Origin of the sequence: Vibrio sp. 1727 (assembly GCF_033344415.1) — a bacterium.
Classification (GTDB): Bacteria; Pseudomonadota; Gammaproteobacteria; order Enterobacterales; family Vibrionaceae; genus Vibrio; species Vibrio alginolyticus.
This window is the reverse complement of sequence record NZ_JAWPOT010000002.1, coordinates 1-115,343: the sequence shown is the minus strand read 5'-3', so window position 1 is coordinate 115,343 and position 115,343 is coordinate 1. Positions and strand designations below refer to the sequence as shown.

General features: G+C 44.3%; 103 protein-coding genes, 1 tRNA gene and 2 pseudogenes. 32 read left to right on the top strand and 74 right to left on the bottom strand.

Features of this window, described 5'->3' with window-relative positions; genetic code table 11:
* Positions 1-570: 570 nt before the first annotated feature.
* Complete coding sequence (locus tag R8O10_RS02955) at positions 571-822, top strand: YgjV family protein (protein WP_005376619.1); 252 nt, start codon at positions 571-573, stop codon at positions 820-822.
* A gap of 88 nt (positions 823-910) precedes the next feature.
* On the opposite strand, the gene R8O10_RS02950 is transcribed toward R8O10_RS02955, so the two are convergent.
* Positions 911-1,192 carry a DUF2218 domain-containing protein gene (locus R8O10_RS02950; protein WP_005376622.1) on the bottom strand — a complete coding sequence of 94 codons (282 nt, stop codon included), beginning with the start codon at positions 1,190-1,192 and terminating at the stop codon, positions 911-913.
* 41 nt (positions 1,193-1,233) lie between these two features.
* The gene (locus tag R8O10_RS02945; RefSeq protein WP_025767866.1) at positions 1,234-3,240 is read right to left on the bottom strand and encodes a TonB-dependent siderophore receptor; all 2,007 of its coding nucleotides are present in this window, start codon (positions 3,238-3,240) and stop codon (positions 1,234-1,236) included.
* A gap of 116 nt (positions 3,241-3,356) precedes the next feature.
* On the opposite strand from R8O10_RS02945, the gene R8O10_RS02940 reads away from it, so the two are divergent.
* Positions 3,357-4,325 (top strand): helix-turn-helix domain-containing protein, encoded by a 969-nt coding sequence (locus R8O10_RS02940; protein WP_025767867.1) that lies wholly within the window; start codon positions 3,357-3,359, stop codon positions 4,323-4,325.
* An 87-nt stretch (positions 4,326-4,412) separates the two neighbouring features.
* Positions 4,413-4,799: a Cu(I)-responsive transcriptional regulator gene (gene cueR, locus R8O10_RS02935; protein ID WP_005376627.1), complete on the top strand. Its 387-nt coding sequence runs from the start codon at positions 4,413-4,415 to the stop codon at positions 4,797-4,799.
* Positions 4,800-4,841: 42 nt separating this feature from the next.
* Here cueR and vctC read toward each other — a convergent pair whose 3' ends face one another.
* The 13 genes from vctC to rbsD all read right to left on the bottom strand — a co-directional run bounded on the left by vctC (position 4,842) and on the right by rbsD (position 17,452).
* The gene (gene vctC / locus R8O10_RS02930) at positions 4,842-5,597 is read right to left on the bottom strand and encodes an iron chelate ABC transporter ATP-binding protein VctC (protein ID WP_017635379.1); all 756 of its coding nucleotides are present in this window, start codon (positions 5,595-5,597) and stop codon (positions 4,842-4,844) included.
* 2 nt (positions 5,598-5,599) lie between these two features.
* Positions 5,600-6,550 (bottom strand): iron chelate uptake ABC transporter family permease subunit, encoded by a 951-nt coding sequence (locus R8O10_RS02925; protein ID WP_047101391.1) that lies wholly within the window; start codon positions 6,548-6,550, stop codon positions 5,600-5,602.
* The gene (vctD, locus tag R8O10_RS02920; protein WP_047101389.1) at positions 6,543-7,478 is read right to left on the bottom strand and encodes an iron chelate uptake ABC transporter permease subunit VctD; all 936 of its coding nucleotides are present in this window, start codon (positions 7,476-7,478) and stop codon (positions 6,543-6,545) included. The genes R8O10_RS02925 and vctD overlap by 8 nt, the downstream gene beginning before the upstream one ends.
* A 22-nt stretch (positions 7,479-7,500) precedes the next feature.
* Positions 7,501-8,409, bottom strand: coding sequence for a siderophore ABC transporter substrate-binding protein (locus tag R8O10_RS02915; RefSeq protein ID WP_005376635.1), 909 nt, complete (start codon positions 8,407-8,409; stop codon positions 7,501-7,503).
* A 163-nt stretch (positions 8,410-8,572) separates the two neighbouring features.
* A complete protein-coding gene (locus tag R8O10_RS02910; protein ID WP_318191085.1) occupies positions 8,573-9,253 on the bottom strand; it encodes a Crp/Fnr family transcriptional regulator in 681 nt (226 codons plus the stop codon).
* Positions 9,254-9,387: 134 nt separating this feature from the next.
* Positions 9,388-10,119, bottom strand: coding sequence for a nucleoside phosphorylase (locus tag R8O10_RS02905; protein WP_017635382.1), 732 nt, complete (start codon positions 10,117-10,119; stop codon positions 9,388-9,390).
* 10 nt (positions 10,120-10,129) lie between these two features.
* Positions 10,130-10,861: a nicotinamide riboside transporter PnuC gene (gene pnuC / locus R8O10_RS02900; protein WP_047101387.1), complete on the bottom strand. Its 732-nt coding sequence runs from the start codon at positions 10,859-10,861 to the stop codon at positions 10,130-10,132.
* Positions 10,862-11,360: 499 nt separating this feature from the next.
* Positions 11,361-12,383, bottom strand: coding sequence for a substrate-binding domain-containing protein (locus R8O10_RS02895; RefSeq protein WP_005373138.1), 1,023 nt, complete (start codon positions 12,381-12,383; stop codon positions 11,361-11,363).
* A gap of 35 nt (positions 12,384-12,418) precedes the next feature.
* The gene (rbsK, locus tag R8O10_RS02890; RefSeq protein WP_318191084.1) at positions 12,419-13,336 is read right to left on the bottom strand and encodes a ribokinase; all 918 of its coding nucleotides are present in this window, start codon (positions 13,334-13,336) and stop codon (positions 12,419-12,421) included.
* Positions 13,337-13,559: 223 nt separating this feature from the next.
* A complete protein-coding gene (gene rbsB, locus R8O10_RS02885) occupies positions 13,560-14,438 on the bottom strand; it encodes a ribose ABC transporter substrate-binding protein RbsB (protein ID WP_005373143.1) in 879 nt (292 codons plus the stop codon).
* 85 nt (positions 14,439-14,523) lie between these two features.
* Entirely contained in the window at positions 14,524-15,507 is a 984-nt protein-coding gene (gene rbsC / locus R8O10_RS02880; RefSeq protein WP_005382618.1) for a ribose ABC transporter permease, read from the bottom strand.
* A complete protein-coding gene (gene rbsA, locus R8O10_RS02875; RefSeq protein ID WP_005373147.1) occupies positions 15,504-17,009 on the bottom strand; it encodes a ribose ABC transporter ATP-binding protein RbsA in 1,506 nt (501 codons plus the stop codon). The genes rbsC and rbsA overlap by 4 nt, the downstream gene beginning before the upstream one ends.
* A 23-nt stretch (positions 17,010-17,032) precedes the next feature.
* Positions 17,033-17,452 carry a D-ribose pyranase gene (gene rbsD, locus R8O10_RS02870; RefSeq protein WP_005382620.1) on the bottom strand — a complete coding sequence of 140 codons (420 nt, stop codon included), beginning with the start codon at positions 17,450-17,452 and terminating at the stop codon, positions 17,033-17,035.
* A 473-nt stretch (positions 17,453-17,925) separates the two neighbouring features.
* Between rbsD and R8O10_RS02865 the strand changes: the two genes are divergently transcribed.
* Entirely contained in the window at positions 17,926-20,286 is a 2,361-nt protein-coding gene (locus R8O10_RS02865) for an EAL domain-containing protein (RefSeq protein WP_171344894.1), read from the top strand.
* A 139-nt stretch (positions 20,287-20,425) separates the two neighbouring features.
* On the opposite strand, the gene R8O10_RS02860 is transcribed toward R8O10_RS02865, so the two are convergent.
* Entirely contained in the window at positions 20,426-21,001 is a 576-nt protein-coding gene (locus R8O10_RS02860) for an imm11 family protein (protein ID WP_017635389.1), read from the bottom strand.
* A gap of 857 nt (positions 21,002-21,858) precedes the next feature.
* Between R8O10_RS02860 and R8O10_RS02855 the strand changes: the two genes are divergently transcribed.
* The 3 genes from R8O10_RS02855 to R8O10_RS02845 all read left to right on the top strand — a co-directional run bounded on the left by R8O10_RS02855 (position 21,859) and on the right by R8O10_RS02845 (position 23,695).
* Positions 21,859-22,500 carry a murein L,D-transpeptidase catalytic domain family protein gene (locus tag R8O10_RS02855; protein WP_005373154.1) on the top strand — a complete coding sequence of 214 codons (642 nt, stop codon included), beginning with the start codon at positions 21,859-21,861 and terminating at the stop codon, positions 22,498-22,500.
* A gap of 326 nt (positions 22,501-22,826) precedes the next feature.
* Positions 22,827-23,285, top strand: a complete 459-nt coding sequence (locus R8O10_RS02850) for a hypothetical protein (RefSeq protein ID WP_017633653.1) — start codon at positions 22,827-22,829, stop codon at positions 23,283-23,285.
* An 86-nt stretch (positions 23,286-23,371) separates the two neighbouring features.
* Complete coding sequence (locus R8O10_RS02845) at positions 23,372-23,695, top strand: hypothetical protein (protein WP_005373158.1); 324 nt, start codon at positions 23,372-23,374, stop codon at positions 23,693-23,695.
* A gap of 125 nt (positions 23,696-23,820) precedes the next feature.
* Here R8O10_RS02845 and R8O10_RS02840 read toward each other — a convergent pair whose 3' ends face one another.
* From R8O10_RS02840 to R8O10_RS02830, 3 genes are all read right to left on the bottom strand, one after another.
* On the bottom strand, positions 23,821-24,501 hold the full coding sequence (locus R8O10_RS02840) for a DedA family protein (RefSeq protein ID WP_054577812.1): 681 nt from the start codon (positions 24,499-24,501) through the stop codon (positions 23,821-23,823).
* A gap of 50 nt (positions 24,502-24,551) precedes the next feature.
* Positions 24,552-24,989 (bottom strand): hypothetical protein, encoded by a 438-nt coding sequence (locus R8O10_RS02835; RefSeq protein ID WP_234499406.1) that lies wholly within the window; start codon positions 24,987-24,989, stop codon positions 24,552-24,554.
* Positions 24,990-25,076: 87 nt separating this feature from the next.
* Positions 25,077-25,595 carry a DUF4136 domain-containing protein gene (locus R8O10_RS02830; protein WP_053304498.1) on the bottom strand — a complete coding sequence of 173 codons (519 nt, stop codon included), beginning with the start codon at positions 25,593-25,595 and terminating at the stop codon, positions 25,077-25,079.
* 371 nt (positions 25,596-25,966) lie between these two features.
* Between R8O10_RS02830 and R8O10_RS02825 the strand changes: the two genes are divergently transcribed.
* Positions 25,967-26,041 (top strand) — tRNA-Gly (locus R8O10_RS02825).
* Between the two features lie 16 nt (positions 26,042-26,057).
* On the opposite strand, the gene R8O10_RS02820 is transcribed toward R8O10_RS02825, so the two are convergent.
* Together R8O10_RS02820 and R8O10_RS02815 are read right to left on the bottom strand one after the other, a co-directional pair.
* Positions 26,058-26,915 (bottom strand): sterol desaturase family protein, encoded by an 858-nt coding sequence (locus R8O10_RS02820; protein WP_005373167.1) that lies wholly within the window; start codon positions 26,913-26,915, stop codon positions 26,058-26,060.
* Between the two features lie 7 nt (positions 26,916-26,922).
* A complete protein-coding gene (locus R8O10_RS02815) occupies positions 26,923-27,933 on the bottom strand; it encodes a DUF2804 domain-containing protein (RefSeq protein WP_033906458.1) in 1,011 nt (336 codons plus the stop codon).
* A gap of 305 nt (positions 27,934-28,238) precedes the next feature.
* On the opposite strand from R8O10_RS02815, the gene gdhA reads away from it, so the two are divergent.
* Entirely contained in the window at positions 28,239-29,591 is a 1,353-nt protein-coding gene (gene gdhA, locus R8O10_RS02810; RefSeq protein ID WP_318191083.1) for an NADP-specific glutamate dehydrogenase, read from the top strand.
* Between the two features lie 76 nt (positions 29,592-29,667).
* Here gdhA and R8O10_RS02805 read toward each other — a convergent pair whose 3' ends face one another.
* From R8O10_RS02805 to R8O10_RS02795, 3 genes are all read right to left on the bottom strand, one after another.
* Complete coding sequence (locus tag R8O10_RS02805) at positions 29,668-30,135, bottom strand: OsmC family protein (RefSeq protein ID WP_017820322.1); 468 nt, start codon at positions 30,133-30,135, stop codon at positions 29,668-29,670.
* A gap of 99 nt (positions 30,136-30,234) precedes the next feature.
* On the bottom strand, positions 30,235-32,592 hold the full coding sequence (locus R8O10_RS02800) for an ATP-binding protein (RefSeq protein ID WP_262602372.1): 2,358 nt from the start codon (positions 32,590-32,592) through the stop codon (positions 30,235-30,237).
* Positions 32,585-33,553, bottom strand: a complete 969-nt coding sequence (locus tag R8O10_RS02795) for a cytochrome-c peroxidase (RefSeq protein WP_005373180.1) — start codon at positions 33,551-33,553, stop codon at positions 32,585-32,587. Before R8O10_RS02795 ends, R8O10_RS02800 begins: the two co-directional genes overlap by 8 nt.
* A gap of 498 nt (positions 33,554-34,051) precedes the next feature.
* Between R8O10_RS02795 and R8O10_RS02790 the strand changes: the two genes are divergently transcribed.
* Positions 34,052-35,428, top strand: coding sequence for a nodulation protein NfeD (locus R8O10_RS02790; protein ID WP_318191082.1), 1,377 nt, complete (start codon positions 34,052-34,054; stop codon positions 35,426-35,428).
* A 10-nt stretch (positions 35,429-35,438) separates the two neighbouring features.
* Positions 35,439-36,221 (top strand): slipin family protein, encoded by a 783-nt coding sequence (locus R8O10_RS02785; RefSeq protein WP_005373196.1) that lies wholly within the window; start codon positions 35,439-35,441, stop codon positions 36,219-36,221.
* 41 nt (positions 36,222-36,262) lie between these two features.
* Here R8O10_RS02785 and R8O10_RS02780 read toward each other — a convergent pair whose 3' ends face one another.
* Entirely contained in the window at positions 36,263-36,697 is a 435-nt protein-coding gene (locus R8O10_RS02780; protein ID WP_053349193.1) for a globin, read from the bottom strand.
* A 243-nt stretch (positions 36,698-36,940) separates the two neighbouring features.
* Between R8O10_RS02780 and R8O10_RS02775 the strand changes: the two genes are divergently transcribed.
* A complete protein-coding gene (locus R8O10_RS02775; protein WP_042523604.1) occupies positions 36,941-37,597 on the top strand; it encodes an NAD(P)H-dependent oxidoreductase in 657 nt (218 codons plus the stop codon).
* 96 nt (positions 37,598-37,693) lie between these two features.
* On the opposite strand, the gene choV is transcribed toward R8O10_RS02775, so the two are convergent.
* The 14 genes and pseudogenes from choV to R8O10_RS02705 all read right to left on the bottom strand — a co-directional run bounded on the left by choV (position 37,694) and on the right by R8O10_RS02705 (position 55,473).
* Complete coding sequence (gene choV / locus R8O10_RS02770; protein WP_042523602.1) at positions 37,694-38,872, bottom strand: choline ABC transporter ATP-binding protein; 1,179 nt, start codon at positions 38,870-38,872, stop codon at positions 37,694-37,696.
* Between the two features lie 2 nt (positions 38,873-38,874).
* Positions 38,875-39,717: a choline ABC transporter permease subunit gene (gene choW, locus R8O10_RS02765; RefSeq protein ID WP_318191081.1), complete on the bottom strand. Its 843-nt coding sequence runs from the start codon at positions 39,715-39,717 to the stop codon at positions 38,875-38,877.
* A gap of 75 nt (positions 39,718-39,792) precedes the next feature.
* Positions 39,793-40,731, bottom strand: coding sequence for a choline ABC transporter substrate-binding protein (locus R8O10_RS02760; RefSeq protein ID WP_005382646.1), 939 nt, complete (start codon positions 40,729-40,731; stop codon positions 39,793-39,795).
* Positions 40,732-40,767: 36 nt separating this feature from the next.
* On the bottom strand, positions 40,768-42,483 hold the full coding sequence (gene betA / locus R8O10_RS02755) for a choline dehydrogenase (protein WP_318191080.1): 1,716 nt from the start codon (positions 42,481-42,483) through the stop codon (positions 40,768-40,770).
* Between the two features lie 180 nt (positions 42,484-42,663).
* Positions 42,664-44,124: a betaine-aldehyde dehydrogenase gene (gene betB, locus R8O10_RS02750; RefSeq protein WP_025767886.1), complete on the bottom strand. Its 1,461-nt coding sequence runs from the start codon at positions 44,122-44,124 to the stop codon at positions 42,664-42,666.
* An 18-nt stretch (positions 44,125-44,142) separates the two neighbouring features.
* Positions 44,143-44,742: a transcriptional regulator BetI gene (gene betI, locus R8O10_RS02745; RefSeq protein WP_031778820.1), complete on the bottom strand. Its 600-nt coding sequence runs from the start codon at positions 44,740-44,742 to the stop codon at positions 44,143-44,145.
* A gap of 605 nt (positions 44,743-45,347) precedes the next feature.
* Positions 45,348-47,369, bottom strand: a pseudogene (locus tag R8O10_RS02740) (diguanylate cyclase).
* A gap of 462 nt (positions 47,370-47,831) precedes the next feature.
* Positions 47,832-48,590: an SDR family oxidoreductase gene (locus R8O10_RS02735; RefSeq protein ID WP_005373217.1), complete on the bottom strand. Its 759-nt coding sequence runs from the start codon at positions 48,588-48,590 to the stop codon at positions 47,832-47,834.
* A 9-nt stretch (positions 48,591-48,599) separates the two neighbouring features.
* On the bottom strand, positions 48,600-49,496 hold the full coding sequence (gene mmsB / locus R8O10_RS02730) for a 3-hydroxyisobutyrate dehydrogenase (RefSeq protein WP_025767888.1): 897 nt from the start codon (positions 49,494-49,496) through the stop codon (positions 48,600-48,602).
* Between the two features lie 19 nt (positions 49,497-49,515).
* Positions 49,516-50,646: an enoyl-CoA hydratase/isomerase family protein gene (locus R8O10_RS02725; RefSeq protein ID WP_318191079.1), complete on the bottom strand. Its 1,131-nt coding sequence runs from the start codon at positions 50,644-50,646 to the stop codon at positions 49,516-49,518.
* Between the two features lie 10 nt (positions 50,647-50,656).
* On the bottom strand, positions 50,657-51,433 hold the full coding sequence (locus R8O10_RS02720; RefSeq protein WP_017633670.1) for an enoyl-CoA hydratase: 777 nt from the start codon (positions 51,431-51,433) through the stop codon (positions 50,657-50,659).
* Positions 51,434-51,482: 49 nt separating this feature from the next.
* A complete protein-coding gene (locus tag R8O10_RS02715; RefSeq protein ID WP_005373226.1) occupies positions 51,483-52,637 on the bottom strand; it encodes an acyl-CoA dehydrogenase family protein in 1,155 nt (384 codons plus the stop codon).
* Between the two features lie 93 nt (positions 52,638-52,730).
* On the bottom strand, positions 52,731-54,224 hold the full coding sequence (locus tag R8O10_RS02710) for a CoA-acylating methylmalonate-semialdehyde dehydrogenase (RefSeq protein ID WP_171345620.1): 1,494 nt from the start codon (positions 54,222-54,224) through the stop codon (positions 52,731-52,733).
* Positions 54,225-54,294: 70 nt separating this feature from the next.
* The gene (locus tag R8O10_RS02705) at positions 54,295-55,473 is read right to left on the bottom strand and encodes a thiolase family protein (RefSeq protein WP_171345619.1); all 1,179 of its coding nucleotides are present in this window, start codon (positions 55,471-55,473) and stop codon (positions 54,295-54,297) included.
* Positions 55,474-55,682: 209 nt separating this feature from the next.
* On the opposite strand from R8O10_RS02705, the gene R8O10_RS02700 reads away from it, so the two are divergent.
* The 7 genes from R8O10_RS02700 to R8O10_RS02670 all read left to right on the top strand — a co-directional run bounded on the left by R8O10_RS02700 (position 55,683) and on the right by R8O10_RS02670 (position 63,312).
* Positions 55,683-56,069, top strand: a complete 387-nt coding sequence (locus R8O10_RS02700) for a MerR family transcriptional regulator (RefSeq protein ID WP_005373242.1) — start codon at positions 55,683-55,685, stop codon at positions 56,067-56,069.
* Between the two features lie 45 nt (positions 56,070-56,114).
* Complete coding sequence (locus R8O10_RS02695) at positions 56,115-57,284, top strand: isovaleryl-CoA dehydrogenase (RefSeq protein ID WP_318191078.1); 1,170 nt, start codon at positions 56,115-56,117, stop codon at positions 57,282-57,284.
* A 115-nt stretch (positions 57,285-57,399) separates the two neighbouring features.
* Entirely contained in the window at positions 57,400-59,007 is a 1,608-nt protein-coding gene (locus tag R8O10_RS02690) for a carboxyl transferase domain-containing protein (RefSeq protein ID WP_005373247.1), read from the top strand.
* Between the two features lie 104 nt (positions 59,008-59,111).
* Positions 59,112-59,894 (top strand): enoyl-CoA hydratase-related protein, encoded by a 783-nt coding sequence (locus R8O10_RS02685; RefSeq protein WP_005373249.1) that lies wholly within the window; start codon positions 59,112-59,114, stop codon positions 59,892-59,894.
* Complete coding sequence (locus R8O10_RS02680) at positions 59,887-61,935, top strand: acetyl/propionyl/methylcrotonyl-CoA carboxylase subunit alpha (RefSeq protein WP_005373251.1); 2,049 nt, start codon at positions 59,887-59,889, stop codon at positions 61,933-61,935. Before R8O10_RS02685 ends, R8O10_RS02680 begins: the two co-directional genes overlap by 8 nt.
* Positions 61,916-62,818: a hydroxymethylglutaryl-CoA lyase gene (locus R8O10_RS02675; RefSeq protein ID WP_005373253.1), complete on the top strand. Its 903-nt coding sequence runs from the start codon at positions 61,916-61,918 to the stop codon at positions 62,816-62,818. Before R8O10_RS02680 ends, R8O10_RS02675 begins: the two co-directional genes overlap by 20 nt.
* Positions 62,819-62,991: 173 nt before the next feature.
* A complete protein-coding gene (locus R8O10_RS02670; protein WP_318191077.1) occupies positions 62,992-63,312 on the top strand; it encodes a DUF1840 domain-containing protein in 321 nt (106 codons plus the stop codon).
* Between the two features lie 98 nt (positions 63,313-63,410).
* Here R8O10_RS02670 and R8O10_RS02665 read toward each other — a convergent pair whose 3' ends face one another.
* On the bottom strand, positions 63,411-64,277 hold the full coding sequence (locus tag R8O10_RS02665) for a mechanosensitive ion channel family protein (RefSeq protein ID WP_318191076.1): 867 nt from the start codon (positions 64,275-64,277) through the stop codon (positions 63,411-63,413).
* A 330-nt stretch (positions 64,278-64,607) separates the two neighbouring features.
* Between R8O10_RS02665 and R8O10_RS02660 the strand changes: the two genes are divergently transcribed.
* Positions 64,608-65,156, top strand: a complete 549-nt coding sequence (locus R8O10_RS02660) for a sugar O-acetyltransferase (protein ID WP_025767897.1) — start codon at positions 64,608-64,610, stop codon at positions 65,154-65,156.
* A 9-nt stretch (positions 65,157-65,165) separates the two neighbouring features.
* Here R8O10_RS02660 and R8O10_RS02655 read toward each other — a convergent pair whose 3' ends face one another.
* On the bottom strand, positions 65,166-66,599 hold the full coding sequence (locus R8O10_RS02655; protein ID WP_318191137.1) for a PLP-dependent aminotransferase family protein: 1,434 nt from the start codon (positions 66,597-66,599) through the stop codon (positions 65,166-65,168).
* A 136-nt stretch (positions 66,600-66,735) separates the two neighbouring features.
* Here R8O10_RS02655 and R8O10_RS02650 point away from each other — a divergent pair, with 136 nt between their 5' ends.
* The 3 genes from R8O10_RS02650 to R8O10_RS02640 are packed head-to-tail and all read left to right on the top strand — an operon-like array spanning position 66,736 to position 69,285.
* Positions 66,736-68,100, top strand: a complete 1,365-nt coding sequence (locus R8O10_RS02650; RefSeq protein WP_318191075.1) for a cytochrome ubiquinol oxidase subunit I — start codon at positions 66,736-66,738, stop codon at positions 68,098-68,100.
* 28 nt (positions 68,101-68,128) lie between these two features.
* Complete coding sequence (gene cydB, locus R8O10_RS02645) at positions 68,129-69,136, top strand: cytochrome d ubiquinol oxidase subunit II (RefSeq protein WP_318191074.1); 1,008 nt, start codon at positions 68,129-68,131, stop codon at positions 69,134-69,136.
* A 20-nt stretch (positions 69,137-69,156) separates the two neighbouring features.
* Positions 69,157-69,285: a DUF2474 domain-containing protein gene (locus R8O10_RS02640; protein WP_015313385.1), complete on the top strand. Its 129-nt coding sequence runs from the start codon at positions 69,157-69,159 to the stop codon at positions 69,283-69,285.
* 70 nt (positions 69,286-69,355) lie between these two features.
* Here the strand turns inward: R8O10_RS02640 and R8O10_RS02635 are convergent, their stop codons facing one another.
* On the bottom strand, positions 69,356-70,111 hold the full coding sequence (locus tag R8O10_RS02635) for a PhzF family phenazine biosynthesis protein (RefSeq protein WP_318191073.1): 756 nt from the start codon (positions 70,109-70,111) through the stop codon (positions 69,356-69,358).
* A 178-nt stretch (positions 70,112-70,289) separates the two neighbouring features.
* Positions 70,290-71,171 (bottom strand): LysR family transcriptional regulator, encoded by an 882-nt coding sequence (locus tag R8O10_RS02630; protein WP_005373271.1) that lies wholly within the window; start codon positions 71,169-71,171, stop codon positions 70,290-70,292.
* A 97-nt stretch (positions 71,172-71,268) separates the two neighbouring features.
* Here R8O10_RS02630 and budA point away from each other — a divergent pair, with 97 nt between their 5' ends.
* Genes budA through R8O10_RS02615 form a run of 3 tightly spaced genes read left to right on the top strand, consistent with a single transcriptional unit; the run spans position 71,269 to position 74,542 of the window.
* Positions 71,269-72,054, top strand: a complete 786-nt coding sequence (budA, locus tag R8O10_RS02625; RefSeq protein ID WP_318191072.1) for an acetolactate decarboxylase — start codon at positions 71,269-71,271, stop codon at positions 72,052-72,054.
* A 29-nt stretch (positions 72,055-72,083) separates the two neighbouring features.
* A complete protein-coding gene (gene alsS, locus R8O10_RS02620; RefSeq protein WP_053349211.1) occupies positions 72,084-73,787 on the top strand; it encodes an acetolactate synthase AlsS in 1,704 nt (567 codons plus the stop codon).
* A complete protein-coding gene (locus R8O10_RS02615) occupies positions 73,784-74,542 on the top strand; it encodes an SDR family NAD(P)-dependent oxidoreductase (RefSeq protein WP_047101310.1) in 759 nt (252 codons plus the stop codon). Before alsS ends, R8O10_RS02615 begins: the two co-directional genes overlap by 4 nt.
* Before the next feature lie 288 nt (positions 74,543-74,830).
* On the opposite strand, the gene R8O10_RS02610 is transcribed toward R8O10_RS02615, so the two are convergent.
* The 9 genes from R8O10_RS02610 to R8O10_RS02570 all read right to left on the bottom strand — a co-directional run bounded on the left by R8O10_RS02610 (position 74,831) and on the right by R8O10_RS02570 (position 85,573).
* Positions 74,831-75,427 carry a methyltransferase domain-containing protein gene (locus R8O10_RS02610; protein WP_318191071.1) on the bottom strand — a complete coding sequence of 199 codons (597 nt, stop codon included), beginning with the start codon at positions 75,425-75,427 and terminating at the stop codon, positions 74,831-74,833.
* Between the two features lie 137 nt (positions 75,428-75,564).
* Positions 75,565-76,767 (bottom strand): phenylacetate--CoA ligase family protein, encoded by a 1,203-nt coding sequence (locus R8O10_RS02605; RefSeq protein ID WP_285335117.1) that lies wholly within the window; start codon positions 76,765-76,767, stop codon positions 75,565-75,567.
* A gap of 9 nt (positions 76,768-76,776) precedes the next feature.
* Positions 76,777-77,598, bottom strand: coding sequence for an ABC transporter ATP-binding protein (locus R8O10_RS02600; RefSeq protein ID WP_017633695.1), 822 nt, complete (start codon positions 77,596-77,598; stop codon positions 76,777-76,779).
* 80 nt (positions 77,599-77,678) lie between these two features.
* On the bottom strand, positions 77,679-78,923 hold the full coding sequence (locus tag R8O10_RS02595; RefSeq protein WP_005373285.1) for an ABC transporter substrate-binding protein: 1,245 nt from the start codon (positions 78,921-78,923) through the stop codon (positions 77,679-77,681).
* Positions 78,924-78,968: 45 nt separating this feature from the next.
* Complete coding sequence (locus R8O10_RS02590; RefSeq protein ID WP_005382737.1) at positions 78,969-80,036, bottom strand: branched-chain amino acid ABC transporter permease; 1,068 nt, start codon at positions 80,034-80,036, stop codon at positions 78,969-78,971.
* 11 nt (positions 80,037-80,047) lie between these two features.
* The gene (locus R8O10_RS02585; protein ID WP_005373295.1) at positions 80,048-80,941 is read right to left on the bottom strand and encodes a branched-chain amino acid ABC transporter permease; all 894 of its coding nucleotides are present in this window, start codon (positions 80,939-80,941) and stop codon (positions 80,048-80,050) included.
* Entirely contained in the window at positions 80,941-82,893 is a 1,953-nt protein-coding gene (locus R8O10_RS02580) for a long-chain fatty acid--CoA ligase (RefSeq protein WP_154204278.1), read from the bottom strand. The genes R8O10_RS02585 and R8O10_RS02580 overlap by 1 nt, the downstream gene beginning before the upstream one ends.
* A complete protein-coding gene (locus tag R8O10_RS02575) occupies positions 82,893-83,693 on the bottom strand; it encodes an ABC transporter ATP-binding protein (RefSeq protein ID WP_005373297.1) in 801 nt (266 codons plus the stop codon). Before R8O10_RS02575 ends, R8O10_RS02580 begins: the two co-directional genes overlap by 1 nt.
* A gap of 242 nt (positions 83,694-83,935) precedes the next feature.
* Positions 83,936-85,573 (bottom strand): electron transfer flavoprotein-ubiquinone oxidoreductase, encoded by a 1,638-nt coding sequence (locus tag R8O10_RS02570; RefSeq protein ID WP_053304706.1) that lies wholly within the window; start codon positions 85,571-85,573, stop codon positions 83,936-83,938.
* Between the two features lie 155 nt (positions 85,574-85,728).
* Between R8O10_RS02570 and R8O10_RS02565 the strand changes: the two genes are divergently transcribed.
* The 3 genes from R8O10_RS02565 to R8O10_RS02555 all read left to right on the top strand — a co-directional run bounded on the left by R8O10_RS02565 (position 85,729) and on the right by R8O10_RS02555 (position 89,523).
* On the top strand, positions 85,729-86,481 hold the full coding sequence (locus R8O10_RS02565) for an electron transfer flavoprotein subunit beta/FixA family protein (RefSeq protein WP_042523555.1): 753 nt from the start codon (positions 85,729-85,731) through the stop codon (positions 86,479-86,481).
* Positions 86,478-87,404 carry an electron transfer flavoprotein subunit alpha/FixB family protein gene (locus tag R8O10_RS02560; protein WP_005373301.1) on the top strand — a complete coding sequence of 309 codons (927 nt, stop codon included), beginning with the start codon at positions 86,478-86,480 and terminating at the stop codon, positions 87,402-87,404. The genes R8O10_RS02565 and R8O10_RS02560 overlap by 4 nt, the downstream gene beginning before the upstream one ends.
* 88 nt (positions 87,405-87,492) lie before the next feature.
* Complete coding sequence (locus R8O10_RS02555) at positions 87,493-89,523, top strand: acetoacetate--CoA ligase (RefSeq protein ID WP_318191070.1); 2,031 nt, start codon at positions 87,493-87,495, stop codon at positions 89,521-89,523.
* 176 nt (positions 89,524-89,699) lie between these two features.
* Here the strand turns inward: R8O10_RS02555 and R8O10_RS02550 are convergent, their stop codons facing one another.
* Together R8O10_RS02550 and R8O10_RS02545 are read right to left on the bottom strand one after the other, a co-directional pair.
* Entirely contained in the window at positions 89,700-91,250 is a 1,551-nt protein-coding gene (locus tag R8O10_RS02550; RefSeq protein ID WP_215810345.1) for an alpha-glucoside-specific PTS transporter subunit IIBC, read from the bottom strand.
* Positions 91,251-91,305: 55 nt separating this feature from the next.
* Positions 91,306-92,634, bottom strand: a complete 1,329-nt coding sequence (locus R8O10_RS02545) for a 6-phospho-alpha-glucosidase (RefSeq protein ID WP_005373308.1) — start codon at positions 92,632-92,634, stop codon at positions 91,306-91,308.
* 179 nt (positions 92,635-92,813) lie between these two features.
* Between R8O10_RS02545 and R8O10_RS02540 the strand changes: the two genes are divergently transcribed.
* Entirely contained in the window at positions 92,814-93,521 is a 708-nt protein-coding gene (locus R8O10_RS02540; protein WP_213916875.1) for a GntR family transcriptional regulator, read from the top strand.
* 19 nt (positions 93,522-93,540) lie between these two features.
* Here R8O10_RS02540 and mnhG read toward each other — a convergent pair whose 3' ends face one another.
* From mnhG to R8O10_RS02495, 9 genes are all read right to left on the bottom strand, one after another.
* Positions 93,541-93,834, bottom strand: coding sequence for a monovalent cation/H(+) antiporter subunit G (gene mnhG / locus R8O10_RS02535; protein WP_213916874.1), 294 nt, complete (start codon positions 93,832-93,834; stop codon positions 93,541-93,543).
* On the bottom strand, positions 93,834-94,112 hold the full coding sequence (locus R8O10_RS02530; RefSeq protein ID WP_005373317.1) for a cation:proton antiporter: 279 nt from the start codon (positions 94,110-94,112) through the stop codon (positions 93,834-93,836). The genes mnhG and R8O10_RS02530 overlap by 1 nt, the downstream gene beginning before the upstream one ends.
* Positions 94,105-94,581, bottom strand: coding sequence for a Na+/H+ antiporter subunit E (locus R8O10_RS02525; RefSeq protein ID WP_104976188.1), 477 nt, complete (start codon positions 94,579-94,581; stop codon positions 94,105-94,107). The genes R8O10_RS02530 and R8O10_RS02525 overlap by 8 nt, the downstream gene beginning before the upstream one ends.
* On the bottom strand, positions 94,578-96,074 hold the full coding sequence (locus R8O10_RS02520; protein ID WP_239932194.1) for a Na+/H+ antiporter subunit D: 1,497 nt from the start codon (positions 96,072-96,074) through the stop codon (positions 94,578-94,580). Before R8O10_RS02520 ends, R8O10_RS02525 begins: the two co-directional genes overlap by 4 nt.
* Entirely contained in the window at positions 96,071-96,424 is a 354-nt protein-coding gene (locus R8O10_RS02515) for a Na+/H+ antiporter subunit C (RefSeq protein WP_064369328.1), read from the bottom strand. Before R8O10_RS02515 ends, R8O10_RS02520 begins: the two co-directional genes overlap by 4 nt.
* Positions 96,424-99,093, bottom strand: coding sequence for a hydrogen gas-evolving membrane-bound hydrogenase subunit E (mbhE, locus tag R8O10_RS02510; protein WP_176311480.1), 2,670 nt, complete (start codon positions 99,091-99,093; stop codon positions 96,424-96,426). Before mbhE ends, R8O10_RS02515 begins: the two co-directional genes overlap by 1 nt.
* Positions 99,094-99,257: 164 nt before the next feature.
* Complete coding sequence (locus tag R8O10_RS02505; RefSeq protein ID WP_005373328.1) at positions 99,258-99,449, bottom strand: hypothetical protein; 192 nt, start codon at positions 99,447-99,449, stop codon at positions 99,258-99,260.
* A gap of 109 nt (positions 99,450-99,558) precedes the next feature.
* Positions 99,559-100,494, bottom strand: coding sequence for a universal stress protein (locus tag R8O10_RS02500; RefSeq protein ID WP_005373330.1), 936 nt, complete (start codon positions 100,492-100,494; stop codon positions 99,559-99,561).
* A 393-nt stretch (positions 100,495-100,887) separates the two neighbouring features.
* The gene (locus R8O10_RS02495) at positions 100,888-101,607 is read right to left on the bottom strand and encodes an SDR family oxidoreductase (RefSeq protein WP_318191069.1); all 720 of its coding nucleotides are present in this window, start codon (positions 101,605-101,607) and stop codon (positions 100,888-100,890) included.
* A gap of 135 nt (positions 101,608-101,742) precedes the next feature.
* Between R8O10_RS02495 and R8O10_RS02490 the strand changes: the two genes are divergently transcribed.
* Positions 101,743-102,651 carry a LysR family transcriptional regulator gene (locus R8O10_RS02490; protein ID WP_262629870.1) on the top strand — a complete coding sequence of 303 codons (909 nt, stop codon included), beginning with the start codon at positions 101,743-101,745 and terminating at the stop codon, positions 102,649-102,651.
* Positions 102,652-102,741: 90 nt separating this feature from the next.
* On the opposite strand, the gene R8O10_RS02485 is transcribed toward R8O10_RS02490, so the two are convergent.
* Positions 102,742-103,515, bottom strand: a complete 774-nt coding sequence (locus R8O10_RS02485) for an AraC family transcriptional regulator (protein WP_064354682.1) — start codon at positions 103,513-103,515, stop codon at positions 102,742-102,744.
* Between the two features lie 99 nt (positions 103,516-103,614).
* Here R8O10_RS02485 and R8O10_RS02480 point away from each other — a divergent pair, with 99 nt between their 5' ends.
* Positions 103,615-104,751 carry a multidrug effflux MFS transporter gene (locus R8O10_RS02480; RefSeq protein WP_005373339.1) on the top strand — a complete coding sequence of 379 codons (1,137 nt, stop codon included), beginning with the start codon at positions 103,615-103,617 and terminating at the stop codon, positions 104,749-104,751.
* A gap of 114 nt (positions 104,752-104,865) precedes the next feature.
* Here the strand turns inward: R8O10_RS02480 and R8O10_RS02475 are convergent, their stop codons facing one another.
* The 10 genes and pseudogenes from R8O10_RS02475 to R8O10_RS02430 all read right to left on the bottom strand — a co-directional run bounded on the left by R8O10_RS02475 (position 104,866) and on the right by R8O10_RS02430 (position 115,260).
* Positions 104,866-105,276, bottom strand: coding sequence for a hypothetical protein (locus tag R8O10_RS02475; protein ID WP_005373341.1), 411 nt, complete (start codon positions 105,274-105,276; stop codon positions 104,866-104,868).
* Positions 105,277-105,479: 203 nt separating this feature from the next.
* The gene (locus R8O10_RS02470) at positions 105,480-105,983 is read right to left on the bottom strand and encodes a hypothetical protein (protein ID WP_318191068.1); all 504 of its coding nucleotides are present in this window, start codon (positions 105,981-105,983) and stop codon (positions 105,480-105,482) included.
* 31 nt (positions 105,984-106,014) lie between these two features.
* A complete protein-coding gene (locus R8O10_RS02465) occupies positions 106,015-106,773 on the bottom strand; it encodes a hypothetical protein (RefSeq protein WP_005373345.1) in 759 nt (252 codons plus the stop codon).
* Positions 106,766-108,922: a hypothetical protein gene (locus R8O10_RS02460; RefSeq protein ID WP_318191067.1), complete on the bottom strand. Its 2,157-nt coding sequence runs from the start codon at positions 108,920-108,922 to the stop codon at positions 106,766-106,768. Before R8O10_RS02460 ends, R8O10_RS02465 begins: the two co-directional genes overlap by 8 nt.
* Positions 108,923-109,824: 902 nt before the next feature.
* Positions 109,825-110,392, bottom strand: a pseudogene (locus tag R8O10_RS27910) (DUF4150 domain-containing protein); the annotation flags it as partial.
* Positions 110,393-110,539: 147 nt separating this feature from the next.
* Positions 110,540-111,331 carry a type IVB secretion system protein IcmH/DotU gene (icmH, locus tag R8O10_RS02450; RefSeq protein ID WP_005373354.1) on the bottom strand — a complete coding sequence of 264 codons (792 nt, stop codon included), beginning with the start codon at positions 111,329-111,331 and terminating at the stop codon, positions 110,540-110,542.
* Positions 111,328-112,653 carry a type VI secretion system baseplate subunit TssK gene (gene tssK / locus R8O10_RS02445; protein ID WP_005373357.1) on the bottom strand — a complete coding sequence of 442 codons (1,326 nt, stop codon included), beginning with the start codon at positions 112,651-112,653 and terminating at the stop codon, positions 111,328-111,330. Before tssK ends, icmH begins: the two co-directional genes overlap by 4 nt.
* An 11-nt stretch (positions 112,654-112,664) precedes the next feature.
* Complete coding sequence (gene tssJ, locus R8O10_RS02440) at positions 112,665-113,165, bottom strand: type VI secretion system lipoprotein TssJ (RefSeq protein WP_269334009.1); 501 nt, start codon at positions 113,163-113,165, stop codon at positions 112,665-112,667.
* Positions 113,158-114,651 (bottom strand): type VI secretion system-associated FHA domain protein, encoded by a 1,494-nt coding sequence (locus R8O10_RS02435; protein ID WP_064369333.1) that lies wholly within the window; start codon positions 114,649-114,651, stop codon positions 113,158-113,160. Before R8O10_RS02435 ends, tssJ begins: the two co-directional genes overlap by 8 nt.
* A gap of 9 nt (positions 114,652-114,660) precedes the next feature.
* Positions 114,661-115,260 (bottom strand): hypothetical protein, encoded by a 600-nt coding sequence (locus R8O10_RS02430; RefSeq protein ID WP_017633753.1) that lies wholly within the window; start codon positions 115,258-115,260, stop codon positions 114,661-114,663.
* Between the last annotated feature and the right edge of the window lie 83 nt (positions 115,261-115,343).

Sequence of the window (115,343 nt, the reverse complement as noted above, 5' to 3'; positions counted from 1 at the left end):
CAGACTGCCGGTTGCGATCAATAATGGAAGAAAAGCAATGAGAATGTTGTATACACCGGAGCGTGATGACATCTTAATCAATATCGGTGACGAAAAAAACGTAACGATTAAATATTGAACAACATAAATTGCAGGACAAAATGCAACGATAAAAAAGTGGCTTACGATATGAATCCCCGCACACCACGAGTTCGGTTTTGTTCTGATATACAGCAAAAAAAACACGAGCAAGCTAATAATAAAATACATAAACACAGCACTTGAAAATAATTATCATTTTCAATCATATGTAAATATTCCCTTACTTTCAATGGTGTTTGAGCTATTAATGTCATCGTTATTATCAATCAACACAATAAGTAAAATTATCAGTAATTCCAGTCCTAAACGTTTGCGTAATCGCTAACCTTCTCTTAACCTTGATTTGAGGCTTTTATCACGGTTTTTCCATTGATATAGTGCGTCCATACAACAAAAAAAGACCATTCGAGGCATGGAGCTTCCTCATTAATCTCAAGATGAGAAGAATTGGTACCGACAAAATTCGGCAGATTTTAAGAGGGTCAAAAAATGGACATGAATATGGTTGAGATTTTAGGTTATGCAGCTTCAATCATGGTCGCTATTTCGCTAACTATGAAAGATATTGTTAAGCTTCGTATCCTTAACTTTATTGGTTGTGCGCTATTTACTGCTTACGGACTAATGATTGATTCTTGGCCTGTAGTACTAACTAACGGTTTTATTGCTTGCGTTAACATCTACTTCCTAGCAAAAATGCAGCAGGAAAAAAAAAGCCTAGAGCCTGAGAAAGCGCAATAGCATTCAAACAATAAAAGCCCGCAAATCATAAGATTGCGGGCTTTTGCTTTTAACATTCCCTTTCTATCACAGCATCCTTAAACGAGCGCTAACGAACCCAGCTAAGTGCTAGTGTTTCTCGACGAGAAAACATGTCCACATGCGATGAAATGATCGCCTTCACCGTATTCAGTTTCTCTTCTGAATCCGCCTCACAGGTTATAGTTAAGCTAGATGCACAAAGGTTAAACTCAGCTTTTCCCGTCGGAAATGTCACCAAACCGCTATTTTCATTCCAAGTAGCAGGAACTTTTCGTCCAAAATGCCGACAAAGCGTCACTAAGTATTTGTCAGCGTGTTCGCTATCTATTCGGGTGCTTTCTTTAATCATGAACTTACTCGTTACTTTGAAACGTCCTATGAAGAACCTTGTTAGAATTGATAAGCTGCAGAGAGCTTGAAGTTGCGACCCGGCTCGTAGTCATCAAGCGTGAAGCCACGTGCAGTCCCCGAACGAGACGCATGAGAGCTGTACAACTCGTCAAATACATTATCAATACCAAAGGTCACCGACAGCCCATCAATATCAGACGGCACCCATTGAGCGTATAGATTATGCACATCATAACTTGCTTTCTTTGGCTGACCATCAAAGACGTTGTCTTCCTCTAGAACAAACATTGAGTTCCACCCGAAGATCGTTTCTAAAGCGTCTGACTGGTAATCCAAAGTTAGAGCAATGCTATCACCCATATCAATGCTACGCCCATTGCCCCCAGCAACAGGACCACCAGTATTCTTGTTTTTGGTGTCCGACTTAGAGTAAGAAAGTTTGCTGTTAAACTTGTCGTAACCATAAGAAGCACTTGCTTCAAAGCCTTTAATCTCAACATCACCTAAGTTGTAAATCAGGTAAGTTTGAGTCGCGTTTTGGTACTGATCTGCAATGTAATCATCAATTTCCGTTTGGAATACCGTAATATTCGCCCCAAAGAAATGCTTATCAAAGGTTTTATCAAAACGAACACCACCCTGCGTGTTCAATCCCGTTTCTGGCTTTAACCCATCCTCTAAAAATGCAACGTCTTGGTAAGCAATAAAGGTTTCCATTAGCTCTGGACCTTTAAATAGAGAGCGTGCACTCGCAAACAACGTCCAATCTTGCGTCACCGCCCATTCTGCTGCTAGAGCCCAAGTCACATCATCATAATTACTGTTTCCTGTCTCAGCTTTGCGTTTGTAATCATCAAAGCGCATACCTGCAGTAATAAAGAAGGCATCAGAGAAGAAGAACTGATCTTCTACAAACAGTGCGGTTGAAATCGCCGATTCGTCCATAAACTTACGACTACCGTAGTAACTCGAAGACGTTTTATCCATGTAGTCGAAGCCATAAGTGACTCGATTATCAAACTCACCTAACATAACATCTGACTGGAATTTGCCATTCAAACCAAAGTTTTGGTTTTTGGCGGTGTTCTTTGATAAACGGTTCGAGGGCCAACGAGGGGCCATCACCGTTTCGTCACGTTTAATTTCTGTCTCGGTATTATAAAGAGTGACGTTTCCTTGGTGTTGTTCGCCTCGCAACTCGTAACTCAAGGTAACGGTATCGCGGTCATAATCCGTAGGGATAAGTAACTTGCTCGACAGGCTATTATTTGCACTACCCGACATATCAGGACGCGGACTGTAATCTCCACTGTCTCGGTACATGTCATAAGAGAGCTCAAAACGATGGATGTCATTTAGTTCATACCCCAGCTTAGCCAGAATGTTGTAAACATCACCTGCAGCACCATAGGTTTTATTGCCATCACCATCTTCAAAATCATCACGCGTAACGTAATGGCCATAGACCATCGCATCAATGTTTTCGGACAAAAGTCCGTACAGTGTCAACGAACCTTGTTGGTTGTCGTTGGATGCATAGCCGCCATAAACACGCGCACCAAACTTTTCATCGTAACGAAGTAAGTCACGAGCGTCTTTCGTTTCAAAGTAGACCGAACCGCCTAACCCGTTTTGAGTCACAGAGTTATTACCTACCTGAATGTCCGCAGATTTGAGAATGTCAGGGTTCAACGTCAAGTTACCAATATGATGGAACATGCTCGCATGCTGAGAAGCACCGTCAAGACGAATGTCCAAATCGGTTTCGCTCAAACCACGAATCGTAATACGTTGATTCACAGAGTGTGTGCCACCAACATCCACACCGGGAATATCGCGCAGTAAATCAGACATATGATCCGCTTGCTTCAGTGACATGTCGTCCGCAAACATCGACTCAGTGTTGCTGGAAACTTTCGTTCCCCATACAACGACCTCTTCAAAATGTGACTCAGTATCTTGAGCTAAAACAGGGGTTGATAGCGCCATTCCCACTGCAAGGCAAAGGCTTGAAAGCTTGATAGGTGAACAAGCAGGGCTTTCCATAACTTCATTCCTAAATATTAATGATAATAATTCTCATGTATAATAAGCATGAGTTTTATAAATACAAAGGCGATTCGGTTATGCGAAATCGCACAAGTGTTATGAGGAAGTGTCAAATGCAGGAAGTCACAACAAAACGAACTAAAATTGCCAAGATAGCTTTAACCCAAAGACTAGAGGCGACAGAGAAACAATGGATTGTCACGCAAGGCCAACCTTGTCAAACTCAACTGGCCGAAGGTAAGTTCCTATCATATCAGTACAATGATCAAATTTTTGTTCATGGCGGGCGTTGTCTAGAACTTATTGATTCGAATATTGTTTCTACTGCACACGCCTCACTGCTGGTCACTATTCTTTTAGAAGGTAGACTCTCGTTTGGCTACGACGATTTGCAATTTGATTTAGACGCGAGCGACGGCCCTAAGGGTGTAGTGGTGAACTTACTCAAACCTGCAAATTTTCGTCGTTCACTGCTCAAAGATAACCTCATTAATAAGATCAACATATTGGTTAAGCCCCAATGGCTAGAGGCCCGCCTTGAGCAAAATTGTAGTCATCGAGCCTTTTTTAACTCTCATCAGGCGTTTCAACAGTTGGAGCCTAACCAGACGCTATGCGAGCTGGCCGAAACGTTAACAAATAGAGAAACACCGCAAGAGTTCCAAGAGAAGCTAGAGGTCGAAAGCTTGATCTATCAAATATTACATCAAGCCACCAAGCAAATTCCTAAGAATTTCAGTGCTAAAAACAGCAATATTGAACGACACATTGATGGTCGGATTGAGGATATTGTCAGCTATATTGAAACTCACCTTGATCAAGAACTACGCTTGGAAAAGTTGGCGAGCCAATTCTCAATGAGTGTTTCAAACCTGCAGCGCCGATTTAAACAATCACTTAATATGACCATAAACGGCTACATTCGTTTTCGACGTCTTGAGATTGCTAGGCAACATTTGGAACGTGGCTTAGTGACGATAACAGAAGCCGCCTATGAAGCAGGATACCACCACCCTTCTAACTTCACTTATGCCTTCAAAAAGGCATTTGGTGTGCCACCACATGAAGTGATTAAAGAGTAAGGGGACTCTAGATAACTGACTGTTATTTAGGAGTGTCTTATCCACAACATCGGTATATACTCGCCTTAAACGTTATGGAGGTTAAACATGAATATTGGTGCTGTCGCGAAGCTCACAGGGCTTTCATCTAAGTCGATTCGATTATATGAAGACAAAGGGATCATATCTCCACCAGCGCGTAGCGACTCTGGCTATCGCGAATATTCAGATAATCATATTCAAGAGCTTAACTTGGTATCACGCGCAAAAAGCGCAGGCTTTTCGTTGCAAGAATGCAAAGAGTTCGTACAACTTGCTCATAACCCCAACCGCAAAAGTAGCGAAGTAAAAGCAAGAACCATGGACAAACTGAGAGAGGTTGAAGAAAAAATTGCACACCTCATGGAGATCAAAACGCAACTTGAAGGTTGGGTTTCTTCTTGTCCTGGAGATGCAGAGAGCCGATGCCCAATCATAGACGAGCTCACCAAGTAAGCCCGCCTATCTATTGATCTCGTTAAAAACGAACTAGCTCGCTTAATGATAAGTACACATGCGCTTACCGTTTAACTCTATGATGTTAAATGGCGTTTCATAGATGTCCTCTAGCGTAGATGCTTGAATAACCTCTTCAACCGCACCACTCGCCACAACCTTGCCTTTCTTAAGCGCCAATATGACATCTGAGTAACACGCCGCGAAATTAATATCATGAATCACGACCACCATGGCTTTATTCATGTCATGGGCTAACTGCTGCACAACTTTCATGATCTGAAGAGAGTGTTTGATATCTAAGTTATTAAGAGGTTCATCAAGAAAGACATAATCTGTATCTTGTGCAATCACCATAGCAATAAATGCAAGCTGTCGCTGACCACCACTTAATTCATCCAAGTATTTGTCTTGAATATCTTGCAAATCTAAGTAGTCGATCGCTTGTTCTATGACCTCATGATCTTCTTTAGTCAGATTTCCTTTAGAGTATGGGAAACGACCAAAAGAGACTAACTCTTTTACGGTAAACCGCATTGTAATCGAGTTAGCTTGGCGAAGTACTGCCAGTTTTTTCGCTAGCTCTTTTGTGTCCCATTCCGCGATTTCCTTGCAATCAATGATAACACTACCGCCATCTCGCTCCGTTAAGCGCGAGGCCATAGATAACAGCGTGCTCTTTCCCGCGCCATTTGGACCGATAATCGATGTTACCTTGCCCTTTTCAAACTGAGTATTGGCCTCGTCTACGACTTTGTTTGAACCGAAAGCCTTCGTTAATTTGTCTATTACTATCATATTTATACAACTTTGTTTTTCAGCAGCAGGTATAAGAAATACGCACCGCCGATAAAGTTAATTACGACACTCAACGTCGTCTCAAAACTGAACACGTTTTCGATTATCCATTGCCCAGCAAGTAGTGAACTGATGGATAGAAACGAACATCCGACCAATAGCGTTTTATGTTGGTAACTTCGGAACATTTCTCGGCTTAAGTTGGTCACTAGTAAACCAAAGAACATGATTGGCCCTACCAAAGCCGTAGAAATAGCAATCAAAACCGCCGAGATAATAAACACATTTCTCGTCACTTTAGGTACATCAACACCCAAGCTTTTCGCATTGTCTTGGTCGAGCCAAAACACATCTAAAGTGCTATGCATCCTAAACAACAACCAACATGCAAACATCAAAGCCGGAGCACTAAAGTAAACCAAGTTCACTTTGACATTATTGAAACTGGCGTACAGTTTCGACTGAACAAATGCATATGTGTTTGGGTCCATCAGCAAAGAAAAGAATGACGCCGCATTGGAAAATAGCTGACCAAAGATCAAGCCGACCAATAGCAACGTAATCAGGTTCTTGCTGCCTTTTGAAAAGTAAAACCCAAACAGCAGTAGCGAAAACGACACCATTACAATGACTGCAATCGCGAAATTGACGTACAAGTTAAGCACCAAGGTACTCAACCCACCAAAAATCAACACGATCAATATTTGGGTTAACACATACAGCGCATCAAAACCCATGATACTTGGCGTTAAAATTCGGTTGTGCGTAATGGTTTGAAATACAAGTGAAGACTGAGCAATGGCCACACCCGCTAGCACTATCGCCAATACTTTAGGAACTCTACGAGACAAAAAATATTGGTAGTTGTCAGCCGTTAGCCCAATACCAATAAACAGACACGCGAAAAGAATCGCAATGCCACCTAGCATCAGGATCTTCGTTGAATCACGCATGTTGCTTACCTCGCAACAACATAGCAATGAATACCACGCCACCCAATATGCTGATCACGATAGAGATTGGCATTTCATGAGGGAAAATAATTAAACGACTCACCAAATCGCAACACAACACTAAAATGGCCCCATACATGGCCGTAAGCGGAATGTTCTTTTTGAGGCTATCGCCATAAAAGTGACTCACGAGATTCGGTACAATCAGCCCCAAGAATGGCAACTGGCCAACAATCATCACGACACTTGCTGACATGATGGACACCAATAGCACGCCAATCGTCACAACCTGCTGATAATTCAAACCCAAGTTAATCGCGAAATCTTTTCCGATACCTACGGCAGAGATCCTTGCGGCAAAAAGATAGCTGAGGATAACCATTGGTACCGCGATGTACAGCAGTTCAAAATCACCACGCAAGATGTTGGCGAAGTTTGCGACTGTCCAAGCATTCAGACTTTGAAGTGCATCATATTTGTAAGCGACAAACGTAGTCATGGATTGGATGACATTGCCGAAAATAATCCCGACAAGAGGCACAAAAACCACGCTCTTAAATTGAATGCGCTGAATAAAGAAAACAAACGCTAGCGTCCCAAATACCGAGATGCCGAATACGAGCCAAAGGTGATTATCATTACCAAAGAAAACCACGCTCAGTACGTAGCCCAACATGGCACATTCGATCGTACCGGTTGTAGAAGGTGCAGCAAATCGGTTCTGGCTGATTTGCTGCATGACAAGTCCCGCAATACTCAAGCCAGCACCAGCAAGCAGTATGGCAAATAAACGTGGTATACGGCTGGTAAAGAAAAGCTCTAATGCTTTCTCATCACCTGAAAAGAGTTGTTGGGGCGTCATGTTTGCCACCCCAACAAATAACGAAACCGTGCTTAAAACCACAAGGGTTAGCAATAACTTCTTCAAAGTTAACCTCTGCTATCTTGGATTACAGTTCAACGGTTTGCTTTATCTCACTGACCATTTTTTCTGTTGCTGTCACACCAGACATCGACAAGTACCACGCGTCCACATCTAAATAAGTGATTTTATGATTTTTATATGCCGCAGTAGCTTTGACTAAGTCGTTATCCATGGATTTACGAATATCGTTATCCGGCGTACCTGTCAGAGAATTTCGGTCAACCACGAGAATATTTTTCGGGTTAGCTTCACGAATAAACTCATAAGAAATGACATCTCCGTGAGTGCCCGTTTTCACGTGCTCAACCGTTTCCAAGAAGCCAAAGTCGTTATAAATGACGCCAAATCGCGACTGGGCACCAAACGCGCTGATGTTGTCACCCATGCTCAAAATCGTTAATGCATCATTTTTGTTCGATTGGTTGTAGTCACGGATTGCTTTGAATTGAGCATCTAGCGCTTCAATTTTCTGCTCTACTTTTTCTTCGATATTAAAGATCTTACCAATATTGCGCCATTGCGCTTGCGTGCCTTCCCAATAGCCTTGGTTCTCTTTCGCCGCAAAAACAACTGTAGGGGCAATTTCACTCAGCTCTTCATATTTCGCAGACGCTCGCGGACCAACCAAAATCAAATCCGGTTTTTGCATGTAGATGGTTTCAAAATCAGGTTCAAACAAACTACCCGCAGAGGTGTAGTTATCTTTGCTGTATTTTGAAAGGTAACTAGGAAGATTAGAAGAGTTAGATACTGCAACAGGATCGATACCAAAGTTGTCCAACGCATCTAGCGGGCCAAAGCCAATCACAACCACACGCTCTGGGGATTGTTCTAGCTCTGTTTGACCCATGTAGTGGTCAATCACAACTTTAGCAGCGAAAGAAGGAGAAACAGTAAATAACGACAGCATAGCCGCACCAACGAATTTTTTCATTTTGTTAAGCCTTAATGAGATCTATTATCATACGCGTTCGCAATATAACGCTACTCTTTAATGCATTCAACAAAATTTAAGGTACTTTACATTAGTTACGTTTACTCAAGACTTAGATATATCAAAGACTTATAAAACCCATCAGTTCCAATACCTGGGCGTATCATTCATGCGCTTCAATAAACGCTTTGAGTGCCAGCTCATCAATAATCTCCAAACCGTTGTCCGTTTTTGTAATCAATCCCTTTTCAATCAAGTCCTTAACTGCACGTCGATAGACTCGGCCTGAGGTACCAAACCGCTCAGCCTCTTGGTTCACTTTATCAAAGCCACCAAGGAGCTTATCCGTCTGATTACGGACGAGAAGCTCATAGGCAATGTTGTAAGTAATGGGATGCAACAAACGATTAGTGTAGATATCCATGGAGTCTTGATAATCCTCAGCCAATGCTGAAGCGAAGAACACCATCATTTGGGGATAATTTTGCAGTGCTTCGGTTAGTTTTTGGATACAGATAACATCAACCTGCATATGTTCATCTGCTATCACATTCCATTGACAAGGAGTCTGAGTGAAGAACTCCATTTCACCATAAATATGATAGTCGCAGTTAGCTTCCCCTAATTGAAAACGTCGTCCATTTGCGGCCAATATGTTCATCGAGACTCGACCTACTGGCACAACATACAAGTACTGAAGTTGCTCACCTTGGCGGAGAATTGCTTCCCCAGCATCAAAGTAACGCGAATTTATTTGGCATTGATAAATCAAATCGCGAAAGGTGGCACTCTTTTCTTCAAGGTATGTTTTGAAGCGACCAGTCGGATAAGGGCTGATTTTCATTTTCTGCTCTCTCAGAAAAAGTTACGGACAACTATTTAAGGTGGATTGTACCCCGTAACTCCAAATAAAAAAGCGACAGTGAGCTGTCGCTTTACATCTATTCTGTTTATGTGACTTACTGAGATAGAGACTGGCTAACGCTGAGCAACCAAGGCTTCTAATGCCGTAATCGCGGCACTCTTCTCACCTTGCATCATTACTTTGGCTTCATCAACGTACTGACCAACACCTTCTTTCACATCTTGTTGATACAGCACCACGTTGTTTAATATCGAAGCCACATGAAGGCCTCGTAGTCGACCGACCGTAAACAGCGCAGAGGTTTCCATATCGGCACCTAAGATGCCTTTCTTGTTCCAATGTTGGCATATTGCATCTTCGTCATCGGTATAGAAACTGTCGTGAGAACGCACCACACCAAAATGATAATGCACTTTTTGCATCGACAAGTAACGCTCAACTTCCTTTAACAGTGAAAAGCTTGCGTAGGCTGGATAAGACGAATCGACATACGCTTTAGAGCCGCCCTCATCTCTTACCGCGCCTTCGGCAATGATCAACTCGCCAAGGTGAATGCCTGATTGCATTGCCCCCGCCGATCCAACACGTACCACATGAGTCACACCGCACTGTTTTAGCTCTTCCACTGCGATGATCATCGATGGCGCACCTATACCTGTACTACACACTGAAACAGGCTTGCCTTTGTAGTTGCCGGTAAACACACGGTACTCGCGGTTTTCCGACACCATTTCTGCATCATCAAATAATGCCGCGATACGATTCGCTCGATCTGGCTCGCCGCATACAATAACGAGGGGAGCGATTTGTGTTTCATCCACTCCGATATGAGGTTGTTTGGCCATTTTTCGTTCCTTACGCAGCAGCGTGCGCTAAGGTTTTATCGCCATTGCGCTTAGCGCTACGAGCCCACTCACGCGTGCCATTGGCAGCGATGAACATAAGAATCGCGTACTGAACAGACATTGCGTAAACACCTTGCGTCGCGTAGATACCCACACTGATAATATTAATCACGACCCATAGAATCCAGTTTTCGACGTATTTACGTGTCATCAGAATTTGTGCAACAACAGAAAGTACTGTCATGGTCGCATCCCAGAACGGAAACGCGTCAGGTTCAAGCACCGGTTCAGCCAAGCCAGCACCAAAGAGATTCAAGCTATCAACAGCAATGTTTGCTAGCGCAAAGAAAAATGGGTCGATATAGATCCTTAATAATGCGATACATGCAACGCTAATAGAGGCAGTAGTAATAAGTTTCTGTTTATTTAACCAGCGAACCTCCAGCGTTTCACCTTGTGCGTTTGGACGAGTCCACGCATACCAGCCGTAAATGTTCGCACAGAAGAAAAACAATTGAAGAAGCAATAATCCGTATAACTGAATTTGAAAAAAGATAACGGCAAAAAGCGTGACATTCAGCAAACCGAATAAGTAGTTGATGGTTTTTTCTTGGCTGGCAAACCAAATGCAAAGCAGTCCAAAAACGGTACCGAAAGCTTCGATCCAACTCATTGCGTAGCCGTCGCCAATCGGAATGTTAACGAGAGTATTATTAATATCGAGTAAGGCAAAGAGGTCCATAACATGTCCTTTATTATTTTGTTTGGAATACGCTTATATTAGAGCGTGATCCCCAACAAAAAGGAGGACATTTGTCCTCCTCTTGATGCACTCGATCATAATTCAGTTCAATGTTTACTTGAAAGCAATAAATGATGCTATTGAACGGTGTTGGAAATAGACGTGCCTATGAGTCCAAGCCTAGATAGCGTTTTTTGAATGCAGAAGCTGATGCAAATAAAGCTGACGCCAAAAGTGTAATAATAAAGCCAATTGCGTACTCAAATGCTTCATTAACCAGTAGCTGATAGCAGCTCACAAAAAAAATCAATACAACTGTAATAACATTAACTCGGTGAAACCAAGGGTGTTTTACAGATAACTTAGCGTAACCTTTTGATAACATTTGACTAATCCGCCAGACAACAATTAATAGTTTTATTTATAATCAACGACGATAGTAAGGCTTTATCGTATAAAGAGAAACGACTTTTTTAATTTTTTAGCTCAACATCACACGTCATTCAGTGAGGTTTGACTTTAACCTCTTGACGCTTTTTCGTTCCACTAGAGTCGGCTCTAATTGTACGACCTGTGCCTCTGTTGATTTTTCATCCAACTTTCGGACAAGAGTCTCAACGGCAGCCTGCCCCAAACGGTACTTAGGCTGATGAATGGTAGTTAGCGATGGCGACATAAATTTCGCGATATGGATGTCATCGTAACCAATAATGGATAGGTCGTCCGGCACTTTAATACCGAGCTCATTTGCGGCGTTAATCACACCCATCGCCATCATATCGTTAGAGACGAAAATCGAGCTGGGTAATGCGCCACGCTGAGCCATTTTTTTGAACGCTTGATACCCACCCTCACATTCGAAGTCAGACTCAATGATCCAATTGGCATTAAATTCCAAGCCAGCTTCGTTCATTGCTCGCTTATAACCTTCGTATCGCATTTGCGCTTGGTGTTTAATCAAAGGGCCAGTGATGCACCCAATTTCGGTATGGCCGCAATCAATTAAGTATTTCGCCGCTAAGTAACCGCCACGAAGTGAGTTGTCTTGGATTTTATCGCTTGTAAATAGCATCGGCCCCCAGTCCATTACCACAACTGGGATATCTGGGTAACGCTCAAATACATCGATACGCTCTCCTTCTAGCGACGAGCACATCAAGATCAAACCATCGACACGCTTTTGCAATAGCGTATTAATGGATTGACGCATACGTTCGTTATCACCCTCGGTGTTACATAAAATGAGGCTGTAGCCTTTTTGGTAGCAGCTGCGCTCTACGCCTTTTACGACTTCGCCAAAGAATGGGTTGGTTGAGGTTGTCACGAGCATACCAATGGTTTTGGTACGATTGACTTTGAGGCTACGCGCCAACGCAGAGGGCGCGTAGTAGTTAAGCTCTTTTGCGGCATTGTTAACGCGTTCAGAGATCTCTTCGCTCACAAAACGCGTCTTGTTAATAACATGGCTCACTGTTGAAGTGGAAACCCCTGCCAGTTTTGCGATGTCTTTCATCGTCGCCATGTTACTACTCCTATTTTAATGAGGCGTTGTGCGCCTTATTGTTCAGCGAGAAACTCGTCCACCTCTTCGCGGGTTGGAATCGACGTTTGCGCGCCAAAGCGGGTCACAGAAATTGCAGCCGCCGCATGTGCAAACTTAATCGCTGATTCTAAAGGTAAATCTTCTAGGAGACCAGTGACGAATGCCCCATTAAATGTATCGCCCGCTGCGGTAGTATCCGTCGCTTCAACGCGGAAACCCGAGATGATTTCGCCTCGACCGTTTTGGCTTAACCAAACGCCTTTTGCACCGAGTGTGATCATGACGATTTCTATACCTTTACCATGTAGCACATTCGCCGCTTCTTGCGCGCTTTCGTTGTCTGTTACAGTAATACCTGTCAGAACTTCAGCTTCCGTTTCATTTGGTGTAATCACGTCAATGCAAGACAGTAATTCATCTGACAGTTCGCGAGCTGGCGCTGGGTTCAGAATGACATTGGTTTTGGCATCTTTCGCTACACGTGCAGCTTTCTCAATGCCGCACATCGGCGTTTCCAATTGCATTAGCAAGTAATCTGCTTGGCGAATACGCTCTAAATCTGGCTCAATCGCTTCTGCTGTCAGTTTGGCGTTTGCTTCAGCTGAAATGCAAATGCTGTTCTCACCACTGTCCGACACTTGAATCATCGCGATACCTGTCGGGCAATTTGGCTGCATCTTCACACCAGTGATATCGATGCCGTCCATTTTGAAGTTTTCGCGAATGTTAATGCCGAATGAGTCGTCGCCCACACAAGCGATAAAACCTATGTCTGCATTTAATCGCGCCGCCGCGACGGCTTGGTTGGCACCTTTGCCACCTGGGATAACTTGATAGTTGCGACCATGCAGCGTCTCGCCTGGGCGAGGGAAAGAAGGCACTTGAAGAACATGGTCAGCGTTTACACTACCTAACACCACTAACTTATTCATACGGTTATCCTCGGTTCTGAATGAACCCTTTTTAAAAACTGTTTAGGAAAATACATTAGATGACTTTAACTTCTCTTCCTGACGAAGGAGTCTCGATAAAAAGCCAAAGGCATCTATACCCCACACTTTGCAGTATTTTGGGTAAATTTGCCCTCACCTCCTAAACGACAGATATAAACGGAGGAGAGAGCAAAAATTAGGATGATTTATTGGAACTTGAAACTTACTTAGTGACTACTTTTAGTGGTACTGGGATGTACTCTTCTACTTCTTCACCTTTCAAAACTTTGTCAGCCGTTTCAACACCTAAAGCACCGATAAGGTCTGGTTGCTGAGCAATAGTTGCCGCTAGTTTGCCACGGTTAACTGCTGCAATGCCGTCTTCCGTACCATCAAAACCAACGATAACGACATCTTTGCCAGAAGCTTGAACTGCGCGAAGTGCACCTAGCGCCATTTCATCATTCTGTGCAAATACCGCTTGTACATCCGGGTTAGCCGCTAGCAGGTTTTCCATTACGTTTAGACCTTTTGTGCGGTCAAAGTCAGCTGGTTGGCTAGCAAGAAGATCCATATCGCTGCCCTTCACGGCATTCATAAAGCCTTCACCGCGCTCACGCGCTGCCGATGTGCCCGCAATACCTTCAAGTTGAATGACTTTTGCTTTTTCGCCGACTTTTTCCATGATGTAGTGGCCTGCCATTTCACCACCAATTACGTTGTCCGACGCGATGTGACTCACAACTTCACCACGGCTTGCACCACGGTCTAATGTCAACACAGGGATCTTAGAACGGTTCGCCATACGAATTGCATTAGACACTGCATCAGAATCCGTTGGGTTGATAAGAATTGCTTTTACGCCGCGAATACTTAAATCCTCGATGTTCGACAGTTCTTTACTCGGGTCATTTTGCGAGTCCAGTACAATTAAGTCGTACCCCAATTCTTTCGCTTTTGCTTCCGCACCGTCTTTCATCGTTACGAAGAACGGGTTGTTTAGCGTCGAAACCACAATCGCCATGGTATCTTGAGCTTGCGCCGCTACCGATACGGTTGAAGAAAGAAGTGCAGCAGAGATAAGAGTTGCAAGTTTTTTCATCGTTCTAGTCCTTTGTGTAGGGTGAGCCAGTACACGTCCCCTGACTCGGTTTGTATTCACTGTTATATATACAGATTGTTATGAATTACTTGTTTTTGTTGTCTACCAATACCGCAAGCAAGATAACCACTGCTTTTGCAATCATTTGGTAGTAAGAAGAAACATCAAGTAGGTTAAGTGCATTGTTCAAGAAACCGATGATCAGCGCACCAATCAAGGTACCCATGATACGGCCTTTACCGCCCATCAAGCTGGTACCGCCAAGAACAACCGCTGCGATAGCGTCTAGCTCGTAGCCCATACCCGCTGTTGGCTGCGCCGAAGAAAGACGAGACGTTACAATAATGCCTGCAAGCGCTGCTAACATACCGCAGATGGCGTAGACACCAATCTTCACTCGGTCTACATTGATACCTGATAGGCGAGTCGCAGACTCATTGCCGCCTAGTGCGTAAACATAGCGACCAAAGCGCGTGTGGTTTAGTAAATACCAAGCCGCAGCGAACACAACCACCATTAACCAAACAGGAACTGGAATGCCTAGCGCGTAGCCAGTACCAAACCATGCGAACGCATCCGCGGTGTCAGTAAAGCCTGTCGAGATTGGACGACCTTCGGTGTACACCATGGTCACACCGCGTAGTAACGTCATGGTAACCAGCGTAGCGATAAATGCCTGCACCTTACCCTTCGCAATAATGATACCGCTGATCGCACCTAACGCTGCACCTGCGACTAAAGCAGTTGGAACCGCCACTAGCACCGGAACCTCAAGCGCAATCATGCTTGCCGCAAAGGCACCACACAATGCCAATACCGAACCAACACTTAAGTCGATGCCTGCTGTTAAAATAACTAATGTCATACCCACTGCGATAATGGCATTCACGGAGGTTTGACGAAGAATGTTGAGAATGTTGTCGACCGTAAAAAAGTTCGGGTTCAAAAATGACACAACAACGATCAGAAAGATCAAAGCTATCAGTGATTTTTGCTCAATCAGCCACTCTTTTGTGAACAACTTCTTGTTGCCAGTTTCGGTTGGTTTGCTCATGGTATTCGTACTCATGCTGCTTCCTCATTGATCTCTTTGCCTACGGCACAGGCGAGTAATTTTTCTTGATCGGCGTCTTTCGCATCAAATTCGCCAGTGATACGACCTTCATGCATCACTAAAATACGGTCGCTCATGCCGAGCACTTCAGGCATCTCGGAAGAAACCAAGATGATGCTCATGCCTTCGGCCTTAAACTTGTTGATGAGCTGATAAATCTCTTTTTTTGCTCCGACATCAACACCACGTGTTGGCTCATCCAGAATCAGAACTTTAGGTTTCGTCATTAACCCTTTCGCAATCGCAACTTTTTGCTGGTTACCACCAGATAAGTTGCCGATGATTTGATCTCGCGTTGGGGTTTTAATGTTGAATAACTTAATAAAATCTTCCACTGCAATCACTTCGTCGCTGTGTTGAATCTGGAAGCCTTTGGTCAGCTGGTTTAGCGAACAAAGTGACATGTTCTCCTTAACTGAAAGACCTAAAACCAAACCATCGCCTTTGCGATCTTCAGAGATGTAAGCGATACCATTTGCCAAGCCATCTTGCGGGCTAACCGGGTTAATAGTTTTGTTGTCAAGATTGATAACACCATGCTCACTAGGTAATGCGCCGTAAATGACTTTCATGAGTTCAGTGCGGCCTGCGCCCATCAAGCCAGAAATTCCGAGAATCTCACCGCGCTTGAGAGTAAAGCTCACATCCTGAACGCCAGACCCAGTCAAACCAATGACTTCAAGACAGGTTTCGCCATGTTGGACATCAATACGTGGATATTGCTCTTCTAATTTTCGGCCAACCATCATTTCAATTAGGCCATCTTCATCAGTGTCGGACACCTTGCACTCACCGATAAACTTACCATCACGAAGCACTGTAATATCATCACAGATTTCAAAGATTTCTTTAAGACGATGCGAAATGTATACGATGCCGCATCCTTGCTCGCGGAGCTCATTAATCACTTTAAACAGTGATTCCGTTTCGGTATCGGTCAGTGCGTCCGTTGGCTCATCCATAATGATGACTTTCGACTCAAACGAAAGTGCCTTTGCAATTTCCACCATTTGTTGTTCACCAAGGCTTAAATCGCCAAGCAATGTTTTTGATGAATGCTTTACATTGAGACGTTTTAAAAGCTTGTCAGCTTCGTCATACATTTTGCCCCACTGGATACGCCCTAAGGAGCCGGTGAACTCTCGTCCCAAGTAAATATTTTCGGCAATCGTCAGTTCAGGAATCAGGTTCAGCTCTTGGTGAATTATGCTAATACCAGCTTCCTGTGAATCGCGTGGACCTTTAAAGGCCGCCGGCTGACCTTGATATTGAATGCTCCCCGCATCCATGTGGTAAATGCCTGTCAACACCTTCATTAACGTTGACTTGCCTGCTCCATTTTCACCCATCAGCGCCATAACACGGCCTGGATAAACATTCAGGCTTGCTTTGTCGAGTGCTTTTACGCCCGGAAACGCCTTCTCAATTTCGCTTAGTTGTAGAATGGCTTGAGTCATAATCTGTCCTCAATATCTCTGGCTTAAAAAACCACGCCCGCTTGGAAAATAACGTTCGCATATGGCGAGCATTCGCCGGTTCTTACGATAGCGCGACTTTGGGCCGTGCGTGCTTTAAACGCTTCATGTGACACGTAGCTCACCTCAATAGATTTGCCCGTCTCTTCACTCTCTTTGCTCAGTTCGTTGAGCAACGCTTCATGCAAAACTGGGCTTGCATCAGAGAACTCTTCCGCAATGATGACCCCTTCGATTTGGGACTCAGATAGAATTACGCGAACAGTATCAAGAAAACTTGGTACCCCATGCGTTAGCGCCAAATCGATTCGCTGAACATGCTCTGGGATTGGTAGACCAGCATCACATATCGTGATCTCGTCGGTGTGGCCTAGCGTCGCCACCAAGTAAGAAATATCTGAGTTAATTAGGGTACTTTTTTTCATCTCATCGACCTTTCGGTTACACGTTCATACAACCATGAGCGCCTGTCTTAAAGTGTTTTCGTTATTAACAGAAAACTCATCGAAACGTTTCGATGAAATAATAATTCGTCATCGCAATTTGACCAGTGTGAGATCGATAAGGTGTGAGAATGATCTGTAATTCAATTGTCATTGAATAGGAAAAGTGCACTTGAGTCACACTTTACCATCGAAACGTTTCGATGATGGTATTTCCCTGTCATTACGGTTAGGTTTTATACAGGGAGGAAGGAAAAGAGACGTCCAACTACTGAGAAAACCTCTAGTTAATAAGCTCGAAACCTTTCACGTCATCACAATTCTTAGATAGCTGCCTGATTTTGGAGAACGCTCACCTTACAATCTGGTTACAATTTGCCAAAACACATCATCCGTTCAGTACCTTACCTGGTACGCGACGTTTGTAGGGACACAAACGGAAACTAAGAACCATAATGAAGTTAAGCAATAGAGTCATTTTGCTTGTCGCGCCAGTGATCTTATTAAGCGCGTTAGTATCTAGCTATATTATTTATAGCATTCAAAAAGTGACGCTCATCAAGCGGGAAGACAGCTATATTCAGTTGCAGATGGAAAAGCTCGCCGGGCAGTTTCGACAAGCGAATATTTTTCTTAATAGCTATGCCTATACGCTCAGTAAAAGTGATGTATTACAAGACTATTTGGTTAATCATAACAACCCCTATCGTGAGCGAGTCTTGTTTAATCGATTAGACGAGACCGCTGAAGTATTAAGCCATGGTTACAAAGGCGATGCGAGCATGGCGATCCTCGACGGCAAACAAAACCTTCTCTACTACACAGAAAACAAATATTACGAATCATCGGGCGTGGTCGACCCAAAGGTATTAGAGTACATATCACGAAGTTTCAATGAGAGAGAGGCTTTCAGTCACACTGGCTTTATTTATAACTCCAGTGGACAAAGCATTCTTCTTCAATATGAGGTCGTCGACAAAAGAACGGGGACTCACCCTTTGAGCTTTGACTCGAAAAATGTGTTTTTTGTGGTAGTTTCCGTATCACTTGAAGCCTTTAACGAGATTAAGCATGACATCGAGTTTGACACGCACAGCGTGATTACTTTCGCCGACAAACCCATTTATCTTGATATTCCTCTCGCTCAAACCATTGAGCTGCTGCCGCACTTTTATGCCGTGCTTTCTCCTGCCGAATATTTAATGTGGAATAAAGTCGATAAAGTGTGGCTAGAACTTGCTTTCTCCTTTGGCGTAGCGGCGTTTTTCACTATCACATTAATCATTTTGGTGTTGTACCGCTATGTGTTGCGCCCTGTTTCTCGCCTTGATAAGCAGCTGAACGAACTTGAATCTAATCAACGTGACAATATTGAAAAGCTAGAAACAAACGATGAAATAGGACGCCTCTCTGCACGCTTTTTTGATATGTATGAGGAACTTAATGTCATCTATAAAAAGACAAAACGCCTAGCTGAAACGGATCACCTGACGCAACTCGCCAATCGCCATCGTTTTCATGAGCTTGCAACTCGTGAACTTATCTCCCCTTCGCAGTTTCTGTGGGTTGTTTACGTCGATCTTGATAACTTTAAATACGTGAATGATAAATACGGGCATGAATTGGGAGATAACTTATTAAAAGTGTTCTCATCACACATCAAGGATGCTTGTCAAAAGTTATCGCACGATTACAACAGCCCCTGCTTTGCCGCCAGGTTATCTGGTGACGAATTTGCAATTTTGCTGAGCTCAAATCAAGAGGTAAAACGCTTGCCTGATTTGCTTGCATCAGAGTTACTAAAACCGATTAGTAATCTCAGTTCATCTTGGAGTAATTCATTTCCCGTTACGGCAAGCGTAGGTATTGCACAATATCCTCAAGACGGTACTGACATCGCGAAGTTACTCTCCAGTGCCGATGCGGCTATGTATCAAGCAAAACGGGCAGGGAAAAATCAATACGCCTATTATTCAGCCGCTCTCAATATTGAGTCTCAAAGACGAAGTCAACTTGAACGTGCGCTCCGAAAAAGCAATGTAGAGGAAGAATTTCACCTCGTTTTTCAACCCTATATGAACAATCGAAACAACGAAATTGAGGGGTTAGAAGTCTTGTTGCGCTGGGAAGCCGAAGGTATCGGCCCTATCCCTCCAAAGGAGTTTATTCCAATTGCAGAGCAAGCCGGATTATTTGATAAAATTGACCGCTGGGTTTTCGCCAATGCAACGGCGGAATACTATCAATTAAGGAATATTTTCGGTAAGGATATTGTTCTTTCGGTCAATCTTTCATCAGCAGAGCTAAACTCGATAGAAATGGCAAACTACATCCATGAACAAGCGACACTGCACAGTGTTAAACCAGAATGTATTGAGATAGAAATAACCGAAACCTTTGCCGCAGAACAACAAGGCACGGCTCTACTTGATGAGCTATCAAAACGTGGCTACCGTCTTGCAATTGATGACTTTGGTTCTGGTTACACATCGTTAACTCAGCTCGTTCAGTATCCGGTTCAAAAAATCAAATTTGATCGAGAGTTCCTCGTTACATTGATGAACACCAACAACGGCCATGTGATCAAACCTATTATTGAGCTATGCCATGCCCAAAATAAAACGGTTACAGCAGAAGGTATTGAACACAATATGATGCATGAATGGCTATCGGCATACCGCTGCGACTATATGCAAGGCTATTTATTTGGCAAACCAATGACTAAAGAACAATTGAGCTTGTGGTGGCAATCGGCAAATGACGACAGTCGATTTGATGCGTCCATGGTCAGCTCAATTAGGGTTTCAAGAACATAAGTTAAGGGGAGAAGTACAGCAGTCACAACTGTGGCGGCTGTATTTAGCTGTATATGAGCTTCATTGATAGATGCTCAGCTTTTGTTCCCCCATACCTATATCTATGACTTTAGTTGAGTAAATTACTATTTATTCGTTTTTAAACCAGCACTTCCTTGAAATCCAAACCGGTCAAATTCAGCGCTTTGACGCTATCGTACAAGCCACCTTTTTTGTCCGTGCAAAACGTTCTGAGCCCAGCACCTTTTACTCTGAACAAGTCAGACTCATTAACGGCTTCTCTATTCAAAACGAGTTTCTTAAACGGTCTAGCACGACTTAGCTTACCATGACGAAGATTATACTCGGTAGCAGAGGTATCAATGGCATCAATTTGAGTGACAATGTTTAATGCTCGCCAAGGCTTTCCTTGTAGATTTAATGGTAAAAATTCGACATTCTCGCTCAACACATCGAGCTTATCCGCAATAGAAGCGGATACAGCAAGAGTAAAAGATCCCCATGCTGCAATATCAGGCCTGGGCAATGGCTTTTCACCCATAACGTCTAACCATTCAATATCAATACTTTTCCAACTGGCTTTAACAGACTCTCCATAGAGTTGGATAGGTTTGCTTGCCGTTACTTGAAGAGACATTTCCAATGGCGACTCTTGCAACATTGCAAAATCATTAACATTGGGAGTGACAATAAACACTTTATTAAATGCTGTCATAACCGTCCTTAAATAAATTTGAGCGCTTTTCTTAATGAGACGAGCGCTTTCACACCAAACCAAACCAAACCAAACATAATAGATAGAGTTTACTTTCATGTTCAAAAATTTAATGAATTAATATCTGGCGTTCTTATCTTTTAATTTCTAAGTTTTATTATTTATATATTTTAATCCACACGATAGAATTATTTTTTCAATTTTTACTATGTACCTTCCTTATGTAATCGAATAAGTTAGAGAATAAACAATAGCACGCATCACTTCACTTTTGTCGAGCTCATCACTCTCACTTAAACGATACATTCACAAGTTCAATTTTTGTACGACTTAGACTTAGCTTTGTCAATCGTGAATTAAAAACAACCGATTCACCGCTGTTTTACTACCTTTTCTTACCACCCTGTTGTTTATTCATACATTATAAATGCATTTATACACATAACGATTCGGCGTTACGATTTGTTACGAGTTAAATCACAAACTTTTGAGGTATTGGATAAAGCGTAGAAAAAGAAAACACATTGAAATAAAAAGAGTTTCTAAAGTACGAAAAATAAAACGCCGTTTTTATAAATTAGCAACTTCACAAATATCCTTAAACACAGTTTTATTAATTACATATATCAGATATTATTTACGCCGAAGTTTATAGAAATCATCGTTAAACTTCATATTTTTTATAAGTTTCAATTAGTTAGTTTTTAACTCGAAAACTTATCGTCAACCCAATATCAAGCACCTAAGCGTGCAATAAGAAACATTGGGAATAGAATTATATTGATGTGCATGTTGTTTTAACGAATGCATGAAGCAATCGGTAAATTTGTAACACCATAGAGTTTTATTTAGCCAAGATGAAAAAGTTAATTTTATTATTTACATGTGCGCTGTTGTCTGTCTCACCTTTTGCTTTTGCAAAACAATCAGATAACGAACCCAGGGATCATTTACGACCAAAGCAAGTTGAACATGTGTTTAAACAAGCCAAGCTAGATGGCATAGTAGACTTTAAGTTGTTCAGTGACGCTTACATCGCTTATCAGAAGACACCCGATAGAAAGAAGTCGGTACTAACGATCATCGACTATAGTAAACCATCAACTGAAAAGCGTTTTTATGTGGTTGATTTAGATAAAAAGAAGCTAATCTACAATACGTATGTTTCTCACGGCGTGAACAGCGGAAAGAAAACAGCGACACAGTTTTCAAATGTCGTGAACTCGCGAAAAACATCATTGGGCACTTTTTTGACTGATACCACTTACTACGGCTCAAATGGCTATTCACTTCGATTAGATGGGCTAAGCTCTGGATTAAACGACAAAGCTCGCGAGCGTTACATTGTCGTGCACGGTGCCGATTACGCAAACCCTTCCTTCATCAAGAAGAATGGATACCTCGGACGCAGTTGGGGTTGCCCTGCTTTGCCAGAGAAGTTGTCTCGCGAGATCATTGACACCATAAAAGGCGGCAGCGTTATTTACGCAAGCGCATAATATCGATGCGACACATATGGGGAAGAAAAAGAAGATTCTATTTCTTCCCTAGTAATAATCCTGTTAGCTTAATCGTCCTGTGCAACGACTCTCTTTCCATTTTCGCTTACTCGAAAGCGAAAATTATTGTGTTATTCGCTGATATACCTAAGTGCGATCAGAAAACTCTGTTCATCCCCCTTCCATCTCGTTAGTATACGCTGAGTTGATCAGACACTGGCTTTCATCGTTATCATAGTTCCACTAAGATTCCTTAATCATGGTGGGTAACTGTGGCTTTATATGTTTAGGGTTACTTCTTGCGTTATCTACACCGTATATTATTGATGCTTTCTTTGTCCCTGCTCTCAGGGCTCATCACAGCTTCATATGCGCATGAGTGGCACCACACCAAACATTACACTTCCGAGCGCCTACTTAAACTCTCTCAACAGGACGATTTTGAGCTAGCACACACTGATTTTCATGCCTCAGCTTCTCTGAGCTCTTGGGGTTCAGAAAGTTACTACCTACATATAAAGCGCGAGTTGTTCGGGCTTGTCTCCTGTCGCCGAACATCAGCTACTGATGGCGTTTTATCATCAGATTTTACTCCTGATTATTTTTTACTTATTGCTTTCTCTTCTCCACCACTACTGGAGTTGGCAAAACAAGCATCTCGCTTACCTCTAGACAGTTATGGCGGACTCATGAGTCAACGCTCTCTTTATCGCCTCTCAGGAAGAAAGGAAGCGAACTTAATGTACGTCTTTACTCATGGTCGCAACGCCTTCTCTGTTGTTTAACTTTTTATGACATACAGAGAACACGAAAATGTAACGATAAGAACCAATATGCTCATTGTTACTAGAACCAATTTGAGGTCCATATAATGACAAGAATCGCTACAACCATCGCACTAGCATTACTATTTGCAGCGGGCTCAACCTTAGCAAACACAGAAACTAAGCCAGAAGAAATGAGTAACGACACTCTGTTAGAGTGTGCCAACGTTTCTAACGCACGTATTGCAGTTCCGGAACACAGAGCGATGTTCAGACACTACTTAATGTCTGAGAGAGACTACAGCTTTGACCAGCTATCGTCTGCCGAACTTGAATTTAAAGCAGCAGATAAGAATGAGTCTGAAGTAGAGAACATCTACAAGTCTCAGTGCAAAGAAGTTGGCGAATACCTATATAGCATTGGCTATTAAATTCGAAACCCTAACGACACTCAAAAAGAAAGGCGCAATATATGCGCCTTTCTTTTTACTGACAAAAACCTGTCGATTAGATGTCTAATCTGCATACAAGCTTAAAAGTGCAAATCAAAGTAAACTTATTGGGAAAACTCTGACACATCCTTGGGTTTACAGGTCGCTCGACGTGCTTTAACAAACAAGAAACTAAGCACTCCAATCACAAGAGTAATTATTGGTGCCGCCATTAATAGCATTGTGATTGCTTTGCTCATATTTTCTGGTAGCAAAGGAAGTAATGAACCAAAACCGCATAATATCAGCGTCCATAAAATCGCACTCAGCCACGCAAAGTAATGGAATTTACTAATACGTTTCACTCGCAACCCCATCATTAATGGCAATAGGGAACGAACAACCGGAATAAACCGCGCGCACAAAAGCGCAACCAATCCATGTTTACTGAGTAATACGTCGACTTGTTCCAAACGCTTTTGAGGAACCGCACTCACCCAGCCTTGAACCTTAGGTAAGCGATTTAGCCACTTGCCTTGTAAATAAGCCGCCCAACTTCCCAACCCCGCACTAACAGCTATCACCAACATGATCATAATTGGGTCAAGGACGCCAACCGCCGCCAGCGTACCGGATAATACGACGACACTGTCGCATGGGAAAGGTGCAGCAGGAATAAAACCACTTTCCAAAAAGATACTCACAGCAACAACAAAATAAACCAAACCTGCACTGCCTGGCGCCATTAACGCCGTGAAATCTTGATGCCAAAAAGCACTCAAGACCTGAATGATCGAATCAAACATAAACCGCTCCTAAGCATAATTAACCAAAAGTTGCAAAAACATGGAATGTGTTAGCGAGCATGTATAAAGCGGTATATGAAATTCGACTCTTTTCTCACGCCGATTCTGTATTTAGAGTGAGTAAAAATACTTTCAATACAACAACCTAAAGCCTCATTACCGATGCGTTTTAGCCGCTTCATCGAGTAAATTGCCGAACGATGCGCCCACCATGCTACATCAAGCATTTCAAACCATTCGGGTTCTACATCGTCGTTCGAGCTCATTTCCTTAGCATGGCTAACCCTCAATACATTCCGGCTGTTTAAACTCGGAAAGTCTTGCTGTATTGAAGAGATGGGATGTTCTGAAAAGTGCTTCGACTTAGCGTCAACAGCGATATTCTGGTTATGAACGGAAAGAAAATTTGGGTGTGAGTACGCAAGGCTCATGCTCGGAGCCAACAAGCAGAAAAGTAGTCCGAGTAAAGCAATCAGAGTCGTACGCACAAAGGTAACCAGAACCAAAATGATAAGTTCTTTTAACCCTGTGCGTAACTATTGGCAATTAGTATTCTTAATCGTTAAGAATACTAATTATTTTTCACCGTAAGGGTAGCTTTCAAACATCTTCGCGATTTCTTCTTGGATGAGAGATTCTCTTTTCTCAGAGCTCATTGACTCAGACAGTTTACGACTTGAAACGCCTTTCCAAACGACTTGATTAGCCTTTGCATCAACCAGTTCAACCACCAACTTCCCATACTTACGCTCTTTATATCTTTCTGGGCTTGAAGTGATCACACCAAAGCTATTCCAGCCATAGCCAAAGCTCACCGACGATCCTGAAGAAACAAGCTCGGATTCTTCTACGATATCATGATGTACGTAAAGGTCACCGCCACTATTTACCTTATTTAAACCCTTACCCTCAAGCTGTTCAGCAAGCCCTTGCTCAATACGTCGACCATCAATACTGGTAGGAGCTTCCGCCTGAGCACCGAAGTCAAACGTTCTGTAAGCTGAAAAGTCGGCTTGTTTATCTACATCGGTTGTCACGGTCGTACAAGCAGATACCAGCATCACCACCAACCCTAATATCAAACCTCTCATCATGTTAAATCTCCTTTGGTTAAGCTGACTGTTTCAGCAGAATTACCCTGTGTTATACATACGCATCAACAGTAAAAAGTAATCATTTCAATATCTAGTCTTGACCATGAAACGTGACTGTTCAATAAACGAGATTAACCTTTGCACAAAAAATCTTGAATATCATCAACATCTAAACACCTAAGAATTCGGTGTTTACGACCTAATTGGAAGCCTCTAGGCTTAGTAACGAAATCGCGAGTGCCACAAAAAACCAGAGACAATGAACACTTTAACATCAGTCCGCTACTTTTTTAGGCAACTGACAAACATTTGATGAGAAAAGACTTTTCTTTTTCGTCCAGTGTGGCATATTAACCGAGTCCTATCGATGCGCGGGCATAGTATAATGGCTATTACCTCAGCCTTCCAAGCTGATGATGCGGGTTCGATTCCCGCTGCCCGCTCCAATCTCTTTATCTCAATTTACTCATAAAAATCCGATGGCGGAGCGAACAAACGGCGGCAGCGTTGTTTCCATGATAAGTTTGGTCGAGTTACGTCATAAAACATGTCTTTCCATTCTGCAAACGTCACGCGGATGGGATTAAAGCTGTTTACAGGTTTAGAAACCCCATACCGAACCGTTTCCACCTCTGGTTCAAACGTTCCGAACATTCGATCCCAAATAATTAATACACCCGCATAATTTTTGTCGATGTACTGACGGTTCACACCATGATGAACGCGATGGTGAGACGGCGTGTTAAATACCCACTCTAGTGGCCCGAGCGAACGAATTGATTGGGTGTGAACAAAAAACTGTAAGCCCAGATTAAACAACACAACGAAGACAACCCATTTTGGCTCAAAACCAATAATCACCAAGGGCAACCAAAAAATCCACATCCCCGCTAGCGGATACATTAAACTTTGACGAAAGGCGGTACTGAAGTTCATTCTTTCCGAACTGTGATGAACAACGTGCGCGGCCCACATCCAACGAATACGATGGCTAGCCCGATGAAACCAGTAATAGAAAAAATCTTGCAGGACAACAAGTAAAAGAAAAGCTGAGACGCTCATTTCGATATCAAACAAACGCCAATCAAACCACCACAAATACAACTGAGCAATCAGTAAACCCGTGAGTATGTCTGTCGCTTGGTGTAAGCCCGCAAGAACAAAATTACACGCTACTTCAGGGAAGTAATACGTCGCGCTTTCAGGCAAGCGTCCTCTTCTTTGTCCGAACCAATATTCGGCAAGCATGCAGAAAAAGAAAACTGGAGCCAGAATCATCAGAAGTAATTCTGGGCGGTCCATCAACTGCGTCCAATCCATTGTGTTTCTACCATTTTGCATAGTGATCTTCAGTAAGACCCATAACTTCTTCTAACTGATGTTTGATGCCATTTCCATCGATAATATAGCCAGAGAAATAACCGATGTACTGACGAAAGTTACTTTTGAGAAGCCAAAAATTTTTCTTCTCTGAGCGTCGATTCAAAGGCGTGAACTGTAAGTTAACTCGTTTATCTTCAGACGTAATATGCCACTTTTGCCCTTCATCACTTCGTGAAAACTGAAACTGCACAGGTTGCAAAAAGTGACGCTGACCATTAATCCACAATACATTTTCGCAATAGCCAGTTTCATTAACGCCAGCTGCCAAGTTCAACCCCAGACGCCTGTCATCCTCAAAGCAATTGATACTCGCCCAGCGCCAACTTGTTTCTCGCCGCATGTACCCAGCGGAAAAATCGTAACCAGCAGCCACCTCTGAAAGATCTTGCTCTTTTCCTAATATGAACAAGTTACCGTCTACTGCTAACGCATTGTGCTTCTGAGTATATGTCCAACCCGCATAACCTGTTGGCGTACACAACATTAATGGCAAACTCATATTTTCTGGACGTAAATAGAGATCCGCATTGACTGACTCTGTCACAAAGTGGACGTGCCAAATACCATCCTTAATAGAAAACTGAACTCTTTTGTTAGCAAGATGGGCAAGACTGCACCAACTGGAAGGCTGAGTTTGATAACCTATATTAAAAGGTTTCAACCATTGTTGCTCAATCAACTTATTCTTTTTAATATCAAACAGGTAGCAAAAGCCGGATGCTAAATACCGTATATCAGCAATCGCTACTCCAATGACGTAATTAGGTGTGACCAAATTGACGAACTGAAACTGCTTATAATCGCGGTAACGGCGCCACTTAGATACCGGCTTATCCATCTCATCGAGGTAGGTAAATTTATCTAGCTGTAACGATGTTGGAATTCCATCAAGGTGGCCAAACGCTGGTAGGCCATTCTGCTGAATAAACGAGTTCAGAACCTTAAGCTCATCCATATAGTTGTCTTTTCACAAGTTATCACACACACAAACTTTAACATGACGTTAACATAAACAATTTGCGTAACTGCACAACAACATCGACTAAAGTGATTTCTGCTTGTTATATGTGAAACTGATCACTCAACCACCCGCTTACTTAGCTAGCCCTACCTATCTCAACCAACACAGCCTGGGTTAGAAGCTGCACATTCTCATCCGCAGGAAAGACCACTACAACCATTGAATCTTGGTCAAAATCACTATTTAATGGAAATACATTCATATAAACTGATTGCTTATTCACATCAAGGAAGAAATCTATGTCATACATACACGATACTATTGTTGCGTTGCAACACAGTAGCCCTGCGCAAAAAGAATTTTACCAAGCGGTAGAAGAAGTATTAACTTCTCTCGCGCCGGTAATAGAAGGCAATAATAAATATAAGGAACAAGCGATTATCCAGAGGATCGTCGAGCCAGAACGTCAAATCATGTTTCGAGTTCCTTGGGTTGATGATGCTGGAAATGTACAAGTAAACAAAGGTTATCGAGTTGAATTCAACTCTGCTTTGGGGCCGTACAAAGGAGGATTGAGATTCCATCACTCAGTCAATGCGAGCATCATAAAATTTCTCGGCTTTGAGCAAATTTTTAAAAACGCACTGACTGGCCTTCCTATCGGTGGCGGCAAAGGCGGTTCAAACTTCGATCCTAAAGGAAAATCCGACAGCGAGATCATGCGATTTTGCCAATCATTTATGAACGAGTTGTACCGTCACATCGGTCCTACCACCGATGTGCCCGCAGGCGATATCGGTGTCGGGGCGCGCGAAATTGGCTATATGTTTGGTCAATACAAACGATTGACGGGCCGCTACGAAGGTGTGCTTACAGGCAAGAGTCTGCTTTGGGGTGGCTCACTCGCCAGAAAAGAAGCGACAGGATATGGCGCCGTCTATTTTGCAGAATGCATGCTCAACGACCGCAACGATTCATTGAAAGGGAAAACTTGTCTCGTTTCTGGTGCTGGAAACGTGGCTATCTACGCCATTGAAAAACTGTACCATATGGGAGCAACGCCAGTTACATGCAGCGACTCTCGAGGTACGATCTATCATGAGCACGGTATTGATCTTAAGCTCCTAAAACAACTGAAAGAAGTGAAAAGAGCAAGCTTAGAAGAATATTTAGAAACTTACCCTGAAGCAGAATACACACCAGAGGGCGACTATCCTAATGAAGGACATGCTGTTTGGCGATATCAGGCTGATGCTGCCTTCCCTTGTGCGACTCAAAATGAATTAACGTCAGACGACGCACTGGCTCTTATCGAAAACGGATGTATTTTGATTAGTGAAGGGGCGAACATGCCAACCACCCGTGATGCTGCCAATATTATCGTGGACTCGGACATAGCTTATGGGCCTGCAAAAGCAGCCAATGCAGGCGGCGTTGCAACCAGTCAACTTGAAATGGCGCAAAACGCCAGCATGCAAAACTGGACGTTTGAACAAGTGGATAGTCAGTTGCAAACCATCATGAAAAATATTTTCATCAATGCAAACGAAACCAGTAAAGAGTTTGGCCAACCTGGAAATTTAGTTTTAGGCGCCAACATTGCAGGCTTTAGAAAAGTCGCTGATGCAATGATTGAGCAAGGTGTCGTCTAGATGAACGAGCCAGCAGGATGACTGCTGGCTTAATATAACTCCGCAATAGGCTGCGCTTTTTGATAAAGAGCTCCACTTAATTCGCAATAAGCGTTGTCACTTCTGTTTTAACGGAGTTGGCGATAAAGCAATTCTCATGGGCCATGTGGTGCAGTTTTTCTAATTGAGATGGTGTCGGTTGTTTTTCACCTGAAAATGTTATCTTAGGGTTTAACGTTACCTTTGATACCCACTCTTTTCCGTTTTCGCCTTTTTCAAGCTCCCCTACCGCTTCATCGAAGTAACTGTCCACAACATAACGTCGCTTTGCTGCAATAGACAGGAAAACGAGCATATGACAACTAGAAAGTGCCGCGACAAACGCTTCTTCTGGATCAACGTTTTCTTCTACGGATAGTGGTAATGGTACTACGTGGGGAGATGGAGATGCTGGGACTTGCAACCCTCCATCAAATTGCCAAATGTGTGCCCTACTATACTTATTATCACTAAACTCTTCGCCAGCTTTACGATGCCATTTGATTAAAGCGGAATGCTTACTCATTCTAACTCCCTGATTTTCCGACGACGAATCAACACTATCCGTCCTTGCCACAGTAAACCACAACAAAATGAGTTAAGGAAAGCATCGCACTCACAGGGACTATAAAATCTGTTGAGGATCGGCATTGTTCTTCTGGATATCATCCAAAAGTCTATGAGACTGATGGATGTTGACCTGTAACCGATTGATCAGCATCTGCAACTGCTCAATCTCGGGACTTTGGTTGGCTTTAAGTTGAGTTTCCAGGGCCTCCGTTTGGCTCGCCAAAATAGGTAAACTTAGGTTCAGTGCCATCCCTTTCGTTTTGTGCAACGTCAGCTCTAATGAAGCAAAGTCTTCAGCCATAAAGTATTCAATAAGTTCATCAACAGAAGTCTCAAAATCGACAATAATGCTTTTTAGCAACTCGTCGAGCGCTTCTGGCTCATCTCGTAAAGAAGTAAACATGCCTGAACGGGAGAGTTCTTCCTCTGTTAACCTTAAGTTCTCGATTGGCTTACGTTGCAATTGAAGCACATTGCTGTCACTCGTTAGTGGCGGATTCTGTTTCGGTTCGAGTCTGGCGGCAAACTGTTTGAGAGCGTCTGAAAAGCTCTCATGCTGTAGCGGTTTCGTAAGCACATGGTCTGCTCCTGCTTCGATAAAGCTATCGTGAGCTTCACGAAATACGTCTGCCGTGTACGCAAAGAGTAATGTCTTGATACCTAACTCTTGTCGGATAACCCGTGTCGCCTCAACGCCATTCATCTCGGGCATATGGTTGTCCATCAAGATCAGGTCGTACTCGTTCTCTTTCGCCTTTTTAACCGCGATTAATCCATTTTCTGCAACATCCACTTCATGCCCAAGCTTTTCGCAAAACCCTTTTGCCACAATGGCATTCACACGGTTATCATCAGCAAGTAGTATCTTTAAATGGTGTGATTTTGCGCGAGGTTTCGGTGCTTCTTGCTGCTTTTTCGGAGCAGATTCTACCCAAGGAATCGGCAACTCAACGATAAATTGACTTCCAACGCCTTCTATACTCTTCAGAGTAATATGGCCACCCATCAAATCGGTTAGTTTTTTGACGATGGCTAACCCAAGCCCTGTTCCGCCGAACCTTCGAGTCGTTGATGAGTCTGCTTGCTCAAACGAGTTAAAAATATGCTCGTGCTTGTCTGGCGCAATACCAATACCGGTGTCGCTCACGCGCATGACCAACAACTGATTCGATTCATCTAACTCAGTTCTAACCAGCACATGCCCTTCATTGGTAAACTTCACCGCGTTACCGGCGAGATTAAACAAGATCTGTCGTAAACGCGCACAATCTCCAGTAAATTCAGTATATTCAGAAACCTCGTTTTCCAAGATTAACTCGATATTTTTTTCATCAACAAGTGGTTTTATTGCGCTACACACCGGAGAAAGCACTTGATCGAGCTTAAACTTAGCTTGCTCAAATTCCAGTTTGTTTTCTTCAACTTTAGAAAAATCCAAAATATCGTTGAGGATAGTCATCAGATGCTGGCCAGAGTCAAGAATAACCCTAATGTGCTCTTTCGTCGTCGGCTCTTTGGTCTCTTCTGCAATCATTTGAGAAAGCCCTAGTACGCCATTCATCGGCGTTCTTAGTTCGTGACTCATTGCAGCAAGAAAATTTGATTTCGCTTTTGCCGCTCGCTCGGCTTTGTTTCTCGCCTCTTCAATTTCAAGATTCAACTGTTTTAAGTTATGCATTCGGTGATGTGACTGATAAACAAACGCGCTAACTAGAAACATCACCGCGATAAATACAAACAACCACGTAAAACGCGCCTCACTTTGAGCAATATTGAGTAACCGATGCTCTGAGCTTTCGACAAACTCAATATAAGTGTGATCAAGCAGTTCATTCGTCAGCAATTCAATTCTTTTATCACTCGTTTGAAGCCGTTTAAGGAAGTTCGCTTCTTTTTCACTCTCAACTTCAGTTTGTGTTAGAAGCAACTGGTTGAGAAATTCAAAATAACGACTGCCACCCAATGATTGACCGCTCTCGGTAGAAACCTCTTGCTGATATAAATTGAACAACATGAGTAATGCATACCGATTTTCTACCTGAACACCAATTAACATATCAAGCTTCAACGTTGTTTGAAGCACTCGCTCCTTAAACTGTTCAAGCGTATCCCTAACTTTTATACGATTGGGTGTCACGGGAAACCAAACTGATGCCTTTGATGATTCCAACAGTGCCTGTGCTGCGATTTCTATCTCTACTAAAGATGTTGTTAACTCATAGTTTTTCCTATCTTCAACGGCATATCGGTTCACGATAACATCACGCTCTTCAATCAACTCATGTCCGATATTCATTAGCCCTGCATGAAATTCTTGAGCGTTTTTTGAATTCATATACGACATATACGCCAGTGTGCAGCACGTCAGTATCCCAATAAAAAAGCAAAAGTTGATCAGTTTGAATTTATTCATTTTCCAACACCTCTAAAATTATGGGTCTAGGTGCTGTCAACGACTGCAAGAATGCTTCAATGTCCGCGACATTCTCATCGTTCATCGTTATACCGAGCTGGGTTTTAGCCATGATTTGTATCGCGTCGGATAACTTATCGACTTGCCCATTATGAAAATAAGGACTCGTTAGCGCGACATTGCGTAAACTGGCTACTCTAAAATAGAATCGCTCTTCATCTTCTATCGTAACGAGTTGCCGGCCCGAGTCCTCTACTACTGGCTTATCCTTGAAATAGGCGAACCTTTGGATCATCGCTCCGCCGATATTTTTGCCCTGATGACACTGCACACAACCTGAAGTCTGAAATGTTTTCCAACCTCTGATTTGCTGTTCACTCAGTACATGCGTGTAACCCAATAAGTAAGCATCGAATGGTGCGCCAGGCGTCTGCAGCCCTTCAACAAACTCCACAATAGCGGACTTGATATTATGAACGTTAATCGGCAATTCATCGTCACGACTAAATAGCGCTTGATAATGTTCACTCTCTTTTACATATTGCTCTATTGTTTGCCAGTTTGAGTCCATTTCCATTGGATTATGGATTGGACCATCAATCTGAGCCATCAAGGTGTTTTCCGTTCCATCCCATAAAAAACGATAATTTAACGCCGCATTAAACACTGTTATAGAATTTCTAATTCCATCACCTTTCACCCCCGTAGAGACTGGTGTATTTTCAGCGCCATTGGTTTGCAGATTGTGGCATGTCGCGCAGCTGACATTACCATTTGACGATAATTGAGGATCGCGGAAGAGATGCCAGCCAATTCTCGCTAGCTTAATATCCACATTAGGATCACCCTGTATGGGCTGAACTAGGGAGATATCACCTAACATCTTCGCGTTTCTTGCGGTTGTTGTTTGGCTCAAAATGAGTGTTACAACAGCTAGTGCGATTGCGCTGAATTGCCTCATCAACTACATACCTTAAACTTGTCATTGATATGAATTTAGTTGCATTTTGGCGTTTTTTCCACCGACAGGAAGTTGAAAAAACGAGTTAAGTATTGCTTTGTTTAAGGCTTTGGTTGAAGAGGGAGTAATAAGGCGAATAGGAAGAAACCTATCGCCTTATGAGTAGCTAACGTATTGAAATCTGAGTTTAGTGTAGAAAAGCCAAAAACCGTTGAAACCAAGTCACCTCTCCATAGGAGATCAGATCGAAAATAGTAAAGAAAACGGCACAGATAACGGCCAACTTAATCAAACGCTGAACAATAAACATAAACATCACAATTACCAATAATTTGCTTTAGTTTACTATCTCACACAGCGTTTATATATAAAAAAGTAGTCTCCTAATTAGCCTCGGCAGCTTATTCATTAGAACCTATACTCAAGCATCTCTAAGTTATTTGGATATACTTGAATTAGGATTTCAAAAAGTCCCTGTGACCACACAAGGAGGACTGCATGAAACGACTATGGATATGGTTCTTACCTTTACTCTTGATGGCCAGTCAAGCACTGGCGAATACTGTTTGGATTGTTCCTGTCAAAGGCGCTATAGGGCCTGCTACTAGCGACTATTTATCTCGTGAAATAGAAGAAGCTCAACTAAACGGTGTCAGTTTAGTGATCTTAGAGATGGACACACCAGGCGGCTTAGATAGCGCAATGCGAGATATTATTCACGCGATTACCACCTCCTCCACTCCAATTGCGACTTGGGTTGGCCCGTCAGGATCTAGAGCGGCTAGCGCAGGGACATACATTTTACTCGCCAGCCACGTTGCCGCCATGGCTGAAGCCACCAACCTTGGCGCGGCAACGCCCGTCGCGTTAGGTGGTGCCCCTCAGCCCCCTTCATCGGATGATGGCAAAGATCAAAACGCGGAAGAAACGTCAGAAGGAACCAACGAAGGTTCAGAGAAAGTTCCCGCGAAAACCGCAATGGAGAAAAAGGTGATTAATGATGCTAGAGCCTATATTAAAGGCTTAGCAAAGCTTCATGGCCGAAATGCAGAGTGGGCAGAGAAAGCAGTGAGCGAAGCAGCGAGTTTGGACGCCACAGAGGCATTGGAATTAAACGTTATTGATTATATAGCCAACTCACCAGAGGATTTAGTCAAAGCCATTGATGGACAAACTGTTAAAGTTAACAATCGTGATGTGACATTGTCACTGGAAAATCCCGTATGGATTGAAAGAACACCCGATTGGCGAGCAGAAATGCTAGCCGTTATAACCAATCCAAACGTTGCCTACATTCTAATGCTCATCGGCATCTACGGTTTACTTCTTGAATTTTACAACCCAGGAATTGGCTTACCCGGTGTGCTAGGTGGGATTTGTCTGCTTCTTGCCATGTACGCACTACAAATGATGCCCGTCAACTACGCAGGTCTTGGTCTGCTGTTACTCGGTATTGCACTAATGATAGCGGAAGCATTCAGCCCGAGCTTTGGTATTTTGGGCTTAGGCGGCGTTGTCGCCTTTGTACTCGGTTCGATATTTCTCATGGACAGTGAGTTACCAGGATTCCAGATCGCCCTTCCTTTGATTTTTGGTATTGCCATATTTTCCGTGGCTCTAATCGTGCTGACCGTCGGCCTGCTGCTCAAAATTCGTCGCCGGCGTGTAACGACGGGTTTAGAGACTTACCCTGGGAAGGTCGCCGTGGTAAGCGATGACTTTATCGATGGCGAAGGACGCGTTCAACTCAACGGTGCGTTATGGCGAGCTAAAGCCAAAGACCATCAACAATTCAAACAAGGTGATCACGTCACCATTCTTAATGTTAAAGGGCTGACCTTAACTGTGATGCCTGATGACCGCCAAAATAAATAGGAGGCGCTTTATGATGCTCTATACCGTTGCGGTGATCGTGGTGCTGCTGTTCGCACTAGCGACCCAAATGTTCAAGGTTTTGAGAGAATACGAACGTGGGGTTGTGTTCTTTCTTGGTCGATTTCAAGAAGTCAAAGGACCTGGTTTGATCATCCTTATCCCATTTATTCAGCAAATGGTGAGGGTTGATTTACGTACTGTCGTTTTGGATGTGCCGACACAAGATTTAATTACCAAAGATAACGTTTCTGTGCGCGTCAACGCGGTCGTTTATTTTCGCGTAGTCGATCCTCAAATGGCGATTAACAATATTGAAAGCTACAGCGATGCCACCAGTCAGTTAGCACAAACCACGCTGCGCTCGGTATTGGGTCAGCATGAACTCGATGAATTGCTATCAGAGCGAGAACGCCTCAATAAGGATTTACAATCCATTCTCGATCAACAGACTGATGACTGGGGAATCAAGATTGCTACGGTTGAAGTCAAACATGTTGATTTAAATGACAGCATGGTCAGAGCCCTAGCCCGTCAGGCAGAAGCAGAACGTAACCGTAGGGCGAAGATCATTCACGCTACTGGTGAGTTAGAGGCTTCAAATAAATTAAAAGAAGCAGCGCAAATGCTCAACGAAGCACCGAATGCACTGCAATTACGTTACATGCAGACACTCACTGAAATCACTACAGACAAAACATCCACTATTATTTTTCCAATGCCGATCAATCTTGTCGAAGCTGTCAGTGATATCGCCGAAGCGGTGAAAAAGAATAAAGAGACACAAGATAAGTAAGGTTCTGACCCTAGGAAGTAACGACCACTCACGTTACTTCCTTATTTGGAACTCGCTTTAAGGATGTGCCCATCTTCTTTATCACACTCTTGTTTCATTACTTCTAAGCCCGTTTTAAAGCATGTTCGCCAAGCGGTTTCAACATCGGTATCGTACCCGGAATCACACTGTCGAACCGTTTCTAACAAACTCTCAAGCCAAACATCAAAATCCTGCGGCTCTATACCAATTTCGGCACTTGCATGCTTTTTCCCATACTTTTCCACCATTTTGTGCGCTTCGGTCGAGGTATCTGCCATCATAAAAAATACGATAGACCCTCTAAGCATTCTCACTTGTTGGTGCATGTCTATACCGTCAAACTTCTGTCTAAAGTTGGCGCTTTTCGACCATAAATTTTTGTAGAACAAGTCGAAAAACTCCTGATCTGAAGTACAACGTTCATAGCTATCATTAAAAACTTCAATCACGTTCATGTTGCTTTCCCCTACGCCTCAATATGAGTTTAATTTAATATCAAATAAAAGCTTCCAAATAAGGACTTTTAAGTTTCAAATCGATCAACTCACATCGATTTTCAACAAAAAGTAAAAAGTGATTTAAATAAACACCCTCTTATCAATGAAAAAATATCCATTATCATGAACCCATATTCGAGGTACGCATGGTTGTCGATGCTAGTGCATCCTCATCTGTCATCACATAAAGAGGATATAAACGTGTCCCATCAAATCATTACCGATCTAAATAACCGTTACACTGCAAAAAAATATGATGAAACCAAGCGCGTTTCTCAAGAAGACATGGCGATAATCAAAGAAGCACTGCGTTTGTCGGCGTCTTCTATCAACTCACAACCATGGAAATTCATCGTTATTGAAAGTGATGAAGCGAAGCAACGTTTCCACAATACGTTTGCAAATATGCACCAGTTTAACCAACCACACGCGAAAGCCGCATCACATACGATTCTGTTTGCTTACGATCCTAAATTTACTAAAGAGAAATTTGCGAAACGTGTGGATGCAGAAGTAACATCTGGCCACTTGCCAGCGGAGATGTACAACAACTTTATGGGTGCTTACGCTTTTGCCGATGCAAATACGGACGAAAATGGCTTCAACGGAAACTGGACAAAAGCACAAGTCTATTTGGCACTAGGCAACCTACTACACACATTGGCACGACTAGGCATTGATTCAACACCGATGGAAGGTGTCGATCCGGCTCTGATTGGAGAAGAGTTTAAAGAAGAGCTCGAGGGCCATATTTGTGAAGTTGCGCTGGCGATTGGCTACCATAAAGATGGGGAAGATTACAATCATGGTCTTCCAAAAGCGCGCCTTGCAATGGATGACGTAATTACGACTCTATAGTCGACCATTGTCTTAGCTTAGCGACTTAAATCATTGTTTAAACTAAAAAGAGCCGCACATTAATGCGGCTCTTTTTTACTTGGTTCTGCGTCAACTTTACGCAACTTGCTCTGACTTAAAATTACCAAGCAATGCATCGTAAAGCTCATTGTCGCTTAACACACCAACCAGCTTATTATCTTCAACCATAAGCAGAGGCTGATTGCTACGCTGTTTAAGTTCAATCGCTTCTCGCATACTGATTTCTGGACTAACCTGAACCAGAGAGTTTTCATTAACTTCGTCAAGGTTCGAAGAATCGCTCTTCCATTGAATCAACGATTTATCTTTATCCGCTAAACTTAACCCCTTGCTCTCTTGTATCACCCAAATATCTTTATCAGGGCAAATCAGAACACGCGTATCTTCGCGAACCAAATCGTCACGCATTAAGGAACGTCCCTTCAGCACATTTAATGGATTAGTGTGAGCAACAAAGTCCGCCACATAATCGTTTTCTGGAGCAAGAATGATCTGTTCTGGCTTGCCATGTTGAATCAGCTTTCCTGATTCCATAATGGCGATGTTGTTACCGATTTTAAGTGCTTCATCCAAGTCGTGACTCACAAAAAGAATGGTTTTGTTTAGCTTTTCCTGAAGCAGAATCAATTCATCTTGAAGCTGAGCACGAATCAATGGATCAAGTGCTGAAAACGGTTCATCCATTAACAAGATATCAGTGTCCATCGCGAACGCTCGCGCTAGGCCAACACGCTGCTGCATACCACCAGAAAGCTCGTGCGGGAATTTGGTTTCCCACTCAGATAAACCGACCATTTCGAGCTGTTCACGCGCCTTTTTACGACGCTCTGCTTTACCAATGCCTTGCATCTCTAGACCAAACGCTACATTGTCTAACACCGTTAACCAAGGCATCAATGCAAACTTCTGAAACACCATGGACACGCGGTGCGTACGAAGGTGGCGCAGTTTCTGTTCGTCACAGTTAGAGAGCTCAACCATATCGTCGCCATCTTTAATTTTCAGAGAGCCACGAGAAATATCGTTCAATCCGTTAACCGTTCGCAGCAAACTTGATTTACCCGAGCCTGAAAGCCCCATCAAGACACAGATCTCACCCTGTTTCACGTTCAGCGAAACATTATCAACCCCAACCACTTGGCCAGTTTCATCAATGATTTCTTGTCGAGATTTCCCTTGATCTAGTAGTGCTAGCGCCTGTGCTTGTTGCTGACCAAAAACGACATCAAGATTTTTAATAGTAATAGCGTCCATGATTATGCCTCCTTCTGGTTTGGTGCTTTACACAAGCGGTCAAGAATGATGGCAACGAGTACAATCGCTAAACCAGCTTCAAAACCTTGTGAAATGTTTACCGTATTCAGTGCACGTACGACTGGCTTACCAAGCCCATCAGCACCAACAAGCGCCGCAATGACCACCATAGAAAGAGACAACATAATGCACTGCGTAACGCCAGCCATAATACTTGGCAATGCCGCAGGTAACTCCACCTTAAACAGTAGCTTCATGCGGCTGGCACCAAATGTTTTACCCGCTTCAAGTAGCTCCTCCGGCACTTTAATAATGCCGAGGTACGTCAATCGAATTGGCGCAGCGATAGCGAAAATGATGGTCGAGATTAGACCAGGGACAATACCCAATCCAAACAGAACCAAGGTTGGAATTAGGTAAACGAATGTCGGGACGGTCTGCATTAAATCGAGTATTGGCCGCAACAAGGTGTATAACCAAGGACGGTGCGCCGCCATAATGCCCAACGGCACGCCAATTAATACGGAAATCGTTGTCGCTGCAAACACAAGGACAAAGGTTTCCAGCATTTCTTGCCAGTAACCAAGGTTGAGAATTGCGAGTAAGGCCAACACGATAAATACGACAAGAGGAATGCTGCGATGTAAGAACCAAGCAATTGCCGCCGTCATAATGATTGGCGCTGCAGGTGGCATCCATTTAAAAATGTCCACCACGAAAAGAATGATCGTTTCAAGTGTAATAGAGATTGCATCGAAAAAACCCGATGCATTGATGGTTAACCAATCGACGCCAGTTTCCATCCATTGGCCCAACGGTAGTTTGTTGTCCGTAATAAAATTCAAAATAAAACCTTTGTGTTAATGAAGCGGGCAAAACTGCCCACTTTCTTTTAAAAAAACGAGCTCAAATACTGCTTATTAAGCGTTTGTTTTTAAGTAGTTTGTAATAGCTGTTAGCGCATCTTGGCCATCCACCGTTTTCACGCCCTCTAGCCACGCTTCAATTTGCTCTTGGTTTGCATTCAACCATGCTTGCGCTGCTTTTGATGGCTTCTGTTTCTGGTTAAGAATCGCTTCCATCAGTTCATTTTCCATTTCTAGGTTAAACTCTAGATTTTTCACTAGCTGACCTACATTTGGACACTCAGCGAGGTAATTTTTACGTACGTTTGTGTAGACGTTCGCGCCGCCGTAGTTAGGACCGAAGAAGTCATCACCACCCGCTAGATATTCCATTTCAACGTTACTATTCATTGGGTGCGGCGCCCAACCTAGGTACACAATCCATTGATTGCGGCGTGCGGCACGTGATACTTGAGACACCATGCCAGCTTCACTGGACTCAACTAGGCTGAAATCTTTTAGGCCGAATGCGTTACTATCAATCATTGACTGAATTAAGCGGTTGCCATCGTTTCCAGGTTCAATGCCGTAAATGCGGTCTTTAAATTTGTCGGCATGTTTTACTAGGTCAGCGAAGTTGGTTACGCCTGCGTCATAAACGTATTTTGGAACCGCTAGCGTGTACTTTGCGCCAACGAGGTTCGCGCGTACGGTTTCAACAGTACCTGCATCACGGTATTTCGCGATATCACCTTCCATCGTTGGCATCCAGTTACCTAAGAAAATGTCGATATCGCCATTAGCCATAGAGGAGTAAGTTACAGGCACAGACAGAAGATCGGTCTTCGTTTTGTACCCCAACCCTTTAAGTAACTCTGATGTAACGGCAGTGGTCGCTGTGATGTCAGTCCAACCTACATCTGCGAAACGAACCGTTTCACATTGGTTGGCGTAAGCGCCTGTTGCTAAAGTACTTAGTGCAATTGTTGAGAAGATTTTTGTCATCTTAGACATGTTGAATTCCTTGTAATGATTACTGACTTTTTCATTTTATGAGATCGAATCGAGATCTCTTTTTGGCGGATGCATTCGTTGCATCTCTTGCCAGTCCGGTGCAATCCAAACTGGTACGTTGTTCGACGTTTCTAGGGCGTTATCCAAAATCATATCCGCGGCGCGTTCTGCCACCATAATCGTTGGCGCATTTAAATTACCGTTCGGAATGGTTGGGAAAATAGAAGAGTCCACCACACGCAAACCTTGAATACCGCGTACTTGGCATTGCTCATTTAAGACGGCTAATGGGTCATTATCTGCGCCCATTTTGCAGGTACAAGATGGATGGTAAGCACTCTCGACGTTTTGCTTCACCCATTCATCAATCTGTTCATCCGTTGTGATGTTCAGACCGGGTTGGATCTCGTCCCCACGAAACTCATCCATGGCTGGCTGATTGAGGATCTCGCGAGTAAGGCGAATACAATCACGCCAATCCTGCTTATCTTGTTCAGTGGAAATGTAGTTAAACTCAATCTTCGGCTTATCATTCGGATTCGCAGAGACAACCTCGACCGACCCGCGACTTTCTGGCTTGTTAGGTCCAACGTGCACTTGGAAACCATGACCATCAAAAGCAGCTTGCCCGTCATAACGCATTGCCGCTGGCAAGAAGTGATATTGAATATTTGGCCACTTTAGCCCTTCTCGAGAGCGGATAAACGCACACGATTCAAAGTGGTTAGTAGCACCAAGGCCTTTGCGAGTTAATATCCACTCAGTGCCAATCAAGCCCTTGCTCACCAAACCTAATTTGCTGTTGAGCGTGATAGGTTGCTTACAGTGATATTGGAAGTACACTTCTAAGTGATCTTGCAGGTTTTTACCTACCCCCTCCAACGAGTGTTTCACCTCAATGCCCGCTTTTTCTAATACTGCCTTAGGGCCAATGCCTGAAAGCTGCAACAGCTGAACGGAGCCAACCGAACCCGCACTCGAAATCACTTCATTATTCGCAAAACATTGCTGAATTGAACCTGACTTTTCAAATTCAACGCCTACCGCTTTCTTTCCTTCTGAACCAGTTTCTTCTAATAAAACTCGATGAACCGTCACCCTCTTCATTAGGGTGAAGTTTTTGCGTTTTTTAGCACGGCTTAAGTATGCATTAGAGGTCGAAGCGCGTACGCCTTTGTCGACCGTCATATGCATTGGGCCAAAGCCCTCTTGCTGATAGCCGTTGTAATCTTTTGTTTCTGGGTAGCCCGCTTCTTTGCCTGCATCAATAAAAGCTTGGTACAGTGGATTGAGCTTCATATCGTTGCCGTTACATGTGCCGACTGGACCGTGATCGCCCCGATATTCATCAGCACCACCAATCCAAGACTCTGCTTTACGGAAATAAGGCAAACACGACTGATAGTTCCAGCCTTTCGCGCCTTCCTCTTCCCACTGGTCAAAGTCACAAGCGTGTCCGCGAACGTAAACCATGCCGTTGATGGATGAGCTACCACCCAGAACTTTTCCGCGAGGGCAATGAAGTTGACGGCCATCCAACCCTTGCTCTTCAACCGTCTCAAACTGCCACGCGTATTTTTCAGTGTTCATCGGGTAAGAAAGCGCTGTAGGCATTTGGATAAAAATACTTTTATCCGACCCACCCGCTTCGAGTAAAAGGACCGAATTTTGACCACTTTCACTTAAGCGATCCGCTAACACACAGCCGGCCGAACCCGCACCGACGATGATGTAATCGTAGTGTTGTTGCATTTTTATTCTCCTAGGAGTTAATACTAATCACCGTAGATAAGTGAACGAAATTAGCGTAGGAAAAATGCTTGAGAACAAGGCGGAAATTTTGATAAGTAGTTAACCTACAATCAAAATTGACAACGTAGTTATCGAGCATTTTAACAAGCTAAAGTGGTCAGTTATCTACTACGATTGGTATCATTTGTAAGGGCTTTCGAAGTCGCTTAGCTGAACAAGAACACTCTTCGTTTGTGTGTAGTGCTTAAGGGTTTCGACTCCGTTTTCACGGCCAACACCTGATTGCTTGTAGCCGCCAACTGGCATTTCCGCAGGTGAGTCACCCCATGTGTTCACCCAACAAATACCCGCTTGAATTTGATGGATCACACGGTGCGCACGAGATAGGTTTTGAGTAAATACACCTGCCGCTAAGCCATAATCGGTGCCATTTGCACGCGCAATCACTTCCGACTCATCGCGGAATTTCAGGACTGACATTACCGGGCCAAAGATTTCTTGTTGAACGTGGCTCATGTCATCATCGCAATCGACAAATACGGTTGGAGCAACAAAGTTACCATTAGCTAGACCATTGTCTGTTACTTTGTAGCCGCCAGTCAGTAACGTCGCGCCACTCGCTTTCGCGGCTTCAATCGCTCCTAAAACTTTCGATTCATGATCTTTAGAGATTAGCGCGCCAATCTGCGTGTTCTCATCAAGCGGATCGCCGACGACTAACAGCTCGGTTCGGGCTTTAAGTTGTGCGATAAAGTCATCATAAATACCTTCATGGACAAATACGCGTGTACCGTGCGTACAAACTTCACCTTGGGTGTAGAAGTTCGCCACCATGGCCGCAGAAACGGCATCGTTTAACTTCGCATCATCAAAAATAATCAGCGGAGACTTACCACCAAGCTCCATCGTTACTTGTTTTAGTGTCTTAGCGCTGTCACTCATGACGACTTTACCGGTGCCTGACTCACCCGTGAATGACACTTTTGCGATATCAGGATGCGCCGTTAGCATCTGTCCTACTCGGTAATCCCCTTGCACGACATTAAATACGCCATCTGGCATGCCCGCTTCTGAATAAATTTCGGCGAGCTTAAGCGCCGTTAATGGTGTTTCTTCTGATGGCTTGAAGATCATTGCGTTGCCCGCAGCCAGTGCTGGCGCCGATTTCCACATCGCAATTTGAATTGGATAATTCCAAGCACCAATACCGGCGCAAATGCCCAATGGCTCACGACGTGTATAGAAAAACTGATCGTCGCTGAGTGGCTGCTGTTCACCTTGTAGACTTGGAGCAAGTCCCGCATAGTACTCAAGAACATCGGCACCTGTTGTGACATCAACCGCGATAGCTTCTTGAATTGGCTTACCAGTATCTGCCACTTCCAATGCAGCCAACTCGTCATTACGCTCACGTAAAATGGCAACGGCTTTGTGTAAAATACGGCTGCGCTCAATCGCAGTCATCGCCGACCATGCAGCAAAACCTTTTTTTGCCGATTCAATCGCTGCTTGAAGATCGTCTTGGTTCGCTTGTTTAATATTGGCCAATGGCTCACCATTCGCCGGATTGTAAGTGGTGAAGTGTTCATCTGAACACCCGTCGTACATCGCACCATTGATATAGTGTGCTTTCATTTCCATTTTGAAGACCTGTAACTTTTATATTTTTTCAGAATAAAACGTAAGTTGTTTTTCGAGATAATCGTTGATGATGATTCTCGCTCTTTCTGCATCAATGCCGTGCGGGTTGAGCGTTCCGCGCAGCCAAATTCCATCAATAAGTGATGCAATACCATGAGCAACCAATTCAGCCTGCTCTGCATTTAATAATGCTTTGAGTTCTTTTCTTAGATGGGACAATAGACGTCGTTCGTTGACACGCTGCAAACGCTTGAGCTGCTCGTCATGCATTGAGTACGACCAAAACGCCAGCCAAGTCTTAGCAACTTGGTTTTCTGCCTGATAGCCGACAAAGTTACCATCAATGATGGCGTTAATTCTTTGGTGATGAGCATCACTTGGCAGCTCACGTAACTTCTGTGTGATAGTGGACGAAAGCTGACGCAAGATTTCGCGCATCGTTTCCTCCAGCAATCCGTGCTTACCACCGAAATAGTGGTTGATAATCCCCGTTGATACACCGGCTTCTTTGCTGATTAACGAAATACTCGCCGCGTGTAAACCGACTCTATCAATCACTGACATTGTCGCTTTCACAAGCTGCGGTTTTCTGATTTCAGGCATCCCCACCTTTGGCATTTTGCGTCCCTGTTATTTTTAATTGAACGGTTAGTTAAATATAAAATGCCTGAAAATTAATTCGAACTCAAATTATTTTTAAAGAAAAATGTTAGTAAAAAAGGATGAAAAGTTGAGGGTGTACGAAAAATTGCTCGGTAAGAACTTGTCGGGATAACTAGATTTCAGTTTAAGAACAAACAAATAAAGCAATTAAAATCAATCACTTAAATATCAATCCATTTTTAAAACGATGATGAACGAGTTGATTTTTGAACAACAAAAATCTGTGCCACAAAAAATTTATATCGACCACTAATCATTTCACCTGTACATGGTTTGTTTGTACAAAGAATAGACACACTAGTTTGTTATAGTTTTGTAGACACAAGTGGCATTCGCACTTTGAAGGTGAAGGAGGCAAAAAGAGAGGTTATATTGAACGCCATGAATATGCGATTCGATATCCTTAAGCCATTTTTAAGTAATATCGCCAAGTGACTTTAAGATTTTAGATTCAGCGTTTTATATTCGAAGCAAGGATCTCAAAGTCACTTGGCTATCAAAGTAAATGGGAGGGATAAGTTCAGATTCATCGTGCGATGAGCCTGAACTTTTGATTTCTGTTACGCTAGCGAGCGACCTTTCACGCAGTTGCGTCCGTTCGCTTTCGCTTGATAAAGCAATTTATCGGCCTGATCGCAAAGTGATTTAAAGCTCATCTCATTATCTTCAGTGGTAACGACTCCAAAACTACAGGTCACTCTCACTTCTTCTTTCTGTTCCGTAACAAAGCCATGTAGGGATAAAGCGCTACGTAAACGTTCGGCAGTAATAAGGGCGTTTTCATGGTCTGTATTGGGCATAACAACAACAAACTCTTCACCACCAAAGCGAGCAACAATGTCGTTCTCACGTACAGTTTCCTCCAACACTTTGGCAACGCCCGTTAGTACGGTATCTCCAAACACATGCCCATAGGTATCATTTACCTGCTTGAAATAATCCACATCGATTAACGCTAAAGTTACTGGCCCCGATTGTGGTTTATTTGGCACCATTTTCTGTTTATCGAGTTTGCTATCTACCCATTTATTTAAAGCTAGATAACCGTACTTAACTTGCTCGACTTGCTCAAAAACAAAGTGTTGTATTTTTTCTTGCTTAGATTGAGGTACCGGTTTCTCTTTTCGCTCACGCCTCACTTCTACTGGCTTAGTGAACCAGTCCTCTAAAAAACGGCGATTGAACAACCCTGTCAATGTGTCTGTCTTTGCGAGGCGACGCATTCTCAAACGCGAGCGATTGACGACGAGAAATACTACCGCCATCAAAAATAGAACACCGATGAGCGCAAGTAGCGCTTCACCCAATAAGTAAAAAGTACGACGGTTATTTTCTAGCTCCATACGCTGCAAAACATTGTTCCAGTTGAGATCTTCGTTCTCATATTCAAGTCGTTCCAACTCAAATAACGTCTGCTGGCGCTCAAGATTTTCAACTTCTCTTTGATTGCTAAATTGGATAAATTTATCGTGATAGTTACCGTAAGTTTCGAATGCTAGTTTAAAGTCATTGCTTCCCGCATAGGCCATAGCGGCGACTTTTAGTAGCTCCATTTGCTGTTGCTTGACGTATCGACTCTCTATAATCTCCGGCAGCATTGGCGCGATCATCGCTAAAAGTATTTCAAATTGCTGCTGCTCTAACATATATTCGGCTTGTAACAACTTAAATGTTGCCAAATACGCGCTAGACGTTTCTCTGTACTGTAAATTCTCCGCCAGCTTCAAGTGGTTAACCATCTTCTTTTCTTGTTTCGTCTCGCGATATAAAGCTGCAAGTTCAAGGTTAACTCGAAATCTAAAGCGTCCATCACCGATAATTTGAGCCAGCTTTAACGCTCGCTGATATGACGCTATCGCCTCTTCGTATTGGAACTGTGCTTTATGAAGTTTCGCTATCGTCAAAACGCTCAACAACTCATTGAACGACATACGCCTATCCCTAAAATAGCGATATGCTTGTTCCAAAAGCGCCTCAGATCGGTCGTAACCCTGAATTTTGACAAGTACGTCACCTAGCTCTAGTGCTGCACGTTCGACCAGCCCGTGAACACCTGAAGATTCAGCCGCATCCATGGACGACATAAGTGCAGCATAGGATTTTTTAAACTCACCTTGCTCATCGTAATAGCGTCCTTTTAGCAACAGGATTTATGATTCAAGTTGCTTATCACCATTCTCACGCGATGTTTCCAACAAGCTATCCAACGCAGAAAGCGCGGTATCGATATCGCTCTTTCCAACCATAGTTCGCATCTGAATCAACTTAAACAGGAGATACTCATGGCTCTGTGGACGCACAAGCTCCAATCCTTTTTGAACGACACTCTGACTCTCTTCTACGCGCCCTAGCAGCTCTAAAACCGTGGCCTTGGCAAGCCAGTAACGCACCAACAGCGCTGTTGGTTGGTTTTGTAGTAAAGACTCTTCTTCTAACGCTTCAATCAAAGCTAAAGAACTCTGAGGTAATGCGTAAATTTGATTTTCGATGCCTTCTAACGACTGTAAAAACTTACCTTCCTGTTCCACCTTTTCTGTGGAGGCCTGAACAGAAAAACACAGACACCCCAATAATAGCGGCATCGTCCTAAGCGAATGAAATAGTGACATTATTGCTCTTCCCTAATGGGTAGTTACTTCAGTGTAATTGAGAATTCTGATTATTTATTATTAAGACAACTGAAGGTTATTCAGTCAGCCTCATATTCCCATGTATTTTGCGCTGAATAATAAATCACCATCTTTAGATGCCGAAATAGTTTTCGGTTACAATATGACCAATAAGAATGTTTTTTACACACCAAGAATGACGATCTCGTTAGTGAGACAAAAGATCGTCTTAGTTGTGAGTTGATACATTTACATGACAAGCAATATAGAACTAACCATTCACATTAGAAATAGAATCAATTTTTATACCGTTCGATGAGATAGCAGTCGACCATGCATCCAATACATTTTTCAGATAGAAGCAATAAAAGAAAGGAGAAAATGGAAGGAAGCGGACAATCAAACTCGCTCCCCTTTTTTATGTTGCAGAAGGGGTTACATTCGCATTCCGCCATCGACTTCGAACACTCTTCCGGTCACGAATTCGTTGGTTAACACGTATTTTATGGTCGATGAAATTTCATCCGCCAAACCTAAACGTCCAACCGGAATCATTCCGATTAAACGTTCCATCGCTTCAGGTTTTATTTGGTCTGTCATGGCAGTTTTGATGACACCCGGAGCAATCGCCACTGAGCGAATTCCGAAACGCCCTAACTCTTTCGCCCACACCGTTGCCATGGTGGCTACCGCCGCTTTAGATGCTGAATAGTTGGTTTGACCAATATTCCCGGCACGCGCAACGCTGGATATGTTGATCAGAACCCCTTTGCTATCGGTGTTCAGCATTACCTTGCTCGCTTCACGGCCACACAGGAAAGTGCCTGTTACATTCACATCTAGAACAGACTGAAATTGTTCCAGCGACATCGTGTTAACCTGACCATCTTTGACTTTAATGAACATACCATCACGCATAATACCTGCGTTATTGATAACGCCATTGAGCTGCTTGAAATCTGCCTCAATTTGCTCAAAAGCAGTGCACACCTGCTGTTCGTCAGTCACGTTCGTCACATAAAAACGAGCGGTAACGCCGAGAGATTCACATTCCGCTTTCGTTTCAGCCAGTTGATCTGAATTGAGGTCGATAAGCGCAAGATGAACGCCATTTTCCGCCAGTGACAGTGCCATTTGTTTACCCAGCCCCTGCCCTGCCCCCGTGATCGCAATGACCTTATTTGCTAACTCCATAAGCGCTCCTTAGGCCTGATTTTGCTTTTGGTAGAACTCAAACAAGCTCGAAAAATCTTTTTGCCCGTTGCCCTGACCGTTGTGAAAATTAAACAGATTACGAGCCAAGCTGCCCATTGGCGTTGATGTTTGACTGGCAACCGCCGCTTCCATCGCAAGACCCAGATCTTTAGCCATTAACTGGCTCATAAAGCCGCCTTGATAACCATTGCTTGCAGGCGTATTTTCCATCACACCTGGGCAAGGGTTATAAAGCTCTAGCGCCCAGTTACGCCCTGAACTTTGCAACATGATGTCGGAAAGCACTTTGGGATCGAGTCCGTTTTCCATCCCTAAATTGAGTGCTTCACAGGTGCCGCTCATCAAAATGCCCAACATCATGTTATTGCAGATCTTCGCCACCTGACCAGCTCCAGCATCACCAGCATGGAAGATGTTTTTACCCATGTGGCTAAGCACCGCTTTGGCTTGAACAAAGTTCTCTTGTGAGCCGCCAACAATGAAAGTTAACGTACCTGCTGCTGCGCCCGCAACGCCACCAGATACTGGCGCATCAACAAAACTGATACCAAGTTGCGATGCTTTTTCGCCAACCAAACGAGCAGTCGTAGGATCGATGGTGGATGAATCAATCAGCAAGGTGCCTGATTCGACGCTATCTAAGATGCCATCTTGACCAAGATAAACGCTTTGAACGTGTTGGCTCGCTGGCAGCATAGTGACAACCACCTCCACACCTTGTACTGCCTGCTGAACGGAATCGGCACTTGAAGCGCCCAATGCGGTCAACTCCTCAACTGCGCTTGGGTTCAAATCAAATACTTCGACATTCAAGCCCGCTTTGAGTAGATTCTTAGCCATAGGCGCACCCATGTTACCAAGGCCAATAAATGCAATTTTGTCCATATCGTATTTCTTCCTTGTACTAAAGTGCCGCTATAGCTACCGACGATGCGGTCAGTGGGTATTCTGCTGAGTCAATTGGCGAGAAGAAGCGCTCCAAAACTTGTGGCGTTACGTCAGAAACCGTGCGATGTTGCCAAGTCGGTTGATTGGTTTTATTAATAATCAGCGCACGAACCCCTTCTCTAAAATCACCTTCTAAGCCACAACGTAGTGTTAGGTTAAATTCCATATCAAAACACGCTTTCAAAGAGAGGTTTTGATACTGCGTTAACTGCTGATAAGTGATACTGAGCGACAACGGACTGCCATAGTTCAGTGACTTCTGCGCATTGACGAACCACTTGTTATCAACGTTAGCACGGCTGATTGCATCAACAATTGACGCTAAGTCACCCGAACATAACTGCTCAATCAATTCCGCATAGGGCATCAACATCCCTTCGGTTGGCTCGTCCACGTGTACCGAACGCAGCGTAGTGGCGATTTTTTCGTTGATGTTCGCTTCACCTTTCCAACTTACCGATGCAAGCAGATCCAGCAGCACTTGCTTGTTTTCTGGCTGTGCAATCCATTGGCTTAACCCCAACGCTTTCATATCTGTTGCGTTAATTTGGCAAGCAGTCAAACTTAAGAACAGTGCCAAATGTTTTGGCAACTGGTTCAGGAAGTACGTCGCGCCTACATCTGGGTAAAGGCCAATTTTAATCTCTGGCATTGCAAAGCGTGTGGTGGTTTCTGCTACGCGATGGCTGGCACCCATAAACAGGCCAACTCCCCCGCCCATCAAATAACCATGTCCCCACGCGATGATCGGTTTTGGATAAGTATGAATAAGATGGTCACAGCGATATTCGAGGTCAAAGAAGGTTTCCATCGCTGAAAACGCAGAATCAAAGTCTTGCTCTTTGTTTTCAAGTGCACGGTAGATCGCTTGAATATCGCCACCAGCACAAAACGCTTTTTCACCTTGAGCATGCAAGAATACCGCGACGACGCTGTCGTCCGTTTGCCATTCACTAAGCTGTTTGTACAACTTCTCAATCATCACGTAACTCAACGCGTTGAGAGCAGCTGGATTATCCAGCTCCAGCACACCAATAACAGAGCCATCAGCGCACTCAAGTTTTGAAACATTTACTGTACCTGTCATTTGGCCTCCGCTAGCTGTTTGTCCATTGTGGCTTGCGCTTTTGCAAAAACGCATTCACACCCTCAGTCTGATCTTGTGTATTGAACAGCTGTAAAAACAGTTCACGCTCCAAAACCAATCCAGCTGCATGAGTTTGGCTGCGTCGACCTTGAATTAGCGTTTTGCACGCAGACACAGATTTCGGTGATTGACCTGCAACACGCTGTGCTAGCTCCATAGCCGCTTCGAGTGCTTGACCTTTCGCCACCACCTCTTCGACTAACCCAATTTTTTCCGCTCGCTCGGCCGTCACACGCTCGCCACACAGGATCATACGCTTCGCCCAACCTTCACCTACCAACGCGGTCAGGTTTTGCGTCCCACCCGCACACGGCAACAAACCTACCGATGCTTCAGGAAGTGCCATTTGTACTTGTTCTTCTGCGATACGAATGTCACACGCCATCGCCACTTCCAGACCGCCGCCCATCGCGTAACCATTAATCGCTGCGATAGAAACCCCATCGAATGCAGAAAGCGCTTCAAACGCTTCACCAAATGCGAACGCCATGTTTGCTGCTTGTGATTTATCACCCGATGCAAAGTTATTAAGATCTGCTCCAGCAGAAAAGAATTTCTCGCCTTCGCCTGTTAAAACCAACGCATAAATAGAGCGATCATTACTAAGTTCAATTGCCAACTCTTTTAGCTGATTCAAAGACTCAAGCGTCCAAGTGTTCGCTGGCGGATTACTAATCGTGAGCTTGGCAATATGCGCTTCGCGCTCTAATTTGATTTGTGCCGTCATAATCTTTCAGTCCTTTTTAATTTCTTTAGGTAAGGCTGTGTCTCGCTGACTAAAGCAGCTCAACGCCTTCCGTTAGTAATCGTCTTGCGACGATCAGACGCATGATTTCGTTGGTACCTTCAAGAATTTGGTGAACACGAACGTCTCGGAAATGGCGCTCGACTGGATATTCTTTGATGTAGCCATAGCCACCGTGAATTTGCAGCGCCTGATCGCAGACTTTAAAGCCCACATCAGTAGCAAAGCGTTTTGCCATGGCACAGTACGCACTTTTTTCTGCGTGCTGGGCATCGAGTTTAGCGGCAGCGAGTCGCACCATTTGACGCGCAGCGACCAGCTCAGTCGCCATATCAGCAAGCTTGAACTGCAACGCTTGAAATTGCGCCAGTGAACGGCCGAACTGTTTGCGTTCGTTCATATATTGCTTGGCTTCGTTCAGTGCTTGTTGCGCAGTACCGACGGAACAAGTAGCGATATTGATTCGACCACCATCAAGGCCAAGCATGGCGAACTTAAAGCCTTCTCCCTCTTCACCCAACAGATAGTCAGCCGGAATGCGGACATTTTCGAAGGTAATCATGCGAGTTGGCTGGCAGTTCCAACCCATTTTGGCTTCTTTTTTACCGTAGCTAATGCCTTCGCAATCAGCAGGAACAACGAATGCAGAAACGCCACCCGCTCCTTCACCACACGAACGCGCCATCACGACGAGAACATCTGTATCACCCGCACCCGAGATAAACACTTTTGCGCCATTGAGGACAAACTCATCGCCATCACGCACTGCGCTAGTCGTTAGAGAAGCGGCGTCAGAGCCGGCATTAGGTTCGGTTAAACAGTAGGAAGCGAGCTTTTCACCCGAAATTAGATCCGCGCTAAATTGCTGCGCCACTTCTGCTTTGGCAAAGCTGGTGATCATCCACGTCGCCATGTTGTGAATGGTCATAAACGCAGTAGTCGCGGTACAACCCATAGCCAACTGCTCGAAAATGATCGCCGCATCCAAACGAGATAACCCTAAGCCACCATGCTCTGGCGGCGTATAGATGCTCAGAAAGCCCAGCTCACCCGCCTGACGCAGTACATCTTTAGGGAAGTGATGGTTTTCATCCCACTCGGCCGCATGAGGCGCTAACATTTGGTCTGCAAACTGCTTTGCTACTTCGGCAAACGCGAGTTGATCTTCGTTTAATTCAAAATCCATCTTGAAGTCCTAAGGTCTAATTCGTTGCATTTGTATCCGAGCCAAGCCCACTTAAACGGTGGCGCTTGGCTAGAGGTGTCGCTAATCCAGTAATTAGCTAAGTTGAATGGTCATGTTTGGACCGCTTGGAATGTCATCTTCAAACCAACGCGCGGTGACCGTTTTCGTCTCGGTGTAGAAGCGAACCGCTTGTTTACCGTAAGCATGCAGGTCGCCGTAGAAGCTGCCTTTCCACCCAGTAAATGAGAAAAATGGCAATGGCACCGGAATCGGAACGTTGATGCCTACGTTACCTACTTCGATATTGTGTTGATACTTTCTCGCGGCAGCGCCGTTCGCCGTGAAAATAGACGTACCATTACCAAAGCGGTTTGCATTGATCAGTTCAATCGCTTCATCTAGGTCATCCACTTCCATAGTTAACAGCACAGGCCCGAAAATTTCTTCCTGATAAATCGACATGTCTGTGGTCACGTTGGTAAACAGTGTTGGCCCCACCCAGTTACCGTTCGGGAAGCCAGGTACTTGGCACTCTGTCCCGTCCAGAACACAATTCGCGCCTGACGCTTTGCCTTCATTAATCAGATTCACCACTCGCTGCTTCGCTTGAGGGCTAATCAGTGGACCATAACCGGCGGTTTCATCATCCCACGCGCCAGGCTGAACCTGAGCTAACGCCTCTTTAAGCTCTGGAATCCATTCTTTGGTTTCGCCGACAAATACGGCAACCGAAATCGCCATACAGCGTTGGCCTGCAGCACCAACTGACGCACCAACTAGGTTATTGATGACTTGCTGTTTGTTTGCATCCGGCATGATGACCATGTGGTTCTTAGCACCTGCAAATGACTGCACGCGTTTCAGGTTGTCTGTACCTGTTTTGTAGATGTGCTCACCAACGGGCACAGAGCCAACAAAAGAGATCGCACGAACGACTGGATCAGTCAGAATGCGGTCGACTTGCTCTTTGGTCCCGTGAACAACTTGCAATACGCCTTTTGGTGCGCCAGCTTGTTCAAACAGCTCCGCCAATTTCATTGCAGTCAGCGGAACTTGTTCCGAAGGTTTTAGAATAAAGGTGTTGCCACAAGCGATCGCCATCGGGAACATCCACAATGGGATCATCGCAGGGAAGTTAAAGGGTGTGATGCCAGCACAAACACCGAGCGGTTGAATGTAAGAGTAACCATCAATATTGGTCGCGACGTTTTCCACCGTTTCGCCCATCATTGAGCTACAAATGTTTGCAGCTTGCTCTACCACTTCAATTCCGCGCCAAATGTCACCCTTTGCATCCGCGAGGGTTTTGCCTGTCTCACTTGAAAGCAGTATCGCCAACTCATCGTGTTGCTCTTTTAACAGATGTTGGTAGCGCAACATCAATCTCGCACGCTCCGGCGCTGCAACTTCTTTCCAGCGTTTGAACGTTTCTGTTGCGCTGGCAATCGCCGCATTCATTTCCGATTCCGTGGCACAAGGTACTTGTGCAATCACTTCGTTGGTTGCCGGGTTGGTTACATCTAGCCATTGTTTTGAATCGGAGATGGCAAATTCACCACCGATATACTGCTTTACTTGTTCTGTCATGATGACATCCTTGTATTTTTCAGCTTGTTACTGACTACTGTTATGTAAGTGAAACTTTGTTGAGAGTGATTTAGCAGATTTCAATCGCGATAGCGGTTGCCTCGCCACCACCAATACAAAGTGATGCGACACCGCGTTTGCCGCCTGCCTGTTTAAGAGCGTGAATCAAAGTGACGAGGATTCGGTTACCACTTGCACCAATTGGATGGCCTAACGCACATGCGCCGCCACGTGGATTCACTTTGCTTGCATCCAACTCAAGCGCTTTCACTGCGTACTGCGTTACAACTGCAAACGCTTCATTGATTTCCCAAAGGTCCACGTCTGATTTGTCCCAGCCCGTTTTTTCCAGCAGCGATTCAATCGCGAAGACTGGTGCGATGGTGAACTCATCAGGCTGTCTTGCATGCGTGCTGTACGCGACAATTTTGGCTAGAGGCTGAAGGTTTTCCTGACGACCAAACTCACTATCGACTAAGATCATTGCCGACGCACCATCCGAAATGGAACTAGAGTTTGCTGCGGTTACGCCGCCATCTTTGGCAAACGCAGGGCGTAAGGTAGGAATTTTAGTGACGTCGAGTTTGCTCGGTTGCTCATCATCTACAACCAGGGTTTCGCCGCGTCGACTTTTTACGTTAACAGGCACGATCTCTTCTTTGAACAAACCTTGTTCGATTGCTTGCTGCGCACGAGTCACCGACTGTTGCGCCCAGGCATCCATACTTTCACGGCTGAACTGATACTTTTGCGCCGTCTGTTCTGCAAAGACACCCATCAGCTCGCCTTGGTAGGCATCCTGCAACCCGTCATAAAACATGTGATCAAGCACTTGCTCGTGACCTAAACGGAAACCATCACGCGCTTTCTTTAATAGATAAGGAGAAGACGACATGTTTTCCATGCCACCAGCGATGACAGCATGCGCATTACCAGATTGAATAAGGTCATATGCCAGCATGACGGTTTTCATACCCGATCCACAAACTTTGTTCAGTGTCGTACAACCAATCGATTGTGGCATTTCAGCTTTAAGACTTGCTTGTCTTGCAGGCGCTTGCCCCACACCGGCGGGTAAAACGCATCCCATCAACACTTCGTCTATTTTGTGCACATCGAGTTGGCTTTCGGCTAGCGCCCCTTGAATGGCTTTCGCACCGAGTTCCGTGACATCTGTTGAAGCTAATGCACCTTGAAAAGAGCCGATAGGCGTTCGCTTAGCGGCAACAATCCATGTTTCATTTTTCATTCCATTAACCTTTTGTTGACGTTTACGTCATAACTATACTAACATTTACGTTAACGTCAAGTTTGAGGTTATTGTTTGTTCGAGTGACTCTTTGATTTTGAGTAAATGCGAGTGATATCAAGGCTCAAGAGTGGATGTTGTTTGTTTACTTTAACGTTAACGAATTGTATATTCATGTGAATGTTATACGAAAGTCGTAAGGTTAAGGAATGAACACATTTAAGATCAGCGAGCTCGCGAAAGAGTTCGACATTACTACTCGAAGCATTCGCTTCTACGAAGATTTAGGTCTCCTAACTCCAGAACGTAAAGGCAACACTCGAATCTACAATGGTCGCGATCGAATTCGACTAAAACTGATTTTGCGAGGTAAGCGATTGGGCTTTTCTCTTGCAGATATCAAAGAGTTATTTGAACTCTACGATACCGATCAAAGTACTGAGCAGTTGAACTATATGATTCGGTTGATCGAAGAGAAGAAGGCAGCATTGCAACAGCAAGCAAACGACATTCAAGCGGTAATGATGGAGTTAAATGCTGCGCAGTTGCGATGCCAAAACACACTGAGATCCATGAAAGGCGAAAAAGTCACCTAACACCTCAACTCTGGGATGTAGGTGACGTAAAGGCAAGGACACGCAATGAAATCTACCTACTCTTCCCTGAACTTTGTTTATGACGAAAATACCGATTTGCTTCGCGAGCAAATCAATAGTTTTGCTGCAAGAGAAATTGCGCCGCTAGCGCAATCTATCGACCAAACTAACGACTTTCCAAACCATCTTTGGTCCAAATTAGGTGACATGGGTCTTTTAGGTGTGACCACCAGCGAAGAGTTTGGTGGTGCAGGCATGGGCTATCTCGCCCACGTTATCGCTATGGAAGAAATAAGCCGAGCATCCGCTTCGGTTGCGTTAAGTTACGGCGCTCACTCCAACCTTTGCGTCAACCAAATCCACCGTAACGGCACACAAGCGCAAAAAGAGAAATACCTACCTAAGCTCATCTCCGGTGAACATATCGGCGCCCTTGCTATGAGTGAACCCGGCGCCGGCTCTGATGTGGTCTCTATGCAGCTTAAAGCCGAACGTAAAGGCGATATTTTCCTATTAAATGGCAACAAAATGTGGATCACCAACGGCCCTGATGCACACACCTATGTTGTCTACGCAAAAACCGACCCAAACCAGCACTCCAAAGGCATCACGGCGTTTATTGTGGAACGCGGATTCCCTGGATTTACTCAAGCACAAAAACTCGACAAGTTGGGCATGCGCGGCTCGAATACGTGTGAGCTGGTCTTCCAAAACTGCGAGGTCCCTGCGGAGAATATTCTCGGCGAAGAAAACCAAGGCGTGAAAGTATTGATGAGCGGCCTCGACTACGAACGTGTGGTGCTTGCAGGCGGCCCACTTGGCATCATGCAGGCGTGTATGGATATCGTTGTGCCTTACATTCACGACCGTAAACAGTTCGGTAAATCCATCGGTGAATTCCAGCTAGTTCAAGCAAAAATCGCGGATATGTACACACAAATGAATGCCGCTAAAGCGTATGTTTACGCCGTCGCTGCCGCTTGTGATCGCGGTGAAACCACACGTAAAGATTCTGCTGGCGCGATCCTCTACAGCGCAGAGCTGGCAACCAAGATGGCACTGGATGCGATTCAACTACTTGGCGGTAACGGCTACATCAACGAGTTTGATACGGGCCGTTTGTTGCGAGATGCCAAGCTGTATGAAATCGGTGCGGGCACGTCAGAAATTCGCCGCATGCTTATTGGTCGCGAATTGTTTAACGAAAGCGCCTAATCATCATACCTAGGCGGTTCGAACTCGAAACAACTTCCTTATTCAATCTAAATCTTATTCAACCTAAATAAAGACGGGTGGTGACACCCGTCTACCGAATGGAGATCGGCTATTTATGGCTTGTTTGACGACCAATATTAATACCCATTCAGAGCAGTATCAGGAAAACTACCGCTCTATGGCGTCACTTGTAGATCAACTTTATACCGTGACTGCCCAAATAGAAGATGGTGGCGGTGAGAAAGCCCGCGAGCATCAGCAGAAGAAAGGCAAACTTCCGGTACGTGAGCGCATTCTTGCCCTACTCGACCCTGGTTCGTCCTTTCTAGAAATTGGTCAATTTGCTGGCTGGGATGTGTATCCAGATTACGTTCCATGTGCTGGAGTGGTTGCAGGTGTGGGTGTGATTGACGGCACTGAGTGCATGATCGTCGCGAACGACGTGACGGTAAAAGGCGGCAGTTACTACCCACTCACCGTGAAAAAGCACTTAAGAGCACAAGAAATTGCAGAAAAATGCCAACTGCCGTGTGTTTACTTAGTCGACTCTGGCGGTGCTAACCTCCCCCGCCAAGATGAAGTCTTCCCAGATAAAGACCATTTTGGCCGTATTTTCTACAACCAAGCCCGTATGTCGGCCAAAGGCATTCCACAAATTGCGGTGGTCATGGGGCTATGTACCGCTGGCGGCGCTTATGTCCCTGCCATGTGCGACGTATCCATCATAGTCAAAGAACAAGGCACGATTTTTTTGGCAGGTCCACCTCTTGTAAAAGCAGCGACAGGTGAAGAAGTCAGTGCGGAAGATCTTGGTGGCGCAGACGTTCATTGTCGCACCTCTGGTGTGGCGGACTATTACGCAGAAAATGATCACCACGCGTTAGAGTTGGCAAGACAAGCCGTTTCTCAAATTAACCACTTGAAACCCGTTCAACTCAAGCAAAAAGCACCACAGGAACCACATTTTCCTGCCCAAGAGCTGTACGGCATCGTCGGGACCGATCTCAAAAAGCCGTTTGATGTTAAAGAGGTCATTGCCCGAATTGTTGATGATTCCCAGTTCGATGAATTTAAAGCCTTGTTCGGCGAAACCTTGGTCTGTGGCTTTGCCCATATTCACGGTATGCCGATTGGCATTGTCGCTAACAACGGCATTCTATTTTCGGAATCAGCACAAAAAGGCGCGCATTTTATTGAGCTGTGCGCACAACGCAAAATTCCTCTGCTCTTCTTGCAGAACATCACGGGCTTTATGGTCGGTCAGAAGTACGAAGCCGAAGGCATCGCCAAACATGGTGCGAAAATGGTAACTGCTGTTGCGTGTGCAGACGTGCCGAAGTTTACCGTGGTTATTGGTGGATCGTATGGCGCAGGAAACTACGGCATGTGTGGCCGCGCTTATGATCCAACCATGATGTGGATGTGGCCAAACGCACGCATCTCCGTCATGGGTGGAGAGCAAGCGGCTGGCGTGATGGCGCAAGTGACCCGCGATATCAAAACTCGCAAAGGTGAAAGCTGGAGCGTAGAGGAAGAAGAAGCGTTCAAACGTCCAATTGCGGAGCAATATCAGACTCAAAGCCATGCATACTACGCCAGTGCACGCCTGTGGGACGACGGCATTATTGACCCTGCGAAAACCCGTGATGTTGTCGGCATTGCTCTGTCTGCTGCGCTTAATGCGCCAATACCAGACAGTAAATTTGGCATCTTCCGCATGTAGCCGGATGCAAGGCAAACCTTAACTCCTCGCGAATACCGATGTTTAAAAAGTAATGGTTAGCGAGCATTGAAATACAGACTGAAATGTCAGACAAAGGAAGTCACATGACCGGACTACTGCTTGAAAAAGACAGCAATGGCGTTGCTTGGTTGAGCCTCAATCGACCAGAGAAACACAACGCGTTTAATGATGAATTAATTGCTTCACTTATCGACACCTTGGAAAAACTTGAGAGAGACAACTCTCTACGTGCATTGGTACTAACGGCGCAAGGTAAACACTTTTCTGCGGGTGCGGATCTTGGCTGGATGCAGTCAATGGCCACCAAAACCGAGGGGGAAAATCTGCAAGATGCACAGCAGTTAGCGTTGCTCTTGCACAAACTGGATACCTTTAGCAAACCAACCATTGCTATGGTGCATGGCGCTGCATTTGGCGGCGCACTTGGGCTTATCTGCTGCTGCGATATCGCTATCGGTACACCTGAAAGCCGCTTCTGTTTGAGTGAAGTGAAACTCGGTTTGTTACCCGCGACAATCGGACCCTACGTCATTCGAGCGATTGGACAACGACAAAGCCGACGCTACTTTTTAACCGCGGAACTGATTGATGCCGAAACCGCACTATCGATGAGTATTCTTCATCAGATAGACTCTCAACCACGTGAAGCCGTCAATCGCACCATTGATCACCTGCTTAACAACGGTCCACAAGCCATGCAGGCAGCAAAAACGCTCTGCTTACGTTGTGACAATCAACCTATCGAGCATTCATTAATTGAATACACCAGCCAAGCTATTGCAACCGCCCGCGTGTCCGAAGAAGGACAAGAAGGACTGAGTGCATTTTTTGAAAAGCGCGCCGCCAATTGGAGGAATCATGTTTAAAAGAATACTGATCGCAAACCGCGGTGAAATTGCCTGCCGAATCATTAAAACCGCAAAAAGCATGGCTATAGAGACGGTTGCCGTCTATTCCGAAGCGGATCGCAGCAGCTTACATGTTAAACAAGCGGATTTCGCTGAATTCATTGGCCCCGCTCCTGCGAGTGAATCGTATCTCGATATCGATGCAATTATCGGCGCTGCGAAAAAATGGCAAGCCGATGCTATCCACCCTGGGTATGGTTTTCTTTCCGAGAACCCTAAACTGGCGAAAGCGTGCAGCGAAAATGGCATTGTTTTTATTGGCCCTCCCACCAGCGCAATTGAAGCAATGGGTTCGAAGTCGCAAGCCAAAGCCATCATGTCTGAGGCGAACGTGCCCTTGGTTCCCGGCTATCACGGCACAGACAACAGCGTAGAGCACTTATTAGCGGAAGCTGAAAAAATCGGTTACCCAGTGATGCTTAAAGCAACACAAGGTGGCGGCGGCAAAGGCATGCGAGTGGTCAACAGCGCAGCCGAAATGCCGCTGGCTATCGACGGAGCGCAGCGTGAAGCACTTTCAAGCTTTGGCGATAAGCAGCTTCTAATCGAAAAATGCATATTGCAGCCTCGCCACGTGGAAGTTCAGGTATTCGCAGACCAGCGTGGCAACTGTGTCTATCTTTCTGATCGCGATTGTTCCATTCAGCGTCGTCACCAAAAAGTAGTCGAAGAAGCACCAGCTCCCGGTCTTAGTGATGAACTGCGTAAACAAATGGGTGAAGCTGCGGTTCAGGCCGCTCAAGCGATCGACTATGTTGGCGCTGGCACGGTGGAGTTCTTACTCGATAGCCGAGGTCAATTCTACTTCATGGAGATGAATACCCGTCTGCAAGTTGAACACCCTGTCACTGAATTGATCACCGGCGTTGATTTGGTGGAGTGGCAATTCAAAGTCGCAGCTGGCGAGCATTTACCTATTTCGCAATCGGAAATCACCCACAACGGTCATTCAATTGAGCTGCGAATTTACGCAGAAGATACAGACAATGACTTTATGCCGTCGACTGGCCGCATTGATTACTTAAAAGAACCCGTATCAGACAGTAGTGTGCGCCTAGCGTGCGTACGCGTTGATAGTGGTGTTACCCAAGGCGATAGCATCAGCGAATATTACGATCCAATGATCAGCAAGCTGATCGTCTGGGGGCAAACTCGTGATATCGCTCTAAAGCAGATTAAGCAGGCGTTAACTCAATATCACGTACGTGGCGTAACGACAAACATTGGTTATCTGCACAGTATTATTTCGCAGCCAGCCTTTGCCGAGATTGAGCTCGATACAGGTTTCCTCGTAAGACATCAACAAGGCATAAATGAGCAGCAAGACGTCTCGGATTCAATCTGGCTTACATTGGCGGCGGTTGCTCGTTGGAATGATCTCATTTCAAAATCAGACAGCTCAACGTTACCCGCGCCAACCAAACGAGGTTTTAGACTGTCAGTTGACAACGTTTACCGATTTAACTTCACGGATGCCAATGCCAACCATCAGGCACGTTTGCAACAATCATCGCAAGATACAGGATCTCACTTCACTGTCCGATGCGGCGAGGATCTGCATCAGGTCATCCTGCTTGAAAGTGACAACCAGTTTATCGTCGATATTGATAATGTGCGTTACACCTTTAATGCACTTAGCGATGAACAAAGAACAACACTATTTTATCTTGGTCAGCAGCGCACGTTCGCTCATCAACCTAACTTTGACTCTGCAAAAGATGTAGATGATGAACTAAGTCCAACCGCACCACTCAACGGCATAATTTCAGCAGTTATGGTGGCTAAAGGTGACGAAGTGGCGGCGGGCGATCCGCTTTTGGTACTCGAAGCAATGAAAATGGAATACACCATCACGGCTCCGGTAGCAGCAAAAGTCGACGAATTGTTTTATCAGCACGGGGACCAAGTACAGCACGGTTCCATCCTGCTGAATTTGGCTTTGATATCGGATAACGTCAGTGAAGATAAGGAGCGCGAATATGCTACCAGCGAAGGTTAATATCGTCGAAGTCGGCGCTCGTGATGGTCTGCAAAATGAAACGTCAGTGACGCTGGTTGATAAAATCCGTTTGATTAACCAACTAAGCAGCAGTGGCTTAAAGCATATTGAGGCGGGATCTTTCGTCTCTCCAAGGTGGGTGCCTCAAATGGCCGATTCCGATCAGGTGTTTGCTGGTATCTCAAAAAAGCCTGAAGTGGTTTATAGCGCGCTCACACCAAATCTCGCAGGGTTAGAACGTGCGCTGGAAAGCGGTGTAAAGCGAATTGCGGTGTTTGGCTCCGCTTCAGAAACGTTCAGCCAGAAGAACATCAACTGCAGCATTACCGAAAGTCTCGCTCGATTTGAACCCGTTATCGAATTGGCGAACCAGCACAACATTCCTGTACGCGGGTACTTGTCTTGTACCATGGTGTGTCCATATGAGGGAGTAATCAAGCCAGAGCAAACTACCAAGGTCGCCAATACGTTGTTTGATATGGGATGTTATGAGATTTCGCTCGGTGATACTGTCGGTAAAGCAACGCCTAATCGCGTTATCGCCATGCTGGATTCGTTGTTAACGCTACTGCCAAAAGACGCGCTCGCAGTACATTTTCATGACACTTATGGACAAGCATTAGCCAATATCTACCAAGCCTTGTTAATGGGCATCAACACCATTGATAGCGCAGTAGCGGGGCTCGGCGGCTGCCCTTACGCGAAAGGAGCCAGTGGCAATGTTGCAACGGAAGATGTACTTTATCTGTGTGAGCAACTTGGGATTGAAACAGGCGTTGACCTTGGCGTCATCAATGAAGCGGGTTGGCAAATTTGCCGTGCGTTAGGAAAGTCTCCTGCTTCTAGGGTCGCATTAGCTCTGGGCGATCCGTATAGCTTGTAAATCATCAACAACCAATCAGGTAATGTATTTAAACGGGCATGCAGACGTACGTGCCCGTTTTTTATTGTTACTCATAAAAACCTTAACGCTCAACGGTCTTCATCACATTAATTAGTGCCTGATTTCAGCTACAATTTAGTTTCAAAGCGAACATATAAAACAGGATCAGGTAAATGCTCATAACATTTCGTTGTCGAAGCCACTCAAACGTCACAATGTTTGGTGATATTGCATTAGATATGCTCAAAATGATGGGTCACAGCGGCACGGTGCCGGGATCAATTTCCGCTCAAGATGTTCCTGACGCGTTATCAAGATTAACTTCTGCTCTATCTGCGAAAAATGCAGCTGAAGAAAACCTCCCTACTGATGTAGACGAAGAGGAAGAACAAGCAGAGCCCGCGGTAAACCTAGGACGCAGAGCGTTTCCACTGATTGAGTTGCTAAAATCAGCAATCAAAGAAGAATGCGAAGTCATGTGGGACAACCAATAACGCCTTCAAACTGGTTTCTAGCGAGGTGAATCCGTGTTGTGACCGCCTCGCTATGGTTACTCGACACCAAGATAAGAACACCAATACCGCTTATCGCCCTATCCGTTTCTCTCCCTAGACAACTTGATTTGCCCATCAATGTGCACATCTCGTTGTGGAAACGCGATTTCAATGCCGTGCTTTTCGAAAGCTTCGTAGATTTCAAAACGCATGGCACTTGCGACCGAGCGAATACCGCCCTCAACCGTTGAGTTAATCCAAAAATAAGATTCGAAGATCAAAGCATTGTCACCAAAGTCTTGAAAAAACACATCTGGCGCTGGCGAACTCAGAACTTTCGCTTGCTGCGAAGTCACTTCCGCCATTAAGGCAGCAACCTGTTTGACATCGCTCCCATACGTGACACCGACGACGACAGAGCCACGAACTAATCTGTCGCATAACGTCCAGTTGATCACCACGTTCTCAATCAACTGACTGTTGGGTATGAGCATATGAACACCATCGGTTCGTCTGATTCTCGTTGAGCGTGTATTTATTTGCTCGACAGTGCCTTTGGCGCCCTCAACCTCTAAAAAGTCCCCAATTCGGATTGGCTTTTCACCAATCAAAATCCAGCCACTTATGAAGTTGTTAATGATGTTTTGCGCACCAAAACCGAAGCCGATAGCGATGGCACCAGACAGAAAGGCAAACGCGGTAATTGGCACATTTATCATCGAAAGTGTGGTCATAAAAATAATGGCGAGAGCGATGACAAATAATATCCGTTTAACCAAATGAATCACGTTTGGGTCTTTCCCCGATGAAGACATTCTTGACGTAACGGTTTTGATCAAAATTTTGGATAACCATAAAGCGACAATGACCCATGTCGGCACCATCAATATCGCCCACAACGTGATAGGTTGTTCGTTAAAGGTAAACAGTGTTGTTTCTAAAAATGAAATGACCCGTTCGAACATAAAGTGCTCACTCTTGATTCATCGTTACCAGCAAGCCAGAGCGCATAAGTCTTATATTTTTAGCCCAATCGATAGCGCAGCGGCTCAATTAAGTTCTTCCTATTAACTATATTGTAATCTACGTAAAACGCTTCGAGTGGTTTCCCACTTTTTCAACCGATTAAGCCATTTAGGGAATACGTCTTTGTGAACTAAACGAGCCAATCAACCAACTGGATACGCAAGGTAAATCAGTGATAACTTTCTGATTTTTAAGCATCAAATTTTCACTTCGAATCACTCTCACCTATTATGCACCTTATTGCAAATAACATTGATGGAATGATTGTTATGTCAGAACTGACTCGGATGCGCTCTGGAGAAACCTATAATTGTCTGGATGAAGAACTAAAGCTAATGCGCGCCAAAACTGCGCAGCTTGTCTTCCAATTTAACCACGAACCAAACCCAGATATCCGTAGACAGCTATTGGCGGAAATGGGCGTCCAATTAAAAAACAGCGCCTGTATAGAGCCACCGCTACAACTTACCTACGGTTGTCACTTGTCCATCGGAGAAAACACCTACATCAACTGGGATGCCATTATTCTGGACAATGGGCAGGTTGAGGTTGGCGCGAACGTCATGATTGGGCCTAGAGTGCAAATTTACACAGCCGCTCATTCACTCGATACACAAAGACGCTTAGCCGGAGATGAGATCGCCAAACCGGTAACAATTGGCAATAACGTTTGGATTGGTGGGGGCGCAATCATACTGCCGGGCGTGACCATTGGCGATGAGGCCGTCGTCGGCGCTGGCTCTGTCGTAACCAAAGACGTTGCGCCGGGCGATCGAGTTGTTGGAAATCCGGCGCGCTCCATTAAACCAAAAAACTGAAGAAAGTCGCTATTTCGCCAAATGCTCGCGAATAATATTAGCGAGCAGATTGAGAGCATGAACATATTTGTCATTGAGCTCAAAAGAAGCGTTAAGACGAATACAGTGATCGTATTGTTCTGTCAGGCTGAACATCTTTCCCGGTGCGATGCTGATATTACCTTTTAGCGCTTCTCGATATATCGGCAAGGCATCAATATGCTTGGGAAGCTCTAACCAAATAAAGTACCCACCGCTTTGGCTTAACACTTTGACTGCTTCAGGTAACAGCTCACTAAGCAGAACCGTCATCTTACTTTTACGTTCAAACAGCTTTTTCCGTAACTGCTTCAAATGAGATTCATAATTGCGGCTTGTTAAATAGTGTACCAATGTCATTTGCACTGGTGCACTCGTCGCTAATGTACTCATTAGCTGTAACTTTTGTACCTCTAGCGCCCGCTTTCCCGCCGCAACCCAACCAATACGTAGCCCTGCGATTAATGATTTTGAAAACGAGGAGCACAACATGGTATTACCCGTGTCATCAAACATTCTTAGTGGGTAAACCGAGTCATTCTCGGCATGCAGTTCGCTGTACACATCATCTTCAATTACTGGCACGTTATATCGCTGTGTCAGTTCAATCAGCTTTTGTTTTTTCTCGTTGGAAAGCGTAAAACCCAGAGGATTCTGGAAGTTCGACATCAGCCAACATGCTTTCACATCGTGTGTTTGCAGCGCTCGTTCCAATGAGTCTAGGTCAATGCCCGTGACTGGGTCTGTTCTTACTGAGAGCGCTTTCAAACCTAACCGCTCTAAGGATTGCAATGCACCATAAAATGCAGGCGACTCCACAACCACCCAATCTCCCGGCCTTGTGCAGGCTTGCAAACTGAGCGTTAACGCCTCCAGCGCGCCTGCCGTAATAACAATTTCATCGGGTGAAATTTCAATGCCTTTCGCAGCATAACGCTTCGCGATGATGGTGCGTAATTGCTCGTTTCCCGGCGGTAAGTTATCAAAGGTGGTGGAAATCGGCATATTGCGAGCGGCTGCGCTCATCGCCCGATTCACGTGATAGCGTGGATACAAACTTGGGTCTGGATAGGCAAAGCCAAAATTGATCATGGATGGATTTTTGCTCGCCTGCAGAACATCAAAGATAAACTCATTGATGTCTACCTGCTCTGTCCACGAAACCGCGGCTGGCGCTTGGGGTTCATTTGAACTCTTAATATTGGGAGCGACTCGATAACCAGAGCGCGGCTGTGACGTCACCCAGCCTTGAGATTCCAGAATTTGATAGGCATGCAACACCGTCATCAAACTTAAACCCGAGTGTTCAGATTGGCGACGCAGAGAAGGCAGCTTGTCACCCGGATGCCATATCCCCGATTTTATCTGCCTTTTAAGCTGTTCCACTAACTCTTGATACTTCGCCAAACGCAAATCCCCCTCCATAAAGCTGAATTCAAAATAATAACACTTCAATATTTAATCTGTTATAGGTTTATAGTCACTGTCTGTACCTACTTCCCTCATTCCGCTCCTTTTAAAATAGCTCTCTCATAAAACTTAAAAGATCAAAGGAAGTTTAATGTTTGGCCTCGACGCATTTATGCTTGCACGGATACAGTTCGCCTTTACGGTATCCTTTCATATTATTTTTCCCGCTATCACCATAGGTTTGGCCACCTATCTCGCCGTGCTGGAAGGCTTATGGCTAAAAACACGTAATCCCGATTACCAAAAGCTCTATCACTTCTGGTCGAAAATTTTTGCGGTTAACTTTGGGATGGGCGTTGTATCTGGCCTTGTCATGGCCTATCAATTCGGCACCAACTGGAGTGGTTTCTCCGACTTCGCTGGTTCTATCACTGGCCCATTACTGACTTATGAAGTGTTAACGGCTTTCTTTCTCGAAGCTGGATTTCTTGGCGTGATGCTGTTTGGTTGGCGTCGCGTCGGCGAAAATCTGCACTTTTTTGCAACCTCTATGGTGGCGTTAGGCACGATCATTTCGACGTTCTGGATTCTCGCCTCCAACAGTTGGATGCAAACGCCACAAGGCTATGAAATTGTCGACGGACGCGTGGTACCAACCGACTGGTTTGCTATCGTTTTCAATCCTTCATTTCCTTATCGTTTGGCGCACATGAGCGTCGCGGCTTTTGTCAGTTCAGCACTCTTTGTAGGCGCGTCAGCCGCTTGGCATTTATTGAGAGGCAATCAATCGACTGCGGTAAAAACGATGTTTTCAATGTCGCTCGGGATCTTAGTGTTCCTTGCGCCACTCCAAGCCGTGATTGGCGATGTGCACGGGTTAAACACCTTGGAATACCAGCCCGCCAAAATCGCCGCCATCGAAGGACATTGGGATAACAGCGATGGCAAACCAACCCCATTGATATTGTTCGGCATGCCAAACATGGAACAAGAACGCACAGACTATGCCTTAGAAATTCCTGTTCTAGGAAGTTTGATCCTACGCCACAGTTTAACTGAGCCAATCCCGGCGCTGAAAGACTTCCCGAAAGAGGAACAACCGAACTCACCTATCGTCTTTTGGTCATTTCGAATCATGGTCGGGCTAGGACTTCTGATGATTTTTCAGAGCTTCTACAGCATATGGTTACGAAAAAAGAACACGCTTTATACCTCGCGTTGGTTCCTCAAGTTTTCATTATTTATGGGGCCATCTGGTCTTATCGCAATACTCGCTGGCTGGTTTACGACAGAGGTTGGTCGGCAACCTTGGGTCGTTTATGGCGTACAAAAAACGCGTGATGCGGTTTCTGCACACGGAGACCTACAAATGAGCATCAGCCTGCTGTGTTTCCTTGTTGTATACAGCTTGGTATTTGGTTTTGGTTATTACTACATGATCCACCAAATCAAGAAAGGCCCCGATGCAATCGAACACGATGAGCACGACATGACGACCGTTTCAGGCCGCATCTAGAATTTGTCACAAAGTGAAGGTAGAAAATATGCATTTTGATTTATCCGTGATTTGGTTCGCGATCATCGTTTTTGCCACTTTGATGTACATCATCATGGATGGCTTCGATTTGGGTATTGGAATACTGATGCCCTTCATCAAGGATGAAAAACAAAAAGACGTCATGGTCAACAGTGTCGCGCCAGTTTGGGATGGCAACGAAACTTGGATTGTGCTTGGAGGCGCATCTCTATTTGGCGCTTTTCCGATGGCTTACGCGGTGATTATTGAAGCGCTAACCATCCCTTTAACGTTGATGTTGATTGCTTTGATCTTTCGTGGCGTCGCATTTGAGTTTCGCTTTAAAGCATTGGAAAACCACTTAAAGTTCTGGGATCGCTCTTTTATGGTCGGCTCGATTTTAACCACGTTTTTCCAAGGCATCGTTGTTGGCGCGGTAATTCAAGGCTTTGCGGTGGAAAACCGCGTCTTCGTAGGTAGCCAACTCGACTGGCTCAGCCCTTTTCCCATCTTTTGTGGTTTGGGTTTAGTCGCAACGTACGCGCTGCTTGGTAGCACATGGCTCATCATGAAGACGGAAGGTGAACTGCAAAACACGATGCACCGCTTCACTAACAAAACACTACTGGCGATGATCTCCGCATTAGTCATTGTGAGCGCTTGGACTCCACTTGCTTACCCTGCCATTGCGGAAAGATGGTTTTCTCTGCCTAATTTGTTCTACTTACTGCCGGTACCTGTCATTACTGGACTGGTCTGTTTGAAGATTGCCGACTCCGTAAAAAAGCGAAAAGAGCGCAACCCTTTCGTGATGGCATTGGTGATCGTGATTCTCGGGTTCGCTGGGCTTGGTATCAGTATCTGGCCAAATATCATTCCTCCTAGCATATCGATATGGGAAGCAGCGGCTCCTGCAAGCAGTCAGCGCTTTATGCTCGTTGGAGCGGTGATCATCATCCCGATCATTCTGGCTTACACCTTTTGGAGTTACTACGTCTTCTCCGGAAAAGTGAAAGAAGGCGAAGCGTACCATTAACGAGTTGATAAGGAGTGAGTATGAAAATCAAAAATTGGTGTCGCCAGTGGGCTTGGATGGTTGGGATCTGGGCGGCCAGTGTGCTAGCTCTGGGGTTCGTATCAATGCTGTTTCGCGTCATGATGACCGCTGCAGGGTTAAAATCTTAGCTCGGCACTTTTAAGTCAATAAAAAAATGGATGCCTCTAGAGCTTGTGTAAGAGCTAGAGGCGTTTACATTCAAGTCCGATTTTTTACGTGTGCAGACAATACGATAGTAGATTCTGAACCACGAGCCACTTCAAAATAACCACCAGCACGAGATAGCTGACGAGCCGTCAATTTTTCTTTGCCCAGCTTTTCAAACCAATAAGGCGCTAATGAGCACTGAGCCGAGCCTGTGGCAAGATCTTCTGAAATACCGATTTTAGGTGCAAAGTAACGCAGCACATAGCCACTATCAGAGCTTTGAGCCGTCACGATGACCGCATGAAACTCATCAATTTTAATCAGCTCATCAAAGTTAGGTTGATAGCGAACAACATCATCTTCGGATTCGAGAACAACAACCAAATCACGCGTTGTAAAAGCATCTACGGGGTGATTGGAAAAGCCTGAAATACCCAAGGGGATGGCATGAGGCTTGGCTTGCCAACTTGGCATCACGATCCTGTACATTCCATCCAGTTCAGTAACGGTAATATGGCCATACTGGCTTTTTAGAATGACCTCATTCTGATGATAGTTGGAAATGATTGCAGCGCCTGCGCCCAAACTTCCGTGTCCACATAGGTTGATCTCTCCTTCTAGGCTAAACCAGCGAATGTGGTAGTCACTGCCAGACTGAACCACAAATGATGTGACAGGTTGAGCGACCTGATGAGTGATTTGAAGTAATTCAGAATCACTCAGCCAGTGATTTAGTTCGACAACGCCACATGGATTACCTTGAGCTAACTCATCACAAAATACATCAAATATTTGCGCTTTAATCATCCATCACCCTTGCGGTTTAACCATGCATTAAATCAAGGTCCTCGTCATTATCATCTCGATAAAAACGAGAGTTCAGCTATCAAGTCAACTTGATGTAGGTAATATATACGACAACAGAGTCGCAATCTTCAGTAAGTTTTGTTCGTTGGGTACAATCGACAGGTTATATGACAAAGCTTTAAGCCTCAACATGACCGATGTGCATGGCTACTTTTAGCGCTTGTTTATTGAGATTAGATGCCTCCCAAGCAACGACAACACGACTGGTTAGGGGGATATCATCAATCTCGGCGACTGTCGCGGAATCATCGAGATGTTCAGCCAGTGAGCGCGGAACGAGAGCAATACCTAACCCAGCCTGCGCCATGGCAATCGTCGTACGAAGTTGCGGTGCTGCGAACTGTGGTTCGAGCCTTACTCCTGCGTCGGCAAAAAGTGTACTCATGCCATCAAACAGTGCGGGTCCAGTCTCTCGTGGAAACAGTAAAATTTTATGGCCTCTCAACTGTTTCATCTGGATACAGGGATATTTTGCCAGTTCGTGCCCCGCCGGAATCACCGCGACAAACGGGTCGTTAAACAACACCTTGTGCTCAAAAGGCTCACTGGCGTAACAGGGTAGCCGCATGATTGCGAGATCAAGTTGTTTGCTTTTTAACTGAGTGGCAAGCTCTGGCATTGACAGTTCCGCCGTCTGGAAGTGAACCCCATTCTCTTGAATTCGCCCCACCCTCTCTAATACCTTAATGCAAGTTGATGTTGACGTTGCGAACGCGATTTTAACCTGCGTATTTTCACCACGGGCAATCTGTCGAGCTTTTGCTTTAGCGCGTTCCACATCAGCAAGAATATTTACCGCATCCGTATAAAAGACTTGCCCTGCATGGGTCAGCTCTACTCCTCTAGACAAGCGCTTAAATAGGTCTACGCCAAGCTCGTGCTCTAACTTTTTGATTTGTTGACTTAAAGGAGGTTGCGCAATCCCTAGCTGTTCAGCTGCTCGGGTAAAGTGACGAGTCTCGGCGACCGCGACAAAATACTTCAGGTAGCGAAATTCCATATATTTTCCATATCAAAATAAATCTTTTTTATATTGGATTTAGCACCGTGTAGAAGTCAATCTAAATATACTCTTCATTGCATAACTGGTCTTACTCATGCGTGGATTTTATAACCCTCTATGTGCTTGTTCGCTTGAAGTAGCGAAAGAATTTTCTGAATACCATCACGTTACCGGAGATGTTGAGATTTATCAGACTTCGTTAATGAGTGCTTTGATCGCTGGTGTTTACGAAGGCTCGACAACCATAGAAGAACTGCTAAAACATGGGGATTTTGGTTTAGGTACGTTCAATGAATTGGATGGTGAGTTGATTGCGTTTGATAAGGAAGTTTTTCAACTCAAGTCGGATGGCTCCGCAAACCCGGCAGACCTGGCGCAAAAAACGCCCTTTGCTGTCATGACTTTTTTTAAGCCTGATATCGAGCTGCCACTGACATCGCGCATGTCACGTCATGAAGTCCATAGCCTCATAGACGACATGGTTCCAAGCGATAACCTATTTTGCGCAGTGCGCATTGATGGCGTTTTCGATTCAGTTCGTACTCGCACCGTACCTAAACAAACACGCCCTTATCGGCCAATGCTTGAAGTGGTCAAAGAACAACCAACGTTCCGCTTCACGCATAAGCAAGGCGTGGTCGCCGGCTTTCGCAGTCCTAAATATACGACTGGCATCAATGTGCCCGGCTATCACGAACACTTTATTACCGATGACCGCCAAGGAGGTGGTCATATTCAGGATTACAGCATTTCGTCAGGGTTCCTCCAGATTGGCAAAGTCTCGCGGCTAGTGATTGATACCCCGGTATCGACAGACTTCCTCAACGCCAATTTGGCTCCGGAAGATATAAATACCGCCATAGAAAAGGCGGAAAAGTAACAAAGTCAGGCAAATAATAAGGACAACAAATGCAATCCAAACCTTCAAATAAAAATGGAGCTCAGTTGATCGCTCAACAGCTAGAGTCTCTCGGCATTAAGTACATTTTCGGTATTCCCGGTGCAAAAATCGATCGACTGTTCGATGCGATTGAAGACACTAACATCCAAATGATTCCGGTACGCCACGAAGCTAACGGCGCATTTATGGCGGGCGTTATGGGAAGACTAACCGGCAAAGCAGGCGTCACCATGGTTACGTCAGGCCCTGGCTGTGGAAATCTAGTTACGGGGGTGGCAACAGCAAACTCCGAAGGCGATCCGCTGATTGCTATCGGTGGTGCGGTGAAACGAACTGACCAGCAAAAACAAACACACCAGAGCATGGATACCGTCAGTATTTTTCGCTCTATTACTAAGTTCAGTGCTGAAGTGCAGCATGTGGACGCCGCAAGCGAGATCATGGCGAACGCATTTCGTATCGCAGAGTCAGGTCGTCCTGGGGCTTGCTTTTTGAGTCTCCCCCAAGATGTTTTATCCGAGCAAACCCAAACGGACATTATTGTCCCCTCGCCTTACACACAGCCTGGTTGCGCTGACATCGCAGCAATCGAAGATGCGGTCAGTCGAATCAGTAAAGCAAAGCGCTGTGTGGTTTTACTTGGCCTTCACGCGAGCCGCAGTCAAAACGCTGCTGCTATCGCCCGATTTCTTCAAAATACGCAGCTACCCGTTGTCGGCACTTACCAGGCCGCCGGCACGGTAGATATCAATTACTATCATCACTTTGCTGGGCGTGTCGGTTTATTTAACAACCAACCCGGCGATGTTTTACTGCGTGATGCCGATTTAATTCTCACCATCGGCTTTAGCCCAATAGAGTATGACCCTGAGCTTTGGAACAGCCACCGCAACCCAGTGATTCACCTCGATATTGAACCAGCAGAATACCAACTTAATTATCAACCTTGTGTTGAAATCGTCGGAAACATTGCGCAGTCATTAGACAAGATGGGCAGCTATATCTCTGAATATGCTCGCCTTTCCCCAACGGCACTTTCAGTACTGGAAGAGGTAGCACTGCAACGGCAAGTGATCAAGACCTATCCCAATGTCTATCACAAGCAAGGGTTTCATCCACTGGCGCTAATTAAAGCCATGCAATCTATCATCACACCAGATACCACGCTATGCCTTGATATGGGGAGCTTCCACATCTGGATCGCTCGTTACTTAAGCTGTTTTCGAGCTCGCCAAATGCTGGTGTCTAACGGCCAACAAACGATGGGCGTTGCACTACCATGGGCCATTGGTGCCAGCCTACTAAAACCTGGTAGCAAAGTGGTATCGATATCAGGAGACGGCGGTTTTATGCAGTCGAGCATGGAGTTAGAAACCGCGGTTAGACTGAACTGCAATATCGTCCATATTGTGTGGGTTGATAACGCCTACAACATGGTAGAAATGCAAGAGATCAACAAATATCAGCGCTGCTCTGGTGTGAAATTTGGACCAATTGATTTCAAGGCGTACGCCGAATCATTTGGCGCGAAAGGCTTCGCAGTGACTAGTCAACACGAATTGCTACCGACATTGAATAAAGCCATGGACGTTGAAGGACCAGCAGTGGTGGCTATCCCCGTAGATTACAGCGACAACGACAAACTGATGTTGCCGCGCACAGAGAAAAATCAAGATCCCGTTTTTGTAAGTTTCGAAGGAGAAATCGCATGAGAGGATTAAAAAATAAAGTCGCACTCGTGACTGGCTCTGCCAATGGCATTGGTTTGGCCATCGCAAAACGTTTGTATGAAGAAGGCGCAAACGTCGCTCTTGCCGATTGGAATGAAGAGCAGTTGGCAAACGCCGTTGAGGGCTTTGATAAACAGCGTGTGTCTGCGCATTCCATTGATGTTTCTGATCCAGACAAAGTCGCAGCACTGATTTCTGATGTTGTTACCCGTTTCGGTAAACTGGATATTTTAGTAAACAATGCTGGCGTACATGTCCCTGGTACCGTGATTGAAGGTAGTGTGGAAGACTGGAAGAAGATCTCTGGTGTAAACATTGATGGTGTTGTTTATTGCGCGAAGTTTGCTTTGCCTGAACTCTTAAAAACGAAAGGTTGTATGGTAAATACCGCGTCCGTTTCCGGTTTGGGTGGTGACTGGGGTGCCGCATTCTATTGCGCGAGTAAAGGCGCAGTGGTGAACCTTACCCGAGCGATGGCATTGGACCATGGTGCGGATGGGGTAAGAATTAACGCCGTATGCCCAAGTTTAGTAAAAACCAACATGACAAACGGCTGGCCGCAGGACATCCGCGATAAATTCAATGAGCGCATTGCGCTTGGCCGAGCAGCCGAACCTGAAGAAATTGCGTCTGTCGTGACTTTCTTGGCAAGTGATGACGCATCTTTCATTAATGGCGTAAACCTACCTGTAGACGGCGGTGCCACCGCATCAGATGGTCAACCTAAAATAGTGTAAGCATGAAATAGACAGATCAGTAAGAGACGTTCTACTACCTTTCGGATCGATGCTGATCTGTCGCTTTACGCTCTGAGCACATAACTCGTGCCAGCAATAAACTCAACCACTCAACCGCTGTTAGAGATATCTCAACAACTTAAACCAGCAACGAGCAATTAATGTTTCACACAAACCGACAAACTATGTGAGCATTCCATCAGACATAGAGTGAAGACTTATGTATCAGCGATTCACAAAGAACCAGACAGTTTCCGCGAATACTTTCTAAAGAAGTCTCAGTGACGACTAACACTTCTGCCACACCATCCATTGCTCTCTGCCTTTAAAAACCTCAACACTGTTTGCCACCACTGAGGACTTCACAAGTTCAAACGTGGGCTCTAGAAAAGATGCCAGTTCCCCACTTCGCAAACAAAATGGAGGGAAGCGAGAGTGGTAATCATCATCTATAACGAAATAACCAATTAACAAACCGTCTCTTGGCAGCAATTTATCCACCATAGAGAAATATTCTGACCACATGTCTCTTGGTAGTGCTGCGAGAAAGGCCCGCTCGTAAATGACATCAAACGAGTGAGAAAAATCGGCATTAAATACATCACCCAATACGACTTTATCTTTGTAGTTACCTAACGTTGATTGCGCCATTTTTACCGCTTCTTGGCTGTAATCCATCGCGATCACGTCATGCCCATATTGAATAAAAGTGCTCAGTTCATAAGCGGCACCACACCCAGGAATAAACACTGACTGGCCTACATGAAGTGAATTGTCGAGATAATCCTTGAGTTCTTGAGGTGTCGATTGGGCATCCCAAGGCATAGTGCCTCGGATAAACAAATCATCCCAGAATTGTGTCTTAATCATTGGTGCCTGTTTCATTTACCCGCTCCCTGATTGCGGTAGTAAAAAATAAAGGGATACGCAGCGCAATGTGGTATCCCTTTTCTAGCCTTTTGTCTGTACGTTGTTAGTTTTTTATGACAACCACTTTCTACTGCACTTATGCCACCAATGAGTTAACTGCGAAGATCATTGATTAACGGCTGCTCCACTTGGTTCGGTACAAACTGGACATTGCCTTTCAGTTTGGTGACAGACTGAAGTGTCGCTTGAATGTCCTCTGCCGAGACATGAACATCATGACAGCAGAAAGTAATGGCATCGTTGAAGCCATCGCGCTCAATTTTCAAGGAGCCTTTAATATCGTGGCGACGACAGACTTCTTGGATCTGATGCGGATAAACAAACAGCCCTTTTACTTTCACCGCGGAGTCTGCTCGTCCCATCCAGCCCTTAATTCGTGCATTCGTGCGTGAAGAATCAGAACTTGTCTCTAGATATGCCGATAAATCTCCCGTTGCGTAGCGAATCAGCGGGAACTTCTCATCGAGCGACGTTACAACGACTTCACCGACTTCTCCCGGTTGTACAGGAACACCATCAGGATCAACGATTTCAACAATAATATCTTCGGCAATCACTAATCCTTGTTCACCAGACACTTGATAAGCAATCAAGCCAAGCTCTGCACTTGCGTAGGCTTGAAAGACTGCAATGCCTTTTTCCTCAAACATCTGTTGCATGTCTGCTGTAACCGCTTCACCAGAGACCAGAGCTTTCTCAAAGCTAGGCTGCTCATCGTATTTCTCTTGGTACTTTTGTAGCAACGTCAGCAAATACGAAGGTGTACCAGTGTAACCATTAGGTTGAAGCTGTTTAATTGCCTCTATTTGCGCTTCGGTATTGCCTACTCCAGCCGGAAATACCGCACAGCCACAAGCCCTTGCGCCACCATCCATAATAAATCCGCCAGGAGAGAAATGGTAAGAGAGCGTGTTATGCACTAAATCACCCGCACAGAACCCAGCAGCGTGAAACGCGCGCCCCATACGCCAGAAATCGGCCTCATCCGTTTGAGCCTCATATAAAGGCCCAGGAGACTGAAAAACACGCGCCATTTGACCAATGGCAACGCTATTTAAGCCACCAAACGGCGGTTTAAGTTGCTGCTGATTTGGTACATTGAACTTACGTGTAATCGGGAGCTGAGCAAGCCCTTCACGATTGTTTGCCAATGTAGGCTCTAACTCAGAAAAATGCGCTGCGTAATGTTCGCTATTGGCTTTCGAATTCTCAATCAGCGCTGGCAAACGTTGAAACAGCGACTCTTCTCGCGCCTGTAGAGACAACGATTCTTTCGCATCAAATAGTTCGTTCATCCTTGCTCCTTACAACCAACGCTTACGACGTTTGTAAGATTTCAGATTCTTAAAGCTCTTGCGATCTTCATCGCCTCCGCCAAGGTAGAATTCTTTTACGTCTTCATTGTTTAACAGTTCGTGCTTGCTGCCATCCAGTACGATTTTGCCTGATTCCATGATGTAACCGTAATCGGCCGCTTGAAGAGCGAAGTTGGCATTCTGTTCAACCAAAAGCATGGTAATGCCTTGCTCTTTGTTGATCTTGTTAATAATGCTGAATACTTCTTTAACTAGCAGCGGAGAAAGCCCCATAGACGGTTCGTCCAACAAAATCATCTTCGGTCGAGCCATTAACGCTCGGCCAATCGCTAACATTTGTTGCTCACCGCCAGACAAATAGCCCGCCAGGCCAGTGCGCTCTTTGAGTCGCGGGAAATAGTCAAACACCATTTCGATGTCTTGTTCAACTTCGTTGTCAGAGCGTGTATAAGCGCCTAAGCGAAGATTTTCTATTACCGTCATATCTTCAACAATTCGGCGCCCTTCCATAACTTGGAAGATGCCCGAACGGACGATCTCTTCCGGGCTTTTGTTGTCTATACGCTCGCCCATGAAGTTGATTTCGCCGCGCGTCACTTCACCATCTTCGGTTTTCAATAAACCAGAAATGGCTTTCAACGTTGTGGATTTACCCGCACCGTTGGCGCCCAGTAAGGTCACAATCTGCCCTTTTGGAACTTCTAAACTCACACCGCGAAGTACTAGTATTACTTCGTCGTAGACGACTTCAATGTTGTTCACTGAAAGCAGTATTTCTGCCGGTTCGATATTCGTTGCTAATTCAGCCATCAAGCTACTCCTTGCTAGGGTGAGAGTGTTCTGTCACCCATCCTTATTTTCAGTAAGCTTTGTTATTAATAAGTCGTAGATTAGTAACCTAGCCAATCGTCACGACGTGACAGTGTCACCTGAGATACTTTCTTAATATCAACTGCACCGCCATCGTTGTTGCCCATAAAGACGTTCACGGTTGTTGTGCCTCGGTGATCTTCCGGTTTCCAGTTCGCAGGGACACAAACACCTTCTAAGCCTTGTGGTACCCAGTTGTCATGGACATACATGCCCTTCTTGATGTTTTCACCTGTGATACCACCGTTGTCTTTCGCCCACTCCATTGCTTCTTTCATATAGAACGCAGAACAAATACCGCGAATGTAATGGTGAGTTCTGAATTCGCCCGGCTCTGATTCAGACTGCTTAGAAATCTCACGAACCAGCTTCATGCCCTCATTATCATCTCCCCAAAACGCCGTCATACCCGGGAAAACGTAATCTTTAAGGCCATCGCCTGCTGCTTCAAGCACTGGCTTGTCGCCGCCCCAAATGTTTGCCATGTACTGGAACTCTGTCCCAACCGTGTTACAAGACTTCACTAGTGAGATAACCGAGCTACCGATATTAGCAATGTAACCATAGTTGGTGCCTGACTCTTTCAGCGACAAACATTGCGCTTTGAAGTCCCCTGGTTTTAGTGACACAACGACTGGGTTTTGCACATCAAAACCAAGCTCTTTAGCGTACTCTGCACACGCTTCTTTTGGCGCATTCGGGAATGGATGGTTATCGCCAATGTGCGTAAATTTCGGCGCACCTTGATTGCCCTTAGATTCCCAATCTTCTTTCGCCCACTTAACTAGCGCACGGCACGCATCTGAGTACGACGCACCATAAAAGAAGTTATAAGGCGCTGGTTTCGCGGTTTTTGGGTTTTTACCGGTTGGGTCAGTTAAGTGACCAGAGTAAGAAGCAGAGAACACCGGCACTTTGTCTTTGGTAACAAACGAAATAAGCGCTTCGGTATCCGCCGTACCCCAACCTTGCAGCGCAACCATGTCTTTACGCGCCACCCAACGTTTATAGTTAGAAATCGCCACTGGTACTTTGTACGCCATGTCTACTGTTTCAAATTCGAGCTCGGTACCGTTAATGCCACCGTTTTGGTTAATCCAACGCAATGCGTCTCGCACGCCAGAACCATAAGGCTTGCTCACATAGGCAGTTGGTCCAGAAAAGTCGACTAATTGCCCGACAAACACAGAATCTTTTGCCCAAGTTGCGGTAGTAAACAGTGCAGATGACAGCACCAACGTTGTCGCTAAATGTCCTTTGTTCATAACTCGTTGTCCTTGTTATTGAGGTATATTCCACTTAATTCCACGTTAATATGAGAACGGATAGTGTTTCCAATATGCTCGAATCTGTTGCCAGCGATGCGATAATCCTTGAGGTTCGAAAATGAGGAACAGCATGATGACTAGACCAATCGCCATTTCTTTGAAGTAAGCCAGACCATCAGTGAAAGCGGTGGTATCACCAAACGCTGAAAGCCCCGTTACGCCAAACTCCAAAACTTCAGGCAGCAATACGATAAATATCGTCCCCATCAATGTGCCTTTGACTGAACCCAAGCCACCAATGATGATCATTGCCAAGAACTGGATAGACATCATGATGGTGAAGCCTTCTGCTGATACAAACCCTAGATAATGTCCGTAGAGTGCCCCCCCGATGCCTGCATAGAATGCACACACTCCAAATGAGAGCAGACGATACTTGGTTAGGTTGATACCCATGATCTCTGCTGACAAATAGTGATCTCGTACTGAGACAAACGCGCGACCGTCACGAGAACGGATTAAGTTTGATGCCCACATATACATGAAGATCAGCGCAAACAGAGCGATATAGAAAAAGCTTTCGTCAGTCGTAAACTCAAAGCCAAACAAATTAATTGGGTTCGCGCTAGCACCGTATGAGCCGCCACTGAACCAATCTGCGCGAGCAAAGAAGTCCTCTAGAATAAACTGCGCCGCCAACGTTGCGATAGCTAGGTATAAACCTTTAATTCGAGCCGCTGGCAGACCAAACAGCATCCCCACAATCATGGTTAAGTAACCCGCGAGCGGAATCGCAAACACGACTGGAATGTTAAACTGGTTATTTAGCCAAGCCGATGCAAAGGCGCCAAAGCCAAAGAACGCACCGTGACCTAGCGAGATTTGTCCGGTAAAACCAACCAAAATGTTTAAGCCCAATGCCGCGATACCGAGGTATGCAATCTGAATAAACAGGTTTAGGAAGTAAATATCCAAGACCAGCGGTGCTGCCAGCATGGCGATGACACCTGCAATCGCAAGGCTTCTGATGGTTTTGGTTTCAAAAATTGGCGTATCGCTTTTGTATGTGGTTCGAAAATCCCCACATGGGCGCATGCTAAGTTGAGCCATGTTATTTCTCCTTAAATACGCTCAATATCTTTGGTACCAAACAGGCCATATGGCTTGAAGGCAAGAATGATTAACAGCACATAGAATGGTGCGATGTTGTACAGGTTACCCACTTGCAGGTATTGGCTATCAAAAAACTCAGCCAAGTTTTCTAGCACCCCGATGGTAATACCACCGACAATTGCGCCGACTACCGAATCTAAGCCACCTAAAATAACGGCTGGGAAAACTTTGATACCAATAATGGATAGCGCGTCAGATACGCCGTTAACGATACCGATAACAATCCCTGCTGTTGCAGATACCATTGCCGAAATGGCCCAACTGATGGCGAACACTTTCTTGATGGAAATGCCAAGACTCTGGGCTACTTGCTGGTTGAATGCCGTTGCGCGCATTGCCAGACCCATTTTGCTGAATTTGAAGAACCAGTAGAACGCGCCCATGATGAGCATTGAGAAGATCAAGCTAAGAATGTAAGCAAACTCAACATTCAAACCTCCGATATTCACCACGTTAGTTTCGAACACTTGCGGGTACGACACAGCAGAGACACCGAATATCCACTTCATCAGCGCTTGGAAAAACATCGATAGACCAATGGTCACCATGATCACAGAGATAATCGGTTCACCAATCAACGGTCTGAGCACAATGGTTTGCACGGCGATACCAAAAATCATCATGAACGCGAGCGTGAGTAAAAAGCCTATAAAAAACGGTAACTGTAGGTGTACCAATGCCGCCCAACATACCCATGCGCCAATCAACAAGAACTCACCCTGAGCAAAGTTGACCACCTGGGTCGATTTGTAAATCAATACAAAGCACATGGCGACAACGCCATACAACATGCCAACGATCACGCCATTAATGACGAGTTGCAGTAATAAATCCGTATTCACTATGCGATCCTCCGTTGTTCGCTATCCACTAGTGTTGGCTCATGCTCAATAAGCGTTTCAATAACTAGCGACGTTTGAATGCGTGTTTTGGTGCCATCTTGATAAGTGATCACCGTATCGACATCGACTTTTGGATCGTCGCTGTAGATGGTTTCGATGATGTCTCCGTATTTCTCTGCAACCACACCACGGCGTACTTTACGTGTGCGAGTTAGCTCTCCATCGTCGGCATCCAGCTCTTTGTAAAGTAGAATGAATTTGCTGATCTTCTGTGCATCCGGTAGGGATTCGTTCACTTTTTGAACTTCTTCACGAATCGCTTGGTACACTTCTGGTTGAGCAGATAAGTTGGTGTAGTTGGTAAATGCCAAGCCGCGTTGCTCTGCCCACTTCGCGACGATCGCATAGCGAATACAGATGATGGCAGACAGCCAAGGTCGACCTTTACCTACCACCACGGCTTCTGCAATAAACGGCGAGAACTTGAGTTTGTTTTCGATAAACTGTGGCGAATAACGGTCGCCATGGCTGGTTTCCGACATATCTTTCAGACGATCAATCACCACCAAGTGACCGGAATCTTTAAAATAGCCCGCATCGCCTGTGTGCATCCAACCATCTTGAACATCTTCATCATATGCTGCTTGGTTGTTTAAGTAGCCAGTAAACATGCCTGTACTTTTCGCGATGATTTCACCAACGCCATTGCTGTCCGGGTTGATGACTTTCACATCTGCATTATCAAACGCAACACCAACGGAATCGTAATCCACATCATCCGCTTGGTGCACGGTGTATGCGCCACACATTTCGGTCTGACCATAAAGCTGCTTAAGTGGCACACCAATAGCTTGTAGGTAACGGAAAGTGTCAGGCCCCATCGCCGCGCCGCCCGTTGCAGCAGATGTTAGGTTCGAAAAGCCTAAACGGTCTCGCAAAGCACGCAAAAGAATCCATTCGGCGAGTTTAGAACGTTTGCCCTGCTCTAACGCTTTGTTGGCTAAGCTCATGCCCAGTTTGTACATCTTTTGCTTAAACGGTGTCGAATCCATCATTCGTGCAGACACGTCTGCCACAATGTTTTCCCACACACGTGGCGCTAACAGCACAAAGTTTGGACCGATTTCACGCAAGTCGGACATCATGGTTTCTTGTTCTTCCACAAAGTTAACGATTTGACGAGAAATCAACGCCTGACCAACCACGTAAACCTGCTCCATAATCCAAGGCAAAGGCAGAACAGAAACGTAGTTGTCGCCTGGGGAACGAGGGTCTGCACGCAAGTAAGCCGCACAGTGATCCAAGAACGTGCCACTGTGTAGCTGAGCCAATTTTGGTTTAGAAGTCGTACCCGACGTTGTACAAAGAATTGAAAGATCGCTGCCTTTGGTTTCAACAACCATATTGAGATATTTGTCTGGGTCCGCTTTATCAATCAGCTGACCTTTTTTGTAGACCTGTTCAACATCAATTAATCTTGGATCATCGTATTTACGCATTCCACGAGGATCGCAGTAAATAATGTATTCAACGCTAGGAATTTCATCACCAAGCTCAAGCAGCTTGTCGCATTGCTCTTCATCTTCGGCAATCACGACTTTTGCTTTTGCATAGTTGATAAGGTACGCCACCTCTTCGTGCATAGAATCTTGATAGATGCCCAGCGAGAAACCTTTGATCGCATGTGCCGCTAACTCGCCCCATACCCATTCAGGGCGGTTATCACCTAGCAAACCAACGACATCTTGCTCACCAATACCCAAATCTCGTAGTGCCAGTGCCATCCACTTGACGCGGTTTTCATAATCCTTCCAAGTGAACTCTCGCCATATACCAAACTCCTTTTCACGCATTGCGACTTGTTCGGGCCAGTTCTTGGCATTGTGTTGCAACACTTTTGGAAAGGTATCTAAGCGGGTTATATCTGCCCAATCATTATGTTGCTGTGCCATTATGCACTCTCCTCTAATGTCGGTAACTCTTCGCCTAAGTACGCTTGTTTCACATGTGGGTTGGCCATCACTTCTTCAGGCTCACCCGTAGCAATGTGTTTACCGAAATCCAAAACCAAAACGCGATTAGAGATGTCCATGACCACGCCCATGTCGTGCTCAATCATGATGATCGTGATATCTAATTCTTCATTCAGATCCATGATGTAACGTGCCATGTCTTCCTTTTCTTCCAAGTTCATACCTGCCATTGGTTCATCAAGCAGCAGTAACTTAGGTTTTAAGGCAATGGCACGAGCAAGCTCTACACGCTTACGTAAGCCGTAAGATAGCGTGCCTGCAGTCGCTTTTCGGATGTGCTGGATTTCTAGAAAATCGATCACGTCTTCCACATATTTGCGGTGCGCCATCTCTTCTTTCTGCGCATTGGAGAACCAATAGAGTGGCCCCGTGACGAAGTTATTTTTCAGTAGGTGGTGTCGGCCAACCATGATGTTGTCCAGTACCGACATATGAGAAAAGAGCGCTAAGTTTTGGAAGGTTCTTCCCAGCCCTAACTCAGCTCGTTGGCTTGGTGTACGTTTAGTTACGTCATCTCCAGCGAAGATTACAGAGCCTTTGTTTGGTGTGTATCGACCAGAGATGCAATTGAGCATTGAGGTTTTACCTGCACCGTTTGGACCAATGATTGAAAAAATTTCCTTTTCATTCACATGGAAGCTCACGTCAGTTAAAGCTTTCACCCCACCAAAAGCCAATGAAATATCGTTTACCTGCAACAGAGGCGATTCCGATACCATAGTTGATCTCCCTTTCGTTATTTTAAGTGCGTTCCATTGAGCACTATTTGATCAAACCTAACTTTGATACTGGTAACCGCTTTTACACCTATGCATCAACTTTGTATTCAGTTTACGTAAACGTCAATTTAAAATCAGAATAGTGCCTGAAAGATTAAGTTGCAATCGAGTTCATCGAGAAAGATTTGAACTAACGCAAACTTTAAGTAAATAAATTGTTAATAAAAATTATTCTCAAACGCTTACATATTTGGATAGTTCGGACCACCACCACCTTCTGGCGGAGTCCAGGTAATATTTTGACTTGGATCTTTGATGTCGCAGGTCTTACAGTGGATACAGTTGGCCGCATTTATTTGCAGCTCTGGCTGCTGCTCCCCCTGTACGATTTCATACACGCCAGCCGGACAATAGCGCTGTGCTGGCTCTGCATATAATTCAAGGTTCTGCTCAATAGGGATCCGCTGGTTCTCCAGTCGTAAGTGGCATGGTTGATCTTCCTCATGGAAGATATTGGATAGATAAACGGAAGAGAGGCGATCGAAACTTAACACGCCATCAGGCTTCGGATAGACAATTTCATTGCTGTTTTCCGCCAATAACAGAGACTGATGATCAGGCTTATCACAGCGGATATGCCACTTAGCTTTGCCTTTTAACACGTTATGTTCCAGCAGCGCTAAACCACCGCCCAGCCACGATCCAAAGCGGTGGATTCCACTTGAGAAGTTACGTGCTTGATAAAGCTCTTCATACAGCCAAGACTGTTTGAAATGCTTTTGATAATCAGCAGTAACTGACTGACTCTCAAGGGCTTCACATACTGCTTCAGCGGCAAGCATTCCAGATTTTATTGCGGTGTGTGTGCCTTTGATTTTAGCGCCGTTAAGTGTTCCTGCATCACAGCCAATTAACAAGCCACCAGCAAACTGCTGCGTGGGAAGCGAATGAAAGCCGCCCTTGGTAATCGCTCTCGCGCCATAGCTAATACGCTTCCCATTTTTGAGGTATTGCTCAATCAACGGGTGGTGTTTAAAACGTTGAAACTCATCAAATGGACTCAAGTGCGGATTCTTATAATTCAAGTCAACAATCAACCCGACGGCAACTTGGTTTCCCTCTAAATGGTAGAGATAACTGCCACCTGTAGCTTCATTTGATAACGGCCAACCTAATCCGTGCACTACTAAACCTTGCTGATGCTGCTCTGATGGGATTTCCCACAGCTCTTTAAAACCGATAGCGTAGTGTTGAGGCGTTTTCTCTTCAGCAAGATTAAATCGGTTAATCAACTGCTTACCAATATGCCCCCGTGCGCCTTCAGCAAATAAAGTAAACTTCGCTCGCAGTTCAATACCAGGTTCGAAATTTCCTTTTTGTTCACCATTTTTATCTAATCCCATATCGCCCGTGATCACGCCACAAACACGACTATCTTCATCGATGATCGCTTGACTGGCGGTAAAACCTGGGTAGACCTCCACCCCCAAGTTCTCAGCCTGCAACGCCATCCATCGGCATAGACTGCCCAAACTTATGATGTAATTACCTTTGTTATGTAACGTATTAGGCACCGCCCAAGACGGCAGTTCATGACCATTGATGTCATTGCCTAGATAGTAGGTTTTATCCTGGTTTACTTTGGTATTGAGCGGAGCGCCTTTCTCTTCCCAGTCGGGAAAAAGCTCATCCAAACTCCGCGTTTCAAACACCGCACCCGATAAAATATGCGCTCCAACTTCAGAACCTTTTTCTACCACGCAAACAGAGAGGTCTTGTTTTTTTTCTGCTGCTAATTGTTTGATTCGGCATGCCGCAGACAAACCTGCGGGACCAGCGCCTACAATCAGAACATCAAATTCCATGCAGTCTCTTTCCATGATTGCATTCCTTTTTCTTTGCATGTTGCCAACTTGTTAATAAACAATATATTTAAAGTTGACGCAAACGTAAAGGTAAATTAACATCATTTTAAAGACGTCATCACATCGTCTTCACTGTAAACACATAGTCTTCACTGTAAAAGGAATCTAACGTGAAAATACTAGTGCCAATCAAAAGGGTCATTGATCCCTACGTTAAAGTTCGCGTGAAAGCGGACCATAGCGATGTTGAAACCAATAACGTCAAGATGACGATTAATCCATTTTGCGAAATAGCCGTTGAAGAAGCCGTACGACTAAAGGAGCAAGGTATTGCAGATGAAGTCATCGTTGTCAGTGCTGGCGGTAGCCAGTGTCAGGAGCAACTACGTACCGCGCTTGCATTAGGCGCCGATCGCGCTATTCATGTCGATACTGAAGACAAAATAGAGCCATTAGTTGTTGCTAAGCTGCTCAAAGCTCTAGTTGAGCAAGAACAAGCACAGCTTGTGATTACGGGTAAACAATCCATTGATACGGACAACAACCAAGTGGCTCAGATGCTGGCCGCCCTACTTGACTGGCCTCAAGCAACTTTCGCTTCCGACGTGAAGATTGAAGATCAAAAAGTTCAGGTCGTGAGAGAAGTGGACGGCGGCTTGATGACGGTCGCGATGAACTTACCTGCGGTGATCAGTACTGACTTACGCCTGAATGAACCGCGTTTTGCCTCTTTGCCTAATATCATGAAAGCTAAGCGCAAGCCGTTAGATACCATCACACCTGACAGTCTGGGTGTTGAAGTGGTATTTAGCCAAACCATTCAAGAAATCACACCGCCAGCGCAAAGAAAAGGTGGCATCAAGGTTGAATCTGTCTCAGAGCTTCTCGATAAGCTGCGTAACGAAGCGAAGGTGATTTCATGAAGAACTTAATCATAGCAGAGCATGACAATAACCAATTGCATGCGGACACACTCAAAGTGGTTAATGCAGCAAAACAAGTCAGCCAAGACAATGTTTTGATCGTAGTGGGCCACCAGTGTGAAGAAGTCGCTCAACAAGCTTGTCGCGTTGATGGTATATCAAACGTAATTTGTGTCGATGATGAGCAACTTAAGCATCAATTTGCCGAGAGTATCGCACCTATTGTAGTGAGTGTTGCTGAAGGTTTTGACGCAATCTGGGCTAGCTCATCATCAAAAGGGAAAGATCTTGCACCGCGAGTAGCAGCGAAGTTCGGCGTTGGGCAAATTTCCGATATTGTCCAAGTTATCGATGAAAACACTTTTATCCGCCCTATTTACGCAGGAAACGCATTTGCCAAAGTGACCACCAGCGACAAGGTTCGCGTCATCACCGTGCGCGCGTCTGCGTTTGAGCCGGTTACTTGTCACAACCAAGCTGATATTAAGCATCAGCAGGTCACTATCTCAGCTCCAATGGTTGAATTGGTTTCTGTCGATAAAACCGTGTCAGAACGTCCTGAATTAAGCGCGGCAGAGGTGGTTGTGTCAGGTGGACGCGGGGTCGGTAGCAAAGAGAACTTCGCGTTGATCGAACAAGTTGCCGATAAACTAGGTGCTGCCATTGGCGCTTCTCGCGCGGCGGTTGATGCCGGGTTTGTTGCCAACGACTTACAAGTGGGTCAAACCGGTAAAATCGTTGCACCTAAGCTTTATATAGCGGTTGGGATTTCCGGTGCCATCCAGCATCTTGCAGGAATGAAGGAATCCAAAGTGATTGTCGCGATCAACAAAGATCCAGAATCTCCTATCTTTGAAGTTGCCGACTATGGATTGGTTGGTGATTTATTTGAGGTACTACCTCAGCTTGCCGAACAACTTTAAACGATCAGATAAGGGGCGAACACTGCTATGTTCGCCCCTTTATTTTGTTTTTTGGTCATATTCAAAAGAATTGAAATTAGAGGGACCTATGCCAAATTCTGCACCTATTTGGTCACCATCTGCTGAGCGCGTCAGCAATAGCAACTTATTACGGTTCATCGAAAAGGTTAATAAAGACAAAGCCGAAGGTACCGTAATCAACAATTACACGTCTCTACACCAGTGGTCCATTGAGCACAATGATGAATTTTGGCGACATACTTGGCAGTTTTGCAACGTAATCGGAGATATGGGTTCGCAAATCAAGAGCCTTGGCAGTCCCAAATGGACACAAACAGGTTCTAATCATCACCATGTAAATAGAGACACAGTATGGTTTGCTGACGCCACGCTGAACTACGCAGAGAACCTCCTATCTCAGGCTGAACAATCACCAGAGCGCGAGTTTATTGTTTTTAGCAATGAAAGCGGTGAACACCGACAACTCACCGGTAAACAGTTGCTTGAACAAGTTTCCGCCATTCAACAATGGCTACTCAATTGTGGTGTCGGTAAAGGCGATGTCGTTGCGGGTTATTTGCCCTACCTTCCTGAAACCGTTATTGCCATGCTGGCCACCACCAGTCTTGGTGCCATTTGGACTTCAACCTCTCCTGATTTTGGTATCGATAGAGTCGTAGAGCGTTTTGGTCAGGTCAAACCGAAAGTTCTTTTTTGCTGTGATGGCTACCAGTTCGGAGGCAAAGCTTTCGATATGACGGACAAGAACACCACTCTTAGTAGTAAGTTAAGCAGTGCCTCCGAAGAGACTACTATTAGCGTATGCCAAATCGAATATTTACAAAACGCTGAGAGTGCTAGCACTTCTGAGTTTGTTTCTTGGTCCGATATTACTCACCACTTTTCTCCACAATCAATTCAATATCAACCAACGCTGTTTAATGACCCGTTATTCATTTTGTATTCTTCTGGTACAACAGGTCAACCTAAGTGTATTGTCCATTCCGCAGGCGGTACCTTGCTCAATCACCTCAAAGAACATCAACTGCATTGCGACATCAAATCGCAAGACAAGGTTTTCTACTACACAACATGTGGTTGGATGATGTGGAACTGGCATGTTTCCGCTCTTGCGAGTGGAGCAACCTTAGTGATTTACGACGGTAGTCCGGTTTATCCTGATCACTCCGTCTTATGGCGATTAGCAGAAGAACATAACGTGTCGCTGTTTGGTACTTCAGCGAAATACTTAGAGGCACTGGAACATGCGAACTGCTCTCCAAAACTAGAACATAACTTGAAGTCACTCAAAACTCTGTGCTCAACTGGTTCGGTGCTTTACCCAGAACAATTTAATTATGTCTATCAGCACATCAAGCAGGACTTGCATCTCGCTTCTATTGCTGGCGGCACAGATATTTGCGGATGCTTTGTACTTGGAAACCCAATCTCACCAGTTTACAAAGGTGAATGCCAAGGCGCAGGGCTGGGAATCGACGCACGTGTTCTAGAGGATGATGGACATACTATTACGCAAAAACGTGGCGAACTGACTTGTAATAACTCACTACCTAACTTCCCTATTGGTTTCTGGAACGACAACGGCGAACGTTATCACAACGCTTATTGGAGCAAGTTTACCGATATCTGGCACCATGGCGACGATGTGATGCAAACCGAACATGACGGCTTTATTTTTTATGGCCGTAGTGACGCAACCTTAAATCCAGGCGGCGTACGAATCGGTACCGCTGAAATCTATCAACAAGTGAACGCGTTACCCGAGGTTGAAGACTCCATCGCTGTCGGCAAGTTAAACCAGCAGTCTGAAGAAATCTGGTTACTAGTAAAACTCGCTCACAACGTCGAGTTAACCCAACAACTCACCGATTCAATTCGCCAAACATTGAAAACAAAATGTTCACCGCGCCATGTCCCACGACAAATTTTTGCTATCAGTGATATTCCTAAAACGCGCTCAGGCAAATTGGTTGAGCTAGCAGTGAAACAATTGGTAAACGGACAAGCTGTAAAAAACATTGGTGCTATTGCTAACCCAGAAGTGCTGGAAGAAATTAAAACGCTGTTCAACATAGAAAGTGGTGCCACTGTCACTTAGAGACTCAACAAGTCTTCCAACAATACAGACGGGTATAACCTAACTATATTTTAGCTCGCTCGATAACTCCTCCCCACTTTCGTGGAAACTGAGCGAAATATGCTTCATGTACACAAAAAAGGTGAGATAATTCTATCTCACCTTTGAGCCATATGAGCGGGAGCATTAGTTGGGGGTTAAGCTTTTATCAGTTGGCTCATATCTTCGCGAACTTGTGGCACCGTTAAACCAACGATGATTTGAAGGCTCTCTTGATTTCTAACAATATTCACCGCTCCGTGCTGTGTGAAAAATGCGTTCTCCTTTACAAGAGAGACATCTTTAACTTTAACACGCAGACGCGTCGCGCAATTAGTTAACAATTCAATGTTTTCTTTTCCACCCAAACCTTCAATAAAGGCACTAGCTTGTGACGGACTTGCGCTACTGTTATGGACCTCTTTCGCTTCTTTGTAGTCAGCTTTTGAATACAACTTACTATCTGCACCTTCACGTCCCGGAGTAAGTATGTTGTATTTTAAAATAAGCGCGCGAAACGTAACAAAGTAAACACCAGTAAACATGAGACCAATAATAATCTGAATCACGTATGTTCCCGCATGGTTACCAGCCAAAGGCAACCAGTTTTGGAAAATGAAGTCTATCAAGCCAGTCTGAAAGTTACCGGAAACACCAAACATAAAGGCGATCGTTGCCATTGTCGCAGATAACAACGCATGCAAAGCAAACAGCGCAGGTGCGATAAATAAGAATGTAAACTCTATTGGTTCGGTGATCCCTGTAAGAATTGCTGTGATTGCGGCTCCGAGCACTAACCCCATCACCATCTTTTTATTTTCTTTTTTCGCAACTGAATAGAGTGCTAGTGCGATACCCGTACAACCAAACACTTTACCCATTCCCGTCAACATCAAACCACCCTGAGGAAATTGTGTCGTTAAACTTTCCGAGCTCTGGGCGAATGTCTGTATATTTTGAATCCAATAGGCAACCGTTCCGCCATCGACTGCAACTGGCCCATAAAAAACGGGACCATATACGAAATGATGCAACCCCGTTGGTATCATGATTCGCTCTAAAAACGTAAATAGCCATACCCCTAACGATCCAGCAGAAACCAAAAATGATTGCAGATTATTAATACCATGCTGAATACTTGGCCAAGTCAAACAAGTTAGAATTGCCATCACGACCATAATTGGGAAGCTAATGATCACAACCAATGGCGTTCCGCCAAATACAGCCGCCCAATCCGGTAGCTTTTTATCAAAGAATCGGTTGTGAACCCAAACAGAGAGACTTGCAATTAAAATCGCACCTAGCAAGTTGGTATCAAGCGTTAGAATGCCACCAACTTCAGTCAAACCTCGCTCACCTTCCGTATAGTTAACTCCCAGTTCTGGCCCCCAAAATTGAAGGATTCCACCAATAACGTAGTTATACGTAATGTAGGAAACAAGTGTTGCAAGTACAGCGCGACCAGATGCTTTTTTAGCTAAAGCGATAGGTAACCCAACGGCAAAAATAAGTGCCATATTTTTAAATACAGCGAGTGATGCCTGTAAAATGATCGTCGAGACTTTAACCCAAGCACTCCCCTCTAGTGCCCAAGGAAACACTTCTTGATTTAACAGCACAACAGAGAAACCCAATAACATGCCCGCTGCTGGAAATAATAGAACGGGTACAAACATCGCGGCTCCGAACCTTTGAATAATGTCTTTCATATAAACCTCTTGTTTCATTCACGGAGCCTACAAGTAGGCCCCGAACGTCCAGTTGTTATTGAAAAAATTGAGGAAGGTAGGCTTTATTTTCTTCTAGTAATTGTTTTGTTATTTCTTTAGCTTTTGGCACATTAACCACGGTACGGTTAAGTGTGAGTGCATTAATCAGCTTTTGCTGACTTCCTTCGTACCAAGCATCCACGACTAATTTCTCGTAACCAAGTTGGCTCTCAATCATGGCTTTTTGGAAGGTTGGGATTTTTCCTACAGTAAAAGCTTTCGGTCCATCACTAGTTAGCGCAGCTGGAACTTCTACCATGGCGTCATTTTGTAAATTTGTAATAGCACCATTATTCGGTACGATGACGAGATACACATCGCTCAAGTTGTAGGCTAGCGAAGCCGCGACTCTCACCATGTATCGACCATGGATATCGGCATGCAGTGTTTCGTGCTTCGTGGTGCCCGCTTCAATTATTCTTGCGTTCAATTCGAACACTCGTTTCTCACGGCCGTTAATTACCTGCCTTGCGCGAGTATTATTGATATCCTCTTTCGCTACCATTTTTTCAGGGTACAAATAGTATTGAAGATACGTATTCGGCAAAAACTCTGGATTATCAGCAAGCATTGTTCTCATGTTTTTGAATGTGGCTTGCCACGATGGGTCATCCGCTATTTCCGCATCAACCGCACTGATCCCTTCTTTTAGGATGATATTTTTAATTTTATCCGTTAAGTCTTCACCCTGTTTATTACGAATTTTGGTAAACCAGCCATAGTGATTAAGCCCAAAATATTCAGGAACAAAGTCCCAAATTTCACACCCTAACAATTGCGCATAGCTGACCATAATCGCTGCTGGCATATCACAAATATTTAGAATTCGCTTATCATGCGGAAATTCACGATTTAAAGCTTCAGCGACAATTGCCGCCGGGTTGGTGTAATTAAGAATCCACGCATCTGGACACGTTTGTCGGATCTCGTTCACTAGCTGGATCATATCGCCGATAGAGCGAAGTCCATATGCCATTCCTCCCGCGCCACATGTCTCTTGCCCAACACAAGAGTTGGATAGCGGGATTTGTTCATCGCGCTCGCGCATGGCCAACCCACCAGTGCGGATCTGGATAAAGAAAAAGTCCGAATCTGCGAATGCGACAGATTTATCCGTTGTATAAACAAACTCTTCAACTTCTGGATAGTGTTCTCGCAATAGAATTTCAGTAGCTAATGCATTCGACTCTTGGCGTTTCTCATCTATGTCGTAAAACACGACTTTTGCGAGTGGAAAGTTATCTTTTTCTGCAATAAGGCTGTTCATCATACCAAGTGTGTATGTACTGCCGGCACCAACAATCGTTAATTTTTGACGTTTCATTTCGCTACCTCAAATGTTTACCCTAAAATGTACAAAATAAGTATTAATACTTTTATGATACATTTAAAGTGTAAGCACAAAGATACGAGATAAAAATCACACAAAGATCCTAAGGAAAAGTATTAACTACATCTCAGATCACATTCTTGCTATCATGATCCAAGACTTAGCGAGGTATTATGAAACCTAAATACATAGACATTGCGGAACGATTAGAAAAAAAGATCAAAGATGGGGAACTACAACCTAAATCGATGCTTCCAAAAGAGAGTGATTTGCAAGAAGAGTTTTCCGTAAGCCGCGTAACCATCAGAAAAAGCTTACAAATTCTGGTCGACAATAATTTAATTAGTCGGACAAGAGGTAGTGGAACTTATGTAAACGATCTAAAAGCCCAACATGATGCCTTACATTTGCTGGGTTTTATCGAGGAAGTCAGTAAACAGGGGAAAACGCCTAGCTCTCAAGTCATAAAGTTCGAACTTAAAAAGCCGAATGAGCAGGTTGCTAAGCAGTTAAATCTCTCGCCCAATGATGATACATATGAAATACATAGACTCAGATGTATTAATGATGAGCCTGAAATTTACGAAGTCACTCATATGCCAGCAGTGTTATTTCCAGACTTGAGCATAGCCATAATGAATGGTTCTAAATATGAGTACATTGAAAATAGCAAAGGATTGAAAATTGCGAAAAGCAGTCAGTCTGTCAAACCGTACTTGTTAGATGCAGGGACGGCCTCATACCTGAATGAATCAGAAGCTTCCCCTATTCTAAAAGTTGAGTCCACTGGTTACCTAGAAGATGGTCGTGCATTTGAATATACCGTCAATTACTTCCGACTTCATCAATACAGCTTCGAGTTTATTTCAACTAGGACGTAGTCCTATTCGACGCTAATGGTTAATCATTGCGCCAAATCTTATATCCGACCTCTCGCATTGCTCTGCCGAGCAGGTGGGAGGCGACTGGCGCAGTGAGAACGATAAACAACATCGTACCGATAACCCGAGAGATCACGGTAACTTCAGGGAGTGAGAAAGCGACCGCTAATAACAAGCAGCTCACTCCGACGGTCCCAGCTTTGGTCGCTGCATGCATTCGGGTATACAAATCCGGAAGCCTCAGAACACCTAGACTTGCAATCAAGGTCAACAATGTTCCTAAGCATAAAAATAGTCCAATCAACACGTCCATTATTCTTTCTCCTTTCTTTTAACGATCAAACGTGCAAATGCGATCGTGCCGAGAAATGCAACCAAACCTAATGTAATGGCGATATCTAACAGAGCGTCCTCACCGCTGTCTAAGGTGTAAACCGTAATAAATCCGATAGTGATAAATGAAATCAGATCTAACGCCACAACTCGATCAGCTAGCGTTGGTCCTAGAATTAAACGAGCAAAAGCCATAACAAAGCTGAGTAGTAGCCCAGAATAGGCAAAAGTGACCGTTATTTGCAGCCAACTATCCACGCGTCACCTCCAAAATTCGATGCTCTAACCCATCTTTAATTCCGCGAATAACCTCTTCATGTTCAGGTGCAAACATGGCATGAACGATAAGATACTTTTTATCAGCCGTAACATCCAAACTAAGCGTGCCCGGTGTTAAAGAAACCATGTTCGCCAGTAATGTGATTTCTAGATCAGAATCGACCTCCAGAGGGACATAAACGATATCAGGCTGACTCAAATGAGTAGGTGTCACAACGTCCCACACCACTTTCGCAACCGATATAACCATTTCATAAGCGAAGTACATCAATAACTTCAATGCAGATGCAAAACGTTGAAAATAGCTCGTTTTCAATCCAAATGGTTGACTCAACCTTAAAGCAAAAAAACCGACCGTAAATCCGACAACAAAATTCAGACTCGAATAGCTGCCATTAAGCATCATCCACGCTAACGCTAAGAAAAAATTGAGGAATAGATAGATCATGTATTTCCTCCTAACACCACTCTGATGTATTCAGTCGGATTTAACAGTTGTTCTGCAGCTTGAACGGAAAATTGATAAAAAGGCTCCGCCACTAAGCCAATGATTAGCGTCAACGTCGTCAATACAATAATTGGAACGCAGTACAACCAATGTGCTTTGGCCTGCAGAGTCTGTTCTGGCTTCTCTCTAAATGGCTTTTTCCAAAATGCCTCACTCCAAATTTTCGTCATCGAGTAGACAGTAAGCAACCCCACCAATAACGCGGTACCTGCTAACCAGTAATATTCAGCCTGTATGCTCGACTTGATGACCAATAGCTTTCCCCAGAAACCCGATAGCGGTGGAAAACCGGCCAGAGAAAACGCAGGCACAAGAAACAAGAACGCCAACCAAGGCATAGCTTTATATACCCCACCCAAATGTTCAAGTTGACTAGAGCCATATTTGCGCTCGATGAATCCACCTATTAAGAACAAATTCGCTTTTACAATGATGTGATGAACAATGTAGAAAATGGCACCGGCTAAAGCTAAGGGAGTGTAAATAGCCAACCCCATGATCATATAACCTATTTGGCTAATAATATGAAAAGAAAGAATTTTCTTAATGTCGAATTGGCTAGCCGCTCCTAAAACGCCCGTTAACATGGTTAGCCCTGCGACCCAAATTAACGTCGGTTGCCAGCCACTCTCGGCGAGCGGAAATACTAAGGTGAAGACTCTTATCAACGCGTATACACCGACTTTAGTAAGCAACGCGGCAAACAGTGCCACCACACCGCTTGGCAACGTGTGATAAGAAGCGGGCAACCAAGCAAATAAAGGAAAGAGTGCCGCTTTAATAGAGAAGGCAAACAAAAATAGCGCGGACAGCATCATGTTGATGCTCAATTCATTTTCCGCAACTTTGGTGTAGAGATCGGCCAAGTTCAAGGTGCCCGTTGCGCCATACAATAAACCGATAGCAAGTAAAAATACCAGCGTCGAAATCAGGTTCAACATCACGTACTTTACTGCACCATCAACTTGAGTTTTCGTTGCATCTAACACCATTAAACCAAATGATGAAATGAGCATGACCTCAAACCAAACATACAGATTAAAAATATCTCCAGTCAGGAAAGCGCCATAAACGCCAGCAAGCAACACGTGCATTAGCGCATGGTAATTGCTATAGGAGGGCTTTCGGTGAAGGTCCGCCATCGCGTAGAAAACACATATCGCACCAATCACCGCCGTTATCATCACCATAGCAACACTGAGGTAATCTGCGACAAACACGATACCAAATGGCGCACTCCACTGACCAAAAGCAACGGCTTGAATACCATTATTTATGATGTTTTCTGTGAGAAAGCCCGCAACGAAAAGGTTCGAAATCGCACTTACACCGCTCAACCACTCAACACTTTTTGTTGAGCGACGGACGAAGAAGATAGTCAACGCCGTACTCAGCGATAGAACAACCGGTAACGTAAGCAAAATCGAACTCATTGACCCTCCTCAGAACGTTGCATTTCATCGACGTTTGCAGTTCCAGTGTCTTTATAAGCTCGATAGAACAGCATTAAAGCAAAAATAAGTAGTCCAAAACCGATGACTATCGCAGTTAAGATAAGCGCTTGAGGTAAAGGATTTGCCGCGCTATCTGGTGGTAAAAGAGCATTATCGCCAATCAATGGCGGCTCTCCGGGCGTCAGCCTTCCAGCGGTAAAAATAGCAAGGTTAACCGCACTACTGAGTAACATGATGCCGAACAAAAGGCGCAAGATATGCTTTTCAAGCATTAAATAAACACCTGCTGCGACAAATACTCCAACGACAACACTCCAAACTACTTCCATCACTCTAGCTCCTCATTAATACGAAGCAGCATACCCATCACGCCACCTATAACGGCAAGGTAAACACCAACATCAAAAACCAATGGCGTCCCTAGTGGTATCACGTCTTTCCACCACAGTCCGGTCAAAAACGGTTTATCAAACGCAAAGCTCAAAGCACCAGAAACTAAGCTCAATGCGATGCCAGATAACGCAATGAGAAATGGTTTGAAATACAACCTAGAACGAACGTATTTCGGTGATTCCGCGAACATGAGAAGTGATAAGCCAATAACGGCAATCAACGCACCAATAAAGCCACCACCCGGTTCATTATGACCACGTAACAATAGATACACTGAAAATACGAGCATGAGTGCCGAAACGATGTGTGCCGTGGTTGCAAAAATTAATGATTGGATACGATTTTGCTTTTTCGCTCTTGTCTTAAGCAAACTCACTGCCGCAATCCCAGCAATAACAACGACGACAACTTCTCCCAATGTATCAAATGCGCGAAAGTCGACCAGAATAACGTTAACAATGTTTCGCCCATGTCCACCCGGGACACTGTTTTCTGCAAAGAAATCTGACACCGAAGAGTCCATCGGCTGAGACGTGATTCCTAACAAAAGTAAAGTAACCGAAACTCCTATCACACCTGCTATGCAAATATTCGCTACTTTACGTTTTATTGAATGCTTGGGCACGGTGGTTAGACGCGGCATATGACGCATTAACAATGCAAGAAAGACCACCATTAATGTTTCCACTAACAGTAAAGTCTTCGCAACGTCCGGGGCGCTATAAATCATAAAAACAAGCGTAGTCATGAAGCCAATCATACCAAGCGCAGAAATCGCAAGAAGTCTTGCGTGGGACAACGTACATACGAGCGCAGCACCAATCAACAATAAGGCAATACCAATCTCATAGAAAGTGACACTTGAAAGTTCGCCAACCAAAGGCAGAGGAATAAGCGCTACCTGACTCAGTAACGCAACGGCAAGTACCGTGAAAAATAATAGGACATAGCGACTCAATTTCTTTTGCTGTAACCGCGCCGTTTGCCACTTCGCCACTGTCATCATGCCATCTAATAGTCGTTCAAAAATATTCTCCGCTTTGGGGACAAATAGATGTAGCCTCTGAAAAAATGCAGACACAGTAGGATAAACACGGTACACCACATACCCCAACGCTAGCGTAATAACGCTTAACACTAACGGTACATTCACGCCATGCCATAGTGATGTCTCTTTAAGAGCTGCTGTGGGCAGAATGTCAGCAGAGCCCGGAAAAATAATATTGCGATCTAACCAATTTAAACCGAATAACGGGACCAGGAGACTGCCAAGTGCCAAGAGCAAAGGCGAGATCCACATGGCTTTTTTTGTCTCAACTGGCTTAGTTTCAATCGGCACGAGATCACGGCGAGCAAAGAATGGTCTCGCAATAAGCATAATGGTTAGCGCGACCATCAGTATATTCACGATTAAAAGTACAAAGGCGATCCAGTTATTGAGCTCTACTGCGGACTTATACATGTATTCTTTGCTCAAAAAGCCTAACAACGGCGGGAACCCCGCTTTAGACAATGCAGCTAAACTCCCCGCAACCATGCTGATGACGAGAACTGACTTCAGACCGTACAATTGATCAATATCTCGTGTTCCTGTCGCTTTGTCGATATTACCCACCACCATAAACAGCGCAGCTTTATAGAAAGAGTGAGCGAGAATAAACATCAATACTGCACTAACGGCCAAATCTGTGCCCATACCTAGTAATAATGTTAATTTACCCAAAGCAACATTCGTGCTGTAGGCTAGCATCAGCTTCAAGTCAGTTTGTTTTAATGCGACAAATGTGCACCAAATGGCCGTGATACTCCCAGTGATGACTAAAGCATAAAACCAGATCTCGCTGTGGGCATAAACTGGCGATAAACGTGCTAATAGGTAAATGCCTGCCTTTACCATTGTTGCCGAGTGTAAATACGCACTGACCGGAGTGGGAGCTGCCATCGCGTTAGGTAGCCAAAAATGAAACGGGAATTGCGCAGATTTAGTAAATGCACCGAGTAGTATGAGCACTAGAGATGGGATAAACCATTCATGCTGCGCAATAGTGTCTGCCTGCTCGATAATGGTATTTAGCTCATAACTCCCTGCCATTGCTCCCAGCAAGATAAGACCAGCTAGCAACGCTAGCCCACCAGCACCGGTAACAATCAGCGACTGCAAGGCGTTTTTCCGAGACGTTTTATTTTCGTGATTAAACCCGATCAGTAAGTAAGAAGTGATGGTGGTGAGTTCCCAGAAAACAAATAACAACAGAATGTTATCGCTCATCACAATCCCTAGCATGGCAAGCATGAATAGGGTTAGATACAAATGAAAGGAAAACCGGCTATCACTTTCTCGTAAATAAGCCAACGCGTAGATTTGAATCAGTGCGCCAATCCCACTGATCAGTCCCGCAAAAAGAAATGAAAGACCATCTAATCTAAAGCTAAGGTTGATATCGAGGCTTGGTATCCATTCCGCATTCCAGCTCACGCCTGCAGGAGTATAGATATAGAAGAGAAAAGAGAAGATTAAAACTGGCAGCGCAGGGAAAATCAGTAAGACCAACTGATTATCTAGGTTTTTCGGCAGGTTTTCTTTACCCGTTATGTTATTCAACATCGCAGCCCATTCGTTATTATAAGAAGGTACGCCCTATTCGGCGCAAATGACAAACTCCACTGTATTGTTTTAACCCAAGCGCTTCAAAAACGATCATGAAACCAAGGGAAAAGTAGCAAACAGTAATCACTGAGTGCTACTTAGAGGAACGCCGATACAAACCGCTATTTGCTGTCTGCTACGGCATAAGAACGTAGGTCACTACTTACGTGTTCTTGGCTGAATGTATATGGATTATCGTCATCAGCTAACTCGAATGCATCGTAGGTGCAGTCACCGATATCATTTCTCGGACAAACATAAACATTCGAACGTTCTATCATTTCTGTGTGGCATTTCGGGCATAGGTTTTTCATGTCACTCTCCTCTGATAACTTATTGATACATTGATAATTCCATGTTCTAGAGATCCATCTCCCTCCTTTACCTAAAACATCACTTAAACCCAACTTTGTTACACCCCAATTACTGAATCGGTGAGACAAAGCCATCGGGCTTAAGAGCGACCAAACTACAGTTAATCGATTGCAAAATATTTTCAGCCGTATTACCAATGACATAGCCAGATATACCAGTTCTCGCTAAGGTTCCCATTACCAGCACGTCTACCTCAATACTCTCTACGTAATCTGGAATCTTTTCGTCGGGTTTTCCATGCAGGTGGTGAATCACAATTTCACCTGTAATCCCAGACTCCTCCAACAGCTGTTGCAGAGCTTGTTTATGATCGGCTTTTGCTTTGTCGAGTTCATGTTTCAACTCAGCATCATCGACTTGAATCCAAGCGTTACCATTAAGGTAGTTTTCTAAGTAATACTCCCAGCAAGAAATCACGTGTAAACGACTATCGCAGGTGTCGGCTATCGAACGCGATAATTCGAGTAAACGCACGGCTAATGAGTGCTGTTCATCGCTTGCCGTTAATGGGTCGATAGCCACAGCAACACGGCGCTTATCTCTTGGCTTATCAATTGGTCGGTGCAACCAAAGCGGACAAGGGCATTTTCGTAACAGAGTCATATCAATAGCTTTGAAACCCTCAGCACCTTCACCGAGCGGTTCAGCTTCTTTGATGATGAGATCTTTGTTATCAGCTAATGCTTCTTGAATAATACAGACAGCGGGCTTTTCACTGCTTTTCACAGTAAGAGGAAATGCGAGATCCTCTTCAGAGAGTCCCAGCTTCTGTCTGTATTCGTGAATACTTTGTTTGAGGGAGTCTTGCAGCGATTGCTCATAACTTTGCTGATACTGGATCATGTCTGTTGGGAAATCAGGACACGCTATTAGCCCTGAGACAGGCACTTTGTTGCTAGATGCAATCCTCATCGCTTGTTCGAGGGCGTCACTATGGCCTGGCAATCCTTGTGTTGCAAAAAGTATGTTTGCGAATCGTTTCATACACACCTCCTTGTTTGGTTAAATATTAACCACCCACAAAGTATAATACCTAACGGATAATTGTAACGGCTTGTGACGTTGATGAAATCAATTCTCATTAAGAGACGGATATTGCTTCATTTTGTTTTACGTCACACTCTCCTTTCTTCACAACTATCGCCTTCGACCTAAATAAATTCCGCTACCTAAAATTGAGACCAAATAAAAACCCAAATTACTCAAAGTTTTTTCTCACCTTGAGTAACTTGGGTATAAGCAATAACACACTTAGTGTCCGGATTTAAATGGATGACCTAAATTTTCACGCAACTTAGTTTAAAGATGCCATCTCAATCACGAATCGATATGCAAAGTTTTACGGCTTTAGTGACCTAAAATCGCCGTAACTCAATGTTAAGGTTGTTGTTTTGTCGGTGCCAAAGCAATTTCACGAACACATACACCTTGCGGTTGCTGATAAGCAAACAGCACTGCTCGTGCAATGTCGTCTGCTGCCAACACGCCGCCCATATCCACCCTCCAAGCGTCATAGCCATCTTTAATATCTTGAGACGTTGTATGTGAAAGTAATTCCGTTTCCACTGCACCAGGTGCAATCGTCGTAACGCGAACATTCGATGACGCAACTTCTTCACGTACGTTTTCAGAAATAGCATGAACCGCAAATTTGGTACCGCAATAAGCAGCATGATCAGGGAATGTTTTCTTGCCCGCGATAGAGCTGATGTTAATGATCGTACCACTGTTACGTGCTTTCATAGGTGCTAGGACGGACTGCATGCCATTGAGCAAACCAATTACGTTCACATCAAACATGCGCTTCCACTCCGATGCTTCCTGAGTATCTATCTGACCGAGAAGCATAACGCCTGCGTTATTTACAAGTGCATCTACCGGACCATACAACGCTTCAGCTTTCTCAATTGCAGCCTCAAAAGAAGCTTTGTCGGTCACATCTACCTTTTCACAAAGCGTATTTGGTAAGTTTAATGCTTCCAAACGTTCTACACGTCTTGCTAACAAAAGAAGAGCATGGCCCTGTTCACTGAAGTGACGTGCAATCGCTTCACCAATGCCTGAACTAGCGCCTGTAATAACAATTAACTTTTTCATTTTGAATCCTTAATCGAACGGTTTACATCAGTGGCGGTAAGTTTAAGAAAACTTTGTTTGTTGATATATACCGACCTAGTTGAAACACTGTTGTTATACTGCAACAATACTTTTTTGAATTATGAAGAAGTCATCATGCAAACACACATCAACCTTGCGGATATTCGCTCTTTCGTCCTAATCGCTCAACTAGGAAACTTCACGAAAGCAGCAGAGCAACTTGGCGTTTCTCGCTCACACGTTTCACGTCAAATAACAAATCTGGAGCAACAGATTGGTGTCACTTTGCTACAAAGGACCACTCGAACACTGAACCTCACCGAAGCAGGCAAGGTTCTGTATAAACAGTGTGAAACTGCCCTTCACAATATTGATCAAGCTGTTATGGCAGTGGTTGATGATGTAGAAGACTTAAGAGGTGACATTCGTATCAACTGTGTGGGGGGCTATTTAGGAGAAGACGTTGTCGCAGATATCGTTGCTCAATTTCTAATCCAACACCCACAAGTGAGCATTAACTTAGATTTTAGTAGCCATCGTGTCGATTTAATCGCGGATGAATTCGATATCGCTTTTCGAATGGGAAAGTTAGACGACTCCAACTTTATCGCTCGCAAACTGATCGATGTGGAAATGGGGACATACGCAAGCCCAAACTATTTAGAAACATATGGCTATCCTTCTCATCCAAAGGACTTAGAAAAACACGTTTGTTTGACAGGTAGTGTGACACGGTGGGCATTTGAGAACACGAATACAAAGCAGTCAACGGAACACCAGATACGTGGACAGTTACGATGTAAGAGTGGCAGAGTAATGATAAAAGCAGCCTTGGCGGGAAATGGCATCATCCGTGTGCCAGCACTTTATTGTCAACAAGAACTCCAGACAGGCAAGCTAAAAGAAGTGTTTATCAATTGGAGCATTCCGAGTGTGGAATTTTCACTCCTTTATCATCACGACCGACATCAACCAAAACGCATCCGAGCCTTTGTTGATTTTACTACGCAATACTTTCGCAAACTGCAGAGTAAAGACAAGTAACCTGCACGTTGGTACCTGTCTATGTATGCTTTATAGGCTGAGCCTGTGAACCTGGGGTTTGTTCTAGAAAGAGTGTGAGCATTTTGACGCTTAAGGCTTGGTTTTCATAAACGTCAGAGGTGTTTGTCCAGTTTGCTTTTTGAAAAATGCAATAAAAGCACTGTCTGACGAAAACTCCAGCCAATCGGCAACTGCGCTGACTGGCATGCCCGTTGATAACAATTCAACTGCTTTTAAAAGCCTCCACTGTTGCCGCCAATCTTGATAGTTCATTCCCGTTTCCGACTTAAATAATCGTGTTACCGTCTTGGTGCTTGCCCCAACTTTGCTTGCAAGAGTAGTAAGCGAAGGAGCTAGAAATGAAGGTTCAACCAACTCTCGACGAAACGTTGTTAAGCGCCGATGTGATGGCAAAGGCAACTGAAACGAATAACGTTTCGCAGCATAAAACTCCTCCCAAAAAAGCGCCGTCGTATTTACCATCTCGCTGCTAGGCTTATCCCACTCCCAAAATGACATTTTATCAATAAGAGCTTGGAGTAAATTATTCACTTCTATCATCGCGATCTTACTCGGACAGGCAAACTCCTCACAATCAAAATACAAAGATCGGTACGCCACCACATTCGTCATTAGTGCGCGATGCGGCGTATTAGGTGGGATCCAAACCGCCTTTGTCGGTGGCAAAATACAAATCGAGTCTTCCAGAGCAAAACTCATACAACCTTGAGGTGCGTACAATAACTGCCCTTTCTTGTGCATATGCATACCTGAGTCGTGCTTGCCAATATCCGCAGCAATTCCCACTACACAATTAGAAATTTTGTCTGCATCAAATTGTGTTTTTTCGTTAATAAGCGCCATTTTGTCCGAATGTTGATGTATTTGGTTTTTATGTTGTTATTAGATCAATCATAGCCTCATTTATACTGCCCGCCAACTTCATTAACGATGGGTAACAATATGAATACTAAGCCCTCTTTATGGCTCATGCTGGTTATGTTGATGTTTCCGCAAATTGTAGAAACTATTTATAGCCCAGCGCTGAGCTCAATCGCTCTTTCATTTGATGTAAACCACGCACAAGCAGCCCAAACATTGTCGATTTACTTCCTAGCTTTTGCCATTGGCGTTGTAGTTTGGGGAGTTCTCGCAGATAAACTGGGAAGAAGGCCCACCATGCTTATTGGGCTCTTTATCTATGGCTGCGCATCTTTACTCGCAACTCAAACCGAAAGCTTTGCTGTTGTCATGACCGCGCGAGCCCTAAGCGCATTTGGTATCGCGGTAGGATCCGTTGTCACACAGACCATGCTTCGTGACGCGTTTGACGGTCAAGAACTGAGTAAAGTCTTTAGCTTAATGGGGATGGGTATATCAATCAGCCCGGTAGTTGGCATGCTATTAGGCGGGCAGCTTACAGCGCTTGGTGGATACCGTTATGTGTTTTTTGCCTTGTTTTTAATCGCGTTAGTATTGCTCGCTTACAACGTTATTAAGCTTCCTGAAACACAGAAGGAACAGACACCAGTACGGTTGCATCAACTTAGCTGGAAAATGGTAAGAGACGCGCGAATTTGGCGCTCAGGATTACTGGTTGCTTTGTATAACATTGCTCTATTTTCTTATTACCAGCTTGGCGCATTTACTTTCTCGGTACTTGGGTATAACTCCGAACAATTTGGATACAGTGGCATGGTACTGGGGTTAGGCACTCTGCTTGGGAGTTGTTTAAACAAATCCCTAGTGTCTAAAAATGTTCGAAAAAGCCAACTACTTTGGCTCTCAGCAGTATTGCTTAGTTTGGGATCAGTCGGTGTGTTGATTCTGAGCCAATCAATCTGGTTTGTTGCTCCAATGGTGTTAGTCGTCATGTCTTATGGGATTGCGATACCCAATATACTCAGTGACGCACTCGTTGATTATAAACAACAGGTAGGTAGCGCAGGCGCTTTATTTGGGCTCATGTACTACATCATGATCGGGACGGGATTAGCGATGGCTGGAACAGCACAAAACTTAGGTGTCGTTCTATTAGCATGTAGCTGTTTAGCGATTTTATTAGCGTTTTCTAAAAGGCAAGTTCATACCAACTTGTGACCAGATACTACGCATTGCTTGCCTAATCTTCCGAAGATTGGTCTACATCTTTTCTAACGGTTAACTAAAACGTAAATAAAAAGCGCCTGTCGGCGCTTTAATTATCCATAGATCTTATTGCCATGTTGGCTCGCCAAACTCTTCACAACGTTGCTTGTCGTAATTTTCAATGCGCCCGCGTTTACCTACAAACTGAACCTGAACAACCATTCCAGCTTCAACATATTCACTGAAATAATCGCAAGAAACACGAAAACTAGTATCGCGTATAACAATTGGTACCCATTCATAGCCGCCGCTGCGTGGTAAGTAAGACTTGAAGGTAATGACCCCGTCATCTGAAACGTTGATTTCTTCATCATATTCATTCAACTTATAAAAACGTTGTCCATCAAACTCTGTCTTTGCTTTTTCAATTATTTCCTTCGTTGCTGTCGATTGCATCGGCGTATTTGAGACCAGTTGACACCCAACAACAGATGTCAATACGGACAAAGCCAAAGCGAGTTTAGTTATTTTATTCATTTACCTAACCACTGTTGAATTATTCAACACTTACCATTTTAAAAGGAGGGAGACCATACTTTATTTTAAAGAAAATAAAAAGCGCCTTTCGGCGCTTTTTATCTGAACATTTCTTATCCAAACGTCTCGAGTAGATTTTCTAGAAAAGCTAACTTTTTATTACAATGAATTTTATTTAGGCTCTCACCGGAATCTATTGCTATTTAATCCCAAGCTTCAAACTCATTAGGCTTTACGTGTTTTATTTTTAATCTAACGTTGGGATCCAGAGCTGTTTCAGTTCCCAATTCACAGTAGTACTCAACAGCATTTTCATCTTCAATCATGTCAACGAAGCTAGCAACGACACTCAACCGTCCACCACCTCTAGTCAATGAAAAGTACGCATTCTTGTTTTCATTTACTTCAAATTTCAAAGGAATGAATTCAGGTTCTTCAAGAGAAATATCTATCCATTTATAGTTATCTAAACTCTTCCCCTTTCGTGGGGCATAAACTGTTTTCAACCCATTTTCGTCAACAACGAAGTACATCGAATTCTCAGCTTGATTAAAGCAAGCTTTCAAACTGCCACCTTTATTTTCTAAATCACACGTAAATATGACAGAATTTTGGTTGCAGCTTGCACTTACAAAATTTGAAAACGACACAATAAATGAAAACCCGACCATCACAATTGATTTATAAATTTCATTGAATTTAAGCATTTCAACTACATTAAAAATAAAAACAATATATTCACTTTATATTAAAATAGTCTTCATCAGGGAATTTTTCGTTGGTTTTGTTAGTACTATACTTTCCATTATATGGATTAATCGTCAGTTCTTCACCATTATTATCAAACTTAAACTGCCTTCCATCAAACTCTCCCTTTATCCTTAAACTTACTCTACCTTCAATAATCTCAACATATTCATATCTTGATGAAAAACTATTCCAGCAAACATCTCGCCTATGTTCGTCATAATTAGCAGAAAAAACTATTGTAGAAGAACAATAATTCTCTTCTCCATTTCTATTCCAATACAAAATCCTATCTTTAGGTATGTTCATATTAAAATTATCTCTCTGGAAAATGTAAGACAACACGCCAGTATAATTATTATTAGCGTTTTTTATTATTTTACCATTATCTCTGTCCAATAATGTATGATCGATAATATCAAAACCATAATCGTAAATGTCATAACTAAGGTTCAAACTACCAATCTCTTTTGGAACTTCTTTTTTTTCTGTGTCAAAAATAAAGTATGCTTCGCTATTTATATTACCATTAGTCAAGTCAACCAAATAAAGCTCTTCATTCAATTTAATTAAATCGCTTGTGCCACATGAGTCAAAAAAGCTAAAATCATATGAAGTTCCATTTGCTTTTAGAGAATATTGACAAAAAGGCCCCTCAGCCTCTGTGAATTTTTGCTCTTGCGTAATACTGCTTTCCGCAAAAGAATATGTTGATAAAAAGATTAAACTAAATGTAATCATTTTATTCATTTATCATTAACTCCAGCTTGTGATGTACACTCTTACTTCTTTTATAGTAATTTTTATTGATCATTGAACTATCCTTAAGATAAAACTTACTAAAGTCATAGCTATCGGATATTGAATTACAATTAATCAACTTTGAAAGTTTTAATAAGTTATTTTTTCTCTCTAACAAATGATTGTAACCACCATTTACTGAGATCGTTACACGAAATAGATCATTCTTGGTAGCGAATGGACGAATATCTCCCCAAGCACTACCTTTTACCCAAAACCACCCTGAAGAATCTACTGCCGTGTGTAAATCTTTAGCAACGCTTTCTATCATTTCTTTTGTAAGATCTTTAGTATTCACACCAAAGTATTTAGCATAGTTTTCTATATGTGTTATCTGTAATAAACCACGTCCATGATAGAATGCACCACCTCTGTACTTATTCCATTTCTCTGGATATTTCCCGTTATAATAGTACTCTTCCGTCGTTTTGAAAAAATCACTTTCTTGAAATGCTTGAGACAGAAAGTGGATTTTATTCAAACAATCATCGATTTCATACGTCCTAAACATGTCATTCAAGCTATTTAATAACTCATCTAAAGAAACATTTCTCATACTGTCATAATGAGAGTTCTCAAAAATAGTTTCTTTTCCACCTAAGACTTCAAGTAAAAAACTCTTGGAAATATCACGATTACAGAAACATTTACTTTGGGTGTGATTTCCTACAAAAGGCCAATAATGCCAAAGGCTCTTATCATCGCTTAGTTGCAAATCACCATGTAAATCTTGCATCCATGAAAACTTATCTGCTCTTTCCAGTTCGAATTGCGAGAAAAGATCAAAGCTATCCATCACTTGATCGCGCCATGGGGAGTTACGGTAGTCCTCTATAGTCACAAAACCAGCGGAGCACTTAATATCTAGAGCTTCCTTTGCGGTCTGATGGATTGATTCATAAAGACTTTGTGACGACTCTGTATGCCAATCTGTAGGATGTTTCACAATAAATCGCTCAAAGTGTTTACGCTTACCGTCTAAGTATACTTTGGCATCGCGAGCAGTGAACGAGGAGAAGTCCGTTACTTGATCTTCTGTCACAGATTCAAGTAATTGCTGAATAAACGAATTACTCATATCAACGGCACCGCTACTATCGGCCCCATCGAGAACAACAAGTGGATTTTCTTCCGCATTTTTGGGAGAAATCTGTTTTTTGAAAAATTCGGGCGGCTCCTCAAAAGAGAGCATCTCGATATGCACACGATTATCTTCTTTCTTAGTTCCAATTGCATCGTTACTGTACTCATGCAGTCCCATGTAACCGATATCTTCCCCAGCTGAAACCTTTATCCCCTCTCTAAATAGGAGTGGGAGTAAAGAAACCACACTACCGTCCCTAATCATTGCCGCCTTGTCCGACATCCATTTAGGTTCTGAAACTGGTTCTGATAGGACAGCAGAGGAATCTTCTAAAATGTCAAAGTCACTATTGAGACCCGAAGCAAACCAAACAATCTTGTTTAACAGTGCTTTTTCGCTACCACTTGCCGATTTACCATTCTCTACCACACGGCACTTTATCATTTTGTAGGTATTTTGGTCGATCTGGTATGGATGGGTCTCCTTCTCTTCTGCATACAGGTATTCAAGTAATGTTCCTTTAGACATCGACTGTTTTTTTTCACCAGAATTAGTAGGCACATCACTATGTTTGAAAGTGCGTACATTTCTCGCTTCTTGTAAACGGTAACGCGTGGTTATAGATGAATTGGCGCCAATATCTGAAGGTGGCGCAAGGTGCATATAAAGTGTATAGAACTTAAATACATCTTCATTATCTTCGGGGTTTACAGCCTCATGCTCGATAAGCACAAAGTTATTACTATACTTAAACTCTTGCTCTTGGTACGTTGATGTTAGGTAATCAGGATTTATGCGAAATGCCACTATTTTTCCATCAAGCATCGCTTGAATAGGTCTGAGCCCTTTCCCCCACGGTAACATTTTTGATGTTAAGTGAATGCCACTATGCCAACCGTACCCTTGTCCTATTAAATAACGACCGCTCTTAGCTTGATCAAACAATTTCGTAAAATCACTGAGCGTGTAGTAAGCGTCACCTTCTCGTTGCGCTATCGGAAAAACTGCATCCATGATTTAAATGTCCTAGTCAGAAAAGTTATCGTCAAAAGTGACAAATGATGGGCGGTTCAAGTTGTTTGACTTCGTGTACACCACCGCATTAACCCTACCTAAATTAGTAGCAAAGCTAGATTGGCTCGCTATGTTAACGGTACTCCCAAGGGCCATTGCCGATATAGAAATTAGGGTGTCATTTTTGGTTTCGAAAATTTGGCTAATGACGTCAGGAAGTGCTTGTTTGAAGTGGTTAAGTGCTTTTTTATAACCGTTTATACCCTCTTCAACAGAACTCAACGATCTTGCAGAAGCTTGGCTTTGTATGAAATCTAAACGACCGATGATTTCACTGTTTAGCTCATCGATGTATGAACAGATTTGATTGTTTATCAACGTCCATAAAACAAACTGCAAATACTTCACAGTATTCCCAGTCCCTAAAAAGCGAAGCTTCGCTAATAATTCATAGGGAGGCTCAAACACATCAGCTTGATATAAGACTCTCAATATATCGCCATTTTCGTGCACTTGCTCCAAGAGCAGTTCAACTAAAGGTTCATATTTCTCTAGCGCAGTAGTATCAGTTTGGATGTGATAAAGTGCCGAAACATAAGCATCAGAAAAATCTTTAGAGTGATTTTGACTAATCGCATAAGGAGACGATATACGGCTTTGCTCTAACACAATATCTTTAAAGTCATCATCACTGAAGGATGGGGACATCAATATGCCCCAGTCATTAGCAACCCCAACACGATCTTCCCAAAATGGCGAGCGGCGACCTGCTACAAACGTACAAAAATCATTCGGATCAGGGTAAGTTTCCGTAACAATATTTTCAGCTAAAGATTGGTTCGGGGTGTAAGAGTCTTGAGTTTCGCTGAGCACTAACCTGCATTCTTTTAGAGCGAGACCATTAACAGATGCTTTTCCGCTAGAATCCAGCACTCCACTCCCAATGACAGCACCTGAAGGTTCGACTAAAGAAAATTGTGCATTAGAGTAAGGGAGCCCATTTGGATATTTGCATTCTATATCCAGCGTATACGTCCCTTCCTGCTCTTCACTCACAGAAACCGATGGGTTTTGTGCGCCGCCAAGACACACAGTGTTGGCTTTGTTCATGGTCATTTGATCGGACAGGCGACATACGCCCTTACCTTCAAATTTAACCGTTGGTGAGGCTGAAATGAATTTTGCTTCAGCTTCTATCGTGCCAGAGGAAACGCCTTTTCTGTCACCGCCCGCATCGCCGGTACTTTTTGAGAACGTACTGCCCTTGATAGCGACACTGTTACCGCCATCCATAGAGACTGTCGTAGTCCCACCAGCAAGGTCTGCTGATTTAGCATTGTTGCCATAAGGGATAGGGACGACTGGCTTGCCGACCTTAGTTAAACAAACATCTGGGAGCGTTGCATTCGCTTCACCACCTGAGCCTTTATGAACTATCGAAAGTCCATTCGCACCAACTGTTACGCCCATAACCAATCCATTTGAATTTTATTGATTGAATGATAAAAGAGATCGCAAACTGCAACCTCTCTAAATGACTAGTGAATTTCACTAAAAGACCAGTGATATTCACAACAAGCCCTAAAACTGGCAGAAGATCTCATTTTAGATCTCTGGTTATCTATACATTTCAAGCAGTTGCTGAAATTTTAAGTCTATGACGATGTAGGTTGCCGCATACATAAGCGCAAACGTCATCGCACTAAGACTTAAGATCAGCTTGGGTGAAATTACCCTTTTTAACGGCTTCTTTAGATATTTAGCTTTAAGGTTGATTAAAGAAACTTTTTCTTGTTCTGCTAGGCGGTCATCTCGCACTAATCGATAAATGGTGCTGCCAATTTCCGCTAACTTTTCGTTGCCACGCTCTTCACGGCCGTACTTGCCTTGGAAACCAAGTTGAAGCAATAAATAGAGAAACTCTATAACGTGACGGTATTTGCGAGGGTCGGCTTTTAAGCGGTCGAGAATAACGAAAAACTTGTCACCACCAGATGTTTCGTTGTGGAATTCAGACAGTAAGCTGTTCTGGCTCCAGTGACTATTTGCCCCCCACTCTTGTCGACAAACAGATTCATCAATCGCCGCACACAAGCAGTAACGAATAACAAGAACCGAAGCACGATCGAGCTCCATTTCATTAAGTTTTCGTTCACCTTTTCGAATCTCACGTGCCACTTGTTCACGAAATGGCATCGGGTCATCAAGCCAAGGGATCGAAGACATACAAGACAGACTGGCGATCAACCATGAGAACTGGTCCACTAGCGGGTTAATACCCATGTTGTCGATAGATAGATCTTGTACTGCGATGTTTCTCGACAAGTCAGGCGCTGGCATTACCTCCATTGGTTTGCCAGGCTCTGGTTGGAATAAGACTACGGTGACGTCGGTTTCTGCGTAACTCATAGACGAACGGCCCAAAGTTGCAATGATAAGTTAGCGAAATCGCCCGCAACGTGAATCGCAATCGCAGCAGTGTTCTTCAATGCCATCCACTCTTCGCCCGTTTTATCGAGCTCGAAATAGGTGTAGCCAGCGTGATACGGCAGCGCGCGTGGCACAACTGGCATTGGTTTGATCTCAATCCCAGGCAGTTGAAGGTTAATCAAGTCACGTATGTTATCGATAGAACCGATCTTCGTTTGGCTGACAAACTGGGTATGCAGAACATCCAAGGTCACGTCGGCTTTAACTGCGAGGATAAAGGTTGTCGTATCAATGATCTTATTGTCAGGGATTGCTGCCGTTCTGATGCCATAGTTCTGATCTTTTAAGGTCAGTGGAATTGCTCTTTGCTCAGACATCACGCTCAATGTCATTTTCGCACTGTCTAGGACGCGAGAAAGACAGCTAGTAAGATCACCATGATTGTACTTCGTAAACTCAATAGGTCGGCGTGTCGTTGAGCACAGCGTCGAAAGCTCACCCTCTGCCTGAAGAAGAATTCGATACAAAGACTCAGGATGCACAGCTTCTGTGCTTGCGAAATGCCAAAACAAGGGTTCGTATCGGTTGAGCGCTTGCAATAGCATAAAGTCAGAAACCGATGATACGCCTTGTTGATCCACCACCCCTAATCGCTGAACTATCGATTCCGCGCGATGCTTCAACATAGAAGCAAACTCGGTCGCAAATTTACTCAGTACTGTCGACGCATGAATATCGATGCAGGTAGGAATGAAACTATCATCTAAGATCACGCTGCCATCAGGCTTCACTTCTGAGATCTTTAAGATCGGAATAGACGTGTAAGCACTCTTATCTTCATGATCGTACATTAAGCAAAAGTTAAGCTTACCGACGACGATATTTGCCATGTCTTCCGAATCATAACAAGCGTCAACCGCTTCTTGAGATTCCATCGTATAGCGCGCACCGTCTTTTTTGGTACCAAATAACTCAGAACGTTCCGATGGTAACGGACAGCACAAATAAACGACTTTATCGGCAATCGAAGGATCTACATCTTTCACTTCAGGCAGCTCAGCAAGCAACGGAAGCTCAAATGGTGTCCGGTCTTGTAAAATACCTTCAGCACGAGTAATACCGATTTTACCCAGTGCTAGTAACTGAGAGTTGATTTCTAAACGTTTAATTCCCCAATGCAAAGGCGATGCATTGGCACTCAGTAGGCTCGATAGTTTACTTTGCGAACGATCGAGTTGTTGAAAATGCTGCGGCTTCATGAACATTCCATCTTGCCAAACAACTGGATTGTATAAAGACATGTTTCTATCCCTTAAAAGTAAACCTGTTCAATGCCGCGAGTGTTATCAGAAATTAACTCACTGCCCTCTAACTTGAGCTTGATGTAGTACTCGCTCTTCTCTTCAATAACTTCCACTTTTCGCCATGACGAACCATCAATATCACGAAAAGCCACTGAAAAACCGACGGCACGAGTGTCAGGGTCTAGCGTTAGCATTTCATGAACTTTTCCACCTGGCTGTATTTGATATTCGTAACGTTTGATGTACTCATCACCCAACGACGCTTTATCGCTCTCAAACAAGGCAAAGAAATCTAAGCTTCGGAACAATACTGGCGAACTTAATTCGTGAAGACGAAGAATAACTGGAGATGACTGGCCCCCATTTCTCACATTGAGTACAGGTGATGCATCAATAACCAATTCAATCGACGAAGTTTCTGGTGTGATACCAGTGGACTCTTTAAATTGATCCCACATGGAACAACCGGACAACATGGCAAATCCGAGTAATACGGCGATACTACGCATGGTTTCCCTTAATCACTTTGTTATAGTTTTTCTTAATCAGCCCTTTTAAGGATGTTTCATTAAGCAGGCGACGATTATTAGTGTAGAAATCTAGGTATTCGGCCCACAGCTTTGACTTAGTTGAGAACAAAGACTGGCTAGTGACCCTGTTAGCAAATGCTACGGGATCGTTCGTTTCTGACTGTTCTAAAATGAGCTCATTCAGTGCTTTGTTAAACATAACTTGGTGATCGTTCAGCTCATCGAGCATTTGTTCAACCAGTTCATTTGGAGCCAGTAATTGCTGACTATTCAAAGTGAGCATTAGCTCTGCGATGTTCGAGTTAGCCTCACTCGCACTCTGCTCATCTTTTAACGATTCCACTTCGTGCAACTCTTTCTGTAGATTATCAATACATAAACGCAAGCAAGTGCCCATTTGCTTGAATAACTGCGCCTCGTTTGTCATCAGCTCTGGATTTCGAATACCCAAACCATCAAAAAACGCTTGCGCTATATCTTGAGAGCAAACGGCCGCATCAGTATCGACTTGTGCTTTCGTCGTACTGTTTATCGCGTGCTCTGCCGTAGGTATTTGAAGTTGCTGATTAGTGTTAGGAGAAGGCGTAAAAGATTGGGTCATCTCTTCCCATTTTGACCCTGTATTAGCCTGCTCTACGACCATCTCAGTAACATTATGCGTACGATGTTGTCTTTGAATCGTGCTATCTGGGGCTACTGTGCCTGGTTGCATCACCTCAGCTGAGGCAATATCGGCTCTATGTGCCTTACCGCTTTCTAGCGCTGATGTATCATTGACTGATGCGTTACTCTTGGTTTCCGCAGCCATCCAGTCTTCAGGGATTAGGCTTGGCTGATCGAATTCGGAATATATGCTGAAACTGTCATCGACCACCTGACGTGTGCTTTCCACGGTTCTAGGTTGTTCAGATTCTGTACGCTCATTATCACGAATTAAGTAATCGTCATCTCGCTGCATCGAAAAGTTAAGGTGAGCAACAGGATCATGACAATCAATGTCATCCTGTTTAGTCTCCATAAACAAATCTTCTAAGGCACCGACTTTTTCTTCCTCTTCGACAACCGCATCTCCTAGACTAACCAGAGGATCGCTAGATACTCGCTCAGGAGCAATATCAGCGGCGATGTCTAGTGTTGAGGTAACGTGCTCAAGAGAAACACCAATCTCATATTGCCCTAAAGAAATGATGTCGCCATCAACTATCGCAACGGGTTGATTTTTTAGTATTTTATTCCCATTTACCATTGTGCCGTTAGTTGATACGTCACTTATATAGTAGGTATCTCCATACACGCTGAGCAAACAATGAGTGCCCGAGATAAAGCGGTTGTGATCGGCTAAAGACACGCTACAGCTTGGGGAACGACCTATCGAACCACCACTTTCAGGCATTTCAATATGCTTTGCACCGGTGTATTCCTCTGGACACTTTGAGATAAATAAAACTAGCTGATTTGAGTACATTTACGAACCTCAAAAGAGCAAAGAAACTGATAGTTCAAGCCCACCAATTCCATCATTTACAACCGGAAGGATATAAGAGGCCTGCGGGATAATTTGTATATGGGCGTCAGGATTACTGCCTAACTTTATAGCAGTACCAAGGGTCACAACCGCACCTAACTCAAACTGGTCGATGTCTTCAACACTCTCATAACGATAGCCCTCTTGGTCTACTTGCCAGCGATTAGAATATTGCGAGTAACCGACAGACAAGCCCGCACCAACGTATGGCGTGAAAACACTCCAAGAAGTCAACGCATATTGAGGAACAACACGAAGTTCATAGTTCGTCGCTTCTTGATATAAGCCGTTTGCTGGCGCTTCAATATCTTCTGCTAGATAGTTTAGCCCTAACCACCAACGCCAACGGTTATTGTTTTCATCAATAGGACGAGTATGAACCAAGCCGAACCTAAGCGTATCCTGCTCACCACTTTTACCTTCATCGTATTTAATGCTATCGATAGTCAACATACTGGTAGAGAGTCCATATCGCTCCCCTTTTGCCATTGCAACAGAAGAAAATAGACACATGGCTGAAATCAGCCCAATTTGACTTGGTTTTAGCATTTCGTCGGCTTTGTTGCTTAATTCGGTGAGAAGACATGGTAGCCCCATGTTGATCAGTTCTTAAACAACATACCGAGTTTCAG

What these genes read in the sequence shown, in the direction of transcription:
- R8O10_RS02955 (WP_005376619.1), top strand. Translation starts at nt 571, where the DNA reads ATGGACATGAATATGGTTGAGATTTTAGGTTATGCAGCTTCAATCATG.
- R8O10_RS02950 (WP_005376622.1), bottom strand. Translation starts at nt 1,192, where the DNA reads ATGATTAAAGAAAGCACCCGAATAGATAGCGAACACGCTGACAAATAC.
- R8O10_RS02945 (WP_025767866.1), bottom strand. Translation starts at nt 3,240, where the DNA reads ATGGAAAGCCCTGCTTGTTCACCTATCAAGCTTTCAAGCCTTTGCCTT.
- R8O10_RS02940 (WP_025767867.1), top strand. Translation starts at nt 3,357, where the DNA reads ATGCAGGAAGTCACAACAAAACGAACTAAAATTGCCAAGATAGCTTTA.
- cueR (WP_005376627.1), top strand. Translation starts at nt 4,413, where the DNA reads ATGAATATTGGTGCTGTCGCGAAGCTCACAGGGCTTTCATCTAAGTCG.
- vctC (WP_017635379.1), bottom strand. Translation starts at nt 5,597, where the DNA reads ATGATAGTAATAGACAAATTAACGAAGGCTTTCGGTTCAAACAAAGTC.
- R8O10_RS02925 (WP_047101391.1), bottom strand. Translation starts at nt 6,550, where the DNA reads ATGCGTGATTCAACGAAGATCCTGATGCTAGGTGGCATTGCGATTCTT.
- R8O10_RS02915 (WP_005376635.1), bottom strand. Translation starts at nt 8,409, where the DNA reads ATGAAAAAATTCGTTGGTGCGGCTATGCTGTCGTTATTTACTGTTTCT.
- R8O10_RS02910 (WP_318191085.1), bottom strand. Translation starts at nt 9,253, where the DNA reads ATGAAAATCAGCCCTTATCCGACTGGTCGCTTCAAAACATACCTTGAA.
- R8O10_RS02905 (WP_017635382.1), bottom strand. Translation starts at nt 10,119, where the DNA reads ATGGCCAAACAACCTCATATCGGAGTGGATGAAACACAAATCGCTCCC.
- pnuC (WP_047101387.1), bottom strand. Translation starts at nt 10,861, where the DNA reads ATGGACCTCTTTGCCTTACTCGATATTAATAATACTCTCGTTAACATT.
- R8O10_RS02895 (WP_005373138.1), bottom strand. Translation starts at nt 12,383, where the DNA reads ATGGCGACGATGAAAGACATCGCAAAACTGGCAGGGGTTTCCACTTCA.
- rbsK (WP_318191084.1), bottom strand. Translation starts at nt 13,336, where the DNA reads ATGAATAAGTTAGTGGTGTTAGGTAGTGTAAACGCTGACCATGTTCTT.
- rbsB (WP_005373143.1), bottom strand. Translation starts at nt 14,438, where the DNA reads ATGAAAAAACTTGCAACTCTTATCTCTGCTGCACTTCTTTCTTCAACC.
- rbsC (WP_005382618.1), bottom strand. Translation starts at nt 15,507, where the DNA reads ATGAGTACGAATACCATGAGCAAACCAACCGAAACTGGCAACAAGAAG.
- rbsA (WP_005373147.1), bottom strand. Translation starts at nt 17,009, where the DNA reads ATGACTCAAGCCATTCTACAACTAAGCGAAATTGAGAAGGCGTTTCCG.
- rbsD (WP_005382620.1), bottom strand. Translation starts at nt 17,452, where the DNA reads ATGAAAAAAAGTACCCTAATTAACTCAGATATTTCTTACTTGGTGGCG.
- R8O10_RS02865 (WP_171344894.1), top strand. Translation starts at nt 17,926, where the DNA reads ATGAAGTTAAGCAATAGAGTCATTTTGCTTGTCGCGCCAGTGATCTTA.
- R8O10_RS02860 (WP_017635389.1), bottom strand. Translation starts at nt 21,001, where the DNA reads ATGACAGCATTTAATAAAGTGTTTATTGTCACTCCCAATGTTAATGAT.
- R8O10_RS02855 (WP_005373154.1), top strand. Translation starts at nt 21,859, where the DNA reads ATGAAAAAGTTAATTTTATTATTTACATGTGCGCTGTTGTCTGTCTCA.
- R8O10_RS02850 (WP_017633653.1), top strand. Translation starts at nt 22,827, where the DNA reads ATGCTTTCTTTGTCCCTGCTCTCAGGGCTCATCACAGCTTCATATGCG.
- R8O10_RS02845 (WP_005373158.1), top strand. Translation starts at nt 23,372, where the DNA reads ATGACAAGAATCGCTACAACCATCGCACTAGCATTACTATTTGCAGCG.
- R8O10_RS02840 (WP_054577812.1), bottom strand. Translation starts at nt 24,501, where the DNA reads ATGTTTGATTCGATCATTCAGGTCTTGAGTGCTTTTTGGCATCAAGAT.
- R8O10_RS02830 (WP_053304498.1), bottom strand. Translation starts at nt 25,595, where the DNA reads ATGATGAGAGGTTTGATATTAGGGTTGGTGGTGATGCTGGTATCTGCT.
- R8O10_RS02820 (WP_005373167.1), bottom strand. Translation starts at nt 26,915, where the DNA reads ATGGATTGGACGCAGTTGATGGACCGCCCAGAATTACTTCTGATGATT.
- R8O10_RS02815 (WP_033906458.1), bottom strand. Translation starts at nt 27,933, where the DNA reads ATGGATGAGCTTAAGGTTCTGAACTCGTTTATTCAGCAGAATGGCCTA.
- gdhA (WP_318191083.1), top strand. Translation starts at nt 28,239, where the DNA reads ATGTCATACATACACGATACTATTGTTGCGTTGCAACACAGTAGCCCT.
- R8O10_RS02805 (WP_017820322.1), bottom strand. Translation starts at nt 30,135, where the DNA reads ATGAGTAAGCATTCCGCTTTAATCAAATGGCATCGTAAAGCTGGCGAA.
- R8O10_RS02800 (WP_262602372.1), bottom strand. Translation starts at nt 32,592, where the DNA reads ATGAATAAATTCAAACTGATCAACTTTTGCTTTTTTATTGGGATACTG.
- R8O10_RS02795 (WP_005373180.1), bottom strand. Translation starts at nt 33,553, where the DNA reads ATGAGGCAATTCAGCGCAATCGCACTAGCTGTTGTAACACTCATTTTG.
- R8O10_RS02790 (WP_318191082.1), top strand. Translation starts at nt 34,052, where the DNA reads ATGAAACGACTATGGATATGGTTCTTACCTTTACTCTTGATGGCCAGT.
- R8O10_RS02785 (WP_005373196.1), top strand. Translation starts at nt 35,439, where the DNA reads ATGATGCTCTATACCGTTGCGGTGATCGTGGTGCTGCTGTTCGCACTA.
- R8O10_RS02780 (WP_053349193.1), bottom strand. Translation starts at nt 36,697, where the DNA reads ATGAACGTGATTGAAGTTTTTAATGATAGCTATGAACGTTGTACTTCA.
- choV (WP_042523602.1), bottom strand. Translation starts at nt 38,872, where the DNA reads ATGGACGCTATTACTATTAAAAATCTTGATGTCGTTTTTGGTCAGCAA.
- R8O10_RS02760 (WP_005382646.1), bottom strand. Translation starts at nt 40,731, where the DNA reads ATGTCTAAGATGACAAAAATCTTCTCAACAATTGCACTAAGTACTTTA.
- betA (WP_318191080.1), bottom strand. Translation starts at nt 42,483, where the DNA reads ATGCAACAACACTACGATTACATCATCGTCGGTGCGGGTTCGGCCGGC.
- betB (WP_025767886.1), bottom strand. Translation starts at nt 44,124, where the DNA reads ATGGAAATGAAAGCACACTATATCAATGGTGCGATGTACGACGGGTGT.
- betI (WP_031778820.1), bottom strand. Translation starts at nt 44,742, where the DNA reads ATGCCAAAGGTGGGGATGCCTGAAATCAGAAAACCGCAGCTTGTGAAA.
- R8O10_RS02735 (WP_005373217.1), bottom strand. Translation starts at nt 48,590, where the DNA reads ATGGAGTTAGCAAATAAGGTCATTGCGATCACGGGGGCAGGGCAGGGG.
- mmsB (WP_025767888.1), bottom strand. Translation starts at nt 49,496, where the DNA reads ATGGACAAAATTGCATTTATTGGCCTTGGTAACATGGGTGCGCCTATG.
- R8O10_RS02725 (WP_318191079.1), bottom strand. Translation starts at nt 50,646, where the DNA reads ATGACAGGTACAGTAAATGTTTCAAAACTTGAGTGCGCTGATGGCTCT.
- R8O10_RS02720 (WP_017633670.1), bottom strand. Translation starts at nt 51,433, where the DNA reads ATGACGGCACAAATCAAATTAGAGCGCGAAGCGCATATTGCCAAGCTC.
- R8O10_RS02715 (WP_005373226.1), bottom strand. Translation starts at nt 52,637, where the DNA reads ATGGATTTTGAATTAAACGAAGATCAACTCGCGTTTGCCGAAGTAGCA.
- R8O10_RS02710 (WP_171345620.1), bottom strand. Translation starts at nt 54,224, where the DNA reads ATGACAGAACAAGTAAAGCAGTATATCGGTGGTGAATTTGCCATCTCC.
- R8O10_RS02705 (WP_171345619.1), bottom strand. Translation starts at nt 55,473, where the DNA reads ATGAAAAATGAAACATGGATTGTTGCCGCTAAGCGAACGCCTATCGGC.
- R8O10_RS02700 (WP_005373242.1), top strand. Translation starts at nt 55,683, where the DNA reads ATGAACACATTTAAGATCAGCGAGCTCGCGAAAGAGTTCGACATTACT.
- R8O10_RS02695 (WP_318191078.1), top strand. Translation starts at nt 56,115, where the DNA reads ATGAAATCTACCTACTCTTCCCTGAACTTTGTTTATGACGAAAATACC.
- R8O10_RS02690 (WP_005373247.1), top strand. Translation starts at nt 57,400, where the DNA reads ATGGCTTGTTTGACGACCAATATTAATACCCATTCAGAGCAGTATCAG.
- R8O10_RS02685 (WP_005373249.1), top strand. Translation starts at nt 59,112, where the DNA reads ATGACCGGACTACTGCTTGAAAAAGACAGCAATGGCGTTGCTTGGTTG.
- R8O10_RS02680 (WP_005373251.1), top strand. Translation starts at nt 59,887, where the DNA reads ATGTTTAAAAGAATACTGATCGCAAACCGCGGTGAAATTGCCTGCCGA.
- R8O10_RS02675 (WP_005373253.1), top strand. Translation starts at nt 61,916, where the DNA reads ATGCTACCAGCGAAGGTTAATATCGTCGAAGTCGGCGCTCGTGATGGT.
- R8O10_RS02670 (WP_318191077.1), top strand. Translation starts at nt 62,992, where the DNA reads ATGCTCATAACATTTCGTTGTCGAAGCCACTCAAACGTCACAATGTTT.
- R8O10_RS02665 (WP_318191076.1), bottom strand. Translation starts at nt 64,277, where the DNA reads ATGTTCGAACGGGTCATTTCATTTTTAGAAACAACACTGTTTACCTTT.
- R8O10_RS02660 (WP_025767897.1), top strand. Translation starts at nt 64,608, where the DNA reads ATGTCAGAACTGACTCGGATGCGCTCTGGAGAAACCTATAATTGTCTG.
- R8O10_RS02655 (WP_318191137.1), bottom strand. Translation starts at nt 66,599, where the DNA reads ATGGAGGGGGATTTGCGTTTGGCGAAGTATCAAGAGTTAGTGGAACAG.
- R8O10_RS02650 (WP_318191075.1), top strand. Translation starts at nt 66,736, where the DNA reads ATGTTTGGCCTCGACGCATTTATGCTTGCACGGATACAGTTCGCCTTT.
- cydB (WP_318191074.1), top strand. Translation starts at nt 68,129, where the DNA reads ATGCATTTTGATTTATCCGTGATTTGGTTCGCGATCATCGTTTTTGCC.
- R8O10_RS02640 (WP_015313385.1), top strand. Translation starts at nt 69,157, where the DNA reads ATGAAAATCAAAAATTGGTGTCGCCAGTGGGCTTGGATGGTTGGGATC.
- R8O10_RS02635 (WP_318191073.1), bottom strand. Translation starts at nt 70,111, where the DNA reads ATGATTAAAGCGCAAATATTTGATGTATTTTGTGATGAGTTAGCTCAA.
- R8O10_RS02630 (WP_005373271.1), bottom strand. Translation starts at nt 71,171, where the DNA reads ATGGAATTTCGCTACCTGAAGTATTTTGTCGCGGTCGCCGAGACTCGT.
- budA (WP_318191072.1), top strand. Translation starts at nt 71,269, where the DNA reads ATGCGTGGATTTTATAACCCTCTATGTGCTTGTTCGCTTGAAGTAGCG.
- alsS (WP_053349211.1), top strand. Translation starts at nt 72,084, where the DNA reads ATGCAATCCAAACCTTCAAATAAAAATGGAGCTCAGTTGATCGCTCAA.
- R8O10_RS02615 (WP_047101310.1), top strand. Translation starts at nt 73,784, where the DNA reads ATGAGAGGATTAAAAAATAAAGTCGCACTCGTGACTGGCTCTGCCAAT.
- R8O10_RS02610 (WP_318191071.1), bottom strand. Translation starts at nt 75,427, where the DNA reads ATGAAACAGGCACCAATGATTAAGACACAATTCTGGGATGATTTGTTT.
- R8O10_RS02605 (WP_285335117.1), bottom strand. Translation starts at nt 76,767, where the DNA reads ATGAACGAACTATTTGATGCGAAAGAATCGTTGTCTCTACAGGCGCGA.
- R8O10_RS02600 (WP_017633695.1), bottom strand. Translation starts at nt 77,598, where the DNA reads ATGGCTGAATTAGCAACGAATATCGAACCGGCAGAAATACTGCTTTCA.
- R8O10_RS02595 (WP_005373285.1), bottom strand. Translation starts at nt 78,923, where the DNA reads ATGAACAAAGGACATTTAGCGACAACGTTGGTGCTGTCATCTGCACTG.
- R8O10_RS02590 (WP_005382737.1), bottom strand. Translation starts at nt 80,036, where the DNA reads ATGGCTCAACTTAGCATGCGCCCATGTGGGGATTTTCGAACCACATAC.
- R8O10_RS02580 (WP_154204278.1), bottom strand. Translation starts at nt 82,893, where the DNA reads ATGGCACAGCAACATAATGATTGGGCAGATATAACCCGCTTAGATACC.
- R8O10_RS02575 (WP_005373297.1), bottom strand. Translation starts at nt 83,693, where the DNA reads ATGGTATCGGAATCGCCTCTGTTGCAGGTAAACGATATTTCATTGGCT.
- R8O10_RS02570 (WP_053304706.1), bottom strand. Translation starts at nt 85,573, where the DNA reads ATGGAAAGAGACTGCATGGAATTTGATGTTCTGATTGTAGGCGCTGGT.
- R8O10_RS02560 (WP_005373301.1), top strand. Translation starts at nt 86,478, where the DNA reads ATGAAGAACTTAATCATAGCAGAGCATGACAATAACCAATTGCATGCG.
- R8O10_RS02555 (WP_318191070.1), top strand. Translation starts at nt 87,493, where the DNA reads ATGCCAAATTCTGCACCTATTTGGTCACCATCTGCTGAGCGCGTCAGC.
- R8O10_RS02550 (WP_215810345.1), bottom strand. Translation starts at nt 91,250, where the DNA reads ATGAAAGACATTATTCAAAGGTTCGGAGCCGCGATGTTTGTACCCGTT.
- R8O10_RS02545 (WP_005373308.1), bottom strand. Translation starts at nt 92,634, where the DNA reads ATGAAACGTCAAAAATTAACGATTGTTGGTGCCGGCAGTACATACACA.
- R8O10_RS02540 (WP_213916875.1), top strand. Translation starts at nt 92,814, where the DNA reads ATGAAACCTAAATACATAGACATTGCGGAACGATTAGAAAAAAAGATC.
- mnhG (WP_213916874.1), bottom strand. Translation starts at nt 93,834, where the DNA reads ATGGACGTGTTGATTGGACTATTTTTATGCTTAGGAACATTGTTGACC.
- R8O10_RS02525 (WP_104976188.1), bottom strand. Translation starts at nt 94,581, where the DNA reads ATGATCTATCTATTCCTCAATTTTTTCTTAGCGTTAGCGTGGATGATG.
- R8O10_RS02520 (WP_239932194.1), bottom strand. Translation starts at nt 96,074, where the DNA reads ATGAGTTCGATTTTGCTTACGTTACCGGTTGTTCTATCGCTGAGTACG.
- R8O10_RS02515 (WP_064369328.1), bottom strand. Translation starts at nt 96,424, where the DNA reads ATGGAAGTAGTTTGGAGTGTTGTCGTTGGAGTATTTGTCGCAGCAGGT.
- mbhE (WP_176311480.1), bottom strand. Translation starts at nt 99,093, where the DNA reads ATGTTGAATAACATAACGGGTAAAGAAAACCTGCCGAAAAACCTAGAT.
- R8O10_RS02505 (WP_005373328.1), bottom strand. Translation starts at nt 99,449, where the DNA reads ATGAAAAACCTATGCCCGAAATGCCACACAGAAATGATAGAACGTTCG.
- R8O10_RS02500 (WP_005373330.1), bottom strand. Translation starts at nt 100,494, where the DNA reads ATGAAACGATTCGCAAACATACTTTTTGCAACACAAGGATTGCCAGGC.
- R8O10_RS02495 (WP_318191069.1), bottom strand. Translation starts at nt 101,607, where the DNA reads ATGAAAAAGTTAATTGTTATTACAGGCGCTAGTTCAGGCATTGGTGAA.
- R8O10_RS02490 (WP_262629870.1), top strand. Translation starts at nt 101,743, where the DNA reads ATGCAAACACACATCAACCTTGCGGATATTCGCTCTTTCGTCCTAATC.
- R8O10_RS02485 (WP_064354682.1), bottom strand. Translation starts at nt 103,515, where the DNA reads ATGGCGCTTATTAACGAAAAAACACAATTTGATGCAGACAAAATTTCT.
- R8O10_RS02480 (WP_005373339.1), top strand. Translation starts at nt 103,615, where the DNA reads ATGAATACTAAGCCCTCTTTATGGCTCATGCTGGTTATGTTGATGTTT.
- R8O10_RS02475 (WP_005373341.1), bottom strand. Translation starts at nt 105,276, where the DNA reads ATGAATAAAATAACTAAACTCGCTTTGGCTTTGTCCGTATTGACATCT.
- R8O10_RS02470 (WP_318191068.1), bottom strand. Translation starts at nt 105,983, where the DNA reads ATGCTTAAATTCAATGAAATTTATAAATCAATTGTGATGGTCGGGTTT.
- R8O10_RS02465 (WP_005373345.1), bottom strand. Translation starts at nt 106,773, where the DNA reads ATGAATAAAATGATTACATTTAGTTTAATCTTTTTATCAACATATTCT.
- R8O10_RS02460 (WP_318191067.1), bottom strand. Translation starts at nt 108,922, where the DNA reads ATGGATGCAGTTTTTCCGATAGCGCAACGAGAAGGTGACGCTTACTAC.
- icmH (WP_005373354.1), bottom strand. Translation starts at nt 111,331, where the DNA reads ATGAGTTACGCAGAAACCGACGTCACCGTAGTCTTATTCCAACCAGAG.
- tssK (WP_005373357.1), bottom strand. Translation starts at nt 112,653, where the DNA reads ATGTCTTTATACAATCCAGTTGTTTGGCAAGATGGAATGTTCATGAAG.
- tssJ (WP_269334009.1), bottom strand. Translation starts at nt 113,165, where the DNA reads ATGCGTAGTATCGCCGTATTACTCGGATTTGCCATGTTGTCCGGTTGT.
- R8O10_RS02435 (WP_064369333.1), bottom strand. Translation starts at nt 114,651, where the DNA reads ATGTACTCAAATCAGCTAGTTTTATTTATCTCAAAGTGTCCAGAGGAA.
- R8O10_RS02430 (WP_017633753.1), bottom strand. Translation starts at nt 115,260, where the DNA reads ATGCTAAAACCAAGTCAAATTGGGCTGATTTCAGCCATGTGTCTATTT.